We start from the raw sequence: 115,343 nt of genomic DNA, 5'->3' as shown, positions 1-115,343 counted from the left end.
GATTATCTTCAAAAGATAGAAATCAATCGTTACAGAGCTATCATTGCTGAATTAGGCATTCGTAAATAAAAATTCGGGAATCTATTTTTTAGGTTCCCATTTTTTTCGTTTTATCAAGTTTTATTATCCCCGCGGAATAAAGGATTAAATAGTTGTATCGAAAGCGGAAATACAACACAAAACTAAATTAGATGTTTAACGTTTTCTCGCAAACCATCCAAATGCCGGATGGACAAACAATTACGCTAGAAACAGGAAAATTAGCTCGTCAAGCAGATGGCTCAATAGTACTAAGAAGCGGCAATTTAATGATGTTGGCAACAGTTTGTGCCAATAAAGAACACAAAGAAGGTACAGACTTTCTTCCACTTTCAGTTGATTATCAAGAAAAATTTGCTTCATCAGGAAAAATACCTGGAAGCTTCCAAAGAAGAGAAGGCAAACTTTCAGACAACGAAGTCTTAATCTCAAGACTTATAGATAGAGCCTTAAGGCCTATTTTCCCCGAAGATTTTCATGCTGAAGTTCAGGTAATGGTTACATTACACTCTTCAGATAGTAATATACAACCTGACGCTCTTGCAGCTCTTGCTGCTTCTGCAGCCATTATGGTTTCAGATATTCCTTTCAACGGACCTATTTCAGAAGTTAGAGTTTGTAAAATTAATGGCGAATACAAAGTAAACCCTCCGATAGCTGAAATCGAAATTGCTGACCTTGACTTAATTGTTGCAGGTCCTGCAGATAGTATTTTGATGGTTGAAGGTGAAGGAAATGAGGTGTCAGAGATTGAAATGGTAGAAGCCATGAAAGTCGCTCATGATGCTATTAAAATTCAAGTTGCTGCTCAAAAAGAGTTAGAAGCTAAAGTTGGAAACACCACTAAAAGAGAATATTGTCATGAAACACATGATGAAGACCTTAAGAAAAAAATGTACGACAAACTTTTTGATAAAGTTTACAGCGTATGTACAGCTGGTGGTGGCAAAAACGATAGGAGTGAAGGTTTCTCAAAATTATTAACAGAATTTAAAGAATCACTTCCAGAAGACGAAAGAAGCAACCCATTATTTAAAGTTTATTTTGGAGATATTACATATGATGCATCTCGCAAAATGGTATTGGACGAGGGTAAACGATTAGATGGTCGTCAATTAACTGAAATCAGGCCAATTGTATGTGAAGTAGATTATTTGCCTTCAGCCCATGGTTCAGCTTTGTTTACAAGAGGAGAAACTCAATCTTTGTCAACTACAACTTTAGGAACAAAATTGGATGAGCAAATTGTTGATCAGCCAATGACCAAAGGTTATTCAAGATTCTATTTACATTATAATTTCCCTGGTTTTTCTACTGGAGAAGTTAGACCAAACCGTGGAGTAGGTAGAAGGGAAGTGGGTCATGGAAACCTTGCTCAAAGATCTTTGAAAAGAGTATTGCCTGCAGATGACGAAAACCCTTATACAATCAGAGTGGTAAGTGATATTTTGGAGTCTAATGGTTCTTCATCTATGGCTACAGTTTGTGCTGGATGCCTTTCATTAATGGATGCGGGTGTAAAAATTAAAGCTCCAGTTTCAGGCATAGCAATGGGTCTAATTACTGACTTAGAGTCAGGTAAATGGGCGGTTTTATCTGATATTCTTGGAGATGAAGATCATTTAGGTGATATGGACTTTAAAGTTACAGGTACTTCTAAAGGTATTGTAGCTTGCCAAATGGATATTAAAATTGGTGGTTTATCTTTCGATATAATTGAAAAAGCTCTTAATCAAGCCAAAGATGGTCGTTTACATATTTTAGGTAAAATGACAGAGGTTATCAATAAGCCAAATGAAGACCTTAAACCACATGCTCCACGTGCACATACTATCATTATCGAAAGAGAATTGATTGGTGCTGTGATAGGACCAGGCGGTAAAGTTGTACAAGAGATACAAAGAGAGTCTGGTGCTACAGTAAATATTGAAGAAAAAGACAACAAAGGATATATTTCGATTTTTGCAACAAACGGCGAAAGCATGAATGCTGCAAGAAAAAGAATTGAAGGTATCGTAAAAATGCCTGAAGTTGGAGAAGTTTACGAATCAACTGTAAAATCTATTCAGCCTTTTGGTGCTTTTTGTGAATTCTTACCAGGAAAAGAAGGCTTGCTTCATATTTCTGAAATTAGTTGGGATAGACTTCCAAGCATGGACGGCGTATTAAAAGAAGGCGATCAATTGCAAGTGAAACTTACCGAAGTTGACAAAAAGACTGGTAAATATAGACTTTCAAGGAAAATCTTACTTCCAAGACCTCCAAGAGAAGAAAAACCGAAAACTGAACAATAATAAAGAATTGTTTGTTGTTACTTGTAGTCAGGAAACAACGTCTAAGATTAGACTATCATTTAAAATATAATTTTATTTCAGAAAATGAGACAGCTTAAAATAAGTAAACAAATCACCAACAGAGAGAGTCAATCTCTTGATAAATATCTTCAGGAAATCGGTAAAGTAGACCTTTTAACTCCCGATGAAGAGGTTATCTTAGCTCAGAAAATCAGAGATGGAGATCAGCTATCTTTGGAGAGATTGACAAAAGCAAACTTGAGATTTGTGGTATCTGTAGCAAAACAATACCAAAACCAAGGACTTTCTTTGGGTGATCTAATAAACGAAGGAAATTTGGGTTTGATAAAAGCTGCTCAAAGATTTGACGAGACAAGAGGATTTAAATTTATATCTTATGCAGTTTGGTGGATTCGTCAAAGTATCCTTCAAGCTTTGGCTGAACAATCAAGAATTGTAAGATTGCCTTTGAACAGAGTTGGTTCATTAAACAAAATCTCTAAGACTTTCTCAGAACTTGAGCAAAAGTTTGAAAGAGAACCATCCCCTGAGGAATTGGCTGAAGTTCTTGAAATTTCTGCAAATGAAGTTGTGGATACTATGAAAATCTCAGGTAGACACGTATCGGTGGATGCTCCGTTTGTTCAAGGTGAAGAAAACAGCCTTTTGGATGTATTAGAAAATGATACTGAAATAAGACCAGATCAAGAATTGATGAATGATTCCTTAAGACGTGAAGTCTTGAGAGCATTGTCAACACTTACACAAAGAGAAGCGGAAGTCATTATGTTCTACTTTGGATTGAATGGCGAACAAGCAATGACACTAGAGGAAATAGGTGAGAAGTTTAACCTTACTAGAGAAAGAGTTAGACAAATAAAAGAAAAGGCTATAAGACGCCTCAGACAAACCTCCAGAAGTAAAGCTTTGAAAGCATATTTAGGATAATAAATGAAAGAGGTTCAAATTGAACCTCTTTTTTTTGATAAAACTTCAAACTAAGATTTGCTGATTGCAAAGATTTGAACCAAATTTGTGATTATTTTTAAAGATGGCAAAAAAAATCGGATTATATAGTTTAACCAAAAAATGTGGTAAAACCATTTCCACAGCTTTTTTAGCTGAAAGTTTTGCAACGTTAGGAACCAATGTATTAGTTTTAGACCTAAATTCTGATAAAAATTTTGAGGTTTTATTAGGCTTTGAACATCCTGAAAACTTAAAAAGCGATATAAAAACGGTTAAGATTTCACAATCCAGTTGGAAATATTTAAAAATTAACGAAAATACAGCAAACCTTGACTCTGAATTTGAAAATTTTGACCAAGAATATGATTACATTTTTGTTGATTTCCCGTCTTATGACTCAAGTTTTAATTCTGATATCTTAAAAAAACTAAATTCTATAATAATCCCAGTTGAATGTGAGTATTATGGAATAGATGAGTTAGACAAAACTATAGAAAAAATAATTGAAATTGAAAATCTAAAAATTGAAGGAATCCTTTTAACGAAATTCAATAAAGACAATCAATTGATGCCAAAATTTATTGAATTTATAAGAGAAAACTTTGAAGGAATGGTATTAGAAACTATCATAGCAAGAAATTATTATTTAGGGCTTCCTAAATTCACTATTGAAAATTTAAACCATTTTATTCCTAATATTGGATATGCAGATTACTTAAAATTAGCCAACGAATTAAAAAAATGATAAATAAAAAAAGAATGGGTTTGGGACGTGGCTTGGGTGCACTTTTACCTGAAAAACAAGCTGAGGAGCAAATAGAAAACAATGTTGATGCTTATGAAATTGCAATTGATAATATTGAGACCAATCCATTTCAGCCTAGGTCAAATTTTGATTCCACTTCGTTAAATGAATTAAAAGAGTCTATCCAAGTCCAAGGAATTATTCAACCAATTACAGTTCGCAAAATAGCCAATGGTTACCAACTTATATCTGGCGAAAGGAGATTACAAGCATCTAAGTTAGCTGGTTTATCCAAAATACCTGCTTATGTACGAGAGGCCACCGAGCAACAAATGCTCGAAATGGGCCTTATTGAGAATATCCAAAGGGAAAACTTAAACCCAATGGAAGTTGCAATTGCCTATCAAAGACTTTTGCAAGAATGCAATATTAAGCAAGAAGAACTAGGCTCAAGAGTTGGTAAAGATAGATCAACTGTGAATAATTACTTAAGGTTATTAAATCTACCTACAATTATTCAAACTGGATTAGCTGAGAAAAAACTTAGTATGGGACACGCTCGTGCACTTTTAGGTATTGAAGATGAAAATATACTTTTAAAAACTTACCAGGAGATTGTAAACAAAGAGCTTTCAGTAAGAAAAGTAGAAGAATTGGTAAGAGCTTTAAATGCAGATTTAAAACCGAAAACTAATTCAAGTCCAAAATCTCAAAGTAACCCAAAAGTGGTTTTGGAAGAATTACAAATTAAACTTTCTCAATTATTTAGTCGAAAAGTGGCCGTTTTAGCTGATTCAAAATCAAAAGGTGAAATCAAGATTCCGTTTGCTTCCAAAGAAGAATTGGATGAAATTTTAGAAAAACTAAAAAAATAAACCTCATTTTGACTAATCGAATTCTCACATATTTTTCATTTTTCCTTTTTGGATTAATTCATTCAGTTTTTGGACAGAATGACAGCTTGCGTATGGAAAACATAAAACAGAATCTGTCAAAACTCGATAGTGCAACAAAAAAAAGTACGCCGTTTGATACAACAAGAGGAGCAAAGCTTAAGTCATTTGGAAAAAATTCAAAATTTACATTTAGAAAAACTTTTGGGATTGACAGCCTTAAACCAAATGAAGTACCCAAAATAGCTTTTGTGAGATCAATGATTTTGCCAGGCTGGGGACAAATGACAAATAAAAATTATTTAAAATTACCGCTAATTTATGGCTCGGCTGGAGTTGGCGTATACTTTATTTCATTCAACAACAATCTTTATCATAAATACAAGGATTATGTAGTCGAAATGCAGCTTCAAGGCCTTACAGAAAGAGAAATTGATGGAGGAGGACCCTATTCTATAACGCTTATCACCACAGCTGCAAATCAATATAGAAGATATAAACAATTGAGCTTTGTAGGACTTGGCTTAGGTTGGTTACTTTTCGCAATAGAAGCAAACGTTTCCGCACATTTAAAAACTTTCGATGTATCTAATGATATTTCATTTAAAATATCGCCCAGTCTATTAAATACATCTTTGAACAACAATCAAGCTTTAGGAATAAAATTGGCTTTAAATTTTTAGAAAGTAATGAAAATTGCACTTTTAGGATACGGAAAAATGGGAAAAGCTATTGAGAAAATAGCTACAGAAAGAGGCCACGAAGTGGTTTTCAAAATCGATTTGAATAATATTCAAGATAGAGAAAATATAAATCCTACGAATGTAGATGTAGTTATAGAATTTAGTTCACCACATTCTGCTTATTCAAATCTTGAATATTGTATGAAAAACGGGTTAAAAACCGTTTGTGGCACCACAGGTTGGTTAGATTATAGAAAAGAAATTGAGCAGTTATGTTCTTTAAACTCTGCAGCTTTTTTTTATGCGAGCAATTATAGCATTGGTGTCAATTTATTTTTTAAACTCAATGAAATGCTTGCCAAATTAATGGCTCCGCAAAGTCAGTATGAAATATTTACAAGTGAAATACACCACACAGAAAAACTTGATGCTCCAAGTGGAACAGCTATTACGGTAGCTGAAGGCATAATGGAAAACAATTCTAATAAAACCAAATGGGTAAATAATCAAATCCCCGATAAACAAGAAATCGGAATTTGGTCTTCAAGAGAGGGAAAAGTACCTGGTACGCACACTGTAAAGTATATTTCAGAAATAGACGAAATTGAAATTAAACATATTGCATATACTAGAATGGGTTTTGCTTTGGGTGCAGTAATCGCAGCAGAATGGCTTCAGGATAAAGTTGGGGTATATAACATGAAAGACCTTTTGAATTAAATGAAAAGAGCCAGATTTGATCTGGCTCTTTTATTTTTATAAATGCATCCACTTTGAATATTTCTTTATAGCTAATGGATCATCAGATTTCCTTGATCTAATTGAAACCCTTTGAGTAGGGTTTTCTCTTAGTGGAATATTATATTCTTTTATCACCCCACTTCTTTTAACTTCAACTTTAATAGTCTTGCCAACTTCCTTGTTTTTTGTAAAATCTTCAATTTCATAAAAAGTCTTCCCATCCACTTTTAATATTTCGTCATTTACATTTATTCCGAAATCATAAGCTCCAGAACCTCTGTCTACACGAGTAACAATCTTATTCCTAACCGTTATGCCAACCCATGGAGTATTAGGCGTAGAAGGCTCAATTGTTATATCAGCATCTACATTATTAAAGTATTGGGCATAGTCAAGTGTCTGGGTACCGTAAATTTTGTTTTCAAACAGCTCGCTAAGGTCTTTTCCAGCTATTTGCTCACAAGCTGATTTAAATTCTGCATCTGAGAATCCAACATTTGAAGCTAAATATTTTTCTTTGTACAATAACCTCAAAACATCATCTAAGGACTTTTCACCTTTGGTTTCACCAATAATTATCATATTTAAAACATTTGCTAAAACCCCACCTTTAGTATAATAGGAAACAGTAGAATTATTAGAATTTTCGTTTGGTCTATAATATTTAATCCATGCATCCCAGGAAGATTCGGTAACCGACTGCACTTTATTTCCAAAGCTATTTTCTATACTCGCTATTCCGTAGGCTATTTGACTAAACATTTTAGTTTCATCTATTAGACCAGCTCTCCTAAGGATATCATTCTGATAAAAAGAAGTAAACCCTTCAGACACCCAAAGCATATTTGTGTAGTTTTCGTTTTCATAATCAAACGGCCCCAAAGCTACTGGTCTCAGTCTTTTTACATTCCATAAATGAAAATATTCATGGGCAATCAAACCGAGAAACCCAATGTATCTATCTCTGCTGTCATATGCTTGTGGGCTAGTTTGGCAAGTTGTGGAATTTAAATGTTCCAATCCACCACCTATCCCAGGCAAATGGTGGACTATAAAAAGGTAGTTTTTACAAGGATGAGGTCCACCAATTACACTTGCACTAGCTTCAACCACTTTTTTATAATCTGCTACCAATTCTTTTTTATCATAATTCAACTTTTGTAATGAATAATTGGCAATAGTATGCTTAACACCCATTGTCTCAAATTCAATAATATCTTGATTTCCTATCTCGATAGGACTATCAACCAAAGTATCAAAGTCTTCAACTTCAAATGTATTCTTAGCAATCTCAGGTAATGCAACAGAAACTTTTTCAAAAGTCTCGTGAGGAATTACTTTAAGAATGCTTTTTGTTTTCATCAATTGCGGAACAAACATAAATACACAAGCTCCATTTGCATATCCATGCGAGTCGTCTAAATGTGAAGTCCTTACCGTTAATTCATAAGCATAAACACGATAGTTTACTTCTATATGTTGGTTGCCTTTTGTAAAAACTCTCCAAGTATTTTTTGAGACCTTTTGTAATTCTAATGCACCATTTTCAGATTTTGCTGAAAAACCTTCGACGTTTTTAGCATATTCTCTAATTAAGTATGACCCTGGTGTCCAAGCAGCCATTTTAAAATCTACATAATTCTCTGAGATTTCTTTTGTTTGATTAAGATCAAGTTTCATTTTCACCTCAAAATAGTGCGTTGTAGGCTGAGGCATGCTTAGTTCATAAGATAATACTTGGTTTTCCATTTGTCTTTTTACATTCGCTACAGTACAAGAATTGAATCCAAGAATCAATAATAAGAGTAAAATAGCCCGATTTGTTGATTTCATCTTTAAAAAGTTTTGATTTTATGCAAATCTACAATTTTTAATTTTTTTAGACGTTTTGTTCGAAAAAAAAGTATTAATAAGTGATTTAGAAGTGGTTTTGTGATAAAAAAAGCGAACTATTTCCTAAATTTGAAAAATTTTACTAGTAAAATCCCTTATGAAAATCAAATTCCTGATAATATTCTTCTGTTTTACAGCTCGATTTCTTACAGCCCAAAATACTCTTAGCTACACGCAACTAGAAGCTCATTATAATAATGGTGTAGAGCTTTTCGAAAAAAAAGCTTACGCTGCGGCTAGAAAAGAGTTTCATTCCTATGTAGGGCTTTCAGAAAAATCACTAAATCCAAATAAATTTAATATCGCAAACGCCGAATATTATTCAGCATTGGCTTCCTTATACTCTCAAGCCAAAGATGCAGACATAGAAGTGGAGAGATTTGTCGTTAAAAATAGTGAACATCCAAAAGCTAAATTGATTTTCAATGATTTAGCCAAGAGTTTTTATGATAAAGGTGATTATGACGGAGCCATTAAATATTTTGAAAAAGCCCTAGAAAATAGACAAGATAATCTAGATACTTATGAGATTAGATATCAGTTAGCACTAGCTTATTATCAAAAAAAGGATTTTAAAAACGCTTTAAAAGAATTTGATTATGTAAAAGGAACAGTTGCTCCTAATGCTCTCAATGCTGCTTATTATGCTGCTGTTATTAATTTCCAGAACGAAAACTATGACCTTGCCTTAATAGATTTAAGGCGTGTAGAAAATGTAAATCCATACAAAATGGAAGTTCCAAACTGGATTGGACAGATTCTTTACAGACAAAAAAAATATGAGGAATTACTTGACTATACGGAACCTATTATTGCAAATCCCAATGGTAGAAAAATAGATGAATTGTGCTTGTTAACTGCTGAAGTACATTTTTTCAACAATAGTTTTGAAAAAGCCGCGGCGTACTATGAAAAATTTAAGGGATTTAGAAGAGGTACCACAGATGACCAAGTAACTTTCCGTCATGCTTTTAGTTTATACAAGACTGAGAACTATGAAAAATCAGCAGTTCTCTTCAAAACTTTAGCATCTAACAATACCGAACTTGGACAACAATCCGCATACTATCTTGGAATAGCATCTTTAAGATCTGGAGATTTAAATTCAGCTATGGCAGCTTTTGATGCTGCGAAAAAACAAGGCTTTGACAAAGCGATTCAAGAAGAAGCAACTTACAATTACATTAAGGTTTTGGTAGAAAAAGGAAATAATCAGCAAGCAATCACTGATTTACAAAATTATATCAAAACATATCCTGACGGAAAATATATTGACGAAACCAATGAGTTATTAAGCGAGATACTTTTTGAAACTAACAATTACATATCAGCCATAACTTATATAGAGGGCCTCACTCGTAAAACTACTAAAATAGAAGAAGCTTATCAAAAACTTTGTTTCAGCCAAGGTGTTTTGGATTTTAACCTTGAAAAGTTTGAAAATGCAATTAAATATTTTGATAAATCGTTGTCAAAGCCTTTAAATTCTAACCTTGCCTTACAAGCAAAGTTTTGGAAAGCAGAATCCAGTTATCAGCTTGAAAAACCTGGAACAGAAGATTTATATCGCGAACTCCTCAATTCTTCAGACAAAAATTTAAGATTAAAAAGTTTATATAGTTTGGGATATTTATTTTACAATCAGAAAGACTACAAAAAAGCACTTAATTTTTTCGAAGAATTCAGAACCAAAGCTAAAGGAGATGCATCCTTGTCGCAGAATTATGAAGATGCATTAGTACGTATAGCAGATTGTAATTTAGCCAATAAAGACTATAGCCTAGCCCTAAAAAATTATGATTTAGCATATCAAACCAATAAAACAGATAAAGACTATGCTCTCTATCAAAAAGGTTTAACTTTAAAGTTTTTAGGAAAAGAAGGTGAATCGAAAGATATTTTTGAAAAGTTCACCAAAACTTATAGTTCTTCGAGACTTATTGATGACGCATTATTCCAAAATGCTGTTCTAGAAATGGATAAAAGTAATTATGCTTCAGCAGTTTCCATTTTCACTGACTTATTACGTAAAAAACCTAATAGTATTTTAGTTCCTCAAGTTTTGTTAAAAAGAGCTTTATCCTTCTCAAATCTTCAAAACCACGACAAAGCAATAGGAGATTATAAAATAATTTTAAATAAATTCGGAAAAACGGAATATGCGGAAGAAGCTTTATTAGGAATTCGGGAATCTTTGAACTCATCTAATAGGAGCGAAGACTTTTTTGAAATAGCTGAGCAATATAAAGTAAATAATCCAGGTGGCAATTCTGTCCAAAGTCTACAATTTGACTCTGCGAAAGACCTATATTATGCTGAAAAATATGAAAAAGCAATTCAATCTTTCAAAAGCTTCTTGAAAAGTTATCCGACTAGCACCAATGCTAGCGAGGCAAATTATTTGATAGCTGAATCTTATTTTTTATTAAATAATAAGACAGAAGCATTAAAATATTATCATGAGATAGTTTTGAGTAATCAAGTAGAATATTTAACAAAATCAGCGATGAGGTCTGCTGTAATATACTATGATCAACAAAATTTTGACGATGCCATTCAAAATTATCTTCAAGCTGCTAGTTCTACTTCAAACCAAAGAGATGTAGTTTTAGCCCAAGAAGGATTAATAAAATCATATTATTTTAAAGGAAATTATGATAAAACACTTGAATACGCGGATAAAATAATTACTGAAGGTGGAAATACAGTCCTAGGAGCTACTAACAGGGCAACTTTATACAAAGGAAAAGCTTTAATGCAGAAAAAAGAATACAAACAGGCTACAACAGAGTTTGAATCAGTAATAAGTATGGCCAAAGATGTTTCTGGAGCAGAAGCAAAATATTTCATTGGAGATATGCTTTATAAACAAAAACAATATGATGCTTCTATAAAATCTCTCCAGGAGCTATCAAATGACTTTTCAGAATTTGTATACTGGTATGAAAAAGCCTTTTTATTAATTGCAGATAATTATGCTGGAAAAAATGACACTTTTATGGCAAAAGCCACGCTGAATTCTATTATCGAAAATTCTGACAACAAAGAGACTATTGAAATCGCAAAACAAAAATTAAATTTATTGGGTAAATGAGAGTAAGAAACTTAAGTTTTATAATTATACTTTTCTTCTGTTATAATGGTGCAACTGCTCAAAAGCCAGTTGTGAACGAAGAAATCAACATTACGAAAGAACGTGAAGTAGTTTTGCCAAAAGCAAATAGAATTATAGATAAAATCCCTCCAGTGGAAAATGAAAAAAAAGAAAAGAAAATGACTTATTCTTTTTTCGATAGAAAACCGACGGCAGTGGAAGAGACTAAATTCGTACCTAACGTGGTTTCTCCAATAACCAAAAAATCTACTAGCCAAGACAACACTGGATATAAAAACTACTTTAAAGTAGGTATGGGAAACTTTGGTAGAATTTACGCCGAAACATACATAAACTCTAACCAAGACAGAAAATTTGTTTATGGAATCTCTGGTTTACATAATTCAACTAAAAGAGGACCTATTGGGGCAGAGAATTCAGCCACGAGTTTAAGCAAAATAGGTGTAGATGGCAAATATCACCAAAATAATTACGAGTTAAAACTCGATATGGGTTATGAAAACAGAGGTTATTATTTCTATGGGTATGACACAGTTGCAAACCGGGACTATACGCAACAGGATTTAAAACAAAGATTGAATTTTTTCAATTTCGCTGCAACTCTTGAAAATACAAATCCGAAACCCAAAGTTGATTACTCTTTAACTACAGGAATTAAAAATCTTTCGGATAATTATTCAGCTAATGAACTTGATTGGGGCACTAAATTCAAATCGCATTTTCCGCTAATTGAAGATAAAGTTACGGCCACACTTTCTGCAGAAGCTTATATTACCGAGCGTTCTGATTTAATTTTTCAAACAAAAAATGTTAGAAAAAGAAATCTATATAGAGTAGAACCAGGATTCAAATTTGATTTTGGTAAAATCTCCGCAAAAATAGGTTTCAAAGCCGTAAATGAATATGAGCAAATTGAAAAAATAAATAATACCAAAGGATTCCCAACAGCATCCATTACATACAAAACACCTTCTTTGACATACTTCTTTGTAGGATTTGATGGTGACATAATAAGAAACACCTTACATTCATTCATTAACGAGAATCCGTTTTTAGCTCAAGCTGTAGACATAAAAAATACCAATAAAAACCAAGAATACTACATAGGAAGTAGAGCAGAACTATATAATGGCCTAAGTTATAACTTGAAGATTTCATATGGTAAATACCAAAATCTATATTATTTTAATAAAGGTGAGGAAAATAGTTATGAAACACCATCTGGTTCTTTTATAAATGTGACTAAATTCCAAGTGGAATATGAAGAGGCATCAACTGATTTCGCTAATATTTCAGCTGAATTTGGCTATTCTAACTTTGAACATTGGAAATCAAACTTGAAACTGGATTATAACTATTATGAAACAGTAAATTTCACGAAACCATATCATAGACCAGCATTTACAAGCAGATGGGGAAACACTTTCTTACTTTCAGATAAATTGGTTTCATCTTTTGATATTTATTACTTAGCTGGAATTTACGCCAGAGACCTTGATTTAGGTGAGCCCGTAAAATTGAAGGATATTGTAGATTTAAATGCTGAAATGACTTATTTATTTAGTAAACAATTCTCAGCATTTGTAAAACTTAATAATATTGTAGGTCAAAATTATCAAAGATATTACAATTATCCGCAAATGGGGCTTAACTTTGTTGCTGGTATCAACGTTGCTTTATAATTAATCCTAATAAATGTTTAATATTCAAAAAGAAATAGAACAAGTCATACAAAATCAAGACTTTATCGTTTTGCCTAATATTGGTGCGTTTATTTCTGAATATTCAAAACCTTACTTTGATGGGAATCAAGAAATTGTGCTTCCCATCAAGAAATTAGAATTCAACGAAGTAATTGATAAAGATTTAGATGGTAAATTAATAGAATTGATTCGCCAAAACTCAAAACTACCTGAAGATTTAATAAAAAGTGAGTACACTGACTTTTTGAAAAAATTCAGAGCGGAAATTGTTCTTAATAAAAAATTTAATTGGGATGGAATAGGGATTTTTTATAGAGATGAAGAAAACAAAATAGTTTTTTTCCCAGAAACTATCGAACAAAAAATTGAGATTGGCAAACTTACAGAAGAGCCAAAAAAGCTTTTCCAAATACAGGAAAGAGTAAGTTTTCATGATATTGAAGAACAAGAAGAACTTGAAATATTCGAAAAGAAAAGGACTTATTCAAAAATTTTCCTTTATTTAATACCTTTGTTTTTGCTATCTTCGATTTTAGCTTATTCAATCTTCATTAAACCTTCTCAAAAAAAGTCAGAGAAAAAAAATATGGTTGAAGAAATAGATTCTTTGGCTAATCTTCAAGTTAAAGTACTTAATGATACTTCATTATCATCACAAAAACTTGTAATTTCTCAAGAAAAGAAGAATGAAAAGTTAATTGAAGATAAGAAAACACAAAAAATAAAGGACAATAAAAGCTATGTAGTTAGCATTGGAGTTTTCAGCAAAAAGGAAAACGTAGATAATCTAGCTTCGTATTTAGCAGAAAATGGATTTCCAGCAAGAGTAAGACCATTAGGAAAAAAGTATAAAGTATATGTAGTTGCTAGCTCTGAAGCTCAAGCCTTAGAGTATGTAGATAAAATTGAACAATTAACGGAATTAAAACCCGTTTATGAAAATAATAACTAAAGTTTATTTTGGAAACAATACAAAATTTAGAAAAAGATAATCATCAATCAAAGGCTATTGGTATTAGCTTAACGCTATATGCAATTATTTTAGCTTCATTGTATCTTATAAAAATAGTTTATGAACCTAAAGTTGAAATCATAGAAATGGGGGTTGACCTCAACTATGGCGTTGACTTAGTAGGTTCTGGAGATATTCAAACTACTAATAAGGCCAATAGCTCTAAAAATAATTATGATGTAAAACCAGAGGCTAGCAAAAGTGTTACTAAACCAACTCCAGTTAAATCAACTCCACCGAAACCAGTTGCAGCAGCTGTAAAAACACCGCCAGCCCCATCGAACGTATTGACTTCTGACGAAGATTCAAAAGTAACGGTAAAAAAACCGACTGAAACAACTAAACCAGTTTCAAAGCCAAGTACAGAGGTAAAAACGACTTCAAAAGCACCAACGCCAGTTACAGCTCCTCCTACACCTCAAAGAACTGTAGATAATGGCTCAATATTCAAGAAACCAACTGGATCTTCAGGCTCAAATGGGACAACAGGTACCAAATCTGGAGTTGGAGGAAATAACAATGGAGACGGAAAAGCAGGTGAGGTCGGGGATAAAGGTGACCCCAGAGGAACTTTAGACGGCAAAAGTCTTTATGGAAATCCAGGAAAAGGTGGAGGTAGTGGTGCCTCAGTGAGCATATCAGGTTGGAAAAATAGAGGCCCTTTGAATATAACCAAAGATAATTCAAGTGAAACTGGAAGAATTGTTTTCAAAGTAGTAATTGACGAAACAGGAGATATAATCAGTATCAATGTTGCGGAAACTTCGGTAAGTCCTTCAGTGACGAATTACTATAAAGGCCAAATAACTAAAAAACTAAAAGCCAATTTGATTCCTGTAGGAACTCCAAACTCTAGAAATCCAGGAACAATAACTATAAATATAACGAGAGGGGCTTAAAAAGACCATGACATACGATGAAACTATTGAATACTTGTATGCAAAGCTGCCAGTGTTTCAAAAAATAGGATTAAAAGCCCTAAAACCTAAACTTACCAATATTATTGCTTTATGCGAAGCACTTGGTAATCCCCAAGATAATTTCAAAAGTATCCATGTTGCTGGCACCAATGGCAAGGGTAGTACTTCTCACATGCTAGCATCTATTTTAATAGAAAAGGGCTTAAAAGTAGGTCTTTATACCTCACCTCATCTTAAAGATTATAGAGAGCGATTTAGAATTAATGGAGAAATGGCTCCAAAATCTTATATTATTGAATTCATCGAGAATTACTCAGAATTAATTAAAAAAATAAAACCTTCATTTTTTGAAGTATCAGTAGCAATAGCCTTCAAATTTTTCAGTGATGAAAAAGTTGACATTGCAGTAATTGAGGTTGGGTTAGGAGGGAGGTTTGACTCTACTAATATAATTAGCAATTTACTTTTCTCACTTATTACTAATATTGGTTATGACCACATGGACATACTTGGAGATACACTTGAAAAAATAGCATTTGAAAAAGCGGGCATAATAAAAAAAGGCATTCCGGTAATTGTATCTGAATATTCGGTTGATACCTACAAGGTTTTTGAAGATGAAGCAAAAAAAAATAATTCTGAAATTAAATTTGCTTCTAAAAACTTTGATATTTTCCAAGAATCTTCTGATTTACAAACACTTAATCTTGATATTAGAAATATATATTCCCAAGAAATTTTCAAATTATCCTCTGGTTTAGTAGGTCAATACCAAAAAAATAATATTATTGGGGTACTTGAAGCATACACTTTATTAAATAAACTAGGATATAATTTAAGCAAAGAGCATTTAATAAATGGAATTAAAAACGTAATAGTTAACACCTCTTTAAAGGGTAGATGGCAAATCCTGCAAAATAATCCATTAGTAATTTGCGATACCGGTCATAACGAGCATGCATTAAAAATCACATTAAATAAACTTTTTGCTAATCAAAATTCAAAAATTCATTTAATTTTGGGCTTTGTAAAAGATAAAGATTTAGAAAAAGTTTTCAGTTTACTCCCATTAAATGCAAATTATTATTTCTGTGATTTTGATTCTTTTAGAGCTTTAAAAGCCTCCGAACTCCAAAAAGAAGCACTAAAATACAATTTTGAATCAAAAATATATAACAATGTAAATCAGGCGTTAGAGCAGGTGTTATCAAATTATGCTAAGTCTGAGGATATAGTATTTATTGGAGGTAGTACTTATTTAGTTGCCGAATTAAACAATATTTAAAGTGTCGAGAAAAAAATTACCAAGGTTCGAGCATAATATTATAGCTTCAAATGTAATCGAGAGAGGAAAAGAACTTTATACAACCATTAAAGGAAAATGGAAAGAAATCTACTTTAAAAATGACAATCCTATAACGCTAGAATTGGCGTGCGGGAAAGGAGAATATACTGTTGGATTGAGTAAGCAATTCCCTGAAACTAATTTTATAGGAGTAGATATAAAAGGGGATAGAATAGCTAGAGGAAGTAAAAAGGCTATAGATTTAGGCCTGACAAATGTGGCCTTTCTAAGAACTGGAATTCAATATTTAGATGAATTTTTTGAGCCTAATGAAGTTGATGAAATATGGCTCGTTCACCCAGACCCTCAGCCAAGAGACAAAGAAGAAAAAAGAAGGCTTACAAATCAAAAGTTTTTAGATATATATAAGATTTACTTAAAAAGCGAAGGAATTTTCCATTTAAAGACTGATAGTTCATTTTTATTTGAATATTCTTTGGATTTAATAATGAAAGATCCTGAATTCGAAATAATAGATTATACCAATGATTTATACAATTCTGACTTAAAGGAAGGTCATTATGATATTGTTACATATTACGAAAAACTTTTTAACGAAAAAGGTTCTTCAATAAATTATCTGAAAGCAAAACTTATAAAAAAAGCCTCTTAAAAGAGGCTTTTTTTATAACTACAATTTTTACGGAAATTACTTAATTAATCCAGCAAAATAATGTACTGTACGTACTAACTGAGAAACATATGACATTTCATTGTCATACCAGCTAACTACTCTTACCAATTGAGAATCGCCAACTGTTGATACTTTTGTTTGGGTTGCATCAAATAATGATCCAAATCTAATTCCGATAATATCACTACTTACAATTTCATCTTCTGTATATCCAAAACTGTCGTTTGAAGCTTTTTTCATTGCTGCATTAATTTCAGCTACTGTGGTTTTCTTACCAATAATTGCTGTTAGTTCAGTCAATGAACCTGTTAGTGTAGGCACACGTTGAGCAGAACCGTCCAGTTTGCCTTTTAATGAAGGCAATACTAAACCAATTGCTTTTGCAGCACCAGTACTGTTAGGAACAATGTTTTGAGCTGCAGCTCTTCCCCTTCTTAAGTCACCTTTTGCGTGAGGAGAGTCCTGAGTATTTTGGTCATTTGTATAAGCATGAACTGTAGTCATTAAACCATTTACAATTTCAAATTCATTCTCTAATACTTGAGCCATAGGAGCAAGACAGTTAGTAGTGCAAGATGCACCGCTAATTATTGTCTCAGAACCATCTAATATATCGTGGTTTACATTGAAAACAACTGTTTTTAAATCACCAGTTGCTGGAGCAGATATTACAACTTTTTTCGCACCTGCCTTAATATGAGCTGAAGCAGATTCAGCACTAGTAAAGAAACCTGTACATTCCAAAACTACGTCTACATCATGATCACCCCATGGAATCAATGATGGATCTCTTTGTGCATAAACATTAATAGTGTCACCATTTACAATTATTGCACTGTCTGTAGCCTCAACAGTTTGGTCAAAACGACCTTGAGCAGTATCATATTTTAATAAATGTGCTAATGTCTTAGGACTAGTTAGGTCATTAATTGCTACAACGTCAATTCCTTCCATATTGTAAATTTGACGATAAACCAATTTTCCAATACGTCCAAACCCATTAATTGCTACTTTGATGTCTTTCATTCGTTATTATTTTTTTGAGTAAAAAAAAAGATGTGCAAAATTATAAATAATATAAACGATTACCAATGTCAATTAAAATAATTTCAATAAATGTTATTGTATAAAAGAAAATTTGCTATAAAAATCACTTAAAGTACAATTGCTAATCTCTCTTGAAGATATACTAATCTTGATAGTAAAATTTATTCTCTTTCTGTTCAATTTACTAATACCTTCCTTTTATATTTGCAATTCAATTCGGCCAAAAACAGAATATTATTTGGCTTTGTAAATTAAAATTCTAAAGTTTCGATTTTAACTGATTTTAAGCAGTTTTACTGGCTATAAATCAAAAGAATAGATTTATTTTAATTGAGTTATACTATATTTATTTTTTCTTTAAATTATACAAATGCAAGAATTAGAAAAGTTGATTTTGTCTGCTTGGGACAATAGGGAATTATTAAAAGACTCCAAAGTAGTAGATGCCATTAATGAAGTGGTTAAATTAGTAAACGATGGAAAACTGAGAGTTGCTAATTTAAATAGCGAAAACAAATGGATTACTAACGAATGGATTAAGAAGGCTATAATATTGTATTTCCCTTTAAGGCAAATGGAAGTTCAAGAAGTTGGAATTTTTGAATTTCATGATAAAATGCAATTAAAAAATAATTATAAAGAACTAGGCGTTCGAGTTGTACCTCCTGCAGTAGCAAGATATGGAGCATATATTGCTCCAGGAACAATTCTTATGCCAAGTTATGTCAATATCGGGGCTTATGTTGATAGTGGTACTATGGTCGATACATGGGCAACAGTGGGAAGTTGTGCTCAAATAGGTAAAGATGTTCATCTAAGCGGGGGAGTCGGCATAGGTGGTGTTTTAGAGCCTGCACAAGCATCTCCAGTTATTATTGAGGATGGAGCTTTTATTGGATCAAGGTGTATAGTGGTTGAAGGTGCACATATAGCTAAACGAGCTGTGTTAGGTGCTGGGGTAACAATAACTGGAAGTTCTAAAATTATAGATGTAACAGGGCCTGAGCCTGTTCAGTATATTGGCTATGTACCGGAAAATTCAGTTGTAATACCTGGAACAATAAATAAAGACTTTCCAGCAGGTACATATGGTGTCCCAGTTGCATTAATAATAGGTAAAAGAAAAGCTAGTACAGACTTAAAAACATCTTTAAATGAGGCTTTACGAGAAAATAATGTAACTGTCTAAAAACAAGAATTTTGTTATATTAAAAAGGCTTTCAAATAATTTTGGAAGCCTTTTTAATTGCTGGAAAAAAGATTTTTTTTATTTGAAGGCAAACTGCTATGCTATTCTGTTGGTTTTCTGTATGAACAAAAAAATGAAAAAGGGCATTCAAATAATATTGAAGCCCTTTTAAATTGTCTAATTGAAATGGATTTGATTGCAATGTTGTTATAAGAAAGCATATAAGTCAGTACAAATGTAAACTGAAAGTTTTATTACTTCCAAATTCTTTTTAATATTTTTTTTATTCTAAATTCCCAATCCTAGAATAGTTATATTAGTCTAATAATCAATCTGTTACTATTTACATATGTAAATTTTAATTCGTTTGCAAATGTAAATTTTAATGATTACATTTGTAAACTAGTTTAAAGAATTGTTAATTTACGCCTGTTACATTTGTGAACAATAACTTAAAAGATAAGATAGAAAGCCTAATAATAGGCCTTGGACTCACCTCAACGCGTTTTGCAGATTATATTGGGGTAAATAGACCAATCATTAGCCATATACTTTCTGGGAGAAATAAACCAAGTTTAGAGATTATTCAGAAGATTGTCTCAAAATTCCCAGAATTGGGCTACAATTGGATATCTGATGATGAGTCTATCGATATGGAAATAGTGGACCAAATCGTTAAAAATAAGGACTTTAATGCCTTATTTTCTAGCTTTTATTCCTCACGAGAATCGAATGAAAATAAATTACTTGATAATGATGCAGAAATATCAAATTCTCAGGCTTCTAAGAGTGGTCAAAAAACAATTCAAAAGATTTTAGTTTTTTACACTGACAATACATTTAGCCAATTTGATCCATATAATATTTAGAATTCCAAGATAATATTTTTCTTATATTTAACCCGATTAAATCTTAACAGCTCACATGGAAATTACTTATCAAAGAAATGCAAGTACTTTTTCCATTTACTCATTTATCTCAAGTTAGACTTTCTCAAATATTGTTTTTTTTCAATTCTATTTTATATTTCCTATTTTCATTTTTTATTGAAAACTCAAGATAATAAGAAATTTTATATTTGTTATATAATTTATATTATGTTAAATAGATTCATTAAAAAATAGGCCACTATTTCAAGTGGCCTATTTTTTAGTTTTTACATTGGCCTAATATTCTATCCAAGTTTTTTAAATTCTCGATAACTAAATCATCATCTGGCTTTAAAGACTTACACTTATCAAAATATGGTTTAGCAGTATTAAACTGTGAACAAGCTTTCATTTCAATTTCCTTTCCAGAAGCTTGGTAAGTTTTCATATCCATAGCATCAACTAGTCTTTTGGTTTCTACAGCCTCATTAAAGTACATAACGGCCATATTAAAATTAGCATCATAGTTGTCAGCGTCAAGAGCTAAAGTCTTTTTATAAATTTCAAAGGCCTTAGATTTGTATTCTTGAAAACTTGCTTGATAGCTCGGAAGTTTAGCTAGAAGGTCAGCATTTACTTTATTTCCTTTCTTTTCTGCAATTTGATTATTCAAACCTACTATTCCCTCTTCAATTTCAGTTTTTGTACTAGTTACCTCAGCAATTCTTTTCTTAGTTGCTGCTGCTGTTTTAGGTTCTTTTTTCAATTTCGCAGTTAAAGAAGCTATTTCACCTTCGTATATCGGCAATTTATCCTTTTCGATTGCCAATTTTTTCTCTAAATCGTCTGTATTTGACTTCGCTAATTGCTCTTTAATTTTCTGAGCCTCAATATTAGCGTCTTGTGCTTTACTGTCATACAAAAGGCCAAGATTGGTTAAATTCAAGGCATTATTTGGTTCTGCTGCCACCATTTTCTCTAGATCTCCAATTGCACCATCGATATTGTTTGAAGATATATAAGTATTGATAATCTCATTTTTCAGATCTTTATCAGCCGGATGTACCTCTGCTCCTTTTTTTAATACTTCTATAGCCGCAGGGAAGTTTTTCTCAATTTTGTAAATTTGAGCTAAACTATAATATACAGCTGGATCTTTTCCTCCATTAGCAAAATAATTCTTAAAACTTGCTATGGCTCCTACATTATCGCCTAGGCCTTGAGCAACTATTCCAGCATAAAGTGCTGCAGTAGAATCTTTTGAATTAATTTTTGAGCCTTGATTAAAGAATTTACCAGCCATTTCCATGTTTTTGGAATTGTAATAGGCTGCTCCTTGCTGTATAAAAGCATTTCCAAGCTTACTGTCAGCTAATGCTTCCTCAATTGCTTTAGATTTCTTTCCACCTGCAGCGTTTTCGACTTCTAATGCTTTTTGAAAAGTGTCATAAGCTTTTTGAGCAGCCATTGAATCCGATCCACATCTTGAAGCTAAATCTTGATAAGCCTCAGCTAATTTAACCCATGTAGCACTTTTAACAGCTTGTTTCGGGTTATTTGTATTTTTAATGCTTTTCTCTATGGCATCAACATATCCTTTACATTCAAGTTCCTTCAAAGGATCTTGAGCAATTGAATTGAAGGAAATCAATCCAACAAATGAGGCTAAAATAAGTTTTTTCATTTTTAAATATCGAGTTTTGTTTATCTTTAGACTATTAAATACTATTAGGTTTATTTTATTTTAATACGTTAACAATTCATTATTATTCTTCTGACGTTTCAGTCTCATCCGTTTCAGGAGACTCACCAGATGCTGTAGGCTCAATAGATGTTGGTAATTCTCCATCTACAACCACAATAGCTTCACCTTCTACAATCTCTTCTTCATCTTCTTCCCGAACTATTCTTGATACAGATGCAATACCATCTTTGTCACTTAATTTTATAAGTTTTACACCTTGCGTGTTTCTACCCATAATTCTTAAATCAGCAACGTGCATTCTAATTGCAATTCCCCTATTGGTTATTATCATCAAATCGTCTTCGTCAGTAACTTCTTTGATAGATACTAAATTTCCAACTTTTTCAGTAATATTAAGGGTTTTCACACCTTTTGCTCCTCTTGAAGTTATTCTGTAATCATCAATATCAGAGCGTTTACCATAACCTTTTTCAGAAACTACCAACAGTTGAGCGTCTTCTCTACCAACACAAATCATTCCGATTACGTGGTCGTTTTCAGCCAAAGAGATACCTCTTACACCTGTAGCTCCCCTACCCATTGGTCTGATACCAGCTTCACTAAACCTAACTGCTTTACCACCACCAGCGGCAATGATAATATAATCACTACCATTTGTTAAAGCCACATCTATTAATGTATCTCCTTCATTGATATTGATTGCAATTATACCATTTTGTCTTGGTCTAGAGTAGAGCTCTAATAATGTTTTCTTAACTGTACCTTTTCTGGTACACATTACGATATAATTATTTTTGATATAATCTTCATCCGTAAGCGTTTTGACATTCAATACCGCTTTGACTTTGTCATCAGATTCTATATTGATCAAATTTTGAATAGCTCTTCCTTTTGATGTTTTATTACCTTCTGGCGTCTCAAATACCCTTAGCCAATATAGTTTTCCTTTTTCAGTAAAGAACAAAAGATAGTTATGATTGGTAGCGGCAAAAAGGTGCTCTGTGTAGTCTTCATCTTTGGTCTTGACGCCTCTGGATCCTGTACCTCCTCTACTTTGTGTTTTATATTCAGCAAGATTGGTCCTCTTAATATATCCTTGATTCGAAATCGTAACGAGCATTTCGTCATCAGGAATCATATCTTCGATATTAAATTCTGCTCCAACCATTTCAATTTTTGATCTCCTGGCATCGCCATATCTCGATTTAAGATCTTGCAGGTCAGTTTTTATGATTTCCTTTTTCTTTTCTTCAGAAGCCAATATTGAATTCAATTCATCTATTAATTCTTTTATCTGCTTGTACTCTTCCGTAATTTTATCTCTTTCAAGTCCTGTTAACCTTTGCAATCTCATGTCAAGAATTGCTCTGGCCTGAATTTCCGAAAGATTAAAATTAGACATTAAACCTGCTCTTGCTTCATCAGGGTCTTTGGAACCTCTAATCAATGCAATTACTTGATCTAGATGATCTAAAGCTATTAACAAACCTTCTAAAATATGAGCTCTTTTTTCGGCTTCTTTCAAGTCATATTGGGTACGGCGAGTGATAACCTCCATACGATGCTCCACATAGTATTTTATTAAATCTTTAAGATTTAATGTAACTGGTCGGCCTTTTACAAGAGCAACATTGTTAATACTAAAAGAAGACTGTAATTGAGTAAATTTATAAAGATTATTGAGTACAACATTTGGAACAGCATCTCTTTTTAGATCATAAACTATTCTAAGTCCTTCTCTATCAGACTCGTCTCTAAGGTCTGATATACCTTCAATTTTTTTCTCATTGATCAATTGAGCAGTTTTTTCAATCATATTGGCTTTATTAACCATATATGGAATTTCAGAAACTACTATTTGCTCTTTTCCTGTTTTCGATACTTCAAAATTGGCAACAGAACGAATCACTATTCTTCCTCTACCATTTTCAAATGCAGATTTAACACCTGAATATCCATAAATAATTCCTCCAGTTGGAAAATCGGGAGCTTTGATAAACTGCATTAAACCTTCAATATCAATTTCAGGATTTTCAATATATGCAGCAATACCATCACAAACCTCATTCAAATTATGAGGAGCCATGTTTGTGGCCATACCAACTGCTATTCCAGAAGTACCATTTAGCAATAAATTCGGAATTCTAGCCGGTAAAACTGAAGGCTCAGACAATGAATCATCAAAGTTGGGTTGAAAATCAACAGTTTCTTTGTTGATATCAGAAAGCATTTCTTCGGCAATTCTTTTCAATCTAGCCTCGGTATAACGCATTGCAGCAGGTGAATCTCCATCTATTGACCCAAAGTTTCCTTGACCATCAACCAAAGGATATCTCAATGACCATTCTTGTGCCATCCTTACCATAGTGTCATAAACTGACGAGTCACCATGAGGATGATATTTACCCAAAACCTCTCCTACTATACGAGCTGATTTTTTATATGCTCTATTGTGATAAACACCTAATTCAGACATTCCAAAAAGGACTCTTCTATGCACTGGCTTGAATCCATCTCTTACGTCTGGTAATGCCCTTGAAACAATAACTGACATTGAATAGTCAATGTAAGCACCTCTCATTTCATCCTCTATATTAATCGGGATTATGGTACCGTGATTATGTGTACCTAAGTCTTGATCTTCGCTTTCTTCTGCCATAAATTCGGGTGAAGGATTCTATTAAAATTTAGTAAATTATATTATATTAATTTCCCCAAAAATACAAAATTCTTGTTTTATTTCCAATCATTTTTTTAATAAATCGGGTCTACGCTGGGTAGTTTTTTCGACTGACTTTTCAAACCGCCATTCGTTGATTAAACGCTCATTTCCAGAGGTCAAAATTTCAGGCACTTTATAGCCTTCAAAGTCAGAAGGTCTAGTATATACTGGGGGAGCCAGAAGATTATCTTGGAAAGAATCCGTAAGAGCAGAGGTCTCATCATTTAAAACTCCTGGAATCAACCTTACTATTGCATCAGTTAAAACAGCAGCAGCGATTTCTCCACCTGAAAGCACGTAGTCTCCAATAGAAATCTCCATGGTTACAAACATTTCACGAACCCTTTCGTCAATTCCTTTGTAATGCCCGCAAATAAGTAGTAAGCTTTGAGATAACGAAAGCGTGTTGGCCGTTTTTTGATTTAAGGTTTTACCATCAGGAGTCAAATAAATAATCTGGTCGTAAGTGATTTTTTCTTGAAGCGTCCTAATCAAACTCGCCAATGGCTCTACCATAAGAACCATACCTGCCCCACCACCATATTGATAGTCATCGATTTGGCGGTAATTTCCTATTCCACAATCTCTTAAATCATGCGTATAAATTTCTACAAGCTTATTCTCTTTGGCATTTTTTACAATAGATTGGGAAAAAAAGCCATCTATCAAGCCTGGTTGACAAGAAATAATATCAATCCTCATCTTTTTTTGGTGTTAAATAAATATCCAAAAGCCCATCCGGAATTTTAACTGAAATAGTTTTTTCAATATGATTAACAGCTATTAAGAAATCATCGACAATAGGTATTAAAACCTCAACTCCGTCAATATCAACCGCGAACAAATCTTGACCTGTACTTTCATAAATTGCAAGTATCGGCCCAATGTTTTGTTTAGAACCTGTATCTCGAATTTGATATCCCACCACTTCATGGTAATAAAACTGCGTACCTTTAAGCTTAGGCAAGGCGGTAATTGGCAAATATGCCTCAGCGTTAATAATATTATCGGTTGCCTCAATAGAATCTATTTCTTCAAACTTAACTATTGATTTTTTACCTCTGACTTGTATCTGCTGGATAATAAAAGGCACTAATTGGCCTTTAATTTCAAGGAATAGTGCCTCTAGATTGGAATAATACTCAGGTACATCCACATCTAACCAAATATTAACCTCGCCTTTTAACCCATGAGGTTTTGTGATTTTTCCGAGTGAAAAACAATCAGATTTTTGCATATTTTAAACTAAAAAAAATCCCCGCCTTACAGCGAGGATTTATGTAATGTACTTTACAAAGTATTATTCAGCAGCTGGAGTTTCCTCAGCAGCTGGAGCTTCTTCTACAGAGGGAGCTTCCTCAGTTGCAGCCTCAACAACTTCTTCCGTAGTTTCTTCAACCACTTCAGGAGCTGGATTTGAAGCAGCTATCAATGCTTCTTCCGCTTTTTTAATTGCAGCAGCTTTGTCTTCTTTTTTCTTACGCTCAGCCTCAAAAGCAGCAGATTTACTAGCTTCTTTAGAAGAATTCAATTTAGAGATTTTCACAGCTCTTGCTTCTTCTTTGGCACTTACCCAAGCAGCGAATTTTTCGTCAGCTTGCTCTTGTGTTATGGCTCCTTTTTCAACACCAATTTGAAGGTGTTTTTTCATCATTACGCCGTTAACACTTAAAATTTTTCTTGTAGTGTCAGTTGGCTGTGCTCCTACTTGTAACCAATACAAAGCTCTATCACTTTTCAAAGATAGAATTGCTGGAGTAGCGTGAGGATTGTACTGACCAATTTTCTCGATAAATTTACCATCACGTGGTGATCGAGCATCTGCAACAACGATGTCATAAATAGGCATTTTTTTACGACCTCTTCTTGCTAATCTGATTTTAACTGCCATTTGCTTGTTATTTTATTTGTGGGAACCCGTCCCTGTTTTAAATTTGGAGTGCAAAATTAGTAATTATTTTTTAAAATAAAAAATGAAATAAGCTAATAAGCCGAATTCTGTTCTATCCTATCATTTATCTAGTGTTTTGATCGCTCAAAACCTTTATCAACCTACCCTCCGACTTGAGCGAGCAACTCTTTAATGTCGGTTTATTTGGTCTTTCAACTCATGAGGTTTACCTCTGCGTTTTGCTTCACAACAAAACCGGTGGTCTCTTACACCCCCTTTTCACCCTTACCGAGCTCTCGCTAGGCGGTATTTTCTGTGGCACTAGCTGTGAAGACAAGTCTCCCCTACCCGTTAGGTAGCATGATGCTCTATGTTGTTCGGACTTTCCTCCAAATCCTAAAATCTGGCGATAGGTCAGCTTATTTCGGTCGCAATTTACTAAATTAAAGTCCTTTCACAAGCAACTCTACCTTAGCTTTGGCTATAACTGTAGCAATAATACCATTTTCTGAAACTTTTACTTGATCTGGAACAACCGAAAATATCTCACCTTTCATTTTTATACCTTTTGATATTTCAGAATTAATAGTACTCAATACACTTTGTTTTCCAAATTCAATAATCTCTGAAACTGGCAATCCAAACTCATTTTCGATTTTTTTCTCAAGCGTACCCTCCAATAACCATGCACCGGCTTTGTGTAAAATATTTTTTGTTTTTATGTCCAGCTCTGTCTGGGTCAAAACAATCATTTTTTTCTCTGGATCATAAACAGGAAACCCTTTAAGAAATATCTGACCTTTAAAACTTCCTTTGGTCGTAGTTATCAATGATAAATAATCTCCGTCAGCTTTAATTTCAATATCTGTAATTTCAATTTTGTACTTCCCATTTTTAAACTCGAATTTTTCACCTAAAAACATTGATTTACTTATTCTGGTAGCCTCTGAATATGAAATTTGATTAAAAAGTTGAATTTCGAAAACTTCAGAAATCGTTGGAATAGACTTTAAAGAAGGTATATTTTGAATTTGTTTTGGTGAATATAATGGAGTACCAACTAAAGTCTCAACGAACAATTTTATGCCAATAGTTGATTTTAGACTCTTGCCAGATGCCTTTAAAGGGGTGATATAAACATCTACTGGCTCCAATTTTACCCAAGTATTATATTCTTCCGAAGCCAAAAAAGGTTTTTGAGAAGTATTCCACGCATCAAGAACATAGGGTTTTAATGAGTAATTGTCCTTAATGGTTTGATCTATTTGGGATGCAAATGAAGCTAAATTATTGGTAATTAATTTTCCAATTATTGGCCCAAGCGGTATTTCAACATATCCTGTTTTTAGAACAGGCTTTGTAATCCAATCAAAGCCTAGTCCATTAGTAATAGTTTGAATTGAGTAATCAGGAGTAATTCCAAACTTTGAAGAAAATTTTAGCTTTATCTCAAATACTGTGGCAGGTGATTGTGAAATCCCAAGAATACTAATCCTTTTTTGAGCCCAAACTTTTAAAGGAACCTCATATGTGATAATGTCATTTATAGCACTGGTAAAAACCAAATTCCCATTTCTCCAAACTTTTGCTTTAAGTTCATCTTGGTTATTATCATCAAAACTATTGTCTTCAAAAATCAGATTCGGCATTCCCGTATTTATCTTATTTTGAAGATCTTCAATAGAAATTTCTAGCGGAATACTGACTATAGATGGTTTTTTTTCGAACACTAACGGCATTGAAGGTGCGTTCGAATTTGATATTTCTACTTGGCAAAAACCAGCCTTCACAGTAAAAATAAGATAGATTAATGGGAAAAATTTCAAAATTTAGCGTTTTTTTCTTACAAAAATACACAACGAAATTTTAAGATTTAAATTTGATTCTATTAACTCTCATTATATTACATGGACTATCTTTATTCATTTAAAGTAAAATTCATCATTGAAAAACCGAATTCAATAAAGGTAAAAAAAACGACACCTTTTAATCATAATTTCTTGATTTTAAGACCTTAAGAAATTGTAAATCTTGTAAAATTTCGTAAAAAAAGTTATTTTTACCTATAAATAGAAAAGGTATGATTTTACTCTTGATTTATATCAATTAGTGCATTTTTTTATTTTTTTGGTACAGAGATTGAAATACATTTTTCAAAACATAAGACTAATTATTAATGAAAAAAATCTTTAAAGAACTCAATCAAATAAATACGACTTTTGAATACGGTAGAAGCTTGGGAATAGTAAGAGCAGTAGCAAAAAATGAATCTTACGATGGAAAGCTTCTAAACCTTGGAGGAAAAGAAACGGTATTTTTTGGTAACTGTAGCTATATGGGCTTGGATCAACACCCCGAAATTAAGGAAGCTGCAAAAGAAGCCATTGACACTTTTGGAATGTATTTTTCATCTTCAAGGACATTTGTTGGCCTCGAGCTATTCGAACAAATGGAAGCCAAACTTGAAGAGATGTTTGAAAAGCCGGTCAATGTTACTACATCTACTACTTTTGCACACATTTCAAATTTACCTATTTTAATAGGCAGAAAAGATGCAATAATATTGGACAATTACGTACACAGTAGCATGCAAACAGCGGTAAACCTAATGAGAAACTTAGGTGATCATGTAGAATTATTAAGACATAATAGATTAGACCTCTTAGAAGAAAGAATAAAATATCTATCTGCAAAATATGAGAATATTTGGTACATGATTGACGGGATCTACTCCATGATGGGTGATGGAGCACCTATGAAAGAGCTAGAATACTTAATGAATAAATATGAACAATTTTATGTTTATGCTGATGATGCTCATGGAACTAGTTGGACAGGAAAAAATGGTGTTGGCTATGTTTTAAACGAAATCCCAATGCACCCCAAACTTTATATTGGCATGTCTATGTCTAAGGGATTCGGTACTGGAGGTGGGTTAATGGTATATCCTGATAGAGAATCAAAAGAATTGGTAAAAAACTTAGGAAAGACAATGATATTTTCTGGCCCGCCTCACCCAGCAGCAGCAGCAGCAGCAATAAAATCAGCAGAAATTCACATGAGACCAGAGTTTGCTGATCTTCAATTAGAACTTAAACAAAAGATAGAATACTTTTGGAAAAAGGCGAACCAATTAAATCTACCGCTAAGTGGTAATTTTAAGACCCCTATATTTTTTATTGGCACAGGAACAACTGAAAATACAGCCTTTACCACCAAAAGCCTATTAGATGAAGGTTTTTTTGTTTCAGCATGTACTTTTCCGAGCGTTCCTATAAATAAAACAGGTATTAGAATTACACTCTCCAAATATATCACACTCAAAGATATAGACAATTTGCTTGAAATGGTCAATCAGATTTTTAATCAGTTGGAGAATATTGGCAAATTGGATAGAGAAAATATCAAAAAAAGGTTTGTGGACAAAACTATTCAAGAATTACATTTGGTGTGATATTAATATCCACCAAAGTATTTTCTTAAAGCCCACTCTATCGAAGCAATTAATACTATTAAAAAAAGAATCCAACGAAAATTAATAAAATCTTTGAGCTCCTCAATACTCACAACTTTATTTATTAAACCTTTAGTTTCTAGACTTTTACGCAATTCTATTATATTCTTATAAGACACATAATCTCCATTATTCTCGTTTGAAAGTGTCTTTAACAAACCAAAATCTGCTACAGCATTTTCTGTTTCATTGTCTATTTGACTAACAATAAACTGACCTGTTGTATTTTCGGTTTTTCCTAAAATGGCTGAAGAGGCAGAGTATGAATAAATACCAGCTGGTAAATTCGAAAGTTCAAATCTTGAAGATTCTTTTGAAATTTTGAAATCGTATACTTTCTCTAAACCCTTTTCGTCTTTGATTTTCAAACTCACATTTTGATCGTATATTCTTTCAAAAAGATTATTGTAGGCTTCTGCTTCAAAACCAATTTTCTGATCTATATTAAATATTTCTAAAACGGGATAGACTCTAAGTTTACTTTTGTCTTCTTTAATCGATAATAGTTGTAAAGTCTTAACTAAAAGGTCATCTATTACATTTTGATTATCGTTCATAGCAAATTCCTCCAATCGCCATTCCCATAAACCTTCGCCTACAAAAACAGCCCTCTTAACGTCCCCACTAAGGTTTAAAGCCAGCAGAGGTCTGCCCGTGTTAATATTTCCAATGTTTTGAGACATCAAAACTTCTGCACCAGGAAAAAGCTTGTACTCACCAAATGGTACAGAAACGGGAGGTAGTTTTTCAATTAAATCTATCGAATTGTCCGATAAAGTGAACCTTTGAAAAGCACTATTCAATTTCGCGGTAGTTTTGTCAAATTTATTAAGCTGAGAGTTTATCCCAATCACGTTTTGCATTCCATTAAAAGTAGGAATATTTGTTTTGCTACCTACTATGAAAAAAGCAGGCTTTTTCTTGGCTAAAAGAGTACTAACTATACCTGTAGAACTACCATAAGCATCAGGTACTTGGTGCAAAATCAAAATATCGAATGGATCTTTGCCTATTAAGGCAGGTTCAGTAGATTGCAAAATCTGAATTTGTAGCTCAAACAAATCATTTTTTTCAATTATTGACTTTAATGCTTTGATATCAGGATGAGGAGCATATGCAAGCAAAAGGATTTTTTCTTTACCATTTACAACATCCACAACAAAATCTTTAATGTTATTCTTTGTCGAATACTCACCTTCAACCGGTTTTACCTCAGCAATAAACCTTTGTTTTCCTACTTTGTCTGCTGGTAATTCGAATGAAATTGATTGAAAATCATCATTTTTGTTGATATTGATATTCTTTTGAGCTAAAACAGCACCTGAACTATTTTTTACAGTTATTGTAGAAGATTTTCCTGAAAGCAAATATGAAGATACGTCGACATTTACAGTAAAGTCATTGCCCAAATATGCCAACTTATTAGCAGCTATTCCAGAAATATAGATATCTTTTTTGATAGTTGTATCACCAATTCCAACAGTGTGAACATTGAAAGGATATTTTTGAAAAGAAGGAGAAACTCCTTCATTTATTATTCCATCTGACACCACAATAACATCGCTCAAATTCTGACCTTCATAATTATTTTTCAAATCACTTAAAGCTGATGATAAGTTCGTTTTATTCAAATTAAACTTTGTCTCTTTTAAGTTTTCAACTTTCTCTTCATTTAGCAATTTGATTTCCAAGTCAAAACCTTTATCAAAAATGTCATTTTTCAGAGCAGAAATGCCATCTAAAAGTTCATCTAAGGCACTTTTACCAGCAAATGTCATTGATTTAGAATTGTCTAAAACCAAAACCACTTTGGGTTTAATAATAGAATTATTAAAAGTTTTGATTAAAGGATTAACAAGTAAATAAGAAATCAAAAAAGCCAATACACCTCTTAATATTGAAAGGATAATTTTAGGGTTTCTTTTAAAAATAGGACTCCTGAAATAGGTAAATAAAGCATAGCCAACTCCCAATCCCAAACAAATAAAAACATACCAAAAAGGGGTTTGAGAGACTATTTCTGATTTCATTCCTTAATTAAATTCTTGTTTAACAAAAAGTTTTGAAGATTTTTACATTAACATACCTCCATCTACCACCAATACTTGTCCAGTAATATATGAAGATGCATCAGAGGCTAAAAATAAACAAGCATTTGCAATATCATCTCCTTGTCCGGCTCTTTTTAATGGAATTGACTTAGTCCATTCCTTCAATTGCTCTTCGTTTAGTTCGCCAGTCATTTCAGTTTCAATAAAACCAGGTGCAATTGCGTTGCTTCTAATATTTCTTGAGCCTAATTCTTTTGCGATTGATTTTGTAAAACCTATGATTCCAGCTTTAGAAGCAGAATAATTGGCTTGGCCAGCGTTTCCCATTAATCCAACCACTGAAGTAATGTTAATTATAGAGCCCGATTTAGCTCTCATCATGGGCTTTGTGGCAGCTTTGGTAAGATTAAATACAGATTTCAAGTTAATCCTTAATACATCATCCCACTGTTCTTCTGACATTCTCATCAAAAGCGTATCTCGTGTTACACCAGCATTATTTATCAAGACATCCAAACTACCAAAATCAGCAACTACATCAGTAATCAATTGGTCAGCTGCAGTATAGTCTGAAGCATCAGATCTATAACCTTTTACTTTTGTGCCATATTGTGACAATTCCGTTTCCAGTGCTTGTCCTTTTTCAATAGACGATAAATATGTAAAAGCAACATTTGCCCCATTTTTTGCAAAAACTTCAGCTATAGCTTTACCTATTCCTCTTGAAGCACCTGTAATTAAAACAGTTTTATTATCAACTTTCATTTTTAGTTTTTTTTGTATTAATACCTTCAACAATCATTACTATCTCACCTTTTACGGATCGAGTTGCAAAAATAGCAAGAATTTCTGATAAAGTTCCTCTAACTGTTTCTTCATGTAACTTAGAAATTTCTCTACTTACAGAAGCTGTTCGGTGTCCTCCAAAATATTCAATGAAATTTTCCAAAGTTTTAATCAATCTATGAGGAGACTCGTAAAATACCATGGTTCGTTTCTCCTCTTTTAGTTCACTCAATTTGGTTTGACGCCCTTTTTTTACAGGCAGAAAGCCTTCGAAAACAAAACTATCCGTTGGAAAACCCGAGACAACAAGGGCAGGAATTAAGGCTGTAGCACCAGGAAGGCATATAACTTCGATCTCATTTTGAACACATGCCCTTACCAACAAAAAACCTGGATCTGAAATTCCAGGTGTTCCAGCATCAGAAATCAAGGCGATTCTTTTGCCTGATTTCATAATATCAATGATTTTATGAACCGTTTTATGTTCATTAAAAATATGATAACTCTGAAGTGGTTTTGAAATTTCATAATGCTTGAGCAAAACTCCAGAAGTTCGGGTATCTTCAGCAAGAATCAAATCTGCACTTTTCAGCTCCTCTAAAGCTCTGAGGGTGATATCTTTAAGATTTCCGATGGGTGTAGGCACTAAAACAAGAGACATATTTCCTAAAATAGCTTATGTTAAAAAAAATAAATAAAAAAAACACTAATTTTTTTTCAATTGGCTCAAAATTAGATAATTATGTATATAACCATTAAAAATTAATCATATGATACTTCTAATTTCGACTCTTATTGTTCTACTATTTATCACAATTTTTTCAAACCTGAAAGATAATAAGCATAATACTTTTCCAAAAGAGTATCTCGAAGCCATGAGAAATAGACCCAGATCAACAAATTATTGATTTACAGACACTTATACACATTACTAAATTTTTCGATTATGAAAAATATTGAAATGCTTTTAAGATAGGCAAATAAGCAGCATTTTAGGATTTTTTCGTCTCAAAATGCTAGTTTTGGATTGTTTATCAAAAAAACACTTAATAAACATATCAACAGTTTGATAATCAATATTTTAGTATTTTTAATTAAAATAAGGTCAAAAAAAAACCCAACAAAACGTTGGGTTTTCAGCAGAGAGAGAGGGATTCGAACCCCCGGACCTTTAACAGTCAACGGTTTTCAAGACCGCCGCATTCGACCACTCTGCCATCTCTCTATTTGGTCGTTCTCTTAATTCGGATGCAAAGATACTAGTTTTTTCTAGCTGGACAAATGCGTAATTGATTTTTTTTCTACAAAAATTAATAGAAAAACTGGAAGTCTTTTATTTTCAATCTATTCTAAAAAAAAAAATCATCAAAAATATTTTCAATATTTTCCATTATTGGCCCTAAATCCTGTTTTTTGATCAAGGTTACCTCTGGCAAACATTTATAAACTCGCAATAAGTACATGCGTTTATATCTTCGGTTTGCTTAAATGCGATTTCCGTATTTTTTAAATCTTCAAAGATTTCTGTAAGCATATTTTCAGTTGCTTCAATTATTTGGCTTGGTAAAAGGTCGTCTTTTTTTAAAACTAAATCTGATTTTAAATTTCTTAAAGAATAAATCATTAACTCTAAAGCATTTAACTCAATTTTGGTTTTATATTCTTTTTCCAATATTTCTAAATTCGAGTAAATAAGGTAAAAATATAAAATCAATTGTCTCAACTTACCTTTCTTCGGATTTAAAAGCAGATCAATTAGTTCTTGCTTTTCCGTTCCTATTTCAGAATTTTCTACTTTTCCAGTTTTATAATCGACAACCTTCATTCCCGACGAATGCCACTCTATTTTATCTATAAAACCTTTAATTTTTATTGACGTCTCACCTACTTTATAGGATGCTAAGAGTTCTTTTTCTAAAGCTAAAATCTGAAAAGTATCCACAAACTCTTCTATTCTTTTCTTAAAATAGGCATCAATGATTTTGGAAACCACCGATACTAAAATCACATTTAAACCATTTTCAAAATCATGCTCCAAACGATATTCATTTAAAGCTTTACCAATCTCAGGTAAAACAGATTTTCTTTGCTGTTCTAAAACACCCTTATCTACTACCTTTGCATTATTTATAATAGGCTTATCTAGGTTTTCTAAAACTTTATGTACTATAGTTCCAAAAACATCGGTACCAATATGCTGCTTTACCTCATCGTCATTCCTGATTTTTTCAAGATATTTCCAATAAAACTTTAATGAACATTGAAAAAAGTCATTTATTGAACTAGCACTCAAATTCTTATTTTCAAAAAATGTGTCCACCAGAGCAATAATTTTCTCATCCTTGGTAATTATTATTTCTTTTTCATGTATTTCTATATCAGTATTAAGAAATTCTATTGAAGGGTAATTTACCTTTATATTAGCATTCAAGGGAGCCAACTCTTCCTCTATTTGTCTTATAAACCTACTTTTTTCTTTGTTTCCAAGGTTTTCAGAAGCACTAATAAGGTATATAAAATTAATTTTTTCTGCTCTTTGCATCAATCTAAAAAAATGATAGGCCATGATAGCATCATTATCAGAGTATAAAGGCAAATCAAAGAATTTAGAAGCATCAAATGGGAAAAATGAATTTGTTTTCTTTGCAGATGGCAAATTCCCTTCATTAAAAGAAAGAATAGTTACATTTTCAAAATCCAAACAACGGGTTTCCAGCATACTCATTATTTGCAATGCTGTGTCAGAATCACCTTCAAAAGGAACCCTTTCATTTTTAATAAGTTCATTAATTAAAACTTTAAAAGACTTTAAATTAATTTCAAAATCTTCTTTTACCTTTTCTTTAATGATATTCAATTTTGACTTGAGAGCATTTGCGAAAACAAATTCAATATCTGGAAATATAGAATTTTCTGACACAAAAAACCTTTCCAAAACATCCTCAATAGCACCAATACAAGCTTTTACACCTTCATTGGAAAAAAACACATTAATCACTTCTGATTGATAACCATTATGGCTAAACCATTCTTTCTCAAAAAAAGTCTTTTTACTTTTATTAACTTTTTTTACTAAATCTTCAAATGCAGCTTCGCCTAAATCTTCAATCAGAAAATGTTTAAAAACTGAATTATTGAATATTTTTCGAAGTGTATAATTAGGTAATTTGCTTATATCTGCAGAATTCTGATACTGAAAACTTTCAATTATAAGATTTATAACTTCCGAAAAAATACTATTATTAATTGGTAAGCCAATCGAAATATTAAACGGTACATCTAATGATGGAATGTTCAAAACCAAAGGTAAAAACTGATTTTCGTCTAAAACCACCACCACATGTCTCTGTCCTTTTGCTTTGTTTATTAGATTATTAACTAACTTAACCTGTAAACTTTCATTATTTAATTCAAAAATATTTATTTTCTTTTCACAAGTTTTTAGCAAATCATTTTGAAAATTCCATTCTCCATATTTACCAGTTTTTTTATAAGCTCTAAGTTTTTTCCCAGCCTTATTTTGGGAATTCATATAATAATCGTCAGTATCCCAAATACATTCCGCTTTTTTAGCTTTTACTAAATTTTCAATTATCACTCCTTCTGCCCTACTCAATGCATTTAAACCAACAAAATAAAATTTCTTTATTTGTTTCTGAAGTATCCAATCGGGGTTTTCAGCTACTTTTCGATAAACCATCCCACGATAACACTTTTTATTCTCGGCCAAAATCGCTGAAAGTCTGTCGTAAACGACTGAAATTTTATCAAAAAAACTAAAATAATTTTGAGCAGTTGGCGTAAATGCGAAGTCCTGATCTAGCTCCCAGCGACTAATAGCCTCTGCTTCACTCATATATTTAAATAACAAATGAGGGTTTTCAACTAAAGAAAAATCTACATTTTCGAAATCTTTCAAAAGGGTTGGCACCCAAGTCATGAATTTCTCGAAACTTTGGTTGGGGTCGACAGATTTTAAAATATTGAAAATCTCAAAATACAGATCTACATTGTCTAAGGTTTGAAGTCCTGAAGTATCTAAAATAAAATCATCAACAGAGTCAATTTTCGGAGCAAAAAAAGGCAGTTCCGAAAAATTAGATAATGCTTTTTTAAAGAAAAAAACCGCTCTCCTACTCGGTAGGATTACTTGAACTTGCTGTAGTTCATTTAAAGGATGCTTTTCAAAAATTGTTTGAGCTGCTAAATCTAAAAAAGCTTGCATTAATAGAATTTTTATGCAATAATAAGCTTATTCTACTTCATTTAAAGCTTCTTTGTAAACTTTTAAAGCTCTTTCTCGGGCAAATTTATGATCTACAATAGGCTTAGGATAGTTAAAACTTAGAAATTCAGGCACCCATTTTTTTATATATTTCAGTTCTTTATCAAATTTAGAAGTCTGTGACTCGGGATTGAAAATTCTAAAGTAAGGAACAGCATCGCAACCACTACTAGAGGCCCATTGCCAACCACCATTATTGGCCGAAAAGTCAAAATCATTAAGTTTTTCTGCAAAATAAGCCTCCCCCCAACGCCAATCTATCAACAAATGTTTACATAAAAAACTGGCTACTACCATTCTGACTCTGTTGTGCATAAAACCAGTTTGGTTCAATTCTCGCATCCCAGCATCTACTAACCAATAGCCAGTTTTTCCTTCACACCAAGCTTTAAATTCAGTTTCATTATTTCGCCAGGGAATTTTATCATATTGTTTTTTAAAAGCCTTTCCTTCATTTATTTGAGGAAAATTTGACAAAATATTCATATAAAAATCTCGCCAAATCAATTCATTTAACCATGTATCGCTAAACTGTTGGGCATATTTTACGCATTTCCGAATACTAATAGTGCCGAATCTAAAATGAATACTTAAATGACTTGTCCCAACAATTGCGGGAAAATCTCTATTCTCTTTATAATTTATTAATATTGATTTAGAGAGCTTTGGTTTTTCATAATTTATATCCGTTTTTTTAAAACCAATATCTGATAGAGCCCATTTTTTTTCTAAAGAAAATTTACAAAAATTCCCAAAATAAGATTCTGTAGGATATGGTTTAGTATAAAAATCATTTAACTTTTCTTTCCATTTACGCATAAATGGAGAAAAAACAGTATATGGAGTTCCAGTTGCGGAAAGTACTTCTTGTTTTTCAAAAATACATTGATCTTTAAAACTTCTAAAATCGATGTTTTTTACCTTGCAGATTTCTTTAATTTCAAAATCCCTTTCTAATGCATATTTTTCATAGTCATGATTACAAAAAACTGACTTAACTTGGTAGTTGGATAACAAGTCAGCCCAAACAGCTTCAGGCTTTCCATGTAGAATCAAAAGATCAGAGCCTAAGTCTTGCAGTTGTATTTTTAAATCTTGTAAAACCTGAAAAATAAAATCTACTCTCCTATCAGATGTATTTTGAAGTTTTTCTAAAATATTCTCATCAAAAATAAATATTGGCAAAACCGGTACTCCCGATTTAAGAGCGTGGTATAGGCCCGCATTGTCATCCAATCTTAAATCTCTCCTAAACCAAAATATAGCTACTTCTTTATTCATAATTATTAATAATTGAATTAACTTTGGACTCATTAATAATGTTTAAATAAATAACAAAATCATGAGATTACGTACCATCCTTCTCTTTTGTTTTTTAGGGTTTGTGGCAAAAGCCCAAGAAACCCAAACTGCAGATCAAATAATTGACAAATACCTTGAAGTAACTAAAATAAAAGGTAATTCGTCATCCATTACTGATATGGTCATGAATTCTACGGCCGAGTCGCCAAGAGGGGTTGCTGAAACAGAAGTTAAATACCAGTTTCCTTTTAAGTTTAAGATGAGCATGTTTTCAAATGGTATGGAGCTAATGTCTACCATTTATGATGGCGAAAAATTAGCAAGAACAAGCACTTGGGGAAACAATGGCAAACAAGAACCTAAAACAGGAAATGCAGCCAAGGCTGAGGCACAAAAAAGCAATCCTTTTTTTGAGTTAGAATATAAAAACAATGGTTTCTCGGCGACACTTCTTCCTTCAGAAACATTTAATGAAATAGCCTACAATGTTATAGAATTCAAGGATCCAGAAGGAAAAACCTGGAAAGACTATTATAACCCATCGACTGGCTTAAAAGACAAGACTTGGTCCAAAATGGAGTCACCTAGAGGTGTATTTGAAACCACTGTTAATTATGAGAACTACAAGTCTTTCAAAGGAAGTGAGATCTTGTTTCCAAGTGTAAAAAAACAGAGTACTCAAATGGGTGAGGTTTCAAGTGAATTGCAATCAGTAAAAATAAATAAAGGATTAAAAGCAAAGGATTTCGAAATAAAATGATATTTGATAATACCCTAAAAATAGGGATTTTAGGAGGTGGACAATTAGGAAAAATGCTAATTCAAACTGCCCTGGACTTAGACTTAGATATAAACGTACTTGATAATGACGCGAATTGTTCTTGCAGTCAAATTGCAAATAGATTTGTGAAAGGGGATATTGCGGATTTTGACTCAGTTTACGCTTTTGGCAAAGACCTGGATGTAATAACTATCGAAATCGAAAATGTGAACATTAAGGCTTTAAAAAAATTACAAGATGAAGGCAAGAAAGTTTTTCCTCAGCCTCAAGTGGTTGAAATCATAAAAGACAAATGCACACAAAAGAAGTTTTTTAAAGCAAACAATATTCCTACATCAGAATTTATTTTGGTTGATAACTTAGCACAAATCTATCAAAATAAAGACTTCCTACCTGCTGTAAACAAAATAGGCGTTGGCGGGTATGATGGTAGAGGAGTGCAAACCATAAAATCTGAGAAAGATATAGAAAAAGGTTTTGATGCACCTGGAATTCTGGAGAAATTTGTGGATTTTGAGAAAGAGCTAGCTGTGATTGTTGCAAGAAATACAGATGGAGATGTAGAAACTTTTCCTGTAGTCGAAATGGTTTTCCATCCAGTGGCCAATCTCGTAGAATACCTTTTCTCCCCTGCCGCTATCTCTGATGATATCGCTGAAAAAGCGAAACAAATTGCTATAAAAACCATTAAAGCCTTTGATATGGTGGGATTATTAGCAGTTGAAATGTTTCTTACAAAAAATGGAGAAATATTGGTAAATGAAGTAGCTCCTAGACCACATAATAGTGGACATCATACCCAAAAAGCAAATTTAGTTTCACAATACGACCAACATTGGAGAGCAATCTTGGGACTTCCTTTAGGAGATACAAAAGCAATCTCTACAGCTGCTATGGTAAACATTTTAGGAGCGGAAGGACATGAAGGAGATGCAAAAGTGGAAGGTTTGGAGGTCATATTAAAAGAAGATAATATTTTTCCATTTTTCTATGGAAAGAAAAAAACAAAACCATTTCGCAAGATGGGACATGTTAGTATTTTGGCTGCTGATTTTGAAAAATTGAAAGAAAAGGTGACCTTTGTTCAGGAAAATTTAAGAGTGATTTCAAAATAAAGCATATGGTAGGAATTATTATGGGTAGCATTTCTGATTTAAAAGTTATGCAAGGTGCAGTAGACATTCTGAAAAAATTCGATGTTCAGTATGAAATAGAAATTGTTTCTGCACATAGAACACCCCAGAAAATGGTAGAATATGCTTCAAATGCTGACAATAGAGGTATAAAAGCCATAATTGCAGGTGCAGGAGGTGCGGCACACTTGCCTGGAATGGTGGCATCTTGTACAATTTTACCCGTCATAGGCGTCCCTGTGAAATCAAGCAATTCTATTGATGGTTGGGACTCAATTTTGTCAATTCTCCAAATGCCAAATGGGGTCCCAGTGGCCACAGTAGCTCTCAATGCATCCATGAATGCAGGACTTCTTGCGATTCAAATAATAAGTGGATTTGATACAGATATAAAAAAGAAACTTTATGCTTATAAAGAAGAATTGAAAGAAAAAGTAAGTGATATGAATTTAGAATTAAATAGTGCAAAATAATGGAATTTGAAGAAAGAAACCCAAAACCCGAAACTCCCAGCAACAGCTTACCAATGGTTGTTTTGTTTGTCTTAGTAGGCATCATTTGTTTATTACTTTATGCAGGTTGGCATTTAATGTCTGACGATGCCTCCAAGGCATCAGATATAAAAGAACAACCTATGGTTGTAGCAAAAAACGAAGATTCATTAGTAGTAGACGAAGATATTATCCCAGAGGCGGTGGCGGTAGAAACTGAAACCAAAACGGAAGAAGTAGCTATAGAAAAGGTAGCAGAAGCTACAAAAGAGAAAACTTCAGTAAAACCTATAAATGTCTCTGGAGAGAAACTTTCATATACAGTTAAAGAAGGAGAAACATTTTTTGGTATTGCAAATAGATTTAATGTTTCGGCTACAACGCTTCAAAAATTAAACCCTGCTGTTTCACCTAGCGGAATTAAAGTTGGGGTTACTAAAATAATTATTCCGATTCAAGGTTACCATATTGTTGGACCTGGAGATATTCTAAAAGTAGTAGCAAAAAAATACGATATTAGCGTTGATGCTTTAATGTCAGCTAACAATAAATCAAAAAACTATGCTGAAAGAGGTGAAAAATTAGTAATACCCAAAAAAGTAAAAGAATAAAATTTAAGTTTCATAAAAAAAGCCTGATTGAGTCAGGCTTTTTTTATGCTTTAACCAAAATATCCAACTATTTTTCCATCAGGTATAAGATACTTGTAACAATTATAGCTATAGTTAATAGAATATTCATCCATCTTTTAGGCTTTTCTGACTTGTGATTTAATACCAAAATCATACATAATAAAGCCAAACTCATAAATATTACTTTAAATATTTTTTGAATACTTGGACTTGGAATTTGATAGGACATAAATAGTGCTATCAAAATATTCAAGGCGACTCCGATTTTAAGGTATCTCAACCTTTCTTCAGCTTTAAATTTCATTATTAATATTATTATTTTCAGTACTTTCTTCTTCTATTAAATTTTTAGCAAATTCATCATCTAAAGGTTTTAAATCCAAAAATCTCTTTTGGAATATTAAAATAGCAGCAACACCGCAAAAAATACAAGCATCTGCAAAATTAAAAATCGGTGTCAAATGATACGTTCCACCAATTTTGGGCACCCATTCTGGCCAAACTCCGTCAAGAAAGTTAAAATAAAACATGTCTATTACTTCCCCATGAAACCAAGGTGTTGAGGCATCACTGGTAGAATTTCCAGGCAATAAAACCCCATAAAAAATACTATCCACAAGGTTGCCAATTGCTCCTGCTAATATAGCCGCAATAGCCCAAAGAAGCCCATTCTCAGGAGTTTTCTTAGCTTGGTGATTAAGATACCAAGCTATAGCCACCATGGCTATAAGTCTGAATGTGGTCAAAATCAATTTCCCATAATTACCTCCTAACTCCATACCAAATGCCATTCCTGGATTTGTTACGTAGTGTAGTTTCAAAATATTAGGAATCAAGTCAATATTACCGAAGTGCTGCGGCAAAACCACAAAATGCATCCAAAGTTTAATAACTTGATCAACAATTATTAATAAGATGGTAAATAGAAAGTACTTATATGAAAATTTCATGCTTGATTTCTTCTTTTCAATTCTTTTTTTAATAACAAAAACTCACGACTACTTTGGCCAGCAATCGAGGTATTTTCTTCTGCTCTTCTAGTTAAATATGGCATAACAGATTCTATCGGCCCATATGGAACATATTTGGCAACATTATAGCCTTTTTTTGATAAATTGTATGAAATATTGTCACTCATACCCAAAAGTTGGGCAAAATAAACACGTGAATCTTCAACATCCAAACCTTTTCTTTCTATTAAATCTATTCCAAGCTTACAACTGTCCTCATTATGCGTACCTGAACAAAGACTTACAGTATCAATATTTTCAATACAAACCCTCAATGCTGCATTAAAATGTTGGTCCGTAATAGCTTTAGTTTCATTAATTGGATCCTTATAATTAAATTCTTCAGCTCTTTTGCGTTCTTTTTCCATGTAGGCTCCTCTAACTAACTTTGCCCCAATGCCAAATCCGCCTATTTTAGCTATTTGAATATGATTTTCTAAAATACTCAAGGCTTTATTTCTATATAATTGATAAGTGTTATAAATCAAAACCTTACCATCTAAATTATACTTTCGCATCATTTCTAAGACCAACTCATCGATTATATTTTGTATCCAGGTTTCCTCTGCATCCACAAACAATCTTACCTCATTTTTCGCCGCAGTCTCACAAATTTCGCTAAATCTCTTTTTAAAATTCTCAAAAAAAGATTTTTCTTCAGAGTTTAATTCAATTTTTCCATCTTGAACTTTTGTCAGTAACTCACGTGATCCTATTCCTGTAATCTTAAATACCGAAAAAGGGATCTCATTTCTATGGTTTTTTGCAAAATGTATTGATTCCAAAATTTCCTTCTGAGTTTTGTCAAAACTCCCCTCGTCATCTTCACCCTCAACAGAATAATCTAATATTGTTCCGATTGAAAAATTATTTAGGCTTGCAATTGTATTTTTACAATCTTCGATAGTTTCACCGCCACAAAAAAGTTCAAAAATCGTCTCTTTTATTAATTTTTTTACGGGCAAACCCAATTTTAAACTTAAATTAATAAAAAAAGTACCTATCTTTACGAGCCAATTTTGGTTCATTAATGCAAAAATGGCGTAGTTCTTTTTAAGTTTAATTGTACTTTGATTTTCAAATGCAACTTTAGTATCTGCAAAATCAATATTCGAACCTTTCATTTTATGATGATTGTTTGTCAATGAGACCGCAAAGATACCTATTAGGATTTAAAATTTTAATGTTTAGGGATAATACAATTGGCCGCAAGCCAAATTTTTTAATTAATTACAGATGAAAGCAAATTTAGATGTTTTACCTCTTGATAGTTGGGTAAATACAGGAGGAAAACCCCTCATAATAGCAGGCCCTTGTAGTGCCGAAACTGAGGAGCAAGTGTTGGAAACAGCAAGAGGCATTGCCAATAATGGTTTTGCTCACATTTTGAGAGCTGGCGTTTGGAAGCCAAGAACAAGACCTGGCAGTTTTGAAGGAAAAGGTGAAGAGGCTTTACCTTGGTTACAAAAAGCTAAAGCTGAAACAGGACTTTTGACAGCTGTTGAAGTTGCAACTCCTCAACACGTTGAATTGGCTCTTAAATATGGTGTAGACGTCCTTTGGATAGGTGCAAGAACCACAGTGAATCCTTTTAATGTTCAAGACCTTGCAGATTCTCTTAAAGGAGTTGATGTACCAGTTTTGATAAAAAACCCAGTAAACCCTGATTTGGCTTTATGGTTAGGTGCTTTCGAAAGAATCGCTGGTGCTGGTATTAAAAAAATGGGTGCCATTCATAGAGGATTCTCAAACGCTCAAGAAACTAAATATAGAAACTCTCCAATGTGGCAGATTGCGGTAGAATTTAAGACATTCTTCCCTCAAATCCCGATGATTGGTGACCCTAGCCACATGGCTGGTAAGAGAGCATTATTAGCTGAACTTACGCAAAGAGCTATGGATTTAAACTATGACGGTTTAATAATCGAATCTCATAGAAATCCTGACGAAGCTTGGTCTGATGCTTCTCAGCAATTAACTCCTGATGCTTTGGCAGATATGTTAAAGGGAATCGAGTTCAGAAAAGCAACTTATGGAAGTGACTTCCAAAGTGAATTAGACAGACTTAGAGAAAGACTTGACAACCTTGACAGAGAGCTTCTTGAAGTTTTAGCTAGCAGAATGTCAGTAGTGGAACAATTAGGAGAATATAAAAGAGATAATAACGTAGCAGTGTTGCAACTGAATCGTTGGAAACAAGTTCACGAATCTAGAGCAGATTGGGCGAAAAGCCTAAATCTTTATCCAGAAGTTGTGGAGGAGTTGTTCAAACTCATTCACATGGAGTCGATTCGGAAACAAACCGAAGTGATGAACCAACAAAATGCATGATAATAAAAGCCTTCTTCGGAAGGCTTTTTTTTTAATCTTTATTATTTTTGTTGAAATATTAAAATAGAAATGCAGAAAGAGTTAGATTTTTACGAAAAAAACTTCAAAGGTTTATTTGAGCATGATTTGCTTTTAGAGATGCAAAAATATGGTAGCTATCTAGAATTAGAACCTGGAAATTATCTAATGCGTGCAGGAGGTTACATAAGATCAGTTCCAATTATATTAGAAGGTACCATCAAAATTATGCGTGAAGATAAAGAAGGTAAAGAAATGCTACTTTATTATTTGTCGGGAATGGATAGTTGTGCCATGTCTTTGACCTGTTGCTTGTCTTCTAAGATATCTGACATTTCTGCATATGCTGAAGAAAAAACTAAAATGATATCATTTCCTTTCGAAAAGGTAGAAGAATGGATGTGTAAATACAATAGTTGGAAACAATTTGTGTTCCAAACTTACCAAAAACGATTCGATAGCCTTCTAGAAACTATTGATTGCATAGCTTTCAATAAACTTGACCAAAGATTAATGTCTCTTATCAAGAAAAAAATAAAAGTTACTGGTGGAAGTAAAATCCTTTATACAACGCACGAAGAGTTAGCAACTGAACTGGCTACCTCAAGAGAAGTCGTCTCTCGACTTCTCAAACAATTAGAAAAAATAGGAAAACTTAAACTTTCTAGAAATAAAATAGAACTTTTTTAGATTAAAATATCTATAAAATTTATAAAAATAATCCAAAGTAACATTTATCACTTTTTTGTACAGTTAAAATCTCGATTTTGCATCAGTAAAATTCAAAATCCTAATAATCGTCATATTTATATTGAGAGAATATGCGGAATTTTGAATGCATAAATGAAGATTTTTTTTATAACTAAAAAACTGTATCAACATGAAAGTAGAACAAATGTACACCGGATGCCTTGCTGAAGCGGCATACTACATAGAATCCAATGGCGAAGTAGCTATTGTAGATCCATTAAGAGAACCACAACCGTATATTGACAAAGCAAATGCAGAAGGTGCTAAAATCAAATATATTTTAGAAACCCATTTTCACGCAGATTTCGTTTCTGGCCATTTAGAATTGGCCAATAAAACTGGTGCCACAATTGTTTTTGGACCAACAGCACAACCAAGTTATGCAGCACATATCGCCAAAGACGATGAAATCTTGGAGTTAGGCAATATAAAAATCAAAGTATTACATACACCTGGACATACCATGGAATCGAGCTGTTTTCTAATTATTGATGAAAATGGAAAAGAAAATAGCGTAATCACAGGTGACACGTTGTTTATTGGAGATGTTGGCCGTCCCGACTTAGCTGTAAAAGGCAATATCACGCAAGATGTTTTAGCGGGATATTTATTTGATAGTATTCATAATAAACTATTGATTCTTCCAGATGAAACCATAATTTACCCAGGCCATGGAGCAGGTTCTGCTTGTGGTAAAAACATGAGTACAGAAACAATTGACACATTGGGAAATCAAAAGAAAACCAACTATGCTTTGCAAACCAAAAGCCGTGAGGAATTTGTAAACAAAGTTTTAACTGGTCTAGTAAGTCCACCTCAATATTTCCCTAAAAATGCAGTTTTAAACAAAACTGGCTACGGAAGTTTGGATGAGGTTTATAAAAATGGTATGAAGGCTTTAAATGTAATTGAATTCAATATCGCTGCTGAAGAAACTCACGCCTTAATATTAGACATAAGAGTACCTCAAACATTCGCTAAAGGATATATTCCTAATTCAATGAATGTTGGTCTTGACGGAAGTTTTGCAAGTTGGGTGGGCACGCTAATAGTAGATTTAAACCAAGCGATTCTATTAGTGGGCGATGAATCTAAAATTGAAGAAGCTATAACAAGACTTTCCCGAGTAGGTTATGATCATACTTTAGGCTATTTATCAGGAGGAATTGAAGCTTGGAAACAAGCAAATATGCCTTTAGAAACTGTAAATTCAATATCTGCGGATGAATTTGTTCAGATATTTGATAAAAATCCAGAAATAAATGTTTTGGATGTAAGAAAGAAAAGCGAATACGATTCAGAGCATATTATTGGAGCCGAAAACTTCCCTTTAGATTTTGTAAATCGCAATTTATCTGAGTTAGATAACTCCAAAACTTATTATTTACATTGCCAAAGTGGTTACAGATCAATGGTAATGAGTTCAATTTTGAAATCAAAGGGATACAATAACCTTATAGAAATAGCAGGTGGATTCAAAGCTCTAAAAGCTACCAACAAACTGAAAATCACAGATTACGTTTGTCCTTCTACTATGCTGTAACCGAAAACGAGAATAAATTAAAAGGAGCCAGAAATGGTTCCTTTTTTGTTTTGGGTGACATTAGTCACTATTTATTCAAATAAAAGGCAACACCTTTGTAGCCTAATGGAATCGAATCGCTTTAAGCTTTTTTTTGTGTTGGTATTTTTGAGCATAAGAACTTTTGCTCAAAACACCTCAAAACCTGACTCTACCTCCAATTTTCCTTCAATAAAATCATTTTTTAAAAAGGGAAATTTGGAGGGAAGAAGTCGGATGTATTATATGCACACAGATAATGCAAAACCTTATGAAGATTATACAGGCTTGGCTATAGGCAATGGCTTGAGATATACTACGCCGACTTTCAAAGGCCTTTCTGGGAGTTTTGGAGGATATTACATCATCAATATGAATGGCACACAAAACCTAGGAATAGATTCTTTAACACAAACGCCCAGCAGATACGAATTAGGATTGTTTGATATTGAAAATCCAAAAAACCAAAACCTTGTTCGCTTGGAAAATCTATATATTCGATACAAAAAAGGAATTTTAGACACTAAATATGGGCAGTTTACCCCAAAATACGCTTTCTTAAACGGACAAGATGGAAGAATGTCTCCCACTATGGTAAGGGGCCTAAACATTGGAATAAATCCTAACAAAAATTTAACATTAGAGTTAAACTGGATAAATAAAATCTCTCCGAGGTCAACTATTAGATGGTATTCAGTATCTGAATCAATGGCACTATATCCAATGGGAAGGAATGAAAATGGCAAAAAAAGTCAATATTCAGAGTATTTAAATACTAAAAGTCTTTATCTTCTTACTTTGAACTATAAAATACAGAACAAATTAAGCTTTAAAACTGAGCAATATATATTACCTCAAGAATTTAGTTTAAACCTGACTCAAATTGAATTCAATTCAGAAAAATGGCAATTTGGCAATATTCTAATTTTCCAGAATGTCCTTAAATCAAATGCTGAAACAATAGAAAAGTATATAAATTCAAATAGTTTTGTTCAAAGTTTCAGAATCCAAAGAAATTTTTCCAAAAGTTTTTTTGCAAACATCAACTTCACAAATATTAGTAAATCTGGCAGATTTCTTTTTCCGAGAGAATGGGGAAAAGAGCCGTTTTACACATTTATGCCAAGAGAAAGAAACGAAGGAACAGGCGACACAAAAGCTTTAAACTTTAATCTGAATTACAAAACTTTCAAAAAAATTGAATTAAACGGTTCGTATGGCAGGTTTTATTTAAACTCTGACCCTTTTTATAATAAATATACTATGCCTTCTTATTCACAAACGAATCTATATGTGAAGAAAAATTTCAACAAAGCTTTTGATGGATTTTCAGCAGAAATACTATATGTTAGAAAATCTCCCCTAGACAAATCGCTTTCAGACCCAAAACAAATAGTCAACAAAGTAAATTTGAACCTTTTAAATGTGATTTTCAATTTCGCATTTTAATTTCTATCTAATAAAAAAATTTCGTTTTAAACTTTAACATTGTTTCAAAAATGCGGAAATGATTGAAATAATAAAAAATGGAGCCTAAAAAATTATTATTTTTGTAAAAATTTGATGAATAGAAATAATGGATAACGAGTTTTTGCCAAAAATCGGAATAACGATAGGAGATATAAATGGAATTGGACCTGAAGTACTATTAAAAGCCTTGGGTACCCAAAGAATAAATAAAATTTGCATTCCGATAATTTACGGCTCAGGCAAGCACCTGAGTAAATACAAACAATCAGTGGATATGAATCACTGGCAATATGTTACCATAAGTGAGCCCAAATTTGCCAACATAAAAAATGCGAACTTAATAAATTGCCTAAAAGGCGAATATTTTGAAGTAGAGTACGGCAAAATGGATCCTAAAGCAGGCCAATTGGCCTTTGAGTCTTTAAAAAGAGCAACAGAAGATTTAAAAAAAGGTGAAATTGATGGCCTAGTAACAGCACCAATTTCCAAAGAAAATATACAAAGTGAAACTTTTAAGTTTCCTGGACATACGGAATATCTTGCCAAAGAATTTGAAAAAAAACAAGTTTTGATGTTTATGATCAGCGAAGACATCAGAATTGGAGTGGTTACTGGACATATTCCCATAGAACAGGTAAAAAAGACTTTAACCAAGGAATTAATTACTTCCAAGCTCAAAATAATGATTGATTCCTTAAAAATTGATTTTGGCATTAGCAAACCAAAAATTGCCGTATTGGGTCTGAACCCTCATGCAGGTGAAAATGGTTTGTTAGGTGATGAAGAAATAAATATCATAAATCCAGTTATTGAAGAATTCAAAAAAACTGGAAATATTGTGATGGGCCCTTTCCCTACTGACGGTTTTTTTGCTACAGGTAATTTCAAGAAGTTCGATGGCATATTGGCCATGTATCACGACCAAGGCCTTACGCCATTCAAAATGTTGGCATTTGACTCTGGCGTTAACTTCACAGCGGGCATAATGGGTATCAGAACTTCTCCAGATCATGGTACTGGATTTGATATAGCGGGAAAAAATTTGGCAGATCCTGGCTCAATGCTTCATGCAATTTATGCAGCGGTAGATATCGCAAAAAAAAGAAAGGAATATATTGAGCTTGAAACTAATGCTTTAAAACACCAAAAAATTGATATTGAAAGCCTTCGAAAAGAAAAAAATTAAGTTGGCAATTCTAAAAACTCGATTGGCCCTTTAATTGATTCCATATTAACTTTTAAAAACTGCATATAAATAGAGGTAGTCTGAATATTGCTATGGCCTAATATTTTTTGCAAAATATGGATATCAAGACCCATTTCAAGGCAATGAACTGCATAACTGTGTCTTAAGGTATTCAATGTTGCATGTTTATCTAAACCTGCTTCATTTATAGCTTTTTGAAAAAACAATTGGATATTTCTGGCTGAATAGTAGCCTTCTCCTCCAGAACCTGGAAAAAATACTTTTTTAGGCTGATTTTTTGAAATATATTTTTCAATATGCCAATTCAAATTTGGAGAAAGTCTAAGAATTCGATTCTTTTTAGGGTCTTTATGTCTAATTGTGATGGTATTATTAACAGTGTCCAAATCTGTTGTTTCAAGATTTATTATTTCGTTGACTTTCAAACCGTTATTGTAAACTAACATCAGCAAAAGCTTATGCTTAATATTTTTAACTGATTTAAACAATTGAAAAAGCTCTTCTTTTGATAAGATATCAATAGCAAGCTCTTCTTTTATTTTACCAGTAGATTTTAAATTTAATTTTTTACTAAAAATAACTTCATAAAAAAGCTTTATTGCTTTACCAGACTGTATAGAGTCATACTTTGAGTTCTTATTATTAGAAAGCCCTAGCAGATAGTTTGATATAAGTTCGTCTGTTATTTTGCTCTGAGGATAGTCTCTAAAGTGATTGTAAAACACGAAAATAGCATTTCTATAGGCCGCTATTGTAGCTGAATTATATTTTCCTTTTTTAAGATGCTCGGTAAATCGTTCAATTAGATGTGTCACAACTTAGAATAAAAATTAAAATGGTTTACTTTTGGAGGTCAAATTTACATTTTTTCTTTGATGTTTTGCAAAAACTTCGCTTTTTATGTTACTAATTTTTGTAAGTCTTTATTTGTTTATAACAGTATTAATAGGATGGTTTTCGTCCAAATTAGTTAAAAACTCACAAGATTTTGTGTTGGCAGGTAGAAAAATGCCCACATTCGTTGTCGCTTCGGGACTGTTTGCCACATGGTTTGGTTCGGAAACAGTAATGGGTGCCTCATCTGAATTTTTAGACAAAGGACTTTTAGGTGTAATTGAAGACCCATTTGGTGCAGCACTTTGCTTACTGTTAATTGGTTTATTTTATGCTAAACCACTTTACAAACTTAAACTCTATACTTTTAGTGATTATTTTAGACAGCGATTTGGAGGAAAGGTAGAATTTATTTCCGCACTTTTTATGATACCATCCTATTTTAGTTGGATTGCCGCACAATTAATTGCATTAGCTATAATCATCCAAAGTATATCTGGAATTCCTTTCATTTGGGGTGTAATGATTTGTGCCTCTATTGTATTATTCTACACTTTTTTGGGAGGAATGTGGTCAATTTCCATTACCGATACAATTCAAACTGTAATAATAATCGGAGGTTTAATATATTTAGCTTATTATTTTTATGATAACGATAATTCTTTACAATTAACCCGAAACCATCTTCCCGAAGATTTTTTCAGGTTTACACCTAAAGATAAAAATACCAACTCATGGCTTTTATATTTTTCTGCATGGATTACAATTGGTTGGGGCTCAATTCCTCAGCAGGATGTTTTTCAAAGAGTACTTTCAGCGAAATCAGAAAAAGCAGCCGTAAATGGAAGTATTATATCTTCAATAATGTACTTAAGTGTAGCTTTTCTACCACTTTCAGTAGTATATTTTGGTTCAATCAGCCATCCTGAATTATTGACTGATGACAATCAAATGTTTATACCCAAACTCGTTTTAGCACATTCCAACCTTTTCGTTCAAATATTGTTTTTCGGTGCCCTTATTTCAGCTATTTTAAGTACTTGCAGTGCTGCTGTACTAGCTCCAGCTACCGTTGTTGCCGAAAACATATTAAAGCCATATATGGGTGATAAAATCAATGATAAAGACTTATTAAAAATAATGCGGAATTCTACTGTTGTAATTACTATGGTGGCTGTTGGAATGACTTTTATCAAAACCAATATTTATGAACTGGTTGGAGAGGCTTCAGCTTTAAGTTTGGTTGCATTATTTGTTCCATTAACAGCAGGTTTATATTGGAAAAAAGCTAATAAAACTGGGGCTTCATTATCAATGATTTTAGGAACAACTGCTTGGTTAATAGCACTTAACTTTCATTTACAATTAGGTCCGCCAGCTGTTTTCGGGCTTTTAATAAGTATTCTTGGAATGGTTGGAGGTAGTTTATTTTCAAAAACCTAATCCATTTGCTACATGCCAGGCCCCGGTCCAAGCGGCTTGAAAGTTAAAACCACCTGTAACTGCATCAATATTTAACACTTCTCCCGCAAAAAACAAGTTCTGATATTTTTTTGAGGAAAAAGTATTGGGTTCTATTTCATCTAAATCAATTCCACCTGCTGTTACAAACTCTTCTTTAAAAGTACTCTTTCCTTTTACTTCGTAAACATCTGCCAATAAATTTTCCGCAAGTATTTGAAAGTGCTTCTTGCCCGTTTCCGCCCATTTTTGGTGTTCAGTAATATTAGATTTTTCACAGATATATTTCCAAAATCTAGCCGTTAGATTAAATAATGGATTCGAGATAACACTTTTCTTCGCTTGTTTTTCAAGATTTTCCCTAAATGAATTTATTATAATTTCTTTTGTAAAATCTGGAATCCAATTCACCCTGATTTTAAAGTCATATTCTACCAAACTTAAATCTCGTGCTGCCCAAGCCGATAATTTTAGAATTGCTGGACCAGACAAACCCCAATGTGTAATGATCATTGGACCTGATTGTTTAAAGGGCATTTTAACAATTTCAACTTCAACATTTTGAAAGCTCAAACCTTGCATTTGATTTAGTTTTTCATTTTTTATATTAAAAGAAAACAATGAAGGTGCTTGCTCAATTATTTTAAAATTTAACATGTCAAGAATTTCCCATATCCTTTTATCACTTCCTGTTGCTATCATTAATTTATCTGCCTTAAATTGAGCCCCAGAGGCAGTTGATACTGCCCAATAGTTTCTTTCTTGAACTATATCCGTTACTTTTTCCGAAGTAAACAGAGGAATTCCTTTTGCTTCATATTGAAGACAATCTATAATACTTTGAGAGGTATTACTCTCAGGAAATACCCTCCCATCCTTTTCGATTTTGAGCCTTATTCCCCTTTTTTCAAACCAATTATATGTTTCTTTTGAGCCAAATTTTGTAAAAGGTTCTAGCAAAAACTCATTGCCTCTGGGGTAATTTTTTACTAGTTCAGACGGCTCAAAAATTGAATTTGTGACATTACATCTACCACCACCAGACACCTTTACTTTTTGTAATACATCTCTATTTTTTTCAATTATTCCAATTTTCAAATTCGGAAACCTTTCTTTCGCATTTACAGCAGCAAAATATCCAGCAGCTCCACCTCCTATCACTAAAAAATCAAATTCTTGCATTATTTACCAGTCACATATTTCGTTTGTAAAGCCATCCTCTCTTCTCGAAGCGAGATAATTAAATTTTCGATTCCAGGAACAGTTTTTCCATATTCAAATGTCACCTTTTTAGAATCACCTTTTTCATTTATGATTTCAATCCATTCTGAGCCACCATCAGCACAGTCGGGACAGCCGTAGATATCTTTTAAACCCCAAAATTTATTTAAGTCTAAAACATTGTTAATTGAAGATATTTTTGTGGAAGCGATAGCGTCATTATAGTTGTAATCTTTGGTTGAGACTCCATTTTCTTCAAAAACTCTCTCTTTAACTATAAATTCTACCTTGTTTCCAGAAATAACCATTTCGGAATAACATTTTCCAATACAAAATCCGAAATTTTGCCCATTTTTAATAGTGATTTTTGAAATAATCGTGTTTTCCGAAGAGACTGGCTCCACAAAATCACAAGAAAAAAGCAATAAACATAAACTCAATAATACTGTCATCTTTTTCATTTTTTTGCCTTTTTATTTTAAATACTTCATTTTCAGACATTTCATAAAATCAAAAAATAAGTATTGAAAAATACCTAATTTTTAATGAAAATCTTCTGATTTTTGTATTTAAGAGTAAAATTAAACTTAAAAAGTTGGAATGACGGCAGTTCAAATTCAATATATATCCGAAAACCTAAAATTAAGGGCCTCTCAGATAAAAAATACTATAAAATTGTTAGAGGATGGTGCCACTGTGCCATTCATTGCGAGATATAGAAAGGAAGTAACGGAAAACCTTGATGAGGTTGAAATTTTAGATATCAAAAAACTTTTTGAAAAACTAATTGAGGCTGACAAAAGAAGAGAGGCAATCCTTAAATCAATTGAAGAACAAGGAAAACTTACTCCTGAACTTATTTTAAAATTAAAAAATGCTCTTTTCACCAATGAATTAGAGGATATTTATTTGCCCTACAAACAAAAAAAGAAAACAAGAGCAACCGTCGCAATTGAAAATGGACTAGAGCCATTGGCGAAAGTGATTTTCAGCCAGAAAGAAAGAAACATTGAGGCTTTGGCTGGAAAATACATAAATGAAAAAGTAAAATCAGTGGCAGAAGCCCTTTCGGGTGCTCGAGATATTATGGCCGAATGGATCAACGAAGATATAATAGCTCGAAATAAAATTAGATTGATCTTTGAAAAATCTGGTATATTGACTTCAAAACTCAAAAAAGGCAAAGAAAAAGAAGGAGAAAAATACACAGATTATTTCGACTATTCTGAAACCGCCAAAACAATACCGTCTCATAGGTATTTAGCAATAAAAAGAGGAGAAGACGAAGGTTTTTTGAAAGTCAGCATTGATGTAGAAACAGATTATGCCATTGATATCCTCGAAAGAGTTTATTTACAAGGCTTACCAGAACCAAAAATCCAAGTTGGATTGGCCATTGAAGATTCTTTAAAGAGACTACTTTTGCCAAGTCTTGAGAAAGAATATGATAATAAATTAAAAGAAAAAGCGGATTTGGCTGCAATTCAGATATTTACTGGAAATTTAAGGCAATTGTTACTCTCAGCTCCTTTGGGCCAAAAAAGAGTGTTATCGATTGATCCAGGTATAAGGACAGGCTGCAAAACAGTAGTTCTAAACGAAATGGGAGACCTTTTGGCCGACTTGATACTTTTTCCTCAAACAAAACAACAAGAATCTGCTGCTATACTTAGGAGTTTATTAGAAAAACACAAAATAGAAGCCATAGCTATAGGAAATGGAACCGCAAGTAGAGAAACCGAACAATTTATAAAAAGTACACTCGCCTCATTACCTGAGTTTAAAAATGTAATGGTAGTTGTGGTTTCAGAACAAGGAGCATCTATTTATTCGGCCTCAGACATAGCTCGTGAAGAATTCCCCAACAAAGATTTGACTGTTAGAGGTGCTGTTTCTATAGGCAGAAGATTGATGGATCCTTTGGCTGAATTGGTAAAACTTGACCCTAAATCGATTGGAGTTGGGCAATATCAACACGATGTTGATCAAAAACAGTTAAAAGAATCATTGGACGTTGTGGTGGAATCTTGTGTTAACCTCGTTGGAGTAGAACTAAACACCGCATCTAAAAGCCTGTTGAGTTATGTTTCTGGAATTGGACCATCTATAGCTCAAAATATAATAGAATACAGACAAAAGAATGGTAAATTTAAAGCTAGAAAAGAGCTTAAATTAGTTCCGAGACTTGGAGACAAAGCCTTTGAGCAAGCCGCGGGTTTTTTAAGAATTCATGGTGCAGAAAATCCACTTGATAACTCAGCTGTACACCCAGAAAGTTATCATATTGTCGAAAGAATGGCAAAAAATCTCAATACCAATTTGAAAAAACTGGTGGCAGACGAAAATCTTCAACAATCGATAGACCCCAAAGCCTACGTAAGTCCAGAAATTGGCCTTTTAACCTTAAACGACATACTAAAAGAACTTAAAAAGCCAGGAAGAGATCCAAGAGAGCAATTAGAAAGTTTTGAATTTGGTAATGTTTCAGACATAAAAGATTTAACAACTAACATGGTCTTGCCTGGCATCGTAACCAATATTACGGCATTCGGCTGTTTTGTGGATATTGGCGTTCATCAAGATGGTCTGGTACATTTATCAAATATGGCCAACAGATTTATCAAAGACCCAAATGAAGTGGTGAAAGTTCATCAGAAAGTGAGCGTGAAAGTAATAGAGGTAGATATTCAAAGAAAAAGGATTGCCTTGAGTATGAAAGATGCTTAATTTTCTTCAAATAAATCTCCTAAGCCTTCTCTGATAACTATAATATTTGTGCTGTCCGTGGCGTCAACTACGGTCGAGGGTATTATTCCACACCAGCCTGCGTCAATAATCATATCGACTTTATATTGATTTTGTTCATTTAATAGCTCTATATCATTTGGATATTCTACAATATCATCAATATCGTCCTTTACAGAAGTTGTGATAATGGGATGTCCCAATTTCTGAATAATCAAATTAGGCACCTTATGATCTGGAACTCGTATTCCGATAGTTTTTCTATTGGTTTGTAAAATTCGAGGCAAATCTCCAGTAGAAGGTAAAATAAATGTAAAAGGGCCAGGTAAGACCCTTTTCATGAGCCTAAAAGCCTCATTTGACACTTTGGCGTAAGTAGAAATATCTCTCAAATCACTGCAAACAATCGAAAATTTATTCTGATTAGGCTTAATATGCTTCAATTTGCAAAGCCTTTCTACAGCTTTAACATTGCTTGAGTCGCAGCCCATAGAATACACAGTATCAGTAGGGTAAATGATCAAGCCTCCATTTTTGAGACATGCCACTACCCTATCTATTATCCTGTCGTCGGGATTATCTGGAAATATTTCTACTAATTCTGCCGCCACTTATTTTTTCTTCTTTTTTGATGAACTTGTTACTGTTTCAGGATTTTTCAATGCTGGATAGTCAAATACTAAATTACAGAATGTTTTTACGCCTAAAGTAAAACCCGACTCGTCTAAATAAAAGTCTGGCGTATGATGAGGGGCAACCTCGCTTCTATTTTTGGATGGATCCATTCCACCCAAAAAGAAAAATAAGCCAGGAACTTTTTCTTGAAAATAACTAAAATCTTCAGCACCCATAGCAGTTGGCACTTCTTTCAAGTTTTTTTCTCCTGCGGAAGCCATCAAAGTAGGCACCATCATTTTGGTAAGTTCGACATCATTTATAGTTACAGGGTACCCATTTACAATATTAACGTCCACTTCGCAACCAGCCGATTCTCCAATTCCTTTGGCGATAGCCTTGATTCTTTTATGTACCAAAACTCTTTGCTCCCTGCCCAAAGTTCGGATAGTACCAATCATTTTAACATCTTCAGGAATGATATTGTGGCGTATTCCACCATGTATTGCACCTACCGTAACTACTGCTGGAGCTTCTGTTAGATTTACACTCCTTGACAAAATAGTTTGAAGACCCGTAACAATCTGAGCTGAGGTTACAATTGGATCTATTCCTTCCCATGGATAAGCTCCATGCGTTTGTTTTCCTTTAACAGTAATATTCAACTCGTCTACAGCGGCCATAGTCGGGCCTGCTTTATAAGCTATCATTCCAGCTGGAGTCTGAGAGTTTATGTGCAATCCAAACGCAACATCCACTTTTGGGTTTTCAAGACATCCAGCTTTTATCATACCGTCTGCTCCAAATGGTATATCTTTTTCTGATACCCCTTCTTCTGCTGGTTGAAAAACAAACTTTACAGTTCCAGCAATTTCATTTTTCATACTTGCCAAAACCTCGGCAGTTCCCATTAGGATAGCCACATGACTATCATGGCCACATGCATGCATTACGCCCGTATTTTGGTCATTATAATTTACAGTAACAGTAGATTTAAATGGCACATTTACTCTTTCTGTCACAGGCAATCCATCCATATCAGCTCTCAAAAGCATAACAGGACCGGGTTTTCCTCCTTTCAAAACACCAACCACCCCAGTTACCGCGACATTTTCAGTGACTTCAATGCCCAGCGACCTCAAATGGTCTGCTACAATTTTCGCCGTTCTAAATTCTTGATTTCCCAATTCGGGATGTTCATGAAAATCTCTTCTCCAAGCAATCACCTTACTTTCCATTGCTTTAGATTTCTGTGCGATTGTTTCCTTGATATCGTTTTGAGCAAAACTTTGGGTTAAAAACGCCGTAAAAATTAAAATTAGGTTTAGGTTTTTTTTCATATTTATAGTTTGTTAAAAATTTCAAAAACTGCTTCAGGCCTATCAGTAGCCAATATATCTACACCTTGATTAATATAATCCAAATATAATTCATTTCCTCTAACTGCCGCCTTTTTATCTAAGTTTCCTAAAACCCCTAAAATACATTTTATCCCTTTTTGGTGTAAAAAATCAATTAATTCCTTTTTAGGTTCTCTTGTACCAATAAATGCTACCATATTTTTATCTGGAATACCCAAATTGTGTAATCTTTCATAATCTGCGACCTGCATTATACTGACTGAGATTAAAAGATTATGGTCTAAATCATATACTTCTTTGGCTTCATTAGCATTGTAGGTTATTATCAAAGCATAGTTTTCTGCTTTTAATTTTTTGATTGCCTCGACAACTTTCTTAAAAGGGGTAGTTTTTTTTACATCTAATGTAAAAATCACTTTGCCTTTTCCCCAAATCAAAACATCTTCTAAAGTTGGAATTTTAAAGTCAGTAATATTTCCAAAATTATCTTTTAGCTTAAGATTTTTTATCTTTTCAAAAGAATTTTCGACCACTAAGCCATTTCCAGTGGATGTTCTATCTAATGTTTTATCGTGCATCATCACCATAACCGAATCCGAAGTCATTTCTATGTCACACTCTATCAAACAAGGCATTTTGGAAGAAATATAGCTGAAAGACGCTATGCAATTCTCTGGAAATCCCTTTAATTCGCCACCACCTCTATGTACAGAAACCATAGGTTTTGTACCAACTTTATATTCAAAATAATCAAAAATAGAGTTTGGGACAGATATAAAGTTTTGAGGTACTTGCGTGTTTTTACAAGAAACAAGTACAACAATTGAAAAAATATAGAGGAAAGGTCTTTTAAAAAACATTAATCTAGCAAATAATATATTTCTCAAATCTAAAGAGAATTACTGAATTTTGGTTAAAAACAAAGATTGAAAACCAAGAATTTTAGGAAAATTTATATTCTTCTTGAATATTTTTGAATATTTTTTTTAGAATAAGAAAATATTTCTTATTTTTGCACTCCAAAAAAATGGAAAATTAGAATTAAAGCAAAATATTTCAATGGCAAATCATAAGTCAGCATTAAAGAGAATTAGATCAAACGAAGCGAAACGTTTGAGAAATCGTTATCAACATAAAACAACTAGAACTGCAATTAGAAAATTGAGAGGTTCTAAAGATGTAACTGAGGCATCAGAATTGTTGAAAACTGTTTCATCAATGGTTGATAAATTGGCTCGTAAGAATGTAATTCACAAAAATAAGGCAGCAAACTTAAAGTCATCTTTGACTAAGCATGTAAATGCACTTGCAGCTTAATTAGAAAAAAATATTATTTCTAAGGTCGACTTTCAAAAGTCGACCTTTTTTTTTATGTTTATTTTTTAAAAATAAAAATACACATGCCATACGCAATAAAATCAGGCATTAAAGCTTGGGCAGAAGACGATCAACCGCGAGAAAAACTATTACTAAAGGGCAAAAATGCATTATCTGACGCAGAACTAATTGCTATACTAATTGGAATGGGTACCCGAGAAATGTCTGCTGTAGAACTATCAAAAAAAATCTTACAATCAGTTGAAAACAACTTAAACCAACTAGCCAAAATGAGTATACCCGAACTCATGAAGTTTAAAGGAATAGGTGAAGCCAAAGCTATTTCTATAGTTGCAGCAATGGAACTGGCAAGAAGACGAAAAGACGCAGACCACCTAAAAAAGACGAAGATATTAGGCTCTAGAGATGCATATATACATTTAAAACCATATTTATTGGATTTAAATCATGAGCAATTCTGGATGGTTTGTTTAAACCGAAACTTGGAAATAATCTCGACAATTCAGATAAGTTCTGGTGGAGTAACGGGTACTATAGCAGATCCAAAATTAATTTTCAAATATGCAATTGAACAGCTGGCAAGTGCAATAATAATTACTCACAACCATCCTTCAGGCAATAAAAACCCTAGCCAAGCGGATATAGATTTAACCAAAAAAATAAATGAGGTGTCAAGAATTCTAGAAATTACATTATCCGATCACTTAATTTTCACAAATGATGGTTATTTTAGTTTTGCAGATGAAAATATGATGATATGATTAATATAAAAGAAATAGATAAGGCAGAATTGGAAGAGCTTTTAAAAAAGGATGCTTTAATTGTAGATATAAGAGAAAAAGAGGAGTTTATTGATTTTAATATTGGCGGAATTAACATCCCAGCACATGAAATCACTACCAGAATAGCTGAAATAGAAAGTTTTGAAGATTTAATTATTGTCTGCTCAAACGGAACAAGAAGCAGTATAATGGCAAGGGTAATACATAAAAAAATCCCTTCCGCAAATATTTTTCATTTGACCGAAGGGATTTTCTAAGAATTTTTATCCTTACTTCTTTCCTATACCATTATAGTTCCTGTCGTTTTTAACCAACCATTTGCCAACTAAAAAAGCTCCAGATAGCAATAAAACGAAAAACAAAATAGGCAACCAAGTGGGAAACTGATATCCAAACATAATTATTTCTTTTTTTTGACAAATTTAGGATAAAATTCATTTAGAATTATTAAAAATTAGCAAAATTATTAAAGTAGGCTGCCTATTGAAAAATAAAGCAGCACGAATACAATAATCCAAGAAAGCATTTTAAAAATAATATGGTGTCGAAATGTATTAAATATAGGTAATTTCTGTATGCCCAATAAAACAATGAGAAGTCCCAAAGGCAAAATAAAACCATTTATATAACCTGCTAATAATAAAAGGCTTACAGGCTTTCCAAATATTAAATTCACGCCCGCGGAAATCAAAATAAAAACCAAAGCAATTATTTTAGTATTTTTCCCTAACCAAGGATGAAAGTCTTTTAAAAACGAAATGGAGGTGTAGGTCGCTCCTATTACTGAAGTTATTGAAGCCGCCCAAATAATTATTCCAAATATTCTTTTTCCGTAATCTCCAAATGTGTTTTCAAAAACCGAAGCAGTAGGATTATCTGGATTCAAAGTTATTCCTGTCAACAAAACAGACAAAGTCCCAATGAATAATAAATACCTAAGAAAACCGGTGAAAATAATCCCAAATGTAGCACTTCTAGTTACATCTTTTTGATTTTCCTTTCCAACTCTACCAGCATCAATTAACCTTTGTGCACCTGCAAAAGTTATATAACCACCTACCGTACCACCAACGAGGGTAATCGTAGATTTCATATCAAATTTTTCGGGCCAAAAACTAAATTTTATTAATTTGACGTAATCAATATGAGCAAATATTATCATATAAATAATTAAAAAAAGCATCAAAAATGCTAAAACCTTAACTGCAATATCTAACCTTTTTAGGCTATTATCTGAATAAAAAAGGAAAGCAATAATGAAGAATGAAGCCACAACTCCCAAGTTATTAGAAAAACCTAACAAAGCATTTAGACCCATTCCTGTACCGGCAAAATTTCCAATATTAAAAACAAGACCGCCAAAAACTACAGCTATTGCCAATACATTGCCTAATCCTGGTAAAAGCATATTTCCAATACTTTGAGCTTTAAGATTTGAAAAGGTCAAAGCTCTCCAAATTGTGATCTGAGCAATTACATCTATGATAATGGATAATAAAATAATAAAGGCAAAATTATAAAATAGTTTTTCTGCAAAAACAGTAGTTTGTGTCAAAAAACCTGGCCCTATGGCAGATGTTGCCATAATAAAGGCCGCAGCCATTAAGTCTCCTCTTTTTTTTCTCAAAATTTTTCTAATAATCAAATTATCATCAAATAAAAGGATATTATTTTTAATTAAAAAATCATAGAATTCTAGTTTCTTAATATCTTAATTTTGTCTATTCAATTGATGTACTTATCCATTATATAAAAGTATATTGAGAATAATTGGCAAAATTGTATAAAAATTAATTTTAAGTAAACACATATGCGTCCTCTTCTTATAGCAGCGGGTATAATTTTAGCGTTGATTTTGGGAAAAATATTCCTTTTCAACGGCAGCTCTGACCCAAAAAACGATTCATCCAATAGCAAAAAATCAGTTGGTGGTGCCCCTGGAAAAAGCGGCCCTTCAAAGCCTTTGGCGGTAAGCACACTAGTGGTAGGCCTTTCTAATTCCGAGCGGGTTGTATTCTCTTCAGGTACAACTGTAGCCAATGAGGAAGTTGAAGTAAAAAGTGAAATCTCCGGAAAAATTGTAAAATTAAATATCCCTGAAGGATCAGTTGTGAGTAAAGGATATCTAATCGCTAAAATTAAAGACGATGATATTTTGGCACAATTAAAAAAGATTGATCTTGAAGAAAAACTTGCTCTTCAAATTGAAGCTAGGCAAAAGAAACTATTGGATATAAATGCCATAAGCAGAGAAGAATTTGAGATTTCTCAAAATAAAGTACTTACGCTAAATGCTGATAAAGAACTTTTAAAGGTTCAGTTAGCAAAAACGGAGATTAGAGCTCCTTTTTCAGGAAAAGTTGGTTTGAAAAACATATCGTTGGGTGCCTACGTTACACCCTCTAATGTTATCACAACAATTGTTCAGTTTAACCCTATTAAACTAGACTTCACAATACCTGAAAAATATATTAATGAAGTAAAATTGGGCAAAAACATCAAGTTTCAGACGGACGGATCGAATTCTGACTATTTCGCCAAAGTAATTGCAATAGATCCGAAAGTAGACGAAACACTAAGAACTTTAAAAGTGAGAGCTATTTCACAAAACCCTGGAAGTCAATTAATTCCTGGAATGTTTATTAAGGTTTATTTAAATTTGAGCAACTCACAATCAATAATGATTCCTACCGAAACTGTTATACCTGTTACTGACGGAAAAGTGGTATACATAAAAAGAAACGGAATTGTTGAACAAGTTAAAATAGAAACAGGTTTAAGAGATGCAAGTAAACTTCAAGTTTTGAGTGGACTAAACATAGGTGATTCATTAATTACTAGCGGATTAATGACTTTGAAAGTAGGTTCACCAGTATTTACTAAAAAATAAAATAAATATGTCAATATCAACCCTTTCTATCAAAAGACCCGTATTGGCCATTGTAATGAACCTCCTAATATTATTATTTGGGTTCATTGGTTTTCAATATCTAGGTGTGAGAGAGTACCCTTCAATAGACCCTCCTATTGTAAATGTTGGGACAAATTACCCAGGGGCAAATGCCGATATCATTGAGTCCCAAATCACTGAACCTCTCGAAAAAGCACTTAATAGTGTTGAAGGAATTCGTTCGGTAAGTTCTAGCTCAAACAATGGCTCCTCTAACATCACTATTGAGTTTAATCTTGATGTGGATATGGAAAAAGCCACCAATGATGTTAGAGATAAAGTATCTCAAGCCGTAAGGATTCTACCAAAAGACTTAGACGGGCTGCCAACAGTAAGGAAAGCAGATGCGAATGCGGAAACTATATTGTCACTTTCGCTACAAAGCAGTACCAGAAATATTCTAGATGTAAGCGATTTTGCTGAAAATGTAATCTCTCCAAGACTCGAAACCATCGAAGGCGTAAGTGAGATAAGAATCTGGGGACAGAAACGCTACGCTATGCGTATTTGGATGGACCCGAACAAAATGGCCTCGATGGGAATTACCACCCAGGACATAAAACTTGCTTTAGACAGAGAGAATGTTGAGCTTCCATCCGGTAAACTACAAGGAAACAATACCGAACTTGTTGTTAAAACCATCGGTAGATTCACCAATGAGGAGGATTTCAATAACATGATTGTAAAAAATATTAATGAAAACATTGTAAAACTTAGAGATGTAGGGTATGCTGAAATCGGAGCTGAAAACCTCGAAACAACGCTTAGGTGGAATGGAGTACCAATGTGCGGTATTGCTGTTCAGCCACAGCCAGGTTCAAATTATCTGGACATTGCAAAAGAAGTTTACAAAAGAAAAGCTGAAATAGAAAAAACTTTACCGCCTGATATAAAATTAGGTACAATCTTAGACTACACAGTTTTTGTTAAGAATTCAGTAGAAGAAGTTGCAGAAACACTATTGATAGCTATTGTATTGGTGGTTATCATTATCTTCTTGTTCTTCAGAGATTGGATTGTTGCCGTTAGGCCTTTAATAGATATACCTGTTTCTTTAGTCGGTACATTTTTTATAATGTATGTTTTTGGATTTTCTATTAATGTACTGACGCTTTTAGCGATAGTTTTAGCCACAGGGTTGGTTGTGGATGACGGTATAGTAGTTACTGAAAATATCTTTAAAAAGATAGAAGAAGGCATGAATCCAATAGAAGCATCGGTAAAAGGAGCTAATGAGATATTCTTTGCCGTTATTTCAACTTCAGTTACACTTGCTGCGGTATTTCTTCCGGTAATATTCATGGAGGGATTTGTTGGTAAACTATTCAGAGAATTTGGTATTGTACTTTCTAGTGCGGTTTTAATTTCTGCATTTGTGTCCCTTACATTGACTCCGATGCTAAATGCCTACTTAAATAGAAAAGTAGCCAAGAAATCCAAATTCTATATGGCAACCGAACCTTTTTTTGAAGGGATGGAAAATGCCTACAGGAACAGTTTATCGAACTTTTTAACCAAGAAATGGCTAGTAATGCCAATCATGGTAATCATTTTTGGATTAGTTTACTTTTTTTGGGGGCAACTAAAATCAGAACTCGCACCATTAGATGATAGAAGTAATCTTCAAATCTCTTATTCTGGCCCTGAAGGTTCTTCATATGAATATATGGATAATTATATCATAAAAGCTTCTACATTAATTGCGGATTCAATACCTGAAGTTTCAGGAGTAATGTCTGTAACTGCTCCTTCTTTTTCAGGGTCTGGGGCTTCAAATACAGGTTTTGGAAGAATAACTTTAAAAGACCCTAAATCAAGAAAAAAGACTCAGTCGGAAGTTGCTAATTCAATGACAAACTTGTTAAAAAAACTACCAGATGCGAGATCATTTGTGAATGAGCAACAAACTATAGCTGTAAACAAAAGAGGTGGATTACCAGTAAGTTATGTAATTCAAGCTCCAGATTTTGCAAAACTTCGAGAATATTTGCCAAAATTCATGGATGAAGTTGCAAAAAATCAGGTGTTTACGATGTCTGATGTAAACTTGAAATTCAGCAAACCGGAATTGTCTATTAAAATTGATAGAGAAAAAGCAAAAAGTTTAGGAGTAGCTGTTGCCGATGTAGCTCAAACAATGCAATTGGCCTTCGCTGGTCAAAGATTTAGTTATTTCACAATGAATGGAAGACAGTATCAAGTGATTGGACAATATGACCGCCAAGACAGAAATGAGCCTTTGGATTTAAAAAGTATGTTTGTCAAAAACAATAGAGGTGAGTTAATTCAATTGGACAATATCGTTACTGCTGAAGAAAATAGTAGTCCACCTCAACTGTACCACTATGACAGATATTTAAGTGCAACGGTTTCAGCTGGACTAGCTCCCGGAAAAACTATTGCTGACGGAATCAAAGCTATGGATGAAATAAGGGATAAACTGAATGACGAAAAAATCAGAACGGCTCTTTCAGGTTCTTCAAGAGATTTTGCAGAGAGTTCTTCAAATACTTTATTTTCATTTGGCTTGGCTTTAATTTTGGTGTTTTTAATACTTGCAGCACAGTTTGAAAGTTTTGTGGATCCTTTGATTATCATGTTTACTGTACCTTTGGCTATTGCGGGAGCAGTATTGTCTCTATGGCTATTTGACCAGACAATAAACATTTTTAGTCAAATAGGTATGATTATGCTAATAGGTTTGGTTACAAAAAATGGAATTCTTATTGTGGAGTTTGCTAATCAATTAAGAGAAAAAGGATATGAGAAAGGCAAAGCAGCAATAGAGGCCGCAACACTTCGCCTTAGGCCAATCTTAATGACAACCTTGGCGACTACTTTTGGTGCTTTACCTATTGCATTGGCATTGGGATCGGCAGGCTCAAGTAGAAGATCTATGGGTATTGTGGTAATTGGTGGATTATTAATGTCTTTAATTTTGACCTTATTTATTATTCCAACAATGTATATTTATTTAAGCAAAAAGAAAAACTTCGAGAGAATGAAAGCTATTGACGAAATGGCTGAAGCATAATAAAGTTTATGAAAAGAATATTAGTATCAATTATTACGATTTTAGTCGTAAATTTTTCGGCAAATTCACAAGGATTATTAAAATTAGTTGACGCTCAAAATTATGCTTTAGAGCATAATTTTGGAGTCAAAATCTCAGAAAAACAAGTAGAACTGTCACTTAACCAAATTTTTAAGGCAAACGCAGGTATGGTGCCATTGATTGATTGGAACACAAGTTTTAATAGCTCCTTCAACCAGGTAAATCAAAATTTCGTTGATGGAAGAGTTATAAATAGATTTGGTAGATCAATTTCCCCACTTACTAACCTTACGCTTACATATACGCTATATGATGGCAGAAGAATGCAATCTGTTTTTGAAAGATTGAAAAGCCAAGGACAGCAATCTAAAGTACAACAACAATTGGTTGTTCAGAACACATTGAGTAATGTAATGCAGATATATTACAATATTCAACGTCTTCAAAGTACTACAGAGTATTTAAATGAAATCATTAAATATTACGAAGAGAGGCTAAAAATCACGGAGGAAAGATGGCAAATAGGTAGAGGCTCAAAATTAGATTACCTTCAATCAAAAGCGGATTTAAGTACTCAGGTTACCAATTTAACGAATACTTTAAATCAGCTTAAAAATGCAAAAATTAGCTTAAACGGAGTATTAGGAAGAGATTCAAAAGTAGATTTTGAAGTAGAAAAAGAAGACGTTCTGAGTCCTAATTTTGATTTGAATTTCCTTATAGATCAAGCGAAAAGCCAAAATCCTGAATTTTTGAACCTAAAAAAATCAGAAGAAATAAATTTATTAAGTCAAAAAGAAGCGTCATCTTTCAAAAAACCTAGAATTAACCTCAATAGCTCATTCGGATATAGTTTCAGTTCAAACAATGCAGGACTGATTACTTCTAATCAAAACTTGGGCTTAAACGCTGGTGTTACAGCTACTTGGAGAATCTTCGATGGACAGTTTATCAATAGGAATATTCAATCATCTAAAATCAATGGAGAAATCATTCAGGCCCAAAAGGATGACTTGCTGAATCGATTGGAAAATGATCTAACTTCAGCTTATTTTCAATACGAAACTGATAAAAAAATCGTAGAATTAGAAAAGGAAAACAAAGAAGTGGCAGCTGAAAACCTTGAAATTTCACTTGAAAAATTCAAACTGGGGGCATCTACCATTTTAGAGATTAACGATGCACAGACGAGGTATAATACAGTTTTAAACCGTTTAGTGAGTGCACAATACAATGTCAAAATTTCTCAATTAGATTTATTAACCATTAGTGGTCAAATATTGAGATAAAGTATATATTTCTTTAGCAAACTCTATAGCCTGAGGAGTATCACTATGAATGCAGATAGTATCAGCATTTAATGAGATAAAATGACCATCTAAAGTGGAAATTTTATCTCTTTTTATTAAGGCCTGTGCTTGGGCTTTTACTTTTTCAATATCATTTAAAACAGAACCCACTAATTTTCTAGAGGACAAACTTCCATCGGCCATATAAGCTCTATCAGCAAACACTTCTTCGCTAGTATTTAGACCTATTTTTTTTGCTTCAGAAATGCTTTTACTTCCAGACAAACCAAACAAAAATAAGTTTGGATTTATTTCAAAAACAGCTTCTGCAATAGCCTTAGCGTAATCTTCTCTTTTTCCAGACATATTGTAAAGTGCTCCGTGTGGTTTTACATGGGTCAATATTTCGCCTTCTAATAAAGCAATTTTATTAAGAATTCTGATTTGCTTTTTCACCATTTCTTTAATTTCTTCAAAACCTAAATACATCTCATTTCTTCCAAAATTCTTTATATCATCAAATCCAGGATGAGCTCCAATTTTAAGTTTATGTTTTTTTGCGTTTTTTATAGTTTCATGCATAATATACTCACTACCTGCATGGAAGCCGCAAGCTATATTGATTGATGAAACATAAGACATTAGTGCCTCATCATGACCAGATTCTAAGAAATCAAGAGATTCCCCCATATCACAATTGATATCAATTTGCATTTTCTGAAAACTTTAAAGCCTTTTTAATTATTTCTAAAGAAACACTCGATTGCTTTTTTATTTCTAAAGCATGCTCAATACTTACTTTTTCAAATTTAATAGTTTTATTTGGTCCTAATTGACTCAAAAAAGAAAGGTCATTTTCTATTACAAAGCCTAATTTCGGATAGCCACCAGTCACTTGAGCATCAGCCATTAGTACAATAATTTGGCCATTGGGTAGCAATTGCATGGTTCCTTTCGAAACTGCGGATGATATTTGTTCTTTCTTTTCAACAAGATCTAAAGCTTGCCCTTTTAGTCGGTATCCCATACGATTAGATTGTAATCCAACTTCAAAATCAGTATTCGTCAAAATAAATTTCGCCTTTTCTGTTAAATTCTCAAATTCAAAATCTGAAACAAACCGAATCCGAGGATTTTGGAAATCATAATCAAAAGAAACACCCGATTTGAATTTTAAAATCGAATAATTTGGAGAATGTTTTAACTTAATATTTTCTGGCAAAAGGTTAATTTTCATTTGAAAATTTGTCGAGCTAGAACCTAACCAAGACACTACATCAAAACCACCCATTACTCCAAAGTATACTCTCTCTCCTACTCTTTTCCTATTAAAAGTGAGAACGTCACCGACTTGCGATTGGTAAATTTTATTTCTACTTAGTACTTTTCTATTCAAATAAGCCTCAAAATCACCTCCAGAAACAGCAAAAGTGCAAATTTCCTCAAACAATATTACTGGTCCAGGAAAGTGAATCTCTAAACATGCTTCATTAGGATCATTTCTAAGCAATGCATTTAAAACCTTAAAACTTAAAACATCCAAAACTCCACCAACGCTAACTCCAATAGATTGAAAATTTTGCCTTCCAAAGTCCTGAACACTTGTTAATATGCCTTTTTTTATAAATTTCATGCTATATGGCTATAAATTTAATTCGATCTCCTAATTTGAAATAACTTAGTTTATTAGGATCAGGATTAAATAATTCTAAATCAGTGTGCCCAATAATTTGCCAACCGCCAGGACTTTCATTTGGATATATTCCAGTTTGAAAACCCGCAATCCCTACACTTCCTTTTTTGACTTTCAACCTTGGTTCTTTTTTTCTTGGAACAAATAAACGATCATCCATTCCTAATAAATATGGAAATCCAGGAAGAAAACCTATCATTGCAACTGTGTATATTCGATCAGTATGAATTTTAATAATTTGAGATTCCGAAAGCTTAGTAAACTCCGAAATAAATGACAAATCTTCACCTTTATATTTTACGTTTACTTGCTTTACTTCGGTTTCATTAAAATTATCATTTTCTAAAACCATGAATTCTTTACCCGATAGCCAAGATTCGAAAAAGGTTTTCAAAGAATTATGAGCAGTATAAAAAGAGTCTAAAACGTAAATTGTAAGAGAATTATAGGCAGAAACTGACTCAGAAAACCATTCCCAATTTTGAGTTTTAACGATTTTTTTCAAAGCCAAAACTTTCTCAAAACTTTCAATATTGATATTTCCTCCGAATGATATCGTGATTGCTTTTTCGCTGAGAAGAAACGTTTTGAAATTCATTTATTTTGAAGTATTAACTTTCCAAATTTAATACTAGATTTTTATAAAGTTAATTCCTTGAAATTAATTGTACAATATAACTCTTTTTGAAAAACTCTTTTTGCCTTGCTTAATTTCTACAATTACTTCATTAGAAAATATTTTCCCTAACAATTCTACCCTTTTATCAATATTTAATGCTTTATTCTCAACACTTTCATAATAAAATTCCTTTCCGCTCAAGTCAAACAGCCTTAGTTCGAAATCTGATGGATTTTCTAAACTAATTTGAAGGTTAAAAACTCCAGAACTTGGATTTGGAAAGACATTTACTTTATTAAGACTTATTTCATTTTCCAAGCCAGTGGGAGCACTTAAATCAAATTGGCAAAGGAAAATCTCATATCCAGTTAAGATAATCTCTTTTTGCCATCCATTGTATTCAATTAATACCTTAACTTCTTCCGTTTCTGATTTGGCATTTGGATTATGTGCAGCAACTAGTAAGTTATTTCCATTCAAAACGCCTCTCCAAATTGGTTTCTTACTTTCATTGTAATCTCTCGCAGTTATGGTTTTAATTATTTTATAATCACCATCAAAAATATTTTTAAATTTTGAAAGCCGATATAAACCTTTTGTAAAGTATTCATAATTAGCCAAATCCTCCGTTTCAACAAAAGGATCCTCCCAAAACCAAATGCCTTTAGCACCACCCACCAATGGAAATATTGCCATTGCCTCTGCCATCCATGGTTGAATGTTTTTCCCTAAAACACCCTGATTAAAACTATATTTTCGCCATACAAAAAGCATCAAATCTTTATTTGTCCAAGCTTGATTTGCTTCAATTTGGAATAATAGATAAGATAAATATTCACCTGCAAACGGATGTGGATAATCGTAATAGAAATATGCCGAAGGAGTAATGAAGTTTTGTGCTTCGTACATAGTCCCTCCAACTTTCTGATTATCAAAATCATAGGAAATGTAATTCAGAACCGATTTATCAGTTTTCCAAGTCTCCCAAGATTTCCCTTGAATATTAATAAAAGTATTCAATATAGGTGCATCAGAATAAGAGCTAATATTTGGAATCGACTGATTATTAACAACATAATTTGCTGCTTTTCCATATAATCCTTGTAAATCCTTTTTGTATTTTTCGATAAACTGCTGGTCAGTAAGCAATTTCAGATCTTGTGGAGTATAGGAGGCATTTTTAATTAAAAGAATAGAATCCTCAGATTTAATTTGTTTTTCTATATCAAAAACTAAAATATCTGATTCGATTTTATTTAATCCGCCAGTTTCTTTAATAATTCTTTCCCTTTCTTGCGTCCAACTATTTTCTAAAACCAACATATCATTCCCAAATGGAGACTTGTACAAATCCCAAGGTTGTTTTGGAGTAGAATTTGCGACATTATAATAAATAAATGCACGCTTTTCTTTGGGAATTTTCGTTAGTTCATTGGGATTGGCAATATGGCTAAATCCTCTTTTCAAAATCAAGTCAGAGTTGGCATATTTGGAGGTTCCTCCGTAAACAATTTTAAATGGCAAGGAGAATTCTGGAAATTGGCTCCAGTTTATACCCTGGCCAACTTTTGAAGCTGAAAATTGAAAATCTAAGGTTTGAGAACAGTCTTGGGAAAAAACAAAAAAAGGCGAAGCAAAAGAAATAAAGATAATAAATACCTTACGCTTAAATCCTATAAATTTCTTTCCTAAATTTGCACTCATTACCATCTGTTTTGTTACAAAAATAAATTAAAAAAAATGAAAAACTTGGTATTAATTCTTTTAGTTGGTATTACTTTTCTATCATGTAAAGATAAACCTGTGGTACCTGTGGATAATTCAGCTTCAGGTATATTATCAGCAAATGGCTGGCAATTAAGTAGATATACAGATACATCTGGCAAAACTCTGAGTAATTCTTCATTAAATATTTCGGCTGTAGCACTATATCAGCTAATATTTGAATTTAGAACCGACAAAGAAACAAGGGCATTGGATAAAACGACTAAAAATATAGTAAATAGAGGCACTTGGGATTTGCTATCTGGAGAGACACTTTTAGATATAGATATTTCAGGATTTAAAGGACAGTTTAAAATTGTATCAATTTCTCAAGGAAAACTTACATTACAAGCAAGTACAGGGAATTTCCTTTCTGGAGTTGGTGCAGAAATAAACATGGAATTTATTCCCAATTCACTGTAATTAAAGTTTTTGAAAAAATATTCGTTTTAAATTAGCCCAAATTAAGAATTGAAAACCACTGTTTTATGAGTTTAAATACAGACCATATAAAATTAATTTTTGGATTAAAACTGAAACAGTTACGTCAAGAAAAAGGCTTTTCTCTTCAAGATTTATCTAACATTTCGAAACTTTCAATGTCTTACATCAATGAGATAGAGAAAGGCAAAAAATACCCAAAAGCTGATAAAATATCTGCATTAGCAGAAGCACTGGATATTGATTACGACAGTTTGGTTTCTTTAAAATTAAACAAAAAGCTAGAACCTATTTCTAAATTACTGAAATCTAACTTTTTAACAGAAATACCTTTCGATTTTTTTGGAATTGACCCTGCGAATCTCTTGGAGATGTTGTCTGACGCTCCTATCAAACTCAGTGCATTTATTAATACAATAATAAAAATAGCTCGTAGCTACAGCATGAGTGTTGAGCAGTTTTATTTTGCGGTATTGAGATCTTATCAAGAAATGCACAATAACTATTTCCCAGATTTAGAGGAAATTGCGAAAGATTTTTTGAAAAAAAATAGTGTTTCTGATGAAAAAGTAATTGATGAGTTCTATTTATCAAACTTACTTTTAGACCAATATGGCATTTCGATTGAATATTTTGACGAAAAAGACCATCCTACTTTAGCTACTATACGGTCAGTATTTATTCCGAAGAGCAAAAAATTGATGATCAATAAAAGGATTTCATCTGACCAAAGAGCCTTTACTTTGGCAAGGGAAGTTGGTTTTCTATTTATGAACATTAAAACTCGTCCAATGACCTCATCGTGGATAAAAGTTAATTCATTCGAGGAGGTTTTTAATAATTTTCAAGCTTCCTATTTTGCTGGAGCAATCCTGATAAAAAAAGAACCATTAGTAAAGAGTTTAACTGAGATATTTAAAAGCGATAAATTTTCTAGCAAAAAACTAAACGAAATAATTCAAAAATATCAAACCACGCCAGAAACTCTTCTTCATAGAATTTTCAGTATTTTACCTGATTCTTTTGGAATTGACAAATTGTTTTTCCTAAGATTTGAAGCACCAATTGGCACAAAAGACTACAGTTTAACCAAAGAATTACATCTTTATAAACAACATGACCCTCAAGAAAGCAAAAATGAGAACTATTGTAGAAGATGGATCTCAATTAAAATTTTAGACGAATTATCTTCTTTGCAAAAGAAAGATAAAAATCAACAACTCATAGATACTCAAATATCCAATTATCAAGATGCTGGAAATCAATATTTTGTAATATCTATAGCAAGACCTTTGAATATTTTAGAAAATACCAATGTAAGCGTAAGCTTGGGTTTCGAAATATCAGACGAGGCATCCAAAAAAATCGGTTTTTTAAATGACTCGAAGGTTACAGTCCAAAATGTAAATCAAACTTGCGAAAAGTGTTCTATTTTTGATTGCAAAGAGCGTGTGGCTGCCCCTACAATATTACAAGAACGGAGGCATATAAAATCTATGACAGAGGCAATTGCAAAATTGAGCTAAGCTTATAATTCCTCTGCTTCTACCAATTTTACTTCTGGCACCATGGATGTCAAAAGACGCTCAATACCCGATTTTAGGGTAATTGTGGCAGAAGGACAACCACTACACGAACCCTGAAGAAATACTTTTACCAAGCCAGACTCTTCGTCAAAAGAAGAAAAGTTAATTGCTCCTCCGTCAGACTCTACTGCTGGACGAACATATTGATCCAATGTGGCTTTTATTTTAGCTACTACCTCAGTGTCGTTAGGGTCAACAATTAAGGTATTTGAATCAATAGTTTTCTGAGCAAAAACAGGATGACTTTCGTCAAAATATATTTTTATGAATTTCTTAAGATCAAACAATACCTCCTCCCATTCTGTTTCTGCATCCTTGGTAATTGTAAGGAAATTTGAAGAGATAAAAACACGGTTTACAAAATGAAATTGAAAAATATCAGCAGCTAGTGGAGAAGCTTTGGATTCTTCTCTGGCTGAAGCCATATCAGGATAGTCGAATGATAATCCTTCAGGAACTATTTCATAATTTAAAACGAATTTCATCGAGTTGGGATTAGGGCTCAACTCCGTATATATCATTGTATTTCTCTTCAGCATGTTATTATTTTAATACAGTGTTAACACAAAAAAAAAACTATAAGTTTGGGCAAAGGGCAAAAAAAAAGAGGCTAGGCCTCTTTTTAATTTCTTTTTCGAAAATTAAGCTTCTACCGCAGCAGGAAGCACGTGAACGAAAGACTTACCTTCACGACCTTTTTTGAAAGTCACGATACCATCTTTCAACGCAAAAAGCGTATGATCACGACCCAAGCCTACATTTTGACCAGGATTGTGTTTTGTTCCACGTTGACGAACGATGATATTACCTGCAATTGCATCTTGACCACCGAATAATTTTACGCCTAAACGCTTACTTTCTGATTCACGACCGTTTTTCGAACTACCAACACCTTTCTTATGTGCCATCGTCTATTAATGTTTTAAAATTATAAATAATTAAGCAGCAATTATCTCGTCAATTTGAATCTTAGTCAAAGCTTGACGATGTCCATTTTGCTTTTGATAACCTTTACGTCTTTTTTTCTTGAAAACAATTACTTTTTCTCCTTTCAAATGTTCAAGGATTGTGCATTTTACCTGTGCACCAGTTACAGTCGGGGCTCCTATTGAAACCGCACCATCATTATCGACAAGTAAAACCTTGTCAAAAACAAGCTCAGCGTTCGTTTCTCCCGCCAAACGGTGGGTATAAATGAAACGACCCTTTTCAACTTTAAACTGCTGGCCTGCTATCTCTACGATTGCGTACATCTTAGCTAAATTTAAATGATTATAAAAAATTGGAGTGCAAAATTAAGATTATTTCCTGATTTATCCAAACCAATATTAAATATTAATGCGTTTTATCAAGTAAATTTCTTCTACAGTATCATTTTTATTCAAAAAAGACATATTAAACAAAAACTTTTTCTACGATTTGATGAAAATTTCTACAAACAACTTCAGTTTCAAATCTTTCAGAAACGAGTTTTTTGCCATTTTTTGCCATCTCCTTTGCTAAATTTTCATTGTCTAAAATTTCTATGATTGCCTTGGCTACTGAATTCGGATTTAATTCTATAATTATTCCTGATTTTGTTTCAGAAATATCATTAGAAAGACCGGTTTCTGTGGAAGCTACAATCGGCAATTCATACACCAATGCTTCTAAAACAGCAATAGAAAAGCCCTCAGAATAACTTGGTAGTGCAAAAACTTTTGAATTTAACAATAAATCTATTTTGGCCTGACCATTGACCGGGCCTAATATTTTAACTGAATTCTCCATTTTATTATCAGAAATATAACCTTCTACAAAACCTTTCATACCGAAATCCGGCCCAGCAATTAACAATTTCGCATCAGGAATTTTCTCTAAAACCAATTTAAATGCAGGCAATAACAAATCTAATCCTTTCTTTTTATGAAGTCTGCTCAAAAACAATACATCATTTCCTGTTTTATTTTCTGGGACCTTGAGATCTGGAACTTCAATTCCATTCGGAATTATATAAACATTTGGTGTTTTTTTGCCTAGATATTCTTCTATTTCGCGTTCCTCTCCTACATGCAAAACATGGATCATTTTTACTTTTTCAAGAAATCTCTTTTGAAAACCAACTGAAAAAAGACCTCTTTTAATCTTATTTCCAATAAATGTATAAGGATGTGCACAACCATGTACCGTAACAATGCTTTTTTGATGTAAGCCTAATAAATGAGCAGCTAAAAGGGTAAAATTCCACAATCCATGATGATGAATTATATCTACTGTTTGGCTTTTTGTCTTTAAAAACTCCCATAAATCAGGCGAGAAAAGTGGAAGAAATCTAGTGAAGAAATTGCCTTTTATCTGAACAATATTTACACCTTCAATATTTTTGTATCTTACATGCCCATCAATATCCAACGACATAATGGTAGCTTCATGTCCATTCTCGATTTGATATTTCGCCAAATCATAAACAACCTTTGACGCCCCACCGTTTTCCCAACTATAAGAAAGAATATGTAAAAAATGCATATTTTATTTCCTTTGATGAATATTTTCGAATCCCATAAATATCCTTTTTGCAACATTTTCAACTTTGAAATCTTTGATAATTTCTTTAGAAACACTGCCTAGCTCTATATTGGAATTTTCATTTTTTACAATTTCTGACATCGCATCAAATAATTCAGTTTCATTTCCTGATTTAAATATAAACCCATTACCTTTTACCAAATCGTCTTTGCAACCGCATTTATCTGAAACAATTACACTCAATCCGCAAATCATTGCCTCATTTACTACCAATCCCCATGGCTCCGAAATACTAGGTAAAACTAAACAATTAGCTCTTGTTAAATATTTTGGAACAGTTTGCCAATCCACACCTTTAAACATAAAAATATCATCAGGTTGCTGATTTTTTAAAAGAATTAAATTTTTCTCTTCACCACCACTTCCTAAAACTATTAAGCCCCAATCTTTTGCTTGTGAAACCTCCCTTTTTAGCCTTTGAAAACCACTTATTAAAATATCAAGATTTTTCTCGGGAATTAACCTGCCAACAAAAATAAAATTGTGAGATGTAACTATCTCATTTTCAAGAAAATTATTGGTTTCATTAAAAATCTCCAAAATGGATACATCGTCAACTACTGCCGCTTTTTCTTCTATAATTTGCTCCTGTTTGACCCCATATTTAAACAAATATTCTTTGGAGGAAGCCCCAAAAACGATAAATCCTTTTGCCATTTTAAAGAGCATTTTCTTTATCGAATCTTTCAAAAATGAACCTTGCTGATCTTGAGAAGTAGATTCATTAGAGATTACAATTTTCTTACTAAGCAAAAAGGCGTACAAAATAGAGAACGTCATCGCTAAATCTCCTCCAAACCCTGTAATATTAACTATATCAGGGTTATAAGACCTAATATATTTAAGAACGGCAAAAACCTTTTTGTAACTAGGAATATTCTCGATGTAATCATCAAATAATAAATGATAATCGTAATCATATTTTTTTAAAGGCCCTTCCATGTTTTTTCTCGACAACTCATTCCTTGCAATTTGCAAAACACGAATATCATCATTCTTCGACTTTTGTTTTTGAAGTTCTTCAAACAAAATCGATTTATAATGCGTCCAGAGTATATTATGAATGATTAAGACCCTCATAAACAGAAATAATCTCCGCAAATATATGCAGGGATAAAAAAATTATTTTTTGATAAATTTAAATATCAACATATATGTTCCTAAGCGAGTATAGTCAATTACCAATGCCGCCGTAAAATTGGCAATGAAATAGTATATAAAGAAATAGGCTAAAAACTCTGTTCCAAAACTCTTCGGGTTTTTTATTTCACCGAGACATAGTTTGGCCATATAAAAAAACATGATACTGTAAAAAACAAACACTATGAGGCCGAAAGAATCAAAAACCTCAATATAAGGAACATCGACGTAAAGATGTTTGAATCCATTTCCAAAAAGAATATACCTCACTTTTCCTTCCGTAAAATTTTCTTCCGCATTTTCAAAAACAGTGGTCAACAAATGAATCCTCATGTTGGCCGACTCATCAGAGTTACTCGGCTTACGTTTTTTATTATCCGGATTTGTGAAACTTTTCACAATATTATTTACCCTAAATGTCAAATAATTGGTGATTGGGGTAATAAACTCCTCATTATTTTTAATCTCAACAATTCCCTTACCTATACCCAAAACCAAAGCCAACAACACGTACCACTTAAATAAGAAAAATTTAGCGGTAGAAACTACACTAGAAAAATTAAAATTAAAATAAGTAAAAAGAGAAATAAAAAGAAAAGCTGCCATAAACCCAAGCATAGTCTGAGTTAGAAACAGGACTACTATAAAAAGGAGAATTGAAACAGTAGGATAAAGGATTCCTAAATTTATCTTTTTTTGATATTTAAGGGCAATTACACAGGCAATTAAGCCATAAAAAGCACCTCTAGCATTGATATGTGGATTACCGCCTTTGGCTCCGTCTTCTTCAAAAGAAATAGAAGCCCTCTGCCCTATTTGATATAGTGGATTTGTAAACGTGTAGTATAATAATGAAGCAGCACCAATTAATGAAATAAATATAATAGCATGAATAAAAAATTTACTTAACGAAACCTGCCGCATAAAATTAATCGACACAAAAAGGGTAAATAAAAGGATATAGTTGAAGGTTTCCGTCAATCCTTGCACTGCAGTAAATCTATCTCTTAATATGAAATAAACAAACGTAATGATAAGAAACCAGCCTATCATAAACATTCCAGGTTTATTGGGGCTTTCAAAATACTTTAAATCTTTAAAAAGTAAGGTTAAAGCTAAGGGGCCGAAAAGTAAGGCAATAGAGAAATAAGTATTAGCAGGAGCTAGACGCAAACCATCTCTTAAAAAGAAAATAAAGGGCAAGCCTGCAATAAATATTGCCAATGCCATAGCCTCTCTATGTTCCAAAAACTTCCTTAACAGATACTTCATTCAAAAAATTTTCACAAAAGTACAATGAAATCCCAAGTTTTTATTGGTTTTTCATACAAAAATAACCTAGTATAACCCAGTTTTTTGTGAATTTGGAAATAAAAAAGCCTTGGACATTTTCATATCCAAGGCCAATAAAAAATATATTCTTTTTATTGAATTTTTGCCAAATGGCCTTCATATATCTTCCTAAACTTCTCAGATAATGGTTTGTCATACTGTTCTGCAGCAGAATATAACATTTGTATAACTCTCATATCAGACTGTATTATTGACTGAATATTTCCATCACCCCATTGTCTGTTTCCAGCAGATTTATTCTTTTCAATAAAATATTTCAATTCATCATCTGCTCTATTAACCATAACTTCGGCTACTTTTCTAGCTTTATCTGGTTTGCCTATTTCGTAATAGAATATTGGATAATTTGCTACCAATTGATCATAAGGAATCGTATTGTCTGGCATAATTTCTAAAGATTTGTCTAGGAATTTCTCAGCTTCATCCTTTTTGCCTTCTCTTACCAACTGGTCTACCAAACGTAAAAATGCAAACCTGGCTGTTACCATTGGTACTTTTAGATAAGTTTCAGAGTCATAATAAACATTAGGATTATTAAGATTTCTCCAATACATTTTATTAACCAACCTATCTTTCATTATGTCAGAGTTTACGAAACCATCTTTGGCACCCGGAACTCTAAATGGCATCAATCTATACGCATAACCTTCTAATTGGCAGAATTCTTTTAAATTCATATACGAACTTGGAGAAAGCGTTCCTGAGAAATAAATAGGTCTTTTCCAGTTATTTTGAGCAATAATATCTAACACCAAAAGGTCGTTTTTCAAAATATCCTTTTCTCCAAAATTCCACTCTACTTTATCTTTCACCAATGCTTTGTATTTTTCAGGCACAAAGCTTTGACCAGCTATTTCTTCAGCATTTTGCTCTAAATAGAAATTCGGTGATGGCAAAACATTAATCATTTCACCCGAACTAACTTGCATTTGAATAGCAGGATCGTTGTTTTTGACCAAATTCAAGAATTCTTTAAGATTAATACCTGCCTGAATTTGCGGATTTGGATTTTTAACAAAAGGAATTTGGTCGTTTATACCTTTATTATAATTCTCAGTATTCATAGAAATAGGCAAAGGTTGCGATTCATAGGTACTTCTTTTCATTTGATCGATATACCAATCTGTACCTAATAAACTCAAATTGCAAACCCTTACGTCTGTCCTGAAACCCTCCACTTCCTGCACATACCATAAAGGGAAAGTATCGTTATCTCCACCTGTAAATAATATGGCATTTTTTTCACAAGAATTCAATAAGTTCTTTGCAAAATCTATTTGATGGTATCTATCGGATCTGTCATGGCCTGGCCAAGCCGAATTCGCCATTATTACCGGCACTGTTAAACTTAAAAAAGTAGCGACTCCAGCTTTCGCAGAATTGTTTTTGATAAATTTTAGAACCCACTCAGCAATCGCCATAACACCTATACCTATCCAAATTGCGAAGAAATAGAATGATCCAACATAAATATAGTCTCTTTCACGAGGTTCTACAGGAGGTGAATTTAAATAAATAACCAAACCCAAACCTGTAAAGAAAAACAACAAAAACATTACGATGGCATCTTTATCACGTTTAAAATACATGAACAAAAAGCCAAGTATTCCTAATATCAAAGGAAGTCCGTAGTAATTTGTTCTGCCTTTGTTATTCGCATACGATTTAGGTAAATCACTTTTAGTTTCAAATATGTTTGTGCCAGCTACATCAGATACATCTGAGGCTCTACCCCAGAAATTCCAAATAAAATAACGCCAATACATGTGCCCAAACTGATGATTAAACATGAACTTGAGATTATCTGCCAATCCAGGTCTTTGACCTTCAGCAAGATTCAGTTTGCTTCGATAAAGGTTAATGTGATTTGGGTCTTGGCTCCAAACTCTTGGCAAAAGCATTTTACCTTTGCTGTCCCAAACATATTCTGGATTATAATCGTAAACTTCGTATTTATCTTTTCCAACTTTATAATTCGGCTCACCTCTCTTAATCTCAGTCAATTGAGCAGTGTATATTGGACCGTAAAGTAAAGGTCTAGAACCGTATTGCTCTCTTTTCAAATAATAGGTAAAATTCAATACATCACTAGGATTGTTCTCATTGATAGGCGGATTATAATTAGAACGAATCAAGGCAATAGTGTATGTTGAATACCCTATCAATACAAAAGCAAATGATAAAAGGATTGTATTCGCAATAGCCTTCCCTTGTTTTTGCGTATAATGAATACCATAAGCTAAAGCTGCTATAAGAACAATAATGAAGAAAATCATACCAGATGCAAACGGCATTCCGAATGAATTGACGAACAATTTATCAAAAGAAAAACTTAGAGTTGGTAAACCAGTAATCAAGCCAACCATTATAATTCCTAAAACAACTAATCCAATTAAAAATGAAATAAAACCACCTTTAAAATTAGGATTTTGGTTCTTTTTAAAATAATACAACAAAGCCAAAGCTGGAATAGTAACCAAGTTTAGAAGGTGAACTCCAATTGAAAGGCCAACTAAATAAGCAATAAAAAGAAGCCATTTGTTTTGCTGCCTTGGATCTTCAATTAACTCCCATCTGAATGCTGCCCAAACAACTATTGCAGTAAAAAATGATGACATTCCATAAACTTCTGCTTCAACTGCCGAAAACCAGAAAGATTCCGAGAAATTATATACCAATGAACCTACTAATGAGGCACCTAATACCAAAATAGTACTAGCAGTGTCAATATTTTCTGCAGTTTTACCCACTAATTTTCTAGCAACTAGCGAGATTGTCCAAAACATGAATAAGATAGTAAATGCACTTGCAAGTACAGAAACCATGTTTATCATTAATGCAACCTTAGTAACATCCGATCCTGCAAATAAGGAGGCAATTCGGCCAATTAGAAGGAAAAATGGAGCACCCGCAGGGTGAGGAACTTGCAATTTATAAGCACAAGCTATAAACTCTCCGCAATCCCAGAAACTTGCCGTTGGCTCCACTGTAAGTGTGAAGGTAATAAGGGAAATGACAAAAACCAGCCAACCTCCGATATCATTTAATTTTTTAAAACTCATAAGTGATTAATATTCAGTTTATTATTATTTATATTAGGACGTTTATTTTAATAATTTTCAAAATAACAAAATTCAAGCCAATAAAAGGCAATCAAAATTTATAAATAAAGTTAAATTTCAAGTTGAGTACCAATATTGATATTTTTTTCGATGATTTCAGTTATGTGTTTAAAATCCAAATCGTTGCCGACAAAATCCATTTGGTTTACATCTATTTCCAAAAGTTTACCATGATTGTATTCTTTGGTAAATCCTTCATAAAGGCTATTTAAACTGATAAGGTACTGAGGGTCTATATTTTGTTCGTAGTCTCGATTCCTTTTTTTGATTTGGGAAACCAGTTTATTTACATCTGCTTTTAAATAAATCATTAAGTCAGGCGGGGAAATAGCCTTCATAATAGTATTAAACAAACTTTTATAGGTTTCATAGTCCGTTTGATTCATGTGACCACTTTCATATAGATTTTGAGCAAAAATATATGCATCCTCATAAATTGTTCGATCCTGAATTATCGTCTTTTCTTCTTGATTTTTGATTTTTAAGACTTGTTCAAACCGGGAATTAAGAAAAAATATTTGAAGGTGAAAAGACCATTTTGGCATGTCTCCATAAAATGGGGCTAAATATGGATTCCCGTCTACAGCTTCATAATATACTTCCCAACCATAATGCTTGGCTAATTTTTCTGCTAAAGTGGTTTTTCCGGCACCAATATTTCCGGTGATTGCTATATGCATTAAGTATTATAGATTTGAGCACAAAAATAATAAAAAATAAGAATTTTTTAACCTAAAACAGCAAGTTTCCGTATAAATTTCAAGTGATTTTATTTGAGTTTAGGATTTCAAAAACCTAAAAAACAATTACCTTTGGTTTTTAAAGAAAAACAAACTAAATCAAAAATTAGAAATTAAAACTAAAAAACTTCGATGGCAAAACCATTAATTCTCGTTACAAACGACGACGGCATCACTTCAAAAGGTATAAAAGTATTGATAGAAGAAATGTCTAAAATTGGAGAAGTGTACGTAATGGCTCCCGATAGCCCTAATTCGGGTATGGGACATGCTATTACTGTAGATTCTACTTTACATATAAAAAAGTCTCCTATTTTTGGAGAAATTGAATCTTTTGAATGTTCAGGCACACCTGCTGATTGCGTTAAAATGGCCAAACATGAGTTTTTGAAAGGACGAAAAATTGACCTTTTGGTAAGTGGAATAAATCATGGATTAAATTCCTCTATTTCTGTAATTTATTCTGGCACAATGTCGGCTGCTATTGAAGGTGCTATTGAAGGTATTCCTTCTGTGGGCTTTTCTTTGGATGATTTCAGATACGATGCTGACTTTGAACATACTAGGCCTTATTTAAAACAAATAGCTGAGTTTGTTTTGAAAAACGGTGTTCCTAAAGGGACAGCTTTAAACGTAAACTTTCCTAAAAACTCAGATGTAAAAATAAAGGGAATAAAGCTTTGTAGACAAACCAACGGCTATTGGCAGGAAGAGTTTGATGCTAGAAAAGACCCACATGGAAGACCTTACTATTGGATGGGTGGACATTTTGTAAATAGAGAGCCCGAGTCAAATGATAACGACATTTGGGCCTTGGAAAATAATTATATTTCTGTTGTACCTTGTCATTATGACCTAACAAGTTATGCTGCTTTAGAAGAACTGTCTAAAACAGATATTGAAAGTTAGGATTAAATTCCTTTCAATCTGGCTACTTTCAAAATACCAGCAACTGAAATCGAATCAGTTATTTTATCCTGCATCACCATTTCAATAGCCTCCGTAAGGCTTACTTTCTTTATTTGCAGATCTTCTGTTTCTTCTGGATTAGATGGCCCAGGAGTTAGATTTTCAGCCAAATATATGTAGCCAACTTCATTGCAGACTGAGTTAGAAGTATGGATTTTTGAAACTAAAGTCCATTTTTCTGCAAAAAAACCTGTTTCTTCTATTAATTCTCTTTTAGCTGCTTCTAAAACATCTTCACCCATTGGGCAGCCACCTTCAGGAATTTCCCATGAATATTCTTCTAAAGGAAATCTAAATTGACCAACCAAATAAGTAAAACCCTGAGCATCAACAGGCACCACTCCTACCGCTATATTTTTAAAGTTTACTTGTCCATAAATTCCTTTTCCGCCAGATGGATTTATAACATCATGATGCTGTACCTCAATCCAAGGGTTTTCGTACGGAACTGTAGTTTTTAGCTTTTTCCAGTTATTTTTTTCGTTTGCCATAGCCCCAAAATTAAAGTAAATACTTAAGTTTAGGAAAAATTAAAGAAAATGATTGAAGGATTTTTTACGAATAAAAAAAATGCCATTGGCCTTTCTTTTGTTTTGGCTGTTTTTATTATGTCTTTGAAATTCTACGCATACTTTCTGACTAATTCCAAAGCAATTTTAACAGATGCAGCAGAATCAATTGTTAATATTATTGCGACAGCTTTCGCTATGTATTCTTTATTTTTAGCAGAAAAGCCCAAAGATCATGATCACCCGTATGGCCATGGAAAAATTGAATTTTTCTCTTCCGGATTGGAAGGTTTTCTGATTATACTTGCAGGAGTTTTTACTTTAATACCTGCTTTGAATACTTTAATCCAGGGAAATGCAGAAATTCAAAATATTTCGAATGGTATAATAATTACCGTAGCTGTTGTACTATTAAATGGTCTTTTAGGCTATGTTTTGATTAAATATGGCAAGAAACTAAATTCTATAATCTTAGAAGCAGATGGTAAACATTTGCTGCTCGATGCCATTAGTAGCGTAGTTTTAGTTTCTGGATTAATCTTGGTTCAATTTACTGGCATTCAAATCATTGACCCAATTATAGCAATATTTTTGGCTATTTATATTTTCTACAATGGTATACAAATATTGAGAAAGGCTGTTAGTGGCTTGATGGATGAGACAGACTTTGACCTTTTGAATAAGTTGATAAAAATCATTAATGAAAACAGGAAAAATGAATGGGTCGATGTCCATAATTTCAGAGTAAAAAAATATGGAGCAGACATACATATAGATAGCCATATTACTTTACCTTTTTACTTAAGTTTAAAAGAATCCCATGACGAAGTAAGTCATTTTGAAGAAATAATCAGAAAAAACACGCATCATAATCTGGAAGTTTTTGTACACTCAGACCCTTGTATGCCGGAGTGTTGTGCGTATTGTAGAATGAAAGACTGCAACAAAAGAACCTCGGAATTTAAACGTGAGATAATTTGGAACGCTGAAACGCTTGTTACTAATCAAAAACACTTTGATTATTGAATTTTAATCCTTTTTTGCAAAAAAATATCACCTCCCGAATTAACCGAAAGGTGACACTTTATATGAGAATTTTAAGCAGCCTCTGTATGTAGCACAAATTCATCCATACCTGCCAAAGTTATTTCTTTATCGAATAAAGAAAACTCCATTTCCTTTTCAGAAAGATTTTTGACAATAATGCCCTCTCTATTAATACCGATTTCAACTAAATTGTCTTTCAAACCCACTCTAAAAGATAGTGACTCCCAGTTTTTAGGTAATATTGGGTTTAAATGTAATTTGGTATTTTTTACACGCATACCACCAAATCCTTTGACTACCGACATCCAAGTTCCTGCCATAGAGGTAATATGAAGACCATCTTCGGTGTCATTGTTATAATCATCCAAGTCCAATCTCGATGTACGAACATACATCTCATACGCTTTTTCAATTTTACCTAGTTTAGATGCTAATACTGTATGAACACATGGCGAAAGTGATGATTCATGAACAGTCATTGGCTCATAAAAGTCAAAATTCCTTAAATGAGTTTCTTGATCAAAATCATCTTCGAAAAAGAATAAACCTTGTAAAACGTCGGCTTGTTTTATAAAACAAGATCGTAAAATCCTATCCCACGACCAATTTTGATTGATTGGCCTATGCTGCCTTATTCTTTCTACAGATAATAGTTCTTTATCTAGAAAACCGTCTTGTTGCAAAAACACTTCCCTATTTTCATCATAAGGTAAATGCATATTTCCAATTATTTCATTCCATCTTTCGGTTTCTTCTGCTTCTTCAAAGTTAAGATTACCGACAATCCTTCGGTAGTCTTCTTGCTCAGCTTTTACTAAAGCAATAGCTTCAAGCGTATATTTTAGTGTCCAAACAGCAATATAGTTGGTATACCAGTTATTGTTTACGTTATTCTCGTATTCATTCGGACCAGTTACTCCTAGCATCACATACTTTTTCAGATTTTCTGAAAAAGTAATTCTTTGAGACCAGAATCTTGAGATCGAAATCAAAACTTCTAAGCCAAATTGATTTAAATACGATGCATCTCCAGTATAGTTTATGTAGTCGTAGATTGCATAAGCTATTGCACCATTTCTATGAATTTCTTCAAAAGTTATCTCCCATTCGTTGTGGCATTCCTCGCCATTCATAGTTACCATGGGATATAAAGCAGCACCTTTCGAAAAGCCTAATTTTTGACCATTCAATATAGCTTTTTGAAGATGATTGTGTCTGTAAACCAAAAGATTACGAGCAACAGAAAAGTCTACTGCTGAAAGGTAAAAAGGAATACAATAAGCTTCAGTGTCCCAATAAGTTACGCCGCCGTATTTCTCACCAGTAAAACCTTTTGGGCCGATATTTAGTCTTGCATCTTGACCAGTGTAGGTTTGCAATAAATGGAATATGTTGAATCTAATACCTTGTTGAGCAGATTCATCTCCTTCAATTTTTATATCACAATTTTCCCATTTAGCTTTCCAAGCTGCTCTTTGAAGCGGAAGCATCTGTAAATCAGCAACATTTGTTAATGATTTTTCACATTCAGCCAACAAATAATCTGGAAAGAAGTTGGTAGAGTTATGAACTGCTACCTTTTTAACAATGCGAATTGTTTGAGATTTTTGAGCAAAAACAGAAAAAGTTAAACCAATATATTTTTCGCTTTGAACAGTTTCAAAATCTACTTCCCTTGCATGACCACCTAAACAAATGCTTAGGTCCATTCCAACTGCTAAATCAAATCTATCAACACCAAATTTGTTTTCTTTAGTTTTAACTTGAAGAAAAGCTCTTTTACCTTCTGATTTTTTTGAGATTTCTTCCCAAAAGTGTTCATCATAATTGGCATCTCTATTTTGAACATTTCCATCCAAATATGGAGTGATTTTTATCAAACCATCAAAGTTTACCGGAGTAACCTCATAGTCCACATGTCCAATTTCATCATGGGTAATACTACAGAATCTTATGCTTTCAATTCTTATCTCTTTGCCATTTTGTAATCTTAACTTGCAAAAACGCATTAAATGGCCATGCTGCATGTGCAATTCCCTATAAAAATCCAGAATTTCACACTTGCCCAAGTCTACAATTTCGCCATCAATCTCAATATCAATCCCGATCCAATTAACCGAGTTTATTACTTTTGCAAAGTAATCTGGATAACCGTTTTTCCACCATCCGACTCTGGTTTTGTCAGGAAACCAAACACCAGCTACGTAATTTCCTTGCAAAGTTTTGCCAGTGTATCTTTCTTCAAAATTACCCCTGTGCCCCATTTTTCCGTTTCCGAGACTCATTAGGCTTTCGGTAATTTCATTATATTCTGCATGAAATCCACTTTCAATCACTCTCCACTCATCATGCTTAATGTAATTCTTCATTTTTTCTAAAAATTAGTTTAGTCTCATTAAAATATCATTCGGACTCAATTCATGCAAACCCGCAATTACAAAATCAGCGTTGCATAGTACTTCTTTTTTTCCAATACCTACTGCAAACATATTTGCGGCTTTAGCAGCTTGCACTCCAGCAAATGCATCCTCAAACACAATACATTCTTCATTTTCAACGTCCAAAGCCTGGGCTCCTTTCAAAAACACCTCTGGATCAGGTTTACTTTTATTTACATGGTTACCATCAACCAATTTATCAAAAAGAGGTAAGATGCCAGTTTTCTCCAAAATTAAACTCGCGTTTTTACTTGCAGAGCCCAAAGCTATTTTTATACCCAAAGCTCTCGATTCTTCTAGGAAATTTTTAACACCTGGCAATATGTCATTTTCAGTCATTTTATTAACCAATTCCAAATACCAATCGTTTTTGATTTTAGCATATTTTTCTTTTTCTTCTTGACTTAAAATAACCTTACCATGCTTTAAGATAGCCTCTAAAGAATCCATTCTACTGATACCTTTCAAGGTTTCATTAAATTCCTCATCAATGTCAAAACCTAAAGTATTACATAATTTTCTCCAAGCCTTGTAATGAAAAACAGCCGTATCAACTATCACGCCATCCAAATCAAATAAAAACGCTCTTATTTTCATCTAAAAATTTTAATTTATCTCTAAAACCATCACCCCTTTCGCATCAATCTTCACTGTCGAAATATCTTTAAACTCCACGCCACTAATTATTTCTTTAGCAGATTTAGCTCCTTTAAGCATCTCCTGAAATCTAACGGTATCTAAACTTTTTTCTGTTTTATTAGTATTGGCTATTACCATTACTTTTTGGTTTTCAGTATACCTAAAATACACATAGACACCTTCCTCTGGGACAAACTGCATAAAATTTCCTTTCGAAATTGCTTCAGAATTTTTGCGATAATTTGCCAACTTTTTTACAAAATCAAATGCCTCATTTTCTTTCTCAGTCCTACCGTTTGCTTTAAACTTATTGACTTTATCATCTGCCCAGCCACCAGGAAAATCTCGCCTTACTTCTGCATCCGAAGGATCTTTAAAGTTTTTCATCAATATTTCGGTTCCATAATAAAAATGGGGAATTCCTCTCAAGGTCAACAACCAAGTAATACCCATTTTATATTTATCAAAATCCTCACCCACAACTGAGAAAAAGCGGTGATGATCATGATTTTCTAAAAAATTGACATTTTTAGTAGCATCTGCATAAGCTAAATCCTGAGCTAAAACTGTATACAATCTACTTACACCTTCATTCCATCCAAAATCATGATTTAAAGCTTCAAAAATCCCTTCTTCAACAACAAAATCTAATGCACCGGGTAAATTGCTTTTAAAAGGAATATTGAAATTGTTTTTAGTAAAATATGCCTGGCTAATCACTGTTCCCACTGCTGATTCCCCAAATATATGGATATTTGGATATTCATCTAATAGAGCTTGATTGCAATTATTCATAAAATCCAAATCATTATAAATATAGGTATCAATTCTCCATGCATCGATATTAAAAGTTTCGACTGACCAAAGTGCATGTTGTATCAGAAAATTGGCGACAAATGGATTATTTTGATTTAAATCAGGCAGAAAAGAAGTAAACCAACCGTTTCTTACAATTTTGGTATCTAAAGTTGATGCATGAATATCAAACAAAGGTTGGTCTTTATATGTAGTATTGGTGTATTTGTCCCATTGATTTAGCCAATCTTTTGAGGGCATATCTTTTAAAAACCAATGATTTATTCCAACATGGTTATAAACAGCATCTTGAATTATTTTAATTCCTTTTGCATGAGCCTCTTTTGAAAGAATTTTATAGGCTTCATTCCCTCCCAATCTCTTGTCAACATTGTAATGATCTGTGAACCCATAGCCATGATATGCACTCCTCATAACACCGCCTTCATCTGTTAGGGGTTGATTATTTTCAATTACGGGTGTCATCCAAATACCCGTAACACCAAGTTCTTTAAGATAATCTAAATGATTGGTAACACCCTGCAAATCGCCACCATGACGCAAAAAAGGATTGTTTCTATCATGATTTGGGTCTGCCATATCCGCAAATTTATCATTTGAAGGTTCACCATTTGAGAATCTATCAGGCATCAATAAATAAACAAAATCAGATTGATCAAGACCTAGGGGCTGTGCAGTTTTTTGTAACAATTCATAATTTATTGTTGTGCCATTGTATTCAAACTTCACCGTACCTGCTTTTGCTTTTTTAGATATTTCTAAGTCAACAAAAAGGTAATTAGGGTTTTCTACTGTATGTATTTCTCTTAATTTAACTCCTTTATAAGGTTTCAACTTAAACAACTCAGCTTTAAGGCCTTTGCCATTTATCATCAGTTGAAGATTTGGATTTTTCATCCCAACAAACCAGTTTGTAGGATTTATTCTTGATACTTCTGTACTTTGGGCATCAACTATTAAAACAAAAAACTGTAGTATTATTCCAAGATAATACATTTTTGTAGTTTTGAAATTCATGAGGTTAAAAGTATATTTTTTGCAAAATAAAGCATAATGGGTGTTTTTTCATAAAAAAAACCTATTTACCTTTGAAATTATACTTTAACCTGAAATGAAATTATTTCTTACTTTTTCATTTGTTTTTATTTTTATTATGAGTTTTTCACAAAGTCAAAAGAAAACTTCTGACAAGATTGCTGTTTATCAAATTTTCACTCGATTATTTGCCAACCAAAATGTCACAAATAAATTTAATGGTACTTTGGAAGAAAACGGTACCACTAAATTTAAGGATATTAATAAAAATGCTTTAAAATCTATTAAAGATTTAGGCATTTCGCATGTTTGGTATACTGGAGTCATAGAACATGCGACCATGACGGACTTTAGTAAATTTGGAATCCCTAATGACCATCCGCAAATAGTAAAAGGAATTGCTGGTTCACCGTACGCCATCAAAGATTATTATGACGTCAATCCATATTTGGCGGAAGATGTAAATAATAGAATGTCTGAATTTGAAGACTTGGTAAAAAGAACACACGATTTGGATCTTAAAGTAATCATCGATTTCGTACCTAATCATGTATCAAGAGAATACAAGTCTGATGTAAAGCCAAAAGGAATAAAAGACTTTGGAGAAACAGATGATAATTCACTGCGATTTAGTGCAAATAACAATTTCTACTATTTACCGAATCAGCATTTCGAGATTCCAGAAGGTGTAAATCCTCCCATAAAGTTTGACAAAAAATATGAAGAATACCCTGCCAAAGCAACAGGAAATGATGTTTTTTCTGCAAAACCAAGCATAAACGATTGGTTTGAAACCATAAAACTAAATTACGGCATTGATTATCTAAACGGAAAATCGAAACATTTTGACCCAGTGCCTGATACTTGGCTAAAAATGAGAGACATTTTAGCCTTTTGGACTAAAAAAGGCATTGATGGTTTCAGATGTGACATGGCAGAAATGGTACCTGCGGAGTTTTGGGGCTGGGTGATTCCTGAAATCAAAAAAATAAACCCTGAGGTAATTTTCATCGCTGAAATTTATAACCCAAATGAATACCACAATTACTTATTCAATGGAAAATTTGATTATTTATATGATAAAGTAGGCCTTTATGACGCTTTACGCAGGTTAATAGAAGGACATGGAAATGCTCAAGATATTACCCAAGTTTGGCAAAAAGAATCTGGAGAGTTTTCTAACAGAATGCTCAGATTTTTAGAAAACCATGATGAGCAGCGGATTGCGTCGAATGAATTTGGAAAAACTCCAGAGTCGGCCAAAGGTGCTATGATGCTTTCAAGTACACTACATACTGGTCCTATTATGGTTTATTATGGGCAAGAATTGGGTGTGAAACCTACGCAGGCGGAAGGTTTCCAGGGCAATGATGGTAGAACTACAATCTTTGATTATTGGGGAGTGACCGAATTGCAAAACTGGATAAATGGTGGAAAATTTAATACGAGCAAATTACCAAAAGAACAAAAGGAGCTCCGTGACTTTTACAAAAACACTTTGCATTTTGCTCAAGAAAATAAAGCCATATCCAAAGGGCAATTTCATGATTTGCAGTATCTAAATACACGACAAGAAGGATATAATCCTCATCAGGTTTACTCCTATTTAAGGCATACTGATAATCAAGTGTTGCTTTTCGTCTTTAATTTTGATTTAAATAGAAACCATGCTTTTGACATTAAACTTCCTCAAAATATTTTAGAAAAGGAGTTAGGTATTGAAAAAGACTCAAAAGTTATGGTTAAAGAGGCTTTTGATGGAAAAAAGAAATCTAAGCACAATATCTCAGATTTGACCTCTCCTGAAAGTTCAAAAAATGCTATGCATTTAAATTTAGAACCTAATACCTTTAAAATATACGAAATAACAAAACCTTAAATAAAATGGCATCATCTGGATCAATTTCAAACAAATCAAACACAAAAAAACCTAACCTTTCTACATCCGCTATCTGGAATATGAGCTTGGGTTTTCTTGGAATACAAATGGGTTTTGCCCTTCAAAATGGAAACGCTAGCCGGATTTTATTGAATTTTGGTGCGGATGTTCATCAACTTTCATGGTTTTGGGTTGTGGCTCCTTTGACTGGAATGATTGTTCAGCCAATTATTGGAAAGATGAGTGACAATACATGGACAAGCCTTGGAAGGAGAAGGCCATTTTTCCTAGTAGGAGCTATATTGGCAGCTATTGGTTTGCTATTGATGCCAAATGCTGGAAGTTTTACTAAATATTTGCCGGCACTTTGGGTTGGGGCAGGTTTCTTAATGATAATGGATGCCTCCTTTAATGTTGCTATGGAGCCTTTTAGAGCTTTGGTGGCTGATAAATTGAATTCTTCACAAAGAACAAAAGGTTATGCAATCCAAACAGCTTTAATAGGAATAGGTGCTGTTGTTGGTTCTTGGCTACCTTATGTATTGACCAATTGGTTTGGCTTCAATGAAATAACTCCTGAAGGCACGGTTCCTTCGAATGTGATTTGGTCCTTTGTAATCGGAGCACTTTTTTTGCTTGCAACCATTATCTGGACCATCAGCACCACTCCTGAATATACACCTCAGGAATTGAAAAGTTTTGAGGACGATGAGGAGGAAGTTCATGAAGAATCAACAAATATACTGGCAGATATTTTGGCAATGCCAAAAACTATGAAACAGCTTGGAGTAGTTCAGTTTTTTTCATGGTTTGGACTTTTTAGTATGTGGGTTTATACTACCTCAGCAGTAGCTCAGCACATTTACGGTCTGCCAACAGAAGACCATTCATCTGCGATGTTCAACAAAGCGGGCGATTGGGTAGGAATTATTTTCGGGGTCTATAACGGTGTTAGTGCCATATATGCTTTTATTTTACCAAGCATTGCCAAAAAAATTGGAAGAAAAAGAACGCATGCTTTCTCCTTGATTTGTGGAGCTTTAGGGTTAATTTCCATCTATTTTGCACCAAACGAAAACTTCCTTTTGTTTTCTATGATCGGTGTAGGAATAGCTTGGGGAAGTATTTTAGCGATGCCTTATGCTATTTTAGGTGGAGCACTTCCAGCAAAAAAAATCGGTGTTTATATGGGTATATTTAACCTTTTCATTACGATTCCCCAAATTTTGAATGCTATATTAGGCGGAATATTTGTAAAGTATTTTTTCAATGACAAAGCTATTTATGCTTTAATATTAGGTGGCGTTTGCTTCTTAATTGCTGCCATTAGTGTTAATTTTGTGGAAGATAAAGATGAAGTAGTAGCTATATGACCAAAACTCAGAAAAACTTAATAGGGATTTTATTTTCGGTATTATTATTTGCCATTCTTGTATTTCGAACTGATCTATTAAATGTTCAAAACAGACCTGGCATAAGTGATTTTTTAGCAAATTATGTTGGAACATGGGGAATTAGCGTTGCTTTTATGCTTTTCGCTTACTTTTTAGGCAAAACTTTAAATCTCAAATGGTGGATATTCATACTAGTTTTACTTATCATAGAAATCACTTATATTTTTGTGTTAAATTATGGACCTAAAACACTTCCTGAGAGCGTAAAATTGACCAAAACTTTTACTCATTTCAAAAAAGTAGCTTTAGCCAACAGGCCATTGATTCAGTTTGATTCCAGTTGTGCAAGGTTTGATTCTGTGTTATTTTATACTTTAAAACCAGGAAAATCCTCATTTGGAAGCTTTGAATTTAATAACACCTACAATGTAAACTCAAAAGGATTTAGAGACACTGAAGAAGACCTACATCATCCAGAAGTAATATTTTTGGGAGACTCTTTCACCATGGGTTGGGGAATAGACCAAGATAAAACTTTTGCCTCAGTATTTGAACAAAAGTCAGGTTTTAAATGCCTCAACACAGGAATATCATCCTATGGAACTGCCAGAGAGTCATTTAATTTAGGAAAAACTGATGTTGATTCTTTAAAATTAATGGTAATACAGTACCACGATACAGATTTAGAAGAAAATAGTTTTTGGATAAAAAATAAACGTTTGGGATCTAAAACTCAGGCTGACTTTGATTTTCAAGTAAAAAACAATGAAAAAATAAAAAAATACTATCTTTTTAAATATTTGAAAGATGGAATAATAACTTTATTAACACCTAATCCAAGACAAGACCCTAATAAAAGTGAAAAAGTTTTGGTTGGAGAATATGAAAAATATCCAGAATTTCTAGAGGATTTTTACAAAATATGTTCTCAAATGAGAGAAAAATACCAAGGACCGATAATTTTCACTTTCACAGGAAGTTTTTATACAGAAACAGCTATAGTGGACGAATTTAAAGCCTATGCTGAAAAAAATAAAATTGACAACATATATTTTGTAAACCTTGGACCAAAACTAAACACAGATCATTATTTTTATCTTGATGATCATCTAAACCAAAAAGGTCATCAAGTGGTAGCGGATGAGCTTTTGAAGAGTTGGAACGAGGTTAAAAATCAAAATTGATTATTCTTAAGCTTTAATAACACCTTTTGATATTTGGGGTTGGAAAAAATAGCTTCTGCAGCTAATTTGTTTCCTTTTTCGTTCCAGTGTCCGTCGCAAGAAATAAACAAATCTTCTACCCTCCCTTTATAATTCACAAAGGAAGGTAATAAATCAATGACGTTAACACCTTGAACCCCATACCTTTGCTCTATAAAAGGAGTAAATTTATTTGTTTTAGTAACATTGAATTTCTTTATATCCCTTAGGTCAGGCATTAAAACAAAAACAATTTCTTTCCCTTTTGAAGTTTCAACTATGCTATCCATGCTTTTAAGAAAATCGTTGGCTAAAGGCGTACCAAAAAGTGGTTCTACGTACATACTTCCAAAGATTGATGACTGGTTTTTGATGGCCAACTTCCTCGACAAATCATATATAAGGCTTATTAAATTAGAACTGGTTTCAAGCTCCAGTTTTATTTTTTTGAAAAAACTAGCAGAACTATAAAGCGAATCCCGAGTGGTTCTTAGGACTTCAGGATGTTCTATTGCATAAAAAGACTCTATAGAGTTTTGATAGCTACTTATTGTATACTTTGTTGTTCCATTTTCTCCCCAATATGCTCTAAAGTTTGGAACATTTAAAAATCCTCCATTCAGTGAATTTTCAAAAGAATCGAAGTCATTTCCAGCAAAAATTCCAACAATTACTGCCTCATGTTCAAACTTGGGCTTAACCAAATTGTTATAAATTTGAAAATAAGCCATAGGATTTGCACCCATTATTGCAAAATTCAAATGAGCAATTCCAGATTTTTCCTCTAGAATATTTGAAAGTCTTTCCTCTACATTTAACAATACACCTTCTGTAAAAGAATCTCCCAAAAATACAATTCTGTTTTTACCCAAACTATCACGTTCCTCATCCCTTGCACCTACGCTATTTGAACTATAAGTAATTGGCATCTGATCACTACATCTTTTTACAACTTGAGTATTATTTTCTTGCCTCCATCTACCAAAAAAATCGTTAGTGTCGCCGTAAAGTCTGGTTTTATCGGTAGGCACTGGCTTGTACTTTGGATTATCATAAAATAAAATATAAGACGCACCTTTGCCGTATTCGTTTTTTATACGAAAATAAACGAGTGAGCATATTTCTAAAAAAAGAAGAAAAAAGAAGGCAAAAATTAGATTTAAACTAATGGTCTTAACTATAGGTGTTTTGCTTTTTGAAGAATAAAGTAAGCCTAAACAAATCGATTGAAGTAGTAGAATTCTGATAAAAAAACGATGAAAATAAAGGTCTTTAATAATTCCATCATTTCCTCCGAAAATAAAATCGTAAAAAAAACACAGAAAATAAAACAGAATACTAAAAGCGAAAAGAGTTTTTGCTTTTAAAAATTTTCGGAACATTTTGGTTATGGGTTTATAATGTGATTTAGAGTATAAAAATCTGTTTTATGTTGTAATTTTCTTTCAGCTATTTGAACAACAAAGTAACAAAATTGCTTTCATAAAACCCTAACCGTAAAATAAATTATAGAACTATTATAATTTTTAGAAGAAAATCTTTGATTTGAATCTTAAAAAAGGTTTTTCAATAATATAATAAGAGAATAAAGCAATTAAGCTTAAAAAGACGATATTTTGGGGATATTTACCAATCCAAAAATCAGAACCTGAAATAAAAATTTGTTGCCACAGATAAAGACTATAAGATAACAAACCTATATAGTTTAATACTTTAGTATTTAGGACCTTAAACAAGATTTTTTGAGGTCCGAAAACAACATACATCATAAAAAAAGCGATAGCAAAGTTAGCTATTGTACCGTAACTAACACCTAAAGGTATAAATATTGCCTCTAAATGAAACTTACTTGCCCACGAAGGAAATAGTCTAATTGTAAGCAAAATAAAACTAGAGATATAAAGTGTTAAGCTCCATTTATATTTAATAAAATCGAGTATTTGTGTTCTATATAAAGCAAATACTACACCCGTAGAAATAGAGTCAATTCGTGTAAAAATATTTTGCTCATCTATCCAGTCTAATTGGTAAAAATGGTCAATTACTCTGAGAAATGGGACTATGATAATTAGAAATATTGCGAACTCTTTCCTAAATGATTTTCCATAAACAAATACCAAAGGCCAAAATAAATAAAAGTGCTCTTCTACGCTTAAAGACCAACTATGAGCAGTGTACCAATCAAAACTCACCCAAATGAAGTTTTTAGTATAAGTTAAAGCAGTAATCCATGAAAGTAAAGTCAAATGAATGTAACCAAGGTTTTGCAAAACAAAATACACTAATAGAAGAAAATAATACGCCGGAAATATCCTTAACACCCTTCTAGCAAAGAAATTCTTAAAAGATACTGTTCCAGTATTAGCTTCTTCATTGAGCATGATAGAAGTAATCAAAAAACCCGAGATAACGAAGAAAACATTTACGCCAAATTGACCATCCTGTAAGATATCAATTACAGGTTTTGTCCATTGATATTTTTTGAGAATTGGTAGGAAGATCTGTTCTTTTAAAGATAAATGATGCAGAATTACTAAAATTATACTGATTGCCCTTAAACCATTGATGCTAGGGAATTTTTCTTTTTTAAGACTCATCCAATTTTAAGTATTACCATATTTATTATGTTTTTTATTAATAACATTAAGCTTTCATAAAAAACCTTTGCAAATATACGGATAGTAGGAAAACATACCTATTCTAAAAAAACTATTCTTCAAATGGAATGAAGTATCTTCTTAATTATTATTTTAACACACTCGACTTATATTTTGCAAAATTCTTATTTCTAAACTCTTCTGAATAGAAAAGAAAAATAACTGGACTATATTCTAAAAATAGAAATAATGGACTTTCTTCAACTTCTAAAAACCTATACGCAGCATAACTTAAAATAACCGTTAACGACCAAACCCAAATTGAATATCTGTTTACAAAAACACCTAAAAAAATCAAGGATGTTAAATACCAAGGATGAACTGTTGTAGCCAAAAAGAAATATAACATCAATAAAAAAAAGGCATTTTTTAACAATTCAGGTTTTCTTAACGCTCGATACAAGGCTACTAAAACAATGATAATGGGAGATATTTTCCCTAAAACACCTATAGCGTTATAACCTAAAACCCAATACCCTATTTTTCGGAAGAAATAATAAATACTTGCATTAAACTCAAATTTTGTAAACCAAAGACCTACGGTTTGAGAGTAATTATCAAGAAATCCTTTATCTATAAAAGGTAAAAAGGCTAAAATTATAGTAACTGCAATTACAGCATACAAAATAGCGGTTTCTTTAAATTTTTCCCTTTTGAAGAAAAAAGGCAAAAACATTAAAGGTATAAGTTTAATTAAAATTGCCGACCCAATAAAAACTCCAGCAATAATTAATCGACCTTTTAAATAATAATATAAACCTACACAAAAGAAAAACATCATAACGCCTTCAAAATGCAAGTTGCCTGTGAGCTCAACTATAATGAGAGGATTCAAAAAATAAAAATGAATATTGTTTTTTGGCAAATTCAATTTTTCTAAAACCTTTCGACCGAAATAGTAAATCCCAATATCAGCCAAAAATATTATTAGTCTTAAAACAATAATATTACCTAGAATAGATTTTGGACTAAGAAAGGAAGATAATAAAAATAAAACTTGGTTAAAAGGAGGATAATTGCTGTGGTTATTGGCACTTAAAGAGCCCATTTGTTCAATCAAATACTTACTTTGATATAAACTAAACTGAGGCAATTTTATTAGCTCGATAGGAGTTTGTAAAAATGGATTTAAGCCTTGGAGCAAGAGCCTTCCGTCCCAAATAAACCGAATATAGTCTTGAGACAAATTTGGAATGGTTAGTAGTAAAATTACGCGAAAGAAAAGTCCAATTTGAAATTTGAATTGAAAATCAGATCTATATAAAACCAGAAATCCAGCAAATACAAATAGATAAACAGAAAATAGCAAACCAAATTCTTCTCTTTTAAGGAAATATCCTAAAAACGCATATGCAAAAGCCGAAACGGCAATCAGAAGTCCGTATTGGATATTTTTATTCATTCAAGGTGTAGATTATTATTATGAAATAACCTAAAGCCAAAAGAAAATGAAAAGGAATAATGGCAAAGTTTTGAAGCAAAATGCCTAAAACTATGCCACCAACAAAATACAAGAACAAGAAACATTCAACAAAGAAACCCCAACCAAGGTTTTTGGACAGATATTGATTGTTTTTCCAAGAGTCATTATTTTGAGTAATATTGAATTTCGGTGTTCTAATAAATGCTGATTTCTTGCCAAAATAACCTTCTAAAACTGCAACGGAATTATGAAAACTTAAACCCAAAATAACAGGAAAAAAGAGAAGAAATTGAAATACAAATTTTGGAAAATCGCTGAAGGTTTTACCTTGTGTTTTTCTAAAAGTAGTATAAAAAACTATTGCTAAAATGACCGAAGTATATTTTAACAAACTACCTGCATTTAATAAAAAATCAACTGGAGTTTTATACACAAACAACAAAGGAACACTAAGTAATGATAAAATAAATACCCATAAAAAGACCGAACTATTCAACAAGTGTGAAATACCATGAATTTTATGATTTAACAGTATCGTTTTGCTTTTTAATACTTTGGAACCGAATTTACGAAAGTTTTCAGCACCGCCTTTGTTCCATCTAAACTGTTGTGACCTCACGGCACTCATAACTACTGGGAGTTCTGAAGGTGAAGGTATATTCTCTAAATAAACAAATTCCCAGTTTCGCATTTGAGCTCTGTAACTTAGATCCAAATCTTCTGTAAGCGTATCGCCTTCCCAATTTCCAGCATCTATAATACACGCCTTCCTCCAGATACCAGCAGTGCCATTGAAGTTGATAAAATGCTGTGCTTGGTTTCTACCAACTTGTTCGATTGTAAAGTGATGATCCAAGGCCATTCCTTGAATTTTGGAAAGCAAATTATAGTTTCTATTTAAATGAAACCATCGGGTTTGAACAACACCAATTTCAGGTTTTGTGAAAAAATGAATTGTTTCATTTAGCCAGTCTTTCTCGGGCAAAAAGTCTGCATCAAAAATAGCAATAAACTCACCTTTTGCTGTTACTAAACCGTTTTTCAAAGCTCCTGCCTTAAAATTCTTTCGATCTGTTCTGTGAATGAGTTTAATATCGATACCTTGAAGTGCTAATTTTTCAACAAATTCCCTGTTAGAAGCTAAACTTTCGTCTGTCGAATCATCTAAAACTTGAATCTCAAGTTTGGGATATTGGATTTGTGAAACACATTCTAAAAGTCTTTCAGCTACGTATTTTTCGTTAAAAATAGGTAACTGAATTGTTACTATGGGTAAATCTTTTTCACTAAAATAATCCTGAGGTACTTTTTCTTTCTTTTTTAAATAAGAAACAAAAAGCATCCACTGCGAAAAACTATATAAAAATATCAAAATAGCCGAGAAGCTATACAAAAACACAACAATAATCGATAAAATTTCTCCTATCATTTAAAGCTATATTTAAAAATCCAACCTAATATTTTGAAACCTGCCATTATAGTTCCTTTAATAGTTCCAGAAACTTTGCTCACGCCAATTCTTTTCCTATATCTAACCGGAATTTCTACATACTTTAACTTGCTTTTTAAGGCTTTTAACTGCATTTCTACGGTCCAACCATAAGTTTTGTCTTCCATATTTAACTCCACAAGTTTTTGATACTTAATAGCCCGAAAAGGACCTAAATCTGTAAAATTTGCACCAAAAAATATTTTCATTAAAAAAGTGGCCAACCAATTTCCGACAACTTGCTGTGGTGTCATTGATTGTGGCAGCCTTAATTTTTTAACCCTTGCTCCTATTACCAAATCTACATTTTTTAAAATAATTGGCTCAACTAATTTTAGGAGTTCTTCAGGATAATCAGAATAGTCACCATCTAAAAAAACTACAATATCAGTATCGGGTGCAGTGTCTGCAATATGCTTCATTCCTAGTAAGCAAGCATAACCGTATCCTTTTTGATTTTCTTTTAATACTGTGGCTCCATGCTTTTTTGCTACTTCTTCGGTATTATCTGAGGAATTATTACTTACTACTATCACTTCGTCCACAATATGAGGTATTTCATCAATTACCTTTCCAATGGAATCTTCCTCGTTATAAGCTGGAATTATTACTTTGATTTTTGGAGGCATATATTATTTTTCTAGTACAAAAATACCTTTGAAAAAGGTGATTTTCAAGTTTATTAAAAAATGATTAAACAATGAGTTTTTAATTTTTTTTAAAAATATGCGTTTTATAAGCCTAAAGATGTAATTTAGCTGACAAAATAACCTTTTATGAAAAGAAGAAACTTAATTAAATCTTTAGGTTTGGGTCTGATTGGTGCAAGCCACTTCCCAGCTTGGGCTAACAATTGGTCAGATAAAGATTTAGATTTCAACAATATAGAACCATCCGGAGTCCTTAGCAAATTCGTTGATGTTACAATTCCTGAAACAAACTCACCAGGTGCAAAAAGCATTGGGGCACATTTATATATACAAAGAATACTGAATGACTGCTATCCAACAAATTTTCAAAAAGAAATAAATGAGACTGCAGCAAATATAAATAAAGCAGCAAATACAAGATTTGGCAAATCTTTTGAAAATCTCCAGAATAATGAAGCCTTAGACATTATAAAAAGTAATGCAACAGATACTAAAAATATAAATTTCTTAAAAAACCTTACGATTAGAGCCTACACCAGCTCAGAATATTATCTTACTACTCATAAAAACTACCAAATGGCACCAGGATTTTTCCATGGTTGTGTCGAAATTTAATTTAGAATATGTCAAATTTCAATATAGATTCGAAAAAGAAAAGGACTTTTGATGCCATAGTAATAGGTTCGGGTATCAGCGGAGGATGGGCAGCAAAAGAACTGTGCGAAAAAGGCTTAAAAACCTTGGTTTTGGAAAGGGGAAGGTCGGTAAACCATGGTGAATACCCAACCACAATGATGGAGCCATGGGAGTTTGACCACCTTGGACAAATCACCAAAGAAATGAAAGACGCAAACCCCATTGCAAGCAAATGTTATGCTTTTCAGGAAGACGCCGCTCATTTTTTCGTAAAAGACAAAGAGCACCCTTATATTCAAGAATTGCCTTTCGACTGGATTCGGGGCTACCAAACTGGTGGTAAATCTCTTATGTGGGCACGCGGAACCCAAAGATGGAGCAAATATGACTTTGAAGGACCAGAACGTGATGGATTTGACGTGCACTGGCCAATTGGATATGAGGATTTGGCTCCTTGGTACAGCCATGTTGAGATTTTCGCTGGGATAAGCGGCAATAAGGACGGATTGGAGCAATTGCCCGATGGAGAATTTTTAAGACCTCATGAGCAAAGCTGTGTTGAAAAACATTTTACTGACCAAATGCAGAAACATTACAATGGAAGCAGGCCAGTAATTATTGGCAGATGTGCCCATTTAACTGACCCACAACCTATTCATTATCAACAAGGAAGAGCAAAGTGCCAACAGCGGGATTTATGCCAAAGAGGTTGTCCTTATGGTGGATATTTCAGCAGCAATGCCTCTACCCTGCCTTGGGCAAAAATGACGGGTAACTTGACTATGCGGAACAATTCGGTTGCCCATTCGATTATTTATGATGAGAAAAAACAAAAGGCTATTGGCGTAAAAGTAATCGATACTATCACAAAAGAAGAAATAAACTATTTCGCAAAGATTATTTTTGTAAACGGAGCCACTGTAAATACCAATATTGTCCTTCTTAATTCAAAATCGGCCCGTTTTCCGAATGGACTGGGGAACGATAATGGTCTTTTAGGTAAATATATACATTTCCATAATTTTGAAACTGGCATCTCTGCCGAATATGAGGGGTATTTAGATAAAAAAACAGAAGGAATTCGACCAAACGGAAGCTATATACCAAGGTTTAGAAATGTAAAAAAACAAGAGACAGATTTTTTAAGGGGCTATGCAGCAGGCTTTAGTGCAAGCAGAATGGAAGTAACCAATCGCGAAGGTTGGGGAGAAGAATTAAAAAACAATTTGTTTGAGAAGAAATATGGCAATTGGCGTGTAGGCTCGCATTTTATGGGTGAAACAATCCCTAAGATTAGCAATTATGTAAAATTGGATGAAACCCAAACCGATGATTGGGGAGTACCTTTGGTAAGAATCAATGTGGCCATGGATGACAATGACCGCAAAATGGCACAAGATTTTAAAGAGCAATTGACCGAAATGTATACATTGGCAGGTTTTACAAATATCAAAACCAGAGAAAGAAACGCATGGAATCCAGGGCTAGATATTCATGAAATGGGCGGCGTAATAATGGGCAAAGATCCTAAAAACTCATTATTAAACGAATGGAATCAATTGCATCATTGTAAAAACGTTTTTGTAACAGACGGAGCATGTATGACCAGTAGCTCAACTCAAAACCCTTCTCTAACATTTATGGCATTGACCGCAAGAGCCGCCAACCATGCTGTGGAGGAGTTTAGGAAGGGGAATTTGTAGGAGGAAAAGTTTGTTTGAAAATAAAATTGACACATAATTAAAACAAACTTTTTTTTAAAATGATTATAGCAAGAAAACATACAGGAGTTCTTATATCAAGCATAAAAGAGAACATTTCAGAAAAAACAAAAGAAAAAATTTCCAAAAGAATGGGCTTGGCAGCACAAATTGATAACGCTCTTCAAAAAAGAGGTTTTACCAATCAAGAGTTTGCCTTTATGATGGGTAAAAAACCTTCTGAAATCAGTCGATGGCTAAGCGGCACGCACAATTTTACGACAGAAACACTATGGGAAATTGAAAGAGTGCTTAATATTCAAAACTTACAAGTTCAAAACCTTATGAGGTCTCAGAAACGAATTTGAAAGAATACATAGTTAGTGAAGTTGAAAAAGGCTTTTGAGAAATATTCCAAAAAGTAAGCTCATAAAAAATATTTTATAGCCATTTATCAGTATTCACGGAAGTGTGTAAAACTGCTAAAATATGAATCTCTAAACTTTTACTGTCAACAAAGTAATGAATCATGTAAGGAAACTTTTTCAGTGAGATTGTTCGAAATTCTTTATATCGAACTTGAAAAGCCTCAGGAATGTCAGAAATTATTTCCAATTTATTCTCAATTTCTTGAAGAATTCTAATTGCCAATTTTTCTGAAAACTTTAAATAATAATCAAAAGCCTCTTCAATATCAATTTCTGCTTTTGGTTCAAGAATTACCTGAAATCTTGCCATTTGATAACAGTCTGGATTTTAGTTCTAGGAAAGAGCTACCGTTGTTGGTATTTTTCAAAAAATCGGCATATCTACTATCCAAAACATCTTTATGCCATTGAGGTATATTATCTTCTTCGTTAAGAATGACATTTGGTATTTGCTTTAATAGATTTACAACAGAATCATAAATCTCGTCAGGAAGTGATATAGTTAAATCTTTCATTTCATTAAATTTGAAAGCCAATTTAGCTCAAATTTTGTATTTTTTGAATTAAATCGGAATATTTCTTCTCAAATCTCCACAGCACCATTTTCCAATTTCAAAACACCTCGTGGGCAAACCGCCGAGCAAACGCCACATCCTACGCATGAGGAACGGACGATGTCTTCGCCTTTCATGGCATAAGACCTAACATCTATGCCCATTTCGCAATAAGTGGAGCAATTCCCACATGATATACACTGCGAACCATTCGTGGTTATTCTGAATCTTGACAACAACTTTTGCTGAAAACCTAAAATAGCCGCCATCGGACAGCCGAATCTGCACCAAACTCTACTGCCCATAATGGGATAAAAACCAACCCCAACTACCCCGCTGAATGCTGCTCCTATAAAAAATCCATACCAAGATCTTAGTGAATATGAATCTATAAAAAACACATTGGTATTTCCGATGGCCATATTGACAATCAAAAACAATGAAATTATTCCTGATGCCCAATAAATACCTTTTCTAGCATCTAAGGCCAATTTTTTGTAGCCAATTTTATTGATATAAAGTGTAAATATGCCAAGAAAACCGATTACACCAAATAAAAACACATTGGGTTGAAGTACCGCTTTTTCATTTATTAAAAAAGAATATATAACAGCGACAGTGGTAATAAAAATAAAAAGTAAAACTGAATGAATCATCCATCGTTCTATTTTCCAAGCTTTATCGGACTTATCAGAAAGGTGACGAAAAGAATCGCCAGCGGTTTCTGCCAATCCACCACAACCACAAACCCACGAACAGTACCATCTTTTCCCAAAAAAATAGGTTAATATGGGTGATATCAAAAACACCATTCCAATTCCGAAAAACAACATAAACATGCCAAGATTTCCACCACCTAAAAGTGCCTTCAAATGCCAGTCTTCAAAGAAATAATAGTTGAGTGGCCACATGTTTTTGATGTCTTTTGCAAAATAATCTAATTCAGGATTTAGTTTTGCTAAAAATTCAGGCAACAAAAATGCAAAACCTAATTGGAAGAACATCACGGAAAGCGTACGTATGATTTCATAGTTGTTATGTCGATACTTCAGGATAAATTTCACCCCAAATCCTAGAATTGCTATGGTATAAAGTGTTCCATAAACAAACCATTGGCTTGCAGCGTGGCCATTCAAAACATAACTCAAAGGATCAAAAAAAGCTATTATTCCAGTGTTTCCTTCTTTATGCAAACCTAAGTATTCTGGATACCAATAGATGACCACATAAAAAGCCGTCAAAACAAAGCCTAATATCCAAGCTATTGTTCCTTTAGAAGAAACGCTCTTAAACCAAACCTCATTGTTTTTTATTCCGGGCATTTCATCTTTGTAGCTTCCAAAAGCATAAACTACTATTCCTGCCAAAATCATGGCCAAAGAAGTGTACAATAAAGCCGCCCCTTCAAATAAATTAAACAAGGATAAAACCAAAATACTTATGCCTCCAAATCCTAAACTTAAACCAATATTTTTGTTCATAAAATTGTCATTAAATTGATTTCAAGAATTCATTTCGAATTTCTTTCTCATATTTTTTATAAAACTCAGGGTCAAAGTTGGCTTTTTCTAAATTTTTCAAGACAAAATCTACAGATTGATTTTGATTTAAGACACTTTCAAAAAACTGATGTCGCATTCTTATTCCAAAAGTATTTATGCCTAAAAACTTCTTTGAAGCCTTTTCAAAAACAATCCTAACAGCTTTGTTCTCTTTTTCCCAATAGAGTTCTACTTGGCTTTCATTTACTTTGGCTGGTACATTTCCATAAGTTTGATATTCGATATCAAAAAACTTGGCGGAATTGAACCAATGCCCAGGATTATATTGAGTTTTTACACCAGAAAGCGATTTTGCTAAGGCTTCACCCATCATTTTTCCGGTATACCAAACTGCTTCAATCGGCCTTCTTCCCAATTGTGGATTTTGGATTTCTGCACAGTCTCCAATTGCAAAAATATTTTGGATATTGGTCTGTAAAAAATCATTCACAAGAATTCCACGGTTAATATTTATGCCTGATTCTTTAATAAAATCAATATTTGGACTCACGCCAACTGTCAAGCCAACAAATTGACAATCAATCATTTCGCCGTGATTGGTAATAAGCCCCTCAACTTCCGAACTTCCTTTTATTTCTTTCAATTCGGTGTTCAATTTCAAATTAATTCCATGCGAAATGATGTGCTTTTCTAGCATTCTGCCTTCTTTTTCCGACATTACTATGTCCCAAAAAGAGCCTTCTCTGACTAAAAATGTAACTTCTTTACCTCTTGATTTCAGCATTTCAGCCAGCTCCACTCCTATCAATCCACCTCCGACTACTACTGCATGCTTTATTTTAGAAGAATAACTTTCTAAATATTCCAGATCAGACTTATGATATAATCCAGAAACACCGTTTAAATCTTGACCAGGCCAGTTGAATTTATTAGGTTTAGATCCGGAAGCAATTACTAAAAAATCGTAGGAAAGCTTTTCACCATTTTCTAAATTCAGGAAATTTTGACTAGCATTTATCGATTTTACTTTTGCTTTTTTTAAAATGATATTTTGATTTTGCCAAAAGGATTTTTCATAAGGTTGCGTATGCTCAAACTTCATGTGGCCCATGAAAACATACATTAGGGCCGTTCTAGAAAAAAAATATTCAGTTTCTTCAGACACCACAACAATTTCACAGTCAGACTTTTTCCTGAGTTCAATTGCCGCAGTTATTCCAGCTATACCGTTGCCAATTATTACAACTTTCATGAATTATTAATTTTAAGCAATGCAAAATACGTATAAATCTAGAATTCGGTTTGTCATCTATGTTACAAATAGACATTATTTTATGTTTAGAATTCTATTATTATTATAAATAATGCTATAATAGCTATTTAATGATATTATAACCAGGTATTAAATTGAAAAGTGAAGCAAATGTCTATATTTGTAAAGCATTAAAAATGTGAAAGTTGCCAATTGAACAATAAATTCCTATTCAGCAACTCTTTATTCATAAATATTCGACTCCTATTCTCTTAAAAAATCTCTTTGTCTAATTCTTTAATTTCGGTATTTCTAAAATCAACATTGCATGAAAAATATACTTTTGGCTGAAGATGATAGGGATGATTCGATGTTTTTTGAAATAGCTTTGAAAGAATTATATATTGATTCGAGTCTGATTGTGGCAATTGATGGTGCTCAATTGATGGATACTTTAGAAAAAACTGTTCCTCCTCCACCTTCGGTTATATTTTTGGATTTAAATATGCCCAAAAAAAGTGGTTTTGAATGTTTGGCTGAAATTCGAAATTCTACTAAATTCAAGGATATACCCGTAATAATTTTCTCTACATCTTCAAGCCCACAAAATATAGAGAAAACTTATGATTTAGGAGCAAATTTCTACATTTGCAAACCTAGGAAATTTGAAAACCTAAAGAAAGCCATATTAAAAATAATATCCCTAGTAGAAAGCCAAACAATCATGCAGCCAAAAAGGAATGAATACTTCCTTAAACTAGCTTAAATGATCAAAAAACCAACGATTAAAACAATTTTTGTAAGTGCTATAATTATCCTTTTGGCATTGACATTTCTGTCATATTTTCGGATAAAAAATCTTAGCGAATCTGCCTCTTGGGTGAATCATACAAAAAATGTAGAGATTACTTTGGAGAAAATTTACATCAACATTTTAGAATTAGAATCTAGTCATAAAGGTTATATTTTATCGAAAGACTCTGTCTATTTGAATTCTTTGGAAATAAGAAACGCAGAACTCGATATAAATCTGGATTTGCTTCAAAATCTAATCAAAGACAATCGAGGACAAGTGAAAAGGCTCTCAGAAATCCGAAATTTGATAGCAAAAAACAGAACTTTCTTTAGGGGACTAACGAAGAAGTCTCAAAGTTCAGATATTTCGCCATTGGTCTGGATAGAGGGTAAAAAGATATTAGATGTCTTGAAAAATAGAATCTTAGAAATGACGCTGGAAGAGGATAAACTTGGAGATAAAAGAATCAGTATTTTCGTTCAGGCATCATTTTTAACGCCTTTTTTTACGTTTATTTTGGTTATAGTTTCTATTTCATCATTAATTGTAGCTTACGTCAAAATAATAAGTGACCTAAAAGCTTCAGAAAAACTCAAAATCAGATTAGAAAATAAATCAAATGATATTGCGGTTTCTAGCGAAAAATTAGCCTTACAAAATATTGAAATAAAAAGACGTGCAGCGGATTTTTTACTCGCCAACTCTGAATTAGCATTTCAAAATGATGAGAAAGAACAAAGAGCAGCTGAATTAAGACTTGCCAATACTGAATTGGCATTTCAAAATGCTGAAAAAGAAAAAAGAGCAGCTGAGCTCAGTGCCGCAAATATTGAGTTGGCTTTTCAAAATGAAGAAAAAGAAAAAAGAGCAGAAGAACTGCGAATTGCAAATACAGAATTGGCTTTTCAAAATGAAGAAAAAGAAAAAAGAGCAGAAGAATTAACTCTGGCCAATAAAGAGCTCGCGTTTCAAAATGAAGAAAAAGAAAATCAAGCGATAGAACTGAAGGCTGCAAATAAAGAATTAGATGCTTTTGTTTATGTTTCTAGTCACGATTTGCAAGAGCCACTTCGTAAAATCCAGATATTCGGAGGACGGATTCTAGAAAAAGAAGCTGAAGTTTTATCAGAAACTGGCAAAGATTATTTTAATAGAATGTTAGATGCCGCCAATAGAATGCAAACATTGATTGAAGACCTTTTGGCTTTTTCGAGATTAAATACTGAAGAAAGAATTTTTGAGGAAACCAATGTTAACCAAATTATTGAAGAAGTTCGAACAGAATTGTGGGAGACCATAGAAGAAAAACAAGCTCAAATAGAAGTTGAGGGCTTTTGTACTTTAAAAATCATTCCATTTCAGTTTAGACAATTGGTTGCTAACCTTATGACCAATTCTTTAAAATTTTCAAAACCTAAAATTGCTCCAATCATAAAAATCAAATTTGAAGATGGAGAAAACCTGCCAATCGTAGAAAGAAATAAAATGCAAAAAAAGAAATTCTGCCATATTTCATTCTCAGACAACGGCATTGGCTTTGAACCTGAATACAAAGACAAAATATTTGAAGTTTTCCAAAGATTACACGGAAAGGAAGTGTATTCAGGCACAGGCATAGGCTTAGCAATTGTTAAAAAAATCGTTGAAAATCACAAAGGTTTTATTTTTGCCAAAGGAGTTTTAGGAGAAGGTTCTCAGTTCGACATATATTTACCCGCATAATTATGACAAATGACCCAATATTAATAATACTGGCTGATGACGACGAAAGCGATCGTCTGATATTCAAGGAAGCAGTTAGTGAACTTAAAATCCAAACAACGATTCAAACTGTAAATGACGGGGTGGAACTGATGGATTTTTTAGAAAAAGCCACACTTCCCTACCCTCACATTCTATTTTTAGATTTGAATATGCCAAGAAAAAATGGTTTGGCTTGTTTAAAAGAAATTAGGGCCAATGTGGCTTTTAACGAAATTTCAATCGCTATTTATTCCACTTCTGCCTCTGAAAAAGACATAGAAGAGACTTTCTTAAATGGAGCCAATGTCTATATCAATAAACCGAATGATTTCAATAAACTTAAAACTTGCTTAGAAAAAGCCTTGATGACTTCATTCCAATACCTAAATCCGCCCTTCAATCGCTCCAATTTTTTAATGAGGATTTAGGAATCGGATTTATTGTTTACAAATCTTTTTTTGAAAACTTACTTACCAACCAGCCTACACCCAAAATTGTTAAAGTACCAAAAGCCACGGTCAGTTTCGGGTCTAAATCAGTATGCATATTTTCAGGCAGATAGCTATTCATAGATAAGAATCCGATAATTAAAACACCAGCAATTACAGCCACAATTGCGGCTTTTTTCTTGGCGGCTTTTACCAAATACCCTAAAAGGAAAATACCTAACATTCCGCCAGCAAATATCCCAGATAGTTTCCACCAAACATCTAAAAGGCTCTTTGCTCCCATCATGGCTATACCAAAAACGATCCCTAGCAGTCCAAAACATACCGTGGCGATTCTTAAAACACGCAATTGCTGCAAATCACTTAGATCTTTTCTGAAATATCTTTGGTAAAAATCCTTTAAAAATACTGTGGCAGAACTATTCATGCTGCTACTCATCGTACTCATGGCCGCCGAAAGTAATGCCGCCATCAATAAGCCCAACAAGCCTGTTGGGATATTATTTTTAATAAAATGTGGCAATACCCTGTCACCATAATCCGCAGGCAACAAAGAATCCAATGGAATGTTTTTCTCAACTGAGACCAATTGTTTTAATCCAGCAATTTGCTCTGGAAAGTGATTATAATAGACAAAAAGAGCCGTCCCGATAAAGAAAAACATAAAAGAAACAGGCAAAAAGAAAATTACACATTGCCAAATACTCATTTGAGCATCTTTGGTACTTTGAGCCGTATGATATCTTTGAATATAATTTTGATCTACACCAAAATTGACCAAATTTATAAAAAACCCATAAATAAAAACCACCCAAAACGAACTCTGAAAAAGATCAAACTTGAAAGTACCCAAACTGAATTTATCTTTTGCAAATCCTTCCTCGATAATCACTTTGGCATCTATAGAATATAAAATTATTCCTAAAATCAACAAAGCCCCCATGGTTTTTAAAACTGCCTGCACCACTTCCGTCCAAATAACGGCCTCCATACCTCCAAAAACGGTATAAACAATCACGCAAACGCCTGAAAACATGATAATCAAAGGAATATCAAAACCTGTAAGGGCATTGATGGCAATAGCGATGGCATAGAAAATTGTTCCCATTCGAGCCAATTGGGTAAGGACAAAACATAGCATTACATAACTCCTGGCCCATGAACCAAAACGTTTTTCTAAATGTGTATATGCACTAATTTCGCCCGTATTTCTATAAAAACTAACAAAATATTTCGAAGAAAAATAAGCTGCAAAAGGCATTGAAATACTAAAAACGAAAGGATTCCAGTTGCTACCGAATGATTTCCCTGGATCGCCCAAAAAAGTAATGGCACTCAAAAAGGTTGCATAAAAGCTCATTCCTATCGCCCAGCATGGAATTTTACTCGATGCAGTGGTGAATTGAGCCGTACTTTTATTTTTTCTAGAAAAATAAAAGCCGATGCCAACCATGGCCAATAAATATAAAACGATTATGCTTATGTCTAAAATGGGCATATATAATTTTTTAAATCAATACAGCAATTTTGAAGATTCGGGCTATTTATTTGAAAATTCATTCTTTGAAAATGTATTTCTATTAATTACAAAAAAGATTCTAATTCACATCCAAAACCACATGCTTAATCTTTTTCCTTTTCCAAGTGTAGGTTATATGTACCTTACCATCAGAAGTTTGAATAACTGCTGGATAGGAAAATTCCATTTTCTTTTCATTTTCCAATATCGCAAATGAATCCCATATTTTACCATCTTTTGAGATGGCCACATTGAGCGGGGAGCGACTTCCTCCCCAATATTCATCTCCTTTACCAACATGGTTATAAACCAACAATTGTCGACCATCTTTAAGCGTAACAGCATCCGTACCTGAATTTGGATTGGGCAATGAAATGGGCTTTAAGGCAGACCAAGTTTTGCCATTATCACTAGAAAATGCCTCTAAAATAAAGCTATTTTTACTTCTGCATAAAATCTGTAATCTACCATCTTTGTTAAACAAAACACTCGGTTGAATGGCCGAAAACTCCTTTCCATCATTTATGGCCTCAGTTTTTGTCCAAGTTTTACCTGCATCTTTGGTTGTTTCAAAATGTACTCTCCAGCCATTGTCTTCCGAACTGGTTGGGCATAATAATGTGCCATCCGAAAGTAAAACTGGCTTGTTTTTTATTGGTCCATAGATCCCATCTGGCAGTTTTTCAGCCGCAGACCAAGTCTTTCCTCCGTCAAAAGACCTTTTCAGCATTCCCCACCAAGTAGAGGGACTTGGACCAACTTTATAAAACAAAATTAATTCAGCACCAGGCATTTGGAATAAAACCGGATTCCATGTTGGATATCTTTTCTTAGGACTTTCTACGCCATTGGCTACTTCTTCAGGTGTTGACCATTTTCCATTTTCCATTCTGCTCACCCAAATACCTACATCAGGGTCTCTCTCAGCTGTGCCTCCAAACCAAGCTGCTACTATTCCATCATTCGTTTCTGCCAATGTAGAGGCATGACAAGAAGGGAATGGGGCGTTTTCGTAGATAAATTCGGAAGAAATAATTGGGGATTGCCCTAAAGCAAGGTTTGCTACTAAAAGTAGAATAAATAGTTTTTTCATTTCTTAAGGTTGAATATTGCCTACAAGTTAGGGATTTTTTCAAAATAATTAAATTTTAGATTCTTGTCTTGAAAAAAATGCTTAATTTTTCGAATCAAACTAAAATAAACGCCAATAATAATATGAGATTCTTTAAAATATTTACGGTCCTCGTTTGCTTTTTTACGATAAACACGAATGCACAAAATGTTGTCTGGCAAGGAGATGATTATTTTATAATTGATTCTGGAGAGATAATAAAATATACTTTACCAGAAAACCAAAAAGCTGTTTTTATTGACAAAAAGACTTTAACGCCTACTGGCTCTGATACGCCTTTGGTTCCAAAAAGCTTCAGTTTTTCGGCTGACCAAAACAAAATTCTTATCTACACCAATTCAAAAAGAGTTTGGAGACAAGAAACCAGAGGCGATTATTGGATACTAGACCTAAAAAGCAAAGCTTTAAGCCAAATTGGAAAAGGAAAACCTAGTTCTTCTTTAATGTTTGCTAAAATATCTCCAGACGGCAAAATGGCCGCTTATGTAAGCGAGAGAAATCTTTACATCGAAGACCTGAAAACACACAAAATAAGCCCATTAACACAAACTAGTGGCAAGATAATAAATGGCACTTTTGATTGGGCTTACGAAGAGGAATTTGACTGTAGAGATGGCTTTAGATGGAGTCCAGACAGCAAAAGCATCGCTTATTGGCAAATTGATGCCAATAAAATCAAAGACTTTTTGATGATAAACAATACCGATGAAATATACGCCAAAAATGTACCTGTCGAATATCCAAAAGTAGGCGAAAGTCCATCCGTGTGTAAGGTTGGTGTAGCCAATATCGCTACAAAAAAAACGACTTGGATGAATGTGCCAGGTGATACACAGCAGCATTATATACCTAGAATGGAATGGGCGAATAATTCTGATGAAGTGATAATCCAACAACTCAACAGAAAGCAAAATGAGAGTAAACTCATGTATTGCAATGCCAAAACAGGTGCCGCCCGAACATTTTATCAAGAAAAAGACGATGCATGGATAGATGTTAGAAATAGCTGGAGTTATGGAAATATCATAGGTTGGGATTGGGTAGAAAATGGCCAATCGTTTATCTGGGTGAGTGAAAAAGACGGATGGAGGCATATCTATAAGGTGGCCAAAGATGGAAAATCGGAGGTGTTGCTGACCGATGGAGATTACGACATTCAAAAAATAATGGCAATGGATACCAAAAACGATTTCATCTATTTTATGGCTTCGCCCCGAAACGCAACACAGTCATATCTTTACAGAGTCAACATTAGCCAACAATCAAAGGCGGAAAAAGTAAGCCAAGGTGAATTGACAGGAACGCACGGATACAAAATTTCGGAAAATGCCAAATATGCCTTTCATAATTTCTCCAATTATTTTACTCCACGAGTTTCCGAAATTATTGCTTTACCTTCAGGAAAACCCACAGATGCCTCAAAATCAATTTTGGCCATGCAAAAACCTCAAGAAAAAGATGTTGAGTTTTTTCAAGTTACCACCGTAGATGGTACTTTGATGGATGGTTTTATCGCTAAACCACATAATTTCGACCCAAAAAAGAAGTACCCAATTGTATTCTATGTGTACTCTGAGCCCGCAGGCACAGTGGTAAACGATGTGTTTGGTGTTGACCAAAACAGGCTTTACAATGGAGATATGGCCGAAGACGGCTATATTTATGCAGCTTTGGATGGTAGAGGAACGCCCGCTCCCAAAGGTCGAGAATGGAGAAAATCCATATACCGAAAAATTGGCATCGTAAACATCCGAGACCAAGCCATGGGAGCTTTGGAGATGTTTAAAAAATATGATTTCATCGACACTTCCCGCGTAGCCATTTGGGGTTGGAGTGGTGGCGGATCGGCTACTTTAAATTGTCTATTCCAATATCCAGAAATTTACAAAACGGGAATTTCTATTGCTGCGGTGGCCAACCAATTAACTTACGACAATATCTATCAAGAAAGATACATGGGAATTCCGCAAGAAAACAGAGAGGACTTTGTGAATGGTTCTCCCTTACATTTTGTCAAAAATTTCAGAGGAAATCTGCTCTACATACACGGAACAGGCGACGATAATGTGCATTACCAAAACGCCGAACTGCTGATAAACGAAATGATAAAATACAACAAGCAGTTCCAGTTTATGCCCTACCCCAACCGAAGTCACGGAATATATGAAGGTGAAGGTACGACTTTACATCTTTCTACGCTCTACACCAAGTATTTGAAGGAGCATTGTGCGGCTGGGGGGAGGTGAGATTCATAAGTGATTTGATAATCTTAAGGTTTTAACTATTATTTCTATTAAGCTTGGAGGATTAAATGCTAGAAAATCAAATTCTAGAGATTAATTTGTCCAGTTTTAATCAATTTTATCTATCTCAAGACTGAATTACAAGAAGACATAACATTGCTGATATTGTTATCTAAAATTATAGCCCTTTGATTCATTATCTCAAATCTTCTTGAAATTTTAGGCTATCACCTTTAAAAGGGAATTTGCCAATAAAATCCCGCGGTTTTAAAGTTTTTTTTTCTTTTTTAAGATTTGTATATACTGCCTCAATTTCTACTTTTTTTCTTGAGTTTGACACCATTTTGAGTTAAGTAATTGATAATAAGGCACAGTATTGTCCAATCGGCTCTCTACAAACCATTATTTTTTTTAAGATTTGTATATACTGCCTCAATTTCTACTTTTTTTCTTGAGTTTGACACCATTTTGAGTTAAGTAATTGATAATAAGGCACAGTATTGTCCAATCGGCTCTCTACAAACCATTATTTTGGTGGATTTTTAGATTTTAAACTTTTCTTGTGTTTGGATTGGTAAGATTGGTTTTAGACCCATTTTATTTAGGATGAGTTTTTCGTTTTCTGATGGCATCGATCTCAAGTAAGATTTTTTCCCATTGTTATCTATCAGACTTACTTGCATTTTGTCTAATGCTTCTCTTAGCAATTTTTCTGTAATCACATTTTTGTCACGATTTATTTTTTGTAGCACGAAGTTTTGAATGGCGAAGGCTATGTAACAAAGGCAAATATGGCCCTCTATTCTTTGGTCTGTCAAATGAAACATTGGTCTGGTT

Annotated in this window: 98 protein-coding genes, 1 tRNA gene and 1 other RNA gene (1 of these 100 running past the window's edge); 47 read left to right on the top strand and 53 right to left on the bottom strand. The window is 33.2% G+C overall.

Annotation, left to right across the window (positions count from 1 at the left end):
• The 7 genes from rpsO to dapB form a co-directional block, all read left to right on the top strand.
• Positions 1 to 69, top strand: the 3' end of a protein-coding gene (gene rpsO, locus EGI22_RS09745; RefSeq protein ID WP_255068079.1) for a 30S ribosomal protein S15. 207 nt of this gene lie to the left of the window's left edge; 69 of the gene's 276 nt are visible here — the last part of the coding sequence; its start codon lies beyond the left edge, outside the window; it ends in the stop codon at positions 67 to 69.
• A 122-nt stretch (positions 70 to 191) separates the two neighbouring features.
• The gene (pnp, locus tag EGI22_RS09740; protein ID WP_255068078.1) at positions 192 to 2,333 is read left to right on the top strand and encodes a polyribonucleotide nucleotidyltransferase; all 2,142 of its coding nucleotides are present in this window, start codon (positions 192 to 194) and stop codon (positions 2,331 to 2,333) included.
• Positions 2,334 to 2,417: 84 nt separating this feature from the next.
• The gene (locus EGI22_RS09735) at positions 2,418 to 3,281 is read left to right on the top strand and encodes an RNA polymerase sigma factor RpoD/SigA (RefSeq protein ID WP_255037687.1); all 864 of its coding nucleotides are present in this window, start codon (positions 2,418 to 2,420) and stop codon (positions 3,279 to 3,281) included.
• Between the two features lie 103 nt (positions 3,282 to 3,384).
• The gene (locus tag EGI22_RS09730; protein WP_255068077.1) at positions 3,385 to 4,047 is read left to right on the top strand and encodes a ParA family protein; all 663 of its coding nucleotides are present in this window, start codon (positions 3,385 to 3,387) and stop codon (positions 4,045 to 4,047) included.
• The gene (locus tag EGI22_RS09725) at positions 4,044 to 4,922 is read left to right on the top strand and encodes a ParB/RepB/Spo0J family partition protein (protein ID WP_255068076.1); all 879 of its coding nucleotides are present in this window, start codon (positions 4,044 to 4,046) and stop codon (positions 4,920 to 4,922) included. Before EGI22_RS09730 ends, EGI22_RS09725 begins: the two co-directional genes overlap by 4 nt.
• 92 nt (positions 4,923 to 5,014) lie before the next feature.
• Positions 5,015 to 5,623 (top strand): DUF5683 domain-containing protein, encoded by a 609-nt coding sequence (locus tag EGI22_RS09720; RefSeq protein ID WP_255068074.1) that lies wholly within the window; start codon positions 5,015 to 5,017, stop codon positions 5,621 to 5,623.
• Positions 5,624 to 5,629: 6 nt separating this feature from the next.
• Positions 5,630 to 6,343, top strand: coding sequence for a 4-hydroxy-tetrahydrodipicolinate reductase (gene dapB / locus EGI22_RS09715; RefSeq protein WP_255068073.1), 714 nt, complete (start codon positions 5,630 to 5,632; stop codon positions 6,341 to 6,343).
• Positions 6,344 to 6,379: 36 nt separating this feature from the next.
• On the opposite strand, the gene EGI22_RS09710 is transcribed toward dapB, so the two are convergent.
• Positions 6,380 to 8,197: a M61 family metallopeptidase gene (locus EGI22_RS09710; protein WP_255068072.1), complete on the bottom strand. Its 1,818-nt coding sequence runs from the start codon at positions 8,195 to 8,197 to the stop codon at positions 6,380 to 6,382.
• Positions 8,198 to 8,354: 157 nt separating this feature from the next.
• Here EGI22_RS09710 and EGI22_RS09705 point away from each other — a divergent pair, with 157 nt between their 5' ends.
• From EGI22_RS09705 to trmB, 6 genes are read left to right on the top strand one after another with little or no spacing between them, the layout of a single operon-like run.
• Positions 8,355 to 11,351, top strand: a complete 2,997-nt coding sequence (locus EGI22_RS09705) for a tetratricopeptide repeat protein (protein WP_255068071.1) — start codon at positions 8,355 to 8,357, stop codon at positions 11,349 to 11,351.
• On the top strand, positions 11,348 to 13,054 hold the full coding sequence (locus tag EGI22_RS09700) for a hypothetical protein (RefSeq protein WP_255068070.1): 1,707 nt from the start codon (positions 11,348 to 11,350) through the stop codon (positions 13,052 to 13,054). The genes EGI22_RS09705 and EGI22_RS09700 overlap by 4 nt, the downstream gene beginning before the upstream one ends.
• Positions 13,055 to 13,067: 13 nt before the next feature.
• Positions 13,068 to 14,027, top strand: a complete 960-nt coding sequence (locus EGI22_RS09695) for an SPOR domain-containing protein (RefSeq protein ID WP_255068069.1) — start codon at positions 13,068 to 13,070, stop codon at positions 14,025 to 14,027.
• 8 nt (positions 14,028 to 14,035) lie between these two features.
• A complete protein-coding gene (locus tag EGI22_RS09690) occupies positions 14,036 to 14,986 on the top strand; it encodes a hypothetical protein (RefSeq protein WP_255068068.1) in 951 nt (316 codons plus the stop codon).
• A gap of 7 nt (positions 14,987 to 14,993) precedes the next feature.
• Entirely contained in the window at positions 14,994 to 16,292 is a 1,299-nt protein-coding gene (locus EGI22_RS09685) for a folylpolyglutamate synthase/dihydrofolate synthase family protein (RefSeq protein ID WP_255068066.1), read from the top strand.
• A 1-nt stretch (position 16,293) separates the two neighbouring features.
• A complete protein-coding gene (gene trmB / locus EGI22_RS09680) occupies positions 16,294 to 16,965 on the top strand; it encodes a tRNA (guanosine(46)-N7)-methyltransferase TrmB (protein WP_255068065.1) in 672 nt (223 codons plus the stop codon).
• Between the two features lie 36 nt (positions 16,966 to 17,001).
• Here the strand turns inward: trmB and gap are convergent, their stop codons facing one another.
• The gene (gene gap, locus EGI22_RS09675; RefSeq protein WP_255068064.1) at positions 17,002 to 18,012 is read right to left on the bottom strand and encodes a type I glyceraldehyde-3-phosphate dehydrogenase; all 1,011 of its coding nucleotides are present in this window, start codon (positions 18,010 to 18,012) and stop codon (positions 17,002 to 17,004) included.
• A 391-nt stretch (positions 18,013 to 18,403) separates the two neighbouring features.
• Between gap and EGI22_RS09670 the strand changes: the two genes are divergently transcribed.
• Together EGI22_RS09670 and EGI22_RS09665 are read left to right on the top strand one after the other, a co-directional pair.
• On the top strand, positions 18,404 to 19,222 hold the full coding sequence (locus EGI22_RS09670) for a 2,3,4,5-tetrahydropyridine-2,6-dicarboxylate N-succinyltransferase (RefSeq protein ID WP_255068062.1): 819 nt from the start codon (positions 18,404 to 18,406) through the stop codon (positions 19,220 to 19,222).
• 440 nt (positions 19,223 to 19,662) lie between these two features.
• Positions 19,663 to 20,091 (top strand): helix-turn-helix transcriptional regulator, encoded by a 429-nt coding sequence (locus EGI22_RS09665; RefSeq protein WP_255068060.1) that lies wholly within the window; start codon positions 19,663 to 19,665, stop codon positions 20,089 to 20,091.
• Between the two features lie 280 nt (positions 20,092 to 20,371).
• Here EGI22_RS09665 and EGI22_RS09660 read toward each other — a convergent pair whose 3' ends face one another.
• The 7 genes from EGI22_RS09660 to EGI22_RS09630 form a co-directional block, all read right to left on the bottom strand.
• The gene (locus EGI22_RS09660; protein WP_255068059.1) at positions 20,372 to 21,775 is read right to left on the bottom strand and encodes a lipopolysaccharide assembly protein LapB; all 1,404 of its coding nucleotides are present in this window, start codon (positions 21,773 to 21,775) and stop codon (positions 20,372 to 20,374) included.
• 82 nt (positions 21,776 to 21,857) lie between these two features.
• A complete protein-coding gene (gyrA, locus tag EGI22_RS09655) occupies positions 21,858 to 24,455 on the bottom strand; it encodes a DNA gyrase subunit A (protein WP_255068057.1) in 2,598 nt (865 codons plus the stop codon).
• An 87-nt stretch (positions 24,456 to 24,542) separates the two neighbouring features.
• Entirely contained in the window at positions 24,543 to 25,220 is a 678-nt protein-coding gene (trmD, locus tag EGI22_RS09650) for a tRNA (guanosine(37)-N1)-methyltransferase TrmD (RefSeq protein WP_255068055.1), read from the bottom strand.
• A complete protein-coding gene (gene rimM, locus EGI22_RS09645; protein ID WP_255068054.1) occupies positions 25,210 to 25,755 on the bottom strand; it encodes a ribosome maturation factor RimM in 546 nt (181 codons plus the stop codon). Before rimM ends, trmD begins: the two co-directional genes overlap by 11 nt.
• A 63-nt stretch (positions 25,756 to 25,818) precedes the next feature.
• Entirely contained in the window at positions 25,819 to 26,409 is a 591-nt protein-coding gene (locus tag EGI22_RS09640) for a 30S ribosomal protein S16 (protein ID WP_255068053.1), read from the bottom strand.
• Between the two features lie 80 nt (positions 26,410 to 26,489).
• Positions 26,490 to 26,835: RNase P RNA component class A (gene rnpB, locus EGI22_RS09635), an RNA gene on the bottom strand.
• Positions 26,836 to 26,852: 17 nt separating this feature from the next.
• A complete protein-coding gene (locus EGI22_RS09630) occupies positions 26,853 to 28,148 on the bottom strand; it encodes a DUF4403 family protein (RefSeq protein ID WP_255068052.1) in 1,296 nt (431 codons plus the stop codon).
• Positions 28,149 to 28,585: 437 nt separating this feature from the next.
• On the opposite strand from EGI22_RS09630, the gene EGI22_RS09625 reads away from it, so the two are divergent.
• Positions 28,586 to 29,863: an aminotransferase class I/II-fold pyridoxal phosphate-dependent enzyme gene (locus EGI22_RS09625; protein WP_255068051.1), complete on the top strand. Its 1,278-nt coding sequence runs from the start codon at positions 28,586 to 28,588 to the stop codon at positions 29,861 to 29,863.
• A 2-nt stretch (positions 29,864 to 29,865) separates the two neighbouring features.
• Here EGI22_RS09625 and EGI22_RS09620 read toward each other — a convergent pair whose 3' ends face one another.
• The 6 genes from EGI22_RS09620 to EGI22_RS09595 form a co-directional block, all read right to left on the bottom strand.
• Entirely contained in the window at positions 29,866 to 31,953 is a 2,088-nt protein-coding gene (locus EGI22_RS09620) for a vWA domain-containing protein (RefSeq protein WP_255068050.1), read from the bottom strand.
• A 42-nt stretch (positions 31,954 to 31,995) separates the two neighbouring features.
• Positions 31,996 to 32,739, bottom strand: a complete 744-nt coding sequence (gene fabG / locus EGI22_RS09615) for a 3-oxoacyl-[acyl-carrier-protein] reductase (RefSeq protein ID WP_255068049.1) — start codon at positions 32,737 to 32,739, stop codon at positions 31,996 to 31,998.
• Complete coding sequence (gene rsmI, locus EGI22_RS09610) at positions 32,729 to 33,421, bottom strand: 16S rRNA (cytidine(1402)-2'-O)-methyltransferase (RefSeq protein WP_255068047.1); 693 nt, start codon at positions 33,419 to 33,421, stop codon at positions 32,729 to 32,731. Before rsmI ends, fabG begins: the two co-directional genes overlap by 11 nt.
• Before the next feature lie 479 nt (positions 33,422 to 33,900).
• A tRNA-Ser gene (locus tag EGI22_RS09605) sits at positions 33,901 to 33,985 on the bottom strand.
• 198 nt (positions 33,986 to 34,183) lie between these two features.
• Positions 34,184 to 36,985, bottom strand: coding sequence for a PD-(D/E)XK nuclease family protein (locus tag EGI22_RS09600; RefSeq protein WP_255068046.1), 2,802 nt, complete (start codon positions 36,983 to 36,985; stop codon positions 34,184 to 34,186).
• Between the two features lie 27 nt (positions 36,986 to 37,012).
• On the bottom strand, positions 37,013 to 38,326 hold the full coding sequence (locus tag EGI22_RS09595; RefSeq protein WP_255068044.1) for a deoxyribodipyrimidine photo-lyase: 1,314 nt from the start codon (positions 38,324 to 38,326) through the stop codon (positions 37,013 to 37,015).
• A 61-nt stretch (positions 38,327 to 38,387) separates the two neighbouring features.
• On the opposite strand from EGI22_RS09595, the gene EGI22_RS09590 reads away from it, so the two are divergent.
• Genes EGI22_RS09590 through EGI22_RS09575 form a run of 4 tightly spaced genes read left to right on the top strand, consistent with a single transcriptional unit; the run spans position 38,388 to position 41,363 of the window.
• Positions 38,388 to 39,107 carry a hypothetical protein gene (locus EGI22_RS09590; RefSeq protein ID WP_255068042.1) on the top strand — a complete coding sequence of 240 codons (720 nt, stop codon included), beginning with the start codon at positions 38,388 to 38,390 and terminating at the stop codon, positions 39,105 to 39,107.
• Positions 39,104 to 40,243: a 5-(carboxyamino)imidazole ribonucleotide synthase gene (locus EGI22_RS09585; protein ID WP_255068041.1), complete on the top strand. Its 1,140-nt coding sequence runs from the start codon at positions 39,104 to 39,106 to the stop codon at positions 40,241 to 40,243. The genes EGI22_RS09590 and EGI22_RS09585 overlap by 4 nt, the downstream gene beginning before the upstream one ends.
• Before the next feature lie 5 nt (positions 40,244 to 40,248).
• Positions 40,249 to 40,734: a 5-(carboxyamino)imidazole ribonucleotide mutase gene (purE, locus tag EGI22_RS09580; RefSeq protein ID WP_255068039.1), complete on the top strand. Its 486-nt coding sequence runs from the start codon at positions 40,249 to 40,251 to the stop codon at positions 40,732 to 40,734.
• Complete coding sequence (locus EGI22_RS09575) at positions 40,734 to 41,363, top strand: LysM peptidoglycan-binding domain-containing protein (protein WP_255068038.1); 630 nt, start codon at positions 40,734 to 40,736, stop codon at positions 41,361 to 41,363. Before purE ends, EGI22_RS09575 begins: the two co-directional genes overlap by 1 nt.
• Before the next feature lie 67 nt (positions 41,364 to 41,430).
• On the opposite strand, the gene EGI22_RS09570 is transcribed toward EGI22_RS09575, so the two are convergent.
• From EGI22_RS09570 to EGI22_RS09560, 3 genes are read right to left on the bottom strand one after another with little or no spacing between them, the layout of a single operon-like run.
• Positions 41,431 to 41,688, bottom strand: a complete 258-nt coding sequence (locus EGI22_RS09570) for a hypothetical protein (RefSeq protein ID WP_255068037.1) — start codon at positions 41,686 to 41,688, stop codon at positions 41,431 to 41,433.
• A complete protein-coding gene (locus tag EGI22_RS09565; RefSeq protein WP_255068036.1) occupies positions 41,678 to 42,334 on the bottom strand; it encodes a lipoprotein signal peptidase in 657 nt (218 codons plus the stop codon). The genes EGI22_RS09570 and EGI22_RS09565 overlap by 11 nt, the downstream gene beginning before the upstream one ends.
• A complete protein-coding gene (locus EGI22_RS09560) occupies positions 42,331 to 43,518 on the bottom strand; it encodes a proline dehydrogenase family protein (RefSeq protein WP_255068035.1) in 1,188 nt (395 codons plus the stop codon). Before EGI22_RS09560 ends, EGI22_RS09565 begins: the two co-directional genes overlap by 4 nt.
• Before the next feature lie 112 nt (positions 43,519 to 43,630).
• Between EGI22_RS09560 and EGI22_RS09555 the strand changes: the two genes are divergently transcribed.
• The 5 genes from EGI22_RS09555 (at position 43,631) to pdxA (ending at position 49,710) form a co-directional block, all read left to right on the top strand.
• Entirely contained in the window at positions 43,631 to 44,725 is a 1,095-nt protein-coding gene (locus tag EGI22_RS09555; RefSeq protein WP_255068034.1) for a chorismate mutase, read from the top strand.
• 69 nt (positions 44,726 to 44,794) lie between these two features.
• Positions 44,795 to 45,433, top strand: coding sequence for a Crp/Fnr family transcriptional regulator (locus tag EGI22_RS09550; protein ID WP_255068032.1), 639 nt, complete (start codon positions 44,795 to 44,797; stop codon positions 45,431 to 45,433).
• Between the two features lie 190 nt (positions 45,434 to 45,623).
• Positions 45,624 to 47,036 (top strand): rhodanese-like domain-containing protein, encoded by a 1,413-nt coding sequence (locus EGI22_RS09545; RefSeq protein ID WP_255068031.1) that lies wholly within the window; start codon positions 45,624 to 45,626, stop codon positions 47,034 to 47,036.
• A gap of 105 nt (positions 47,037 to 47,141) precedes the next feature.
• A complete protein-coding gene (locus EGI22_RS09540; protein ID WP_255068030.1) occupies positions 47,142 to 48,503 on the top strand; it encodes a hypothetical protein in 1,362 nt (453 codons plus the stop codon).
• A gap of 127 nt (positions 48,504 to 48,630) precedes the next feature.
• Positions 48,631 to 49,710 carry a 4-hydroxythreonine-4-phosphate dehydrogenase PdxA gene (gene pdxA / locus EGI22_RS09535; RefSeq protein ID WP_255068028.1) on the top strand — a complete coding sequence of 360 codons (1,080 nt, stop codon included), beginning with the start codon at positions 48,631 to 48,633 and terminating at the stop codon, positions 49,708 to 49,710.
• Here the strand turns inward: pdxA and EGI22_RS09530 are convergent.
• Entirely contained in the window at positions 49,707 to 50,546 is an 840-nt protein-coding gene (locus EGI22_RS09530) for a tyrosine-type recombinase/integrase (RefSeq protein WP_255068027.1), read from the bottom strand. The two genes, pdxA and EGI22_RS09530, sit on opposite strands and share 4 nt — an antisense overlap.
• An 85-nt stretch (positions 50,547 to 50,631) precedes the next feature.
• On the opposite strand from EGI22_RS09530, the gene EGI22_RS09525 reads away from it, so the two are divergent.
• Positions 50,632 to 52,008, top strand: coding sequence for a sodium:solute symporter family protein (locus EGI22_RS09525; protein WP_255068026.1), 1,377 nt, complete (start codon positions 50,632 to 50,634; stop codon positions 52,006 to 52,008).
• On the opposite strand, the gene EGI22_RS09520 is transcribed toward EGI22_RS09525, so the two are convergent.
• Together EGI22_RS09520 and EGI22_RS09515 are read right to left on the bottom strand one after the other, a co-directional pair.
• The gene (locus EGI22_RS09520; RefSeq protein WP_255068025.1) at positions 51,997 to 53,208 is read right to left on the bottom strand and encodes an aminoacetone oxidase family FAD-binding enzyme; all 1,212 of its coding nucleotides are present in this window, start codon (positions 53,206 to 53,208) and stop codon (positions 51,997 to 51,999) included. The two genes, EGI22_RS09525 and EGI22_RS09520, sit on opposite strands and share 12 nt — an antisense overlap.
• On the bottom strand, positions 53,208 to 53,708 hold the full coding sequence (locus tag EGI22_RS09515; RefSeq protein ID WP_255068024.1) for a hypothetical protein: 501 nt from the start codon (positions 53,706 to 53,708) through the stop codon (positions 53,208 to 53,210). Before EGI22_RS09515 ends, EGI22_RS09520 begins: the two co-directional genes overlap by 1 nt.
• A 139-nt stretch (positions 53,709 to 53,847) precedes the next feature.
• On the opposite strand from EGI22_RS09515, the gene EGI22_RS09510 reads away from it, so the two are divergent.
• Positions 53,848 to 55,974 carry a Tex family protein gene (locus tag EGI22_RS09510; protein WP_255068023.1) on the top strand — a complete coding sequence of 709 codons (2,127 nt, stop codon included), beginning with the start codon at positions 53,848 to 53,850 and terminating at the stop codon, positions 55,972 to 55,974.
• Here the strand turns inward: EGI22_RS09510 and EGI22_RS09505 are convergent.
• Genes EGI22_RS09505 through EGI22_RS09495 form a run of 3 tightly spaced genes read right to left on the bottom strand, consistent with a single transcriptional unit; the run spans position 55,971 to position 58,828 of the window.
• Positions 55,971 to 56,603, bottom strand: coding sequence for an L-threonylcarbamoyladenylate synthase (locus EGI22_RS09505; RefSeq protein ID WP_255068022.1), 633 nt, complete (start codon positions 56,601 to 56,603; stop codon positions 55,971 to 55,973). The two genes, EGI22_RS09510 and EGI22_RS09505, sit on opposite strands and share 4 nt — an antisense overlap.
• Complete coding sequence (locus EGI22_RS09500; protein WP_255068020.1) at positions 56,604 to 57,947, bottom strand: amidohydrolase; 1,344 nt, start codon at positions 57,945 to 57,947, stop codon at positions 56,604 to 56,606.
• A gap of 2 nt (positions 57,948 to 57,949) precedes the next feature.
• Positions 57,950 to 58,828, bottom strand: a complete 879-nt coding sequence (locus tag EGI22_RS09495; RefSeq protein WP_255068018.1) for a glycerophosphodiester phosphodiesterase family protein — start codon at positions 58,826 to 58,828, stop codon at positions 57,950 to 57,952.
• Between the two features lie 199 nt (positions 58,829 to 59,027).
• Between EGI22_RS09495 and rpsT the strand changes: the two genes are divergently transcribed.
• The 3 genes from rpsT to EGI22_RS09480 all read left to right on the top strand — a co-directional run bounded on the left by rpsT (position 59,028) and on the right by EGI22_RS09480 (position 60,345).
• Positions 59,028 to 59,285 (top strand): 30S ribosomal protein S20, encoded by a 258-nt coding sequence (gene rpsT / locus EGI22_RS09490; RefSeq protein WP_255068017.1) that lies wholly within the window; start codon positions 59,028 to 59,030, stop codon positions 59,283 to 59,285.
• 83 nt (positions 59,286 to 59,368) lie between these two features.
• Positions 59,369 to 60,067 carry a DNA repair protein RadC gene (gene radC / locus EGI22_RS09485; RefSeq protein ID WP_255068016.1) on the top strand — a complete coding sequence of 233 codons (699 nt, stop codon included), beginning with the start codon at positions 59,369 to 59,371 and terminating at the stop codon, positions 60,065 to 60,067.
• Positions 60,064 to 60,345, top strand: a complete 282-nt coding sequence (locus EGI22_RS09480) for a rhodanese-like domain-containing protein (protein ID WP_255068015.1) — start codon at positions 60,064 to 60,066, stop codon at positions 60,343 to 60,345. The genes radC and EGI22_RS09480 overlap by 4 nt, the downstream gene beginning before the upstream one ends.
• A 209-nt stretch (positions 60,346 to 60,554) precedes the next feature.
• On the opposite strand, the gene EGI22_RS09475 is transcribed toward EGI22_RS09480, so the two are convergent.
• On the bottom strand, positions 60,555 to 61,715 hold the full coding sequence (locus tag EGI22_RS09475; protein ID WP_255068014.1) for an NRAMP family divalent metal transporter: 1,161 nt from the start codon (positions 61,713 to 61,715) through the stop codon (positions 60,555 to 60,557).
• Positions 61,716 to 61,898: 183 nt separating this feature from the next.
• Between EGI22_RS09475 and EGI22_RS09470 the strand changes: the two genes are divergently transcribed.
• The 3 genes from EGI22_RS09470 to EGI22_RS09460 are packed head-to-tail and all read left to right on the top strand — an operon-like array spanning position 61,899 to position 67,382.
• Positions 61,899 to 62,978, top strand: coding sequence for an efflux RND transporter periplasmic adaptor subunit (locus EGI22_RS09470; RefSeq protein ID WP_255068012.1), 1,080 nt, complete (start codon positions 61,899 to 61,901; stop codon positions 62,976 to 62,978).
• A 7-nt stretch (positions 62,979 to 62,985) separates the two neighbouring features.
• Positions 62,986 to 66,072 (top strand): efflux RND transporter permease subunit, encoded by a 3,087-nt coding sequence (locus EGI22_RS09465; RefSeq protein ID WP_255068011.1) that lies wholly within the window; start codon positions 62,986 to 62,988, stop codon positions 66,070 to 66,072.
• A gap of 8 nt (positions 66,073 to 66,080) precedes the next feature.
• Positions 66,081 to 67,382, top strand: a complete 1,302-nt coding sequence (locus tag EGI22_RS09460; RefSeq protein ID WP_255068010.1) for a TolC family protein — start codon at positions 66,081 to 66,083, stop codon at positions 67,380 to 67,382.
• Here EGI22_RS09460 and EGI22_RS09455 read toward each other — a convergent pair.
• The 4 genes from EGI22_RS09455 to EGI22_RS09440 all read right to left on the bottom strand — a co-directional run bounded on the left by EGI22_RS09455 (position 67,353) and on the right by EGI22_RS09440 (position 71,398).
• Complete coding sequence (locus tag EGI22_RS09455) at positions 67,353 to 68,096, bottom strand: 5-oxoprolinase subunit PxpA (protein WP_255068009.1); 744 nt, start codon at positions 68,094 to 68,096, stop codon at positions 67,353 to 67,355. The genes EGI22_RS09460 and EGI22_RS09455 overlap by 30 nt on opposite strands.
• Positions 68,086 to 69,015, bottom strand: a complete 930-nt coding sequence (locus EGI22_RS09450) for a biotin-dependent carboxyltransferase family protein (RefSeq protein WP_255068008.1) — start codon at positions 69,013 to 69,015, stop codon at positions 68,086 to 68,088. Before EGI22_RS09450 ends, EGI22_RS09455 begins: the two co-directional genes overlap by 11 nt.
• Before the next feature lies 1 nt (position 69,016).
• Positions 69,017 to 69,673, bottom strand: coding sequence for a 5-oxoprolinase subunit PxpB (gene pxpB, locus EGI22_RS09445; RefSeq protein WP_255068007.1), 657 nt, complete (start codon positions 69,671 to 69,673; stop codon positions 69,017 to 69,019).
• A 63-nt stretch (positions 69,674 to 69,736) separates the two neighbouring features.
• Positions 69,737 to 71,398: a T9SS type A sorting domain-containing protein gene (locus tag EGI22_RS09440; protein ID WP_255068006.1), complete on the bottom strand. Its 1,662-nt coding sequence runs from the start codon at positions 71,396 to 71,398 to the stop codon at positions 69,737 to 69,739.
• Positions 71,399 to 71,434: 36 nt separating this feature from the next.
• Here EGI22_RS09440 and EGI22_RS09435 point away from each other — a divergent pair, with 36 nt between their 5' ends.
• On the top strand, positions 71,435 to 71,881 hold the full coding sequence (locus EGI22_RS09435; RefSeq protein ID WP_255068005.1) for a hypothetical protein: 447 nt from the start codon (positions 71,435 to 71,437) through the stop codon (positions 71,879 to 71,881).
• Positions 71,882 to 71,946: 65 nt separating this feature from the next.
• The gene (locus EGI22_RS09430) at positions 71,947 to 73,425 is read left to right on the top strand and encodes a helix-turn-helix domain-containing protein (RefSeq protein WP_255068004.1); all 1,479 of its coding nucleotides are present in this window, start codon (positions 71,947 to 71,949) and stop codon (positions 73,423 to 73,425) included.
• Positions 73,426 to 73,427: 2 nt separating this feature from the next.
• Here EGI22_RS09430 and EGI22_RS09425 read toward each other — a convergent pair whose 3' ends face one another.
• The 8 genes from EGI22_RS09425 to EGI22_RS09390 form a co-directional block, all read right to left on the bottom strand.
• Positions 73,428 to 74,024, bottom strand: coding sequence for a NifU family protein (locus tag EGI22_RS09425; RefSeq protein ID WP_255068002.1), 597 nt, complete (start codon positions 74,022 to 74,024; stop codon positions 73,428 to 73,430).
• A 102-nt stretch (positions 74,025 to 74,126) separates the two neighbouring features.
• The gene (rpmA, locus tag EGI22_RS09420) at positions 74,127 to 74,393 is read right to left on the bottom strand and encodes a 50S ribosomal protein L27 (protein WP_255068001.1); all 267 of its coding nucleotides are present in this window, start codon (positions 74,391 to 74,393) and stop codon (positions 74,127 to 74,129) included.
• Between the two features lie 30 nt (positions 74,394 to 74,423).
• Positions 74,424 to 74,738 (bottom strand): 50S ribosomal protein L21, encoded by a 315-nt coding sequence (rplU, locus tag EGI22_RS09415; RefSeq protein WP_255067999.1) that lies wholly within the window; start codon positions 74,736 to 74,738, stop codon positions 74,424 to 74,426.
• A 142-nt stretch (positions 74,739 to 74,880) separates the two neighbouring features.
• The gene (locus tag EGI22_RS09410) at positions 74,881 to 75,990 is read right to left on the bottom strand and encodes a glycosyltransferase (RefSeq protein WP_255067998.1); all 1,110 of its coding nucleotides are present in this window, start codon (positions 75,988 to 75,990) and stop codon (positions 74,881 to 74,883) included.
• A gap of 3 nt (positions 75,991 to 75,993) precedes the next feature.
• Complete coding sequence (locus EGI22_RS09405) at positions 75,994 to 77,130, bottom strand: glycosyltransferase family 4 protein (RefSeq protein ID WP_255067997.1); 1,137 nt, start codon at positions 77,128 to 77,130, stop codon at positions 75,994 to 75,996.
• 42 nt (positions 77,131 to 77,172) lie between these two features.
• Positions 77,173 to 78,462, bottom strand: a complete 1,290-nt coding sequence (locus tag EGI22_RS09400; protein ID WP_255067995.1) for a hypothetical protein — start codon at positions 78,460 to 78,462, stop codon at positions 77,173 to 77,175.
• A gap of 152 nt (positions 78,463 to 78,614) precedes the next feature.
• The gene (locus EGI22_RS09395; protein ID WP_255067993.1) at positions 78,615 to 81,605 is read right to left on the bottom strand and encodes a DUF2723 domain-containing protein; all 2,991 of its coding nucleotides are present in this window, start codon (positions 81,603 to 81,605) and stop codon (positions 78,615 to 78,617) included.
• 110 nt (positions 81,606 to 81,715) lie between these two features.
• Complete coding sequence (locus EGI22_RS09390) at positions 81,716 to 82,345, bottom strand: deoxynucleoside kinase (RefSeq protein WP_255067992.1); 630 nt, start codon at positions 82,343 to 82,345, stop codon at positions 81,716 to 81,718.
• Between the two features lie 192 nt (positions 82,346 to 82,537).
• Between EGI22_RS09390 and surE the strand changes: the two genes are divergently transcribed.
• Positions 82,538 to 83,314 carry a 5'/3'-nucleotidase SurE gene (gene surE, locus EGI22_RS09385; RefSeq protein ID WP_255067989.1) on the top strand — a complete coding sequence of 259 codons (777 nt, stop codon included), beginning with the start codon at positions 82,538 to 82,540 and terminating at the stop codon, positions 83,312 to 83,314.
• Between the two features lie 2 nt (positions 83,315 to 83,316).
• On the opposite strand, the gene EGI22_RS09380 is transcribed toward surE, so the two are convergent.
• Positions 83,317 to 83,865 (bottom strand): NUDIX hydrolase, encoded by a 549-nt coding sequence (locus tag EGI22_RS09380; protein ID WP_255067988.1) that lies wholly within the window; start codon positions 83,863 to 83,865, stop codon positions 83,317 to 83,319.
• 48 nt (positions 83,866 to 83,913) lie between these two features.
• Between EGI22_RS09380 and EGI22_RS09375 the strand changes: the two genes are divergently transcribed.
• The gene (locus EGI22_RS09375) at positions 83,914 to 84,909 is read left to right on the top strand and encodes a cation diffusion facilitator family transporter (RefSeq protein WP_255067986.1); all 996 of its coding nucleotides are present in this window, start codon (positions 83,914 to 83,916) and stop codon (positions 84,907 to 84,909) included.
• Between the two features lie 71 nt (positions 84,910 to 84,980).
• Here EGI22_RS09375 and EGI22_RS09370 read toward each other — a convergent pair whose 3' ends face one another.
• The 3 genes from EGI22_RS09370 to EGI22_RS09360 are packed head-to-tail and all read right to left on the bottom strand — an operon-like array spanning position 84,981 to position 89,840.
• A complete protein-coding gene (locus tag EGI22_RS09370; RefSeq protein ID WP_255067985.1) occupies positions 84,981 to 87,299 on the bottom strand; it encodes a family 65 glycosyl hydrolase domain-containing protein in 2,319 nt (772 codons plus the stop codon).
• A 12-nt stretch (positions 87,300 to 87,311) separates the two neighbouring features.
• Entirely contained in the window at positions 87,312 to 87,965 is a 654-nt protein-coding gene (gene pgmB / locus EGI22_RS09365; RefSeq protein ID WP_255067982.1) for a beta-phosphoglucomutase, read from the bottom strand.
• Between the two features lie 9 nt (positions 87,966 to 87,974).
• Positions 87,975 to 89,840 carry a glycoside hydrolase family 13 protein gene (locus EGI22_RS09360; RefSeq protein ID WP_255067981.1) on the bottom strand — a complete coding sequence of 622 codons (1,866 nt, stop codon included), beginning with the start codon at positions 89,838 to 89,840 and terminating at the stop codon, positions 87,975 to 87,977.
• Between the two features lie 136 nt (positions 89,841 to 89,976).
• On the opposite strand from EGI22_RS09360, the gene EGI22_RS09355 reads away from it, so the two are divergent.
• The 3 genes from EGI22_RS09355 to EGI22_RS09345 are packed head-to-tail and all read left to right on the top strand — an operon-like array spanning position 89,977 to position 94,315.
• A complete protein-coding gene (locus EGI22_RS09355; protein ID WP_255068089.1) occupies positions 89,977 to 91,737 on the top strand; it encodes an alpha-amylase family protein in 1,761 nt (586 codons plus the stop codon).
• A 5-nt stretch (positions 91,738 to 91,742) separates the two neighbouring features.
• On the top strand, positions 91,743 to 93,110 hold the full coding sequence (locus EGI22_RS09350; protein ID WP_255067980.1) for an MFS transporter: 1,368 nt from the start codon (positions 91,743 to 91,745) through the stop codon (positions 93,108 to 93,110).
• Positions 93,107 to 94,315 carry a hypothetical protein gene (locus EGI22_RS09345; RefSeq protein ID WP_255067978.1) on the top strand — a complete coding sequence of 403 codons (1,209 nt, stop codon included), beginning with the start codon at positions 93,107 to 93,109 and terminating at the stop codon, positions 94,313 to 94,315. The genes EGI22_RS09350 and EGI22_RS09345 overlap by 4 nt, the downstream gene beginning before the upstream one ends.
• Here EGI22_RS09345 and EGI22_RS09340 read toward each other — a convergent pair.
• The 5 genes from EGI22_RS09340 to EGI22_RS09320 all read right to left on the bottom strand — a co-directional run bounded on the left by EGI22_RS09340 (position 94,306) and on the right by EGI22_RS09320 (position 100,531).
• Positions 94,306 to 95,715, bottom strand: a complete 1,410-nt coding sequence (locus tag EGI22_RS09340) for a hypothetical protein (protein WP_255067976.1) — start codon at positions 95,713 to 95,715, stop codon at positions 94,306 to 94,308. The two genes, EGI22_RS09345 and EGI22_RS09340, sit on opposite strands and share 10 nt — an antisense overlap.
• Positions 95,716 to 95,859: 144 nt before the next feature.
• Positions 95,860 to 96,930, bottom strand: a complete 1,071-nt coding sequence (locus EGI22_RS09335; RefSeq protein ID WP_255067975.1) for an acyltransferase — start codon at positions 96,928 to 96,930, stop codon at positions 95,860 to 95,862.
• 148 nt (positions 96,931 to 97,078) lie between these two features.
• Positions 97,079 to 98,392 carry a glycosyltransferase family 87 protein gene (locus tag EGI22_RS09330; protein ID WP_255067974.1) on the bottom strand — a complete coding sequence of 438 codons (1,314 nt, stop codon included), beginning with the start codon at positions 98,390 to 98,392 and terminating at the stop codon, positions 97,079 to 97,081.
• Positions 98,385 to 99,842: a cellulose synthase family protein gene (locus tag EGI22_RS09325; protein WP_255067972.1), complete on the bottom strand. Its 1,458-nt coding sequence runs from the start codon at positions 99,840 to 99,842 to the stop codon at positions 98,385 to 98,387. Before EGI22_RS09325 ends, EGI22_RS09330 begins: the two co-directional genes overlap by 8 nt.
• Positions 99,839 to 100,531: a glycosyltransferase family 2 protein gene (locus tag EGI22_RS09320; RefSeq protein WP_255067971.1), complete on the bottom strand. Its 693-nt coding sequence runs from the start codon at positions 100,529 to 100,531 to the stop codon at positions 99,839 to 99,841. The genes EGI22_RS09325 and EGI22_RS09320 overlap by 4 nt, the downstream gene beginning before the upstream one ends.
• Positions 100,532 to 100,678: 147 nt before the next feature.
• Here EGI22_RS09320 and EGI22_RS09315 point away from each other — a divergent pair, with 147 nt between their 5' ends.
• Genes EGI22_RS09315 through EGI22_RS09305 form a run of 3 tightly spaced genes read left to right on the top strand, consistent with a single transcriptional unit; the run spans position 100,679 to position 103,256 of the window.
• Positions 100,679 to 101,167: a gluconate 2-dehydrogenase subunit 3 family protein gene (locus EGI22_RS09315; RefSeq protein ID WP_255067969.1), complete on the top strand. Its 489-nt coding sequence runs from the start codon at positions 100,679 to 100,681 to the stop codon at positions 101,165 to 101,167.
• Between the two features lie 8 nt (positions 101,168 to 101,175).
• The gene (locus EGI22_RS09310; protein WP_255067968.1) at positions 101,176 to 102,891 is read left to right on the top strand and encodes a GMC oxidoreductase; all 1,716 of its coding nucleotides are present in this window, start codon (positions 101,176 to 101,178) and stop codon (positions 102,889 to 102,891) included.
• Positions 102,892 to 102,950: 59 nt separating this feature from the next.
• The gene (locus EGI22_RS09305) at positions 102,951 to 103,256 is read left to right on the top strand and encodes a helix-turn-helix transcriptional regulator (RefSeq protein ID WP_255067966.1); all 306 of its coding nucleotides are present in this window, start codon (positions 102,951 to 102,953) and stop codon (positions 103,254 to 103,256) included.
• Between the two features lie 73 nt (positions 103,257 to 103,329).
• Here the strand turns inward: EGI22_RS09305 and EGI22_RS09300 are convergent, their stop codons facing one another.
• The 4 genes from EGI22_RS09300 to EGI22_RS09285 all read right to left on the bottom strand — a co-directional run bounded on the left by EGI22_RS09300 (position 103,330) and on the right by EGI22_RS09285 (position 106,624).
• Positions 103,330 to 103,626, bottom strand: a complete 297-nt coding sequence (locus tag EGI22_RS09300) for a type II toxin-antitoxin system RelE/ParE family toxin (protein ID WP_255067965.1) — start codon at positions 103,624 to 103,626, stop codon at positions 103,330 to 103,332.
• The gene (locus tag EGI22_RS09295) at positions 103,601 to 103,831 is read right to left on the bottom strand and encodes an addiction module protein (protein WP_255067964.1); all 231 of its coding nucleotides are present in this window, start codon (positions 103,829 to 103,831) and stop codon (positions 103,601 to 103,603) included. Before EGI22_RS09295 ends, EGI22_RS09300 begins: the two co-directional genes overlap by 26 nt.
• Positions 103,832 to 103,899: 68 nt before the next feature.
• Entirely contained in the window at positions 103,900 to 105,351 is a 1,452-nt protein-coding gene (locus EGI22_RS09290) for a 4Fe-4S dicluster domain-containing protein (RefSeq protein WP_255067963.1), read from the bottom strand.
• A 10-nt stretch (positions 105,352 to 105,361) separates the two neighbouring features.
• The gene (locus EGI22_RS09285; RefSeq protein WP_255067962.1) at positions 105,362 to 106,624 is read right to left on the bottom strand and encodes an NAD(P)/FAD-dependent oxidoreductase; all 1,263 of its coding nucleotides are present in this window, start codon (positions 106,622 to 106,624) and stop codon (positions 105,362 to 105,364) included.
• A 328-nt stretch (positions 106,625 to 106,952) separates the two neighbouring features.
• Here EGI22_RS09285 and EGI22_RS09280 point away from each other — a divergent pair, with 328 nt between their 5' ends.
• The 3 genes from EGI22_RS09280 to EGI22_RS09270 are packed head-to-tail and all read left to right on the top strand — an operon-like array spanning position 106,953 to position 109,591.
• Positions 106,953 to 107,390 (top strand): response regulator, encoded by a 438-nt coding sequence (locus EGI22_RS09280; protein WP_255067960.1) that lies wholly within the window; start codon positions 106,953 to 106,955, stop codon positions 107,388 to 107,390.
• Positions 107,391 to 109,142: an ATP-binding protein gene (locus EGI22_RS09275; protein WP_255067959.1), complete on the top strand. Its 1,752-nt coding sequence runs from the start codon at positions 107,391 to 107,393 to the stop codon at positions 109,140 to 109,142.
• Between the two features lie 2 nt (positions 109,143 to 109,144).
• Complete coding sequence (locus EGI22_RS09270) at positions 109,145 to 109,591, top strand: response regulator (RefSeq protein WP_255067958.1); 447 nt, start codon at positions 109,145 to 109,147, stop codon at positions 109,589 to 109,591.
• Positions 109,592 to 109,607: 16 nt separating this feature from the next.
• Here the strand turns inward: EGI22_RS09270 and EGI22_RS09265 are convergent, their stop codons facing one another.
• Positions 109,608 to 111,110, bottom strand: a complete 1,503-nt coding sequence (locus tag EGI22_RS09265; RefSeq protein WP_255067957.1) for a sodium:solute symporter — start codon at positions 111,108 to 111,110, stop codon at positions 109,608 to 109,610.
• A gap of 100 nt (positions 111,111 to 111,210) precedes the next feature.
• A complete protein-coding gene (locus EGI22_RS09260; RefSeq protein ID WP_255067956.1) occupies positions 111,211 to 112,224 on the bottom strand; it encodes an exo-alpha-sialidase in 1,014 nt (337 codons plus the stop codon).
• 77 nt (positions 112,225 to 112,301) lie between these two features.
• Between EGI22_RS09260 and EGI22_RS09255 the strand changes: the two genes are divergently transcribed.
• Positions 112,302 to 114,509, top strand: coding sequence for a DPP IV N-terminal domain-containing protein (locus EGI22_RS09255; RefSeq protein WP_255067955.1), 2,208 nt, complete (start codon positions 112,302 to 112,304; stop codon positions 114,507 to 114,509).
• 539 nt (positions 114,510 to 115,048) lie between these two features.
• Here EGI22_RS09255 and EGI22_RS09250 read toward each other — a convergent pair.
• A partial coding sequence (locus EGI22_RS09250) for a hypothetical protein (RefSeq protein ID WP_255067954.1) occupies positions 115,049 to 115,343 on the bottom strand: 295 nt, incomplete at its 5' end.

The sequence above is a fragment of the Lacihabitans sp. LS3-19 genome (assembly GCF_024343575.1).
Lineage (GTDB): Bacteria > Bacteroidota > Bacteroidia > Cytophagales > Spirosomataceae > Leadbetterella.
Note: the sequence above shows the minus strand (reverse complement) of the source record. Positions and strands in the feature narration are given on the sequence as shown.

Excerpts from the sequence above, each read along its gene's own strand:
- pnp (WP_255068078.1), top strand. The coding sequence starts at position 192 with ATGTTTAACGTTTTCTCGCAAACCATCCAAATGCCGGATGGACAAACA.
- EGI22_RS09735 (WP_255037687.1), top strand. The coding sequence starts at position 2,418 with ATGAGACAGCTTAAAATAAGTAAACAAATCACCAACAGAGAGAGTCAA.
- EGI22_RS09730 (WP_255068077.1), top strand. The coding sequence starts at position 3,385 with ATGGCAAAAAAAATCGGATTATATAGTTTAACCAAAAAATGTGGTAAA.
- EGI22_RS09725 (WP_255068076.1), top strand. The coding sequence starts at position 4,044 with ATGATAAATAAAAAAAGAATGGGTTTGGGACGTGGCTTGGGTGCACTT.
- EGI22_RS09720 (WP_255068074.1), top strand. The coding sequence starts at position 5,015 with ATGGAAAACATAAAACAGAATCTGTCAAAACTCGATAGTGCAACAAAA.
- dapB (WP_255068073.1), top strand. The coding sequence starts at position 5,630 with ATGAAAATTGCACTTTTAGGATACGGAAAAATGGGAAAAGCTATTGAG.
- EGI22_RS09710 (WP_255068072.1), bottom strand. The coding sequence starts at position 8,197 with ATGAAATCAACAAATCGGGCTATTTTACTCTTATTATTGATTCTTGGA.
- EGI22_RS09705 (WP_255068071.1), top strand. The coding sequence starts at position 8,355 with ATGAAAATCAAATTCCTGATAATATTCTTCTGTTTTACAGCTCGATTT.
- EGI22_RS09700 (WP_255068070.1), top strand. The coding sequence starts at position 11,348 with ATGAGAGTAAGAAACTTAAGTTTTATAATTATACTTTTCTTCTGTTAT.
- EGI22_RS09695 (WP_255068069.1), top strand. The coding sequence starts at position 13,068 with ATGTTTAATATTCAAAAAGAAATAGAACAAGTCATACAAAATCAAGAC.
- EGI22_RS09685 (WP_255068066.1), top strand. The coding sequence starts at position 14,994 with ATGACATACGATGAAACTATTGAATACTTGTATGCAAAGCTGCCAGTG.
- gap (WP_255068064.1), bottom strand. The coding sequence starts at position 18,012 with ATGAAAGACATCAAAGTAGCAATTAATGGGTTTGGACGTATTGGAAAA.
- EGI22_RS09670 (WP_255068062.1), top strand. The coding sequence starts at position 18,404 with ATGCAAGAATTAGAAAAGTTGATTTTGTCTGCTTGGGACAATAGGGAA.
- EGI22_RS09660 (WP_255068059.1), bottom strand. The coding sequence starts at position 21,775 with ATGAAAAAACTTATTTTAGCCTCATTTGTTGGATTGATTTCCTTCAAT.
- gyrA (WP_255068057.1), bottom strand. The coding sequence starts at position 24,455 with ATGGCAGAAGAAAGCGAAGATCAAGACTTAGGTACACATAATCACGGT.
- trmD (WP_255068055.1), bottom strand. The coding sequence starts at position 25,220 with ATGAGGATTGATATTATTTCTTGTCAACCAGGCTTGATAGATGGCTTT.
- rimM (WP_255068054.1), bottom strand. The coding sequence starts at position 25,755 with ATGCAAAAATCTGATTGTTTTTCACTCGGAAAAATCACAAAACCTCAT.
- EGI22_RS09640 (WP_255068053.1), bottom strand. The coding sequence starts at position 26,409 with ATGGCAGTTAAAATCAGATTAGCAAGAAGAGGTCGTAAAAAAATGCCT.
- EGI22_RS09630 (WP_255068052.1), bottom strand. The coding sequence starts at position 28,148 with ATGCCGTTAGTGTTCGAAAAAAAACCATCTATAGTCAGTATTCCGCTA.
- EGI22_RS09625 (WP_255068051.1), top strand. The coding sequence starts at position 28,586 with ATGAAAAAAATCTTTAAAGAACTCAATCAAATAAATACGACTTTTGAA.
- EGI22_RS09620 (WP_255068050.1), bottom strand. The coding sequence starts at position 31,953 with ATGAAATCAGAAATAGTCTCTCAAACCCCTTTTTGGTATGTTTTTATT.
- fabG (WP_255068049.1), bottom strand. The coding sequence starts at position 32,739 with ATGAAAGTTGATAATAAAACTGTTTTAATTACAGGTGCTTCAAGAGGA.
- rsmI (WP_255068047.1), bottom strand. The coding sequence starts at position 33,421 with ATGTCTCTTGTTTTAGTGCCTACACCCATCGGAAATCTTAAAGATATC.
- EGI22_RS09600 (WP_255068046.1), bottom strand. The coding sequence starts at position 36,985 with ATGCAAGCTTTTTTAGATTTAGCAGCTCAAACAATTTTTGAAAAGCAT.
- EGI22_RS09595 (WP_255068044.1), bottom strand. The coding sequence starts at position 38,326 with ATGAATAAAGAAGTAGCTATATTTTGGTTTAGGAGAGATTTAAGATTG.
- EGI22_RS09590 (WP_255068042.1), top strand. The coding sequence starts at position 38,388 with ATGAGATTACGTACCATCCTTCTCTTTTGTTTTTTAGGGTTTGTGGCA.
- EGI22_RS09585 (WP_255068041.1), top strand. The coding sequence starts at position 39,104 with ATGATATTTGATAATACCCTAAAAATAGGGATTTTAGGAGGTGGACAA.
- purE (WP_255068039.1), top strand. The coding sequence starts at position 40,249 with ATGGTAGGAATTATTATGGGTAGCATTTCTGATTTAAAAGTTATGCAA.
- EGI22_RS09575 (WP_255068038.1), top strand. The coding sequence starts at position 40,734 with ATGGAATTTGAAGAAAGAAACCCAAAACCCGAAACTCCCAGCAACAGC.
- EGI22_RS09570 (WP_255068037.1), bottom strand. The coding sequence starts at position 41,688 with ATGAAATTTAAAGCTGAAGAAAGGTTGAGATACCTTAAAATCGGAGTC.
- EGI22_RS09565 (WP_255068036.1), bottom strand. The coding sequence starts at position 42,334 with ATGAAATTTTCATATAAGTACTTTCTATTTACCATCTTATTAATAATT.
- EGI22_RS09560 (WP_255068035.1), bottom strand. The coding sequence starts at position 43,518 with ATGAAAGGTTCGAATATTGATTTTGCAGATACTAAAGTTGCATTTGAA.
- EGI22_RS09555 (WP_255068034.1), top strand. The coding sequence starts at position 43,631 with ATGAAAGCAAATTTAGATGTTTTACCTCTTGATAGTTGGGTAAATACA.
- EGI22_RS09550 (WP_255068032.1), top strand. The coding sequence starts at position 44,795 with ATGCAGAAAGAGTTAGATTTTTACGAAAAAAACTTCAAAGGTTTATTT.
- EGI22_RS09545 (WP_255068031.1), top strand. The coding sequence starts at position 45,624 with ATGAAAGTAGAACAAATGTACACCGGATGCCTTGCTGAAGCGGCATAC.
- EGI22_RS09540 (WP_255068030.1), top strand. The coding sequence starts at position 47,142 with ATGGAATCGAATCGCTTTAAGCTTTTTTTTGTGTTGGTATTTTTGAGC.
- pdxA (WP_255068028.1), top strand. The coding sequence starts at position 48,631 with ATGGATAACGAGTTTTTGCCAAAAATCGGAATAACGATAGGAGATATA.
- EGI22_RS09525 (WP_255068026.1), top strand. The coding sequence starts at position 50,632 with ATGTTACTAATTTTTGTAAGTCTTTATTTGTTTATAACAGTATTAATA.
- EGI22_RS09520 (WP_255068025.1), bottom strand. The coding sequence starts at position 53,208 with ATGCAAGAATTTGATTTTTTAGTGATAGGAGGTGGAGCTGCTGGATAT.
- EGI22_RS09515 (WP_255068024.1), bottom strand. The coding sequence starts at position 53,708 with ATGAAAAAGATGACAGTATTATTGAGTTTATGTTTATTGCTTTTTTCT.
- EGI22_RS09510 (WP_255068023.1), top strand. The coding sequence starts at position 53,848 with ATGACGGCAGTTCAAATTCAATATATATCCGAAAACCTAAAATTAAGG.
- EGI22_RS09500 (WP_255068020.1), bottom strand. The coding sequence starts at position 57,947 with ATGAAAAAAAACCTAAACCTAATTTTAATTTTTACGGCGTTTTTAACC.
- EGI22_RS09495 (WP_255068018.1), bottom strand. The coding sequence starts at position 58,828 with ATGTTTTTTAAAAGACCTTTCCTCTATATTTTTTCAATTGTTGTACTT.
- rpsT (WP_255068017.1), top strand. The coding sequence starts at position 59,028 with ATGGCAAATCATAAGTCAGCATTAAAGAGAATTAGATCAAACGAAGCG.
- radC (WP_255068016.1), top strand. The coding sequence starts at position 59,369 with ATGCCATACGCAATAAAATCAGGCATTAAAGCTTGGGCAGAAGACGAT.
- EGI22_RS09480 (WP_255068015.1), top strand. The coding sequence starts at position 60,064 with ATGATTAATATAAAAGAAATAGATAAGGCAGAATTGGAAGAGCTTTTA.
- EGI22_RS09470 (WP_255068012.1), top strand. The coding sequence starts at position 61,899 with ATGCGTCCTCTTCTTATAGCAGCGGGTATAATTTTAGCGTTGATTTTG.
- EGI22_RS09465 (WP_255068011.1), top strand. The coding sequence starts at position 62,986 with ATGTCAATATCAACCCTTTCTATCAAAAGACCCGTATTGGCCATTGTA.
- EGI22_RS09460 (WP_255068010.1), top strand. The coding sequence starts at position 66,081 with ATGAAAAGAATATTAGTATCAATTATTACGATTTTAGTCGTAAATTTT.
- EGI22_RS09455 (WP_255068009.1), bottom strand. The coding sequence starts at position 68,096 with ATGCAAATTGATATCAATTGTGATATGGGGGAATCTCTTGATTTCTTA.
- EGI22_RS09450 (WP_255068008.1), bottom strand. The coding sequence starts at position 69,015 with ATGAAATTTATAAAAAAAGGCATATTAACAAGTGTTCAGGACTTTGGA.
- pxpB (WP_255068007.1), bottom strand. The coding sequence starts at position 69,673 with ATGAATTTCAAAACGTTTCTTCTCAGCGAAAAAGCAATCACGATATCA.
- EGI22_RS09440 (WP_255068006.1), bottom strand. The coding sequence starts at position 71,398 with ATGAGTGCAAATTTAGGAAAGAAATTTATAGGATTTAAGCGTAAGGTA.
- EGI22_RS09435 (WP_255068005.1), top strand. The coding sequence starts at position 71,435 with ATGAAAAACTTGGTATTAATTCTTTTAGTTGGTATTACTTTTCTATCA.
- EGI22_RS09430 (WP_255068004.1), top strand. The coding sequence starts at position 71,947 with ATGAGTTTAAATACAGACCATATAAAATTAATTTTTGGATTAAAACTG.
- EGI22_RS09425 (WP_255068002.1), bottom strand. The coding sequence starts at position 74,024 with ATGCTGAAGAGAAATACAATGATATATACGGAGTTGAGCCCTAATCCC.
- rpmA (WP_255068001.1), bottom strand. The coding sequence starts at position 74,393 with ATGGCACATAAGAAAGGTGTTGGTAGTTCGAAAAACGGTCGTGAATCA.
- rplU (WP_255067999.1), bottom strand. The coding sequence starts at position 74,738 with ATGTACGCAATCGTAGAGATAGCAGGCCAGCAGTTTAAAGTTGAAAAG.
- EGI22_RS09410 (WP_255067998.1), bottom strand. The coding sequence starts at position 75,990 with ATGCATTTTTTACATATTCTTTCTTATAGTTGGGAAAACGGTGGGGCG.
- EGI22_RS09405 (WP_255067997.1), bottom strand. The coding sequence starts at position 77,130 with ATGAGGGTCTTAATCATTCATAATATACTCTGGACGCATTATAAATCG.
- EGI22_RS09400 (WP_255067995.1), bottom strand. The coding sequence starts at position 78,462 with ATGAAGTATCTGTTAAGGAAGTTTTTGGAACATAGAGAGGCTATGGCA.
- EGI22_RS09395 (WP_255067993.1), bottom strand. The coding sequence starts at position 81,605 with ATGAGTTTTAAAAAATTAAATGATATCGGAGGTTGGCTGGTTTTTGTC.
- EGI22_RS09390 (WP_255067992.1), bottom strand. The coding sequence starts at position 82,345 with ATGCATATAGCAATCACCGGAAATATTGGTGCCGGAAAAACCACTTTA.
- surE (WP_255067989.1), top strand. The coding sequence starts at position 82,538 with ATGGCAAAACCATTAATTCTCGTTACAAACGACGACGGCATCACTTCA.
- EGI22_RS09380 (WP_255067988.1), bottom strand. The coding sequence starts at position 83,865 with ATGGCAAACGAAAAAAATAACTGGAAAAAGCTAAAAACTACAGTTCCG.
- EGI22_RS09375 (WP_255067986.1), top strand. The coding sequence starts at position 83,914 with ATGATTGAAGGATTTTTTACGAATAAAAAAAATGCCATTGGCCTTTCT.
- EGI22_RS09370 (WP_255067985.1), bottom strand. The coding sequence starts at position 87,299 with ATGAAGAATTACATTAAGCATGATGAGTGGAGAGTGATTGAAAGTGGA.
- pgmB (WP_255067982.1), bottom strand. The coding sequence starts at position 87,965 with ATGAAAATAAGAGCGTTTTTATTTGATTTGGATGGCGTGATAGTTGAT.
- EGI22_RS09360 (WP_255067981.1), bottom strand. The coding sequence starts at position 89,840 with ATGAATTTCAAAACTACAAAAATGTATTATCTTGGAATAATACTACAG.
- EGI22_RS09355 (WP_255068089.1), top strand. The coding sequence starts at position 89,977 with ATGAGTTTTTCACAAAGTCAAAAGAAAACTTCTGACAAGATTGCTGTT.
- EGI22_RS09350 (WP_255067980.1), top strand. The coding sequence starts at position 91,743 with ATGGCATCATCTGGATCAATTTCAAACAAATCAAACACAAAAAAACCT.
- EGI22_RS09345 (WP_255067978.1), top strand. The coding sequence starts at position 93,107 with ATGACCAAAACTCAGAAAAACTTAATAGGGATTTTATTTTCGGTATTA.
- EGI22_RS09340 (WP_255067976.1), bottom strand. The coding sequence starts at position 95,715 with ATGTTCCGAAAATTTTTAAAAGCAAAAACTCTTTTCGCTTTTAGTATT.
- EGI22_RS09335 (WP_255067975.1), bottom strand. The coding sequence starts at position 96,930 with ATGAGTCTTAAAAAAGAAAAATTCCCTAGCATCAATGGTTTAAGGGCA.
- EGI22_RS09330 (WP_255067974.1), bottom strand. The coding sequence starts at position 98,392 with ATGAATAAAAATATCCAATACGGACTTCTGATTGCCGTTTCGGCTTTT.
- EGI22_RS09325 (WP_255067972.1), bottom strand. The coding sequence starts at position 99,842 with ATGATAGGAGAAATTTTATCGATTATTGTTGTGTTTTTGTATAGCTTC.
- EGI22_RS09320 (WP_255067971.1), bottom strand. The coding sequence starts at position 100,531 with ATGCCTCCAAAAATCAAAGTAATAATTCCAGCTTATAACGAGGAAGAT.
- EGI22_RS09315 (WP_255067969.1), top strand. The coding sequence starts at position 100,679 with ATGAAAAGAAGAAACTTAATTAAATCTTTAGGTTTGGGTCTGATTGGT.
- EGI22_RS09310 (WP_255067968.1), top strand. The coding sequence starts at position 101,176 with ATGTCAAATTTCAATATAGATTCGAAAAAGAAAAGGACTTTTGATGCC.
- EGI22_RS09305 (WP_255067966.1), top strand. The coding sequence starts at position 102,951 with ATGATTATAGCAAGAAAACATACAGGAGTTCTTATATCAAGCATAAAA.
- EGI22_RS09300 (WP_255067965.1), bottom strand. The coding sequence starts at position 103,626 with ATGGCAAGATTTCAGGTAATTCTTGAACCAAAAGCAGAAATTGATATT.
- EGI22_RS09295 (WP_255067964.1), bottom strand. The coding sequence starts at position 103,831 with ATGAAAGATTTAACTATATCACTTCCTGACGAGATTTATGATTCTGTT.
- EGI22_RS09290 (WP_255067963.1), bottom strand. The coding sequence starts at position 105,351 with ATGAACAAAAATATTGGTTTAAGTTTAGGATTTGGAGGCATAAGTATT.
- EGI22_RS09285 (WP_255067962.1), bottom strand. The coding sequence starts at position 106,624 with ATGAAAGTTGTAATAATTGGCAACGGTATAGCTGGAATAACTGCGGCA.
- EGI22_RS09280 (WP_255067960.1), top strand. The coding sequence starts at position 106,953 with ATGAAAAATATACTTTTGGCTGAAGATGATAGGGATGATTCGATGTTT.
- EGI22_RS09275 (WP_255067959.1), top strand. The coding sequence starts at position 107,391 with ATGATCAAAAAACCAACGATTAAAACAATTTTTGTAAGTGCTATAATT.
- EGI22_RS09270 (WP_255067958.1), top strand. The coding sequence starts at position 109,145 with ATGACAAATGACCCAATATTAATAATACTGGCTGATGACGACGAAAGC.
- EGI22_RS09265 (WP_255067957.1), bottom strand. The coding sequence starts at position 111,110 with ATGCCCATTTTAGACATAAGCATAATCGTTTTATATTTATTGGCCATG.
- EGI22_RS09260 (WP_255067956.1), bottom strand. The coding sequence starts at position 112,224 with ATGAAAAAACTATTTATTCTACTTTTAGTAGCAAACCTTGCTTTAGGG.
- EGI22_RS09255 (WP_255067955.1), top strand. The coding sequence starts at position 112,302 with ATGCTTAATTTTTCGAATCAAACTAAAATAAACGCCAATAATAATATG.